The organism is Acinetobacter lactucae, assembly GCF_001605885.1.
In the GTDB taxonomy this organism is placed as follows: Bacteria; Pseudomonadota; Gammaproteobacteria; order Pseudomonadales; family Moraxellaceae; genus Acinetobacter; species Acinetobacter lactucae.
The window spans coordinates 57,672-173,014 of record NZ_LRPE01000013.1 but is presented as its reverse complement, the minus strand read 5'-3'; the positions used below and the strand labels follow the sequence as shown (position 1 = coordinate 173,014).

The 115,343-nt window shown below is 39.9% G+C and carries 102 protein-coding genes, 1 other RNA gene and 1 pseudogene (1 of these 104 only partly in view); 70 read left to right on the top strand and 34 right to left on the bottom strand.

The window, feature by feature from the left end; genetic code table 11:
• Positions 1-130 precede the first annotated feature (130 nt).
• From AWW73_RS07955 to rimI, 3 genes are all read left to right on the top strand, one after another.
• Complete coding sequence (locus AWW73_RS07955; protein WP_016144516.1) at positions 131-1,012, top strand: metal-dependent hydrolase; 882 nt, start codon at positions 131-133, stop codon at positions 1,010-1,012.
• A 240-nt stretch (positions 1,013-1,252) separates the two neighbouring features.
• Positions 1,253-2,128, top strand: coding sequence for a metal-dependent hydrolase (locus AWW73_RS07950; protein WP_002121736.1), 876 nt, complete (start codon positions 1,253-1,255; stop codon positions 2,126-2,128).
• Positions 2,129-2,236: 108 nt separating this feature from the next.
• A complete protein-coding gene (gene rimI / locus AWW73_RS07945; protein ID WP_062849329.1) occupies positions 2,237-2,698 on the top strand; it encodes a ribosomal protein S18-alanine N-acetyltransferase in 462 nt (153 codons plus the stop codon).
• Here the strand turns inward: rimI and AWW73_RS07940 are convergent.
• The 3 genes from AWW73_RS07940 to trxB all read right to left on the bottom strand — a co-directional run bounded on the left by AWW73_RS07940 (position 2,684) and on the right by trxB (position 5,319).
• Positions 2,684-3,499: an arginyltransferase gene (locus AWW73_RS07940; RefSeq protein WP_004703325.1), complete on the bottom strand. Its 816-nt coding sequence runs from the start codon at positions 3,497-3,499 to the stop codon at positions 2,684-2,686. The genes rimI and AWW73_RS07940 overlap by 15 nt on opposite strands.
• An 18-nt stretch (positions 3,500-3,517) precedes the next feature.
• Positions 3,518-4,249, bottom strand: coding sequence for a leucyl/phenylalanyl-tRNA--protein transferase (aat, locus tag AWW73_RS07935; RefSeq protein ID WP_032063410.1), 732 nt, complete (start codon positions 4,247-4,249; stop codon positions 3,518-3,520).
• A gap of 122 nt (positions 4,250-4,371) precedes the next feature.
• Positions 4,372-5,319, bottom strand: a complete 948-nt coding sequence (trxB, locus tag AWW73_RS07930) for a thioredoxin-disulfide reductase (RefSeq protein WP_062849328.1) — start codon at positions 5,317-5,319, stop codon at positions 4,372-4,374.
• Between the two features lie 269 nt (positions 5,320-5,588).
• Between trxB and AWW73_RS07925 the strand changes: the two genes are divergently transcribed.
• On the top strand, positions 5,589-8,639 hold the full coding sequence (locus AWW73_RS07925; RefSeq protein WP_062849327.1) for a DNA translocase FtsK: 3,051 nt from the start codon (positions 5,589-5,591) through the stop codon (positions 8,637-8,639).
• A 152-nt stretch (positions 8,640-8,791) separates the two neighbouring features.
• Positions 8,792-9,412 carry a threonine export protein RhtC gene (gene rhtC / locus AWW73_RS07920; protein ID WP_031947563.1) on the top strand — a complete coding sequence of 207 codons (621 nt, stop codon included), beginning with the start codon at positions 8,792-8,794 and terminating at the stop codon, positions 9,410-9,412.
• A 70-nt stretch (positions 9,413-9,482) separates the two neighbouring features.
• Here the strand turns inward: rhtC and AWW73_RS07915 are convergent, their stop codons facing one another.
• From AWW73_RS07915 to AWW73_RS07885, 7 genes are all read right to left on the bottom strand, one after another.
• Positions 9,483-10,007 (bottom strand): hypothetical protein, encoded by a 525-nt coding sequence (locus AWW73_RS07915; RefSeq protein WP_062849326.1) that lies wholly within the window; start codon positions 10,005-10,007, stop codon positions 9,483-9,485.
• A 144-nt stretch (positions 10,008-10,151) separates the two neighbouring features.
• On the bottom strand, positions 10,152-10,439 hold the full coding sequence (locus AWW73_RS07910) for a PA4642 family protein (RefSeq protein WP_002121755.1): 288 nt from the start codon (positions 10,437-10,439) through the stop codon (positions 10,152-10,154).
• 83 nt (positions 10,440-10,522) lie between these two features.
• Positions 10,523-10,795 (bottom strand): cell division topological specificity factor MinE, encoded by a 273-nt coding sequence (gene minE, locus AWW73_RS07905; RefSeq protein ID WP_000896934.1) that lies wholly within the window; start codon positions 10,793-10,795, stop codon positions 10,523-10,525.
• 2 nt (positions 10,796-10,797) lie between these two features.
• The gene (gene minD, locus AWW73_RS07900) at positions 10,798-11,610 is read right to left on the bottom strand and encodes a septum site-determining protein MinD (RefSeq protein ID WP_002121719.1); all 813 of its coding nucleotides are present in this window, start codon (positions 11,608-11,610) and stop codon (positions 10,798-10,800) included.
• Positions 11,611-11,676: 66 nt separating this feature from the next.
• Positions 11,677-12,405, bottom strand: a complete 729-nt coding sequence (gene minC, locus AWW73_RS07895; protein ID WP_005075304.1) for a septum site-determining protein MinC — start codon at positions 12,403-12,405, stop codon at positions 11,677-11,679.
• Between the two features lie 120 nt (positions 12,406-12,525).
• Entirely contained in the window at positions 12,526-13,572 is a 1,047-nt protein-coding gene (locus AWW73_RS07890; protein WP_062849325.1) for a hypothetical protein, read from the bottom strand.
• 16 nt (positions 13,573-13,588) lie between these two features.
• Positions 13,589-14,515, bottom strand: a complete 927-nt coding sequence (locus AWW73_RS07885) for an acyltransferase (protein WP_062849324.1) — start codon at positions 14,513-14,515, stop codon at positions 13,589-13,591.
• Between the two features lie 246 nt (positions 14,516-14,761).
• On the opposite strand from AWW73_RS07885, the gene AWW73_RS07880 reads away from it, so the two are divergent.
• From AWW73_RS07880 to AWW73_RS07835, 10 genes are all read left to right on the top strand, one after another.
• Positions 14,762-15,415: a YiaD family glycine zipper/OmpA-like lipoprotein gene (locus AWW73_RS07880; protein ID WP_031947566.1), complete on the top strand. Its 654-nt coding sequence runs from the start codon at positions 14,762-14,764 to the stop codon at positions 15,413-15,415.
• Between the two features lie 193 nt (positions 15,416-15,608).
• Positions 15,609-17,648 (top strand): UvrD-helicase domain-containing protein, encoded by a 2,040-nt coding sequence (locus AWW73_RS07875; protein WP_005070868.1) that lies wholly within the window; start codon positions 15,609-15,611, stop codon positions 17,646-17,648.
• A gap of 23 nt (positions 17,649-17,671) precedes the next feature.
• Positions 17,672-18,124, top strand: a complete 453-nt coding sequence (gene dut / locus AWW73_RS07870; RefSeq protein ID WP_016144530.1) for a dUTP diphosphatase — start codon at positions 17,672-17,674, stop codon at positions 18,122-18,124.
• A 198-nt stretch (positions 18,125-18,322) separates the two neighbouring features.
• Entirely contained in the window at positions 18,323-19,741 is a 1,419-nt protein-coding gene (locus AWW73_RS07865) for a phosphomannomutase/phosphoglucomutase (RefSeq protein WP_062849323.1), read from the top strand.
• 15 nt (positions 19,742-19,756) lie between these two features.
• Positions 19,757-20,662 (top strand): acetylglutamate kinase, encoded by a 906-nt coding sequence (argB, locus tag AWW73_RS07860; RefSeq protein WP_002121716.1) that lies wholly within the window; start codon positions 19,757-19,759, stop codon positions 20,660-20,662.
• Positions 20,663-20,784: 122 nt separating this feature from the next.
• Entirely contained in the window at positions 20,785-21,567 is a 783-nt protein-coding gene (locus AWW73_RS07855) for a GNAT family N-acetyltransferase (protein ID WP_062849322.1), read from the top strand.
• Positions 21,568-21,674: 107 nt separating this feature from the next.
• A complete protein-coding gene (locus AWW73_RS07850; RefSeq protein WP_062849321.1) occupies positions 21,675-22,523 on the top strand; it encodes a class II glutamine amidotransferase in 849 nt (282 codons plus the stop codon).
• Positions 22,524-22,774: 251 nt separating this feature from the next.
• Complete coding sequence (locus tag AWW73_RS07845; protein WP_002121698.1) at positions 22,775-23,230, top strand: bacteriohemerythrin; 456 nt, start codon at positions 22,775-22,777, stop codon at positions 23,228-23,230.
• 153 nt (positions 23,231-23,383) lie between these two features.
• Complete coding sequence (locus tag AWW73_RS07840) at positions 23,384-24,451, top strand: hypothetical protein (protein ID WP_155860458.1); 1,068 nt, start codon at positions 23,384-23,386, stop codon at positions 24,449-24,451.
• The gene (locus AWW73_RS07835) at positions 24,451-24,765 is read left to right on the top strand and encodes an RnfH family protein (protein WP_016144536.1); all 315 of its coding nucleotides are present in this window, start codon (positions 24,451-24,453) and stop codon (positions 24,763-24,765) included. The genes AWW73_RS07840 and AWW73_RS07835 overlap by 1 nt, the downstream gene beginning before the upstream one ends.
• 64 nt (positions 24,766-24,829) lie before the next feature.
• Here the strand turns inward: AWW73_RS07835 and AWW73_RS07830 are convergent, their stop codons facing one another.
• Entirely contained in the window at positions 24,830-25,228 is a 399-nt protein-coding gene (locus AWW73_RS07830; protein WP_002121740.1) for an outer membrane protein assembly factor BamE, read from the bottom strand.
• Between the two features lie 111 nt (positions 25,229-25,339).
• Here AWW73_RS07830 and fur point away from each other — a divergent pair, with 111 nt between their 5' ends.
• Positions 25,340-25,777 carry a ferric iron uptake transcriptional regulator gene (gene fur / locus AWW73_RS07825; protein WP_002121758.1) on the top strand — a complete coding sequence of 146 codons (438 nt, stop codon included), beginning with the start codon at positions 25,340-25,342 and terminating at the stop codon, positions 25,775-25,777.
• Between the two features lie 69 nt (positions 25,778-25,846).
• Here fur and AWW73_RS07820 read toward each other — a convergent pair whose 3' ends face one another.
• Positions 25,847-26,965: a PilT/PilU family type 4a pilus ATPase gene (locus AWW73_RS07820; protein ID WP_005803129.1), complete on the bottom strand. Its 1,119-nt coding sequence runs from the start codon at positions 26,963-26,965 to the stop codon at positions 25,847-25,849.
• 20 nt (positions 26,966-26,985) lie between these two features.
• The gene (locus AWW73_RS07815; protein ID WP_025470368.1) at positions 26,986-28,023 is read right to left on the bottom strand and encodes a type IV pilus twitching motility protein PilT; all 1,038 of its coding nucleotides are present in this window, start codon (positions 28,021-28,023) and stop codon (positions 26,986-26,988) included.
• A 126-nt stretch (positions 28,024-28,149) separates the two neighbouring features.
• Here AWW73_RS07815 and AWW73_RS07810 point away from each other — a divergent pair, with 126 nt between their 5' ends.
• Positions 28,150-28,842 (top strand): YggS family pyridoxal phosphate-dependent enzyme, encoded by a 693-nt coding sequence (locus AWW73_RS07810; RefSeq protein WP_062849319.1) that lies wholly within the window; start codon positions 28,150-28,152, stop codon positions 28,840-28,842.
• Positions 28,843-29,042: 200 nt separating this feature from the next.
• Here AWW73_RS07810 and AWW73_RS07805 read toward each other — a convergent pair whose 3' ends face one another.
• Both AWW73_RS07805 and AWW73_RS07800 read right to left on the bottom strand, forming a co-directional pair.
• Positions 29,043-32,639 carry an AAA family ATPase gene (locus AWW73_RS07805; protein ID WP_062849318.1) on the bottom strand — a complete coding sequence of 1,199 codons (3,597 nt, stop codon included), beginning with the start codon at positions 32,637-32,639 and terminating at the stop codon, positions 29,043-29,045.
• 9 nt (positions 32,640-32,648) lie between these two features.
• Entirely contained in the window at positions 32,649-33,917 is a 1,269-nt protein-coding gene (locus AWW73_RS07800; RefSeq protein ID WP_062849317.1) for an exonuclease SbcCD subunit D, read from the bottom strand.
• A 164-nt stretch (positions 33,918-34,081) separates the two neighbouring features.
• Between AWW73_RS07800 and AWW73_RS07795 the strand changes: the two genes are divergently transcribed.
• The gene (locus tag AWW73_RS07795; RefSeq protein ID WP_062849316.1) at positions 34,082-34,555 is read left to right on the top strand and encodes an OsmC family protein; all 474 of its coding nucleotides are present in this window, start codon (positions 34,082-34,084) and stop codon (positions 34,553-34,555) included.
• Between the two features lie 75 nt (positions 34,556-34,630).
• Here the strand turns inward: AWW73_RS07795 and AWW73_RS07790 are convergent, their stop codons facing one another.
• Positions 34,631-35,008, bottom strand: a complete 378-nt coding sequence (locus AWW73_RS07790) for a VOC family protein (protein WP_062849315.1) — start codon at positions 35,006-35,008, stop codon at positions 34,631-34,633.
• Between the two features lie 380 nt (positions 35,009-35,388).
• On the opposite strand from AWW73_RS07790, the gene AWW73_RS07785 reads away from it, so the two are divergent.
• Complete coding sequence (locus AWW73_RS07785) at positions 35,389-35,841, top strand: ABZJ_00895 family protein (protein WP_062849314.1); 453 nt, start codon at positions 35,389-35,391, stop codon at positions 35,839-35,841.
• 83 nt (positions 35,842-35,924) lie between these two features.
• Positions 35,925-36,830 (top strand): TIGR01777 family oxidoreductase, encoded by a 906-nt coding sequence (locus AWW73_RS07780; protein ID WP_062849313.1) that lies wholly within the window; start codon positions 35,925-35,927, stop codon positions 36,828-36,830.
• Here the strand turns inward: AWW73_RS07780 and AWW73_RS07775 are convergent.
• The gene (locus AWW73_RS07775) at positions 36,822-37,937 is read right to left on the bottom strand and encodes an NAD(P)/FAD-dependent oxidoreductase (protein WP_062849312.1); all 1,116 of its coding nucleotides are present in this window, start codon (positions 37,935-37,937) and stop codon (positions 36,822-36,824) included. The two genes, AWW73_RS07780 and AWW73_RS07775, sit on opposite strands and share 9 nt — an antisense overlap.
• 25 nt (positions 37,938-37,962) lie before the next feature.
• Entirely contained in the window at positions 37,963-38,976 is a 1,014-nt protein-coding gene (hemB, locus tag AWW73_RS07770) for a porphobilinogen synthase (RefSeq protein ID WP_062849332.1), read from the bottom strand.
• Positions 38,977-39,118: 142 nt separating this feature from the next.
• On the opposite strand from hemB, the gene AWW73_RS07765 reads away from it, so the two are divergent.
• From AWW73_RS07765 to AWW73_RS07695, 15 genes are all read left to right on the top strand, one after another.
• Positions 39,119-39,616, top strand: coding sequence for a thioesterase family protein (locus AWW73_RS07765; protein WP_062849331.1), 498 nt, complete (start codon positions 39,119-39,121; stop codon positions 39,614-39,616).
• 268 nt (positions 39,617-39,884) lie between these two features.
• Positions 39,885-41,036 carry an EmrA/EmrK family multidrug efflux transporter periplasmic adaptor subunit gene (locus AWW73_RS07760; protein ID WP_062849311.1) on the top strand — a complete coding sequence of 384 codons (1,152 nt, stop codon included), beginning with the start codon at positions 39,885-39,887 and terminating at the stop codon, positions 41,034-41,036.
• A gap of 6 nt (positions 41,037-41,042) precedes the next feature.
• Positions 41,043-42,569: a DHA2 family efflux MFS transporter permease subunit gene (locus AWW73_RS07755; RefSeq protein WP_062849310.1), complete on the top strand. Its 1,527-nt coding sequence runs from the start codon at positions 41,043-41,045 to the stop codon at positions 42,567-42,569.
• Positions 42,570-42,875: 306 nt separating this feature from the next.
• Positions 42,876-44,858, top strand: a complete 1,983-nt coding sequence (gene ggt, locus AWW73_RS07750; protein ID WP_062849309.1) for a gamma-glutamyltransferase — start codon at positions 42,876-42,878, stop codon at positions 44,856-44,858.
• Between the two features lie 160 nt (positions 44,859-45,018).
• Positions 45,019-45,378, top strand: a transfer-messenger RNA (tmRNA) gene (gene ssrA / locus AWW73_RS07745).
• Between the two features lie 368 nt (positions 45,379-45,746).
• The gene (locus AWW73_RS07740) at positions 45,747-46,112 is read left to right on the top strand and encodes a hypothetical protein (protein WP_062849308.1); all 366 of its coding nucleotides are present in this window, start codon (positions 45,747-45,749) and stop codon (positions 46,110-46,112) included.
• A gap of 29 nt (positions 46,113-46,141) precedes the next feature.
• On the top strand, positions 46,142-48,289 hold the full coding sequence (locus AWW73_RS07735) for an HsdM family class I SAM-dependent methyltransferase (RefSeq protein WP_062849307.1): 2,148 nt from the start codon (positions 46,142-46,144) through the stop codon (positions 48,287-48,289).
• A 2-nt stretch (positions 48,290-48,291) separates the two neighbouring features.
• Entirely contained in the window at positions 48,292-49,824 is a 1,533-nt protein-coding gene (locus AWW73_RS07730; protein WP_062849306.1) for a restriction endonuclease subunit S, read from the top strand.
• A gap of 7 nt (positions 49,825-49,831) precedes the next feature.
• Positions 49,832-51,001: a hypothetical protein gene (locus AWW73_RS07725; RefSeq protein WP_062849305.1), complete on the top strand. Its 1,170-nt coding sequence runs from the start codon at positions 49,832-49,834 to the stop codon at positions 50,999-51,001.
• Between the two features lie 44 nt (positions 51,002-51,045).
• Positions 51,046-55,323, top strand: coding sequence for a P-loop NTPase fold protein (locus AWW73_RS07720; protein ID WP_062849304.1), 4,278 nt, complete (start codon positions 51,046-51,048; stop codon positions 55,321-55,323).
• A gap of 15 nt (positions 55,324-55,338) precedes the next feature.
• Entirely contained in the window at positions 55,339-56,166 is an 828-nt protein-coding gene (locus AWW73_RS07715) for a hypothetical protein (protein ID WP_062849303.1), read from the top strand.
• Between the two features lie 6 nt (positions 56,167-56,172).
• Entirely contained in the window at positions 56,173-57,309 is a 1,137-nt protein-coding gene (locus tag AWW73_RS07710) for a hypothetical protein (RefSeq protein WP_062849302.1), read from the top strand.
• A gap of 1 nt (position 57,310) precedes the next feature.
• A complete protein-coding gene (locus AWW73_RS07705) occupies positions 57,311-58,996 on the top strand; it encodes an ATP-binding protein (RefSeq protein ID WP_062849301.1) in 1,686 nt (561 codons plus the stop codon).
• Positions 58,989-59,543: a hypothetical protein gene (locus AWW73_RS07700; RefSeq protein ID WP_062849300.1), complete on the top strand. Its 555-nt coding sequence runs from the start codon at positions 58,989-58,991 to the stop codon at positions 59,541-59,543. The genes AWW73_RS07705 and AWW73_RS07700 overlap by 8 nt, the downstream gene beginning before the upstream one ends.
• On the top strand, positions 59,540-61,012 hold the full coding sequence (locus AWW73_RS07695; protein WP_062849299.1) for a serine/threonine-protein kinase: 1,473 nt from the start codon (positions 59,540-59,542) through the stop codon (positions 61,010-61,012). The genes AWW73_RS07700 and AWW73_RS07695 overlap by 4 nt, the downstream gene beginning before the upstream one ends.
• Positions 61,013-61,304: 292 nt before the next feature.
• On the opposite strand, the gene AWW73_RS07690 is transcribed toward AWW73_RS07695, so the two are convergent.
• The 4 genes from AWW73_RS07690 to AWW73_RS07675 form a co-directional block, all read right to left on the bottom strand.
• A complete protein-coding gene (locus AWW73_RS07690) occupies positions 61,305-61,589 on the bottom strand; it encodes a hypothetical protein (protein ID WP_031947592.1) in 285 nt (94 codons plus the stop codon).
• Between the two features lie 634 nt (positions 61,590-62,223).
• Entirely contained in the window at positions 62,224-63,570 is a 1,347-nt protein-coding gene (locus AWW73_RS07685; protein ID WP_062849298.1) for an OprD family outer membrane porin, read from the bottom strand.
• 78 nt (positions 63,571-63,648) lie between these two features.
• A complete protein-coding gene (locus AWW73_RS07680) occupies positions 63,649-65,034 on the bottom strand; it encodes an MFS transporter (protein ID WP_062849297.1) in 1,386 nt (461 codons plus the stop codon).
• 172 nt (positions 65,035-65,206) lie between these two features.
• The gene (locus tag AWW73_RS07675; RefSeq protein WP_000050874.1) at positions 65,207-66,151 is read right to left on the bottom strand and encodes a dihydrodipicolinate synthase family protein; all 945 of its coding nucleotides are present in this window, start codon (positions 66,149-66,151) and stop codon (positions 65,207-65,209) included.
• Positions 66,152-66,338: 187 nt separating this feature from the next.
• Here AWW73_RS07675 and AWW73_RS07670 point away from each other — a divergent pair, with 187 nt between their 5' ends.
• The 9 genes from AWW73_RS07670 (at position 66,339) to AWW73_RS07630 (ending at position 76,805) form a co-directional block, all read left to right on the top strand.
• The gene (locus AWW73_RS07670; RefSeq protein WP_062849296.1) at positions 66,339-67,229 is read left to right on the top strand and encodes a LysR family transcriptional regulator; all 891 of its coding nucleotides are present in this window, start codon (positions 66,339-66,341) and stop codon (positions 67,227-67,229) included.
• Between the two features lie 136 nt (positions 67,230-67,365).
• Positions 67,366-67,887, top strand: a complete 522-nt coding sequence (locus AWW73_RS07665; RefSeq protein ID WP_081409543.1) for a sigma-70 family RNA polymerase sigma factor — start codon at positions 67,366-67,368, stop codon at positions 67,885-67,887.
• Positions 67,888-68,904 carry a FecR family protein gene (locus AWW73_RS07660; RefSeq protein WP_062849294.1) on the top strand — a complete coding sequence of 339 codons (1,017 nt, stop codon included), beginning with the start codon at positions 67,888-67,890 and terminating at the stop codon, positions 68,902-68,904.
• 139 nt (positions 68,905-69,043) lie between these two features.
• Complete coding sequence (gene hphR, locus AWW73_RS07655) at positions 69,044-72,217, top strand: hemophilin receptor HphR (protein ID WP_062849293.1); 3,174 nt, start codon at positions 69,044-69,046, stop codon at positions 72,215-72,217.
• Between the two features lie 191 nt (positions 72,218-72,408).
• Positions 72,409-73,200: a Slam-dependent surface lipoprotein gene (locus tag AWW73_RS07650; protein ID WP_031947601.1), complete on the top strand. Its 792-nt coding sequence runs from the start codon at positions 72,409-72,411 to the stop codon at positions 73,198-73,200.
• A gap of 79 nt (positions 73,201-73,279) precedes the next feature.
• A complete protein-coding gene (hsmA, locus tag AWW73_RS07645) occupies positions 73,280-74,770 on the top strand; it encodes a hemophilin secretion modulator (RefSeq protein ID WP_062849292.1) in 1,491 nt (496 codons plus the stop codon).
• Positions 74,771-74,780: 10 nt separating this feature from the next.
• Positions 74,781-75,704: an energy transducer TonB gene (locus AWW73_RS07640; RefSeq protein ID WP_062849291.1), complete on the top strand. Its 924-nt coding sequence runs from the start codon at positions 74,781-74,783 to the stop codon at positions 75,702-75,704.
• Between the two features lie 32 nt (positions 75,705-75,736).
• Entirely contained in the window at positions 75,737-76,336 is a 600-nt protein-coding gene (locus AWW73_RS07635; RefSeq protein ID WP_081409533.1) for a biliverdin-producing heme oxygenase, read from the top strand.
• A 28-nt stretch (positions 76,337-76,364) separates the two neighbouring features.
• On the top strand, positions 76,365-76,805 hold the full coding sequence (locus tag AWW73_RS07630; protein ID WP_062849289.1) for a YbaN family protein: 441 nt from the start codon (positions 76,365-76,367) through the stop codon (positions 76,803-76,805).
• A gap of 2 nt (positions 76,806-76,807) precedes the next feature.
• Here AWW73_RS07630 and AWW73_RS07625 read toward each other — a convergent pair whose 3' ends face one another.
• Positions 76,808-77,083 (bottom strand): hypothetical protein, encoded by a 276-nt coding sequence (locus tag AWW73_RS07625; RefSeq protein ID WP_062849288.1) that lies wholly within the window; start codon positions 77,081-77,083, stop codon positions 76,808-76,810.
• A 323-nt stretch (positions 77,084-77,406) separates the two neighbouring features.
• Between AWW73_RS07625 and AWW73_RS07620 the strand changes: the two genes are divergently transcribed.
• On the top strand, positions 77,407-78,114 hold the full coding sequence (locus tag AWW73_RS07620) for a YoaK family protein (RefSeq protein WP_062849287.1): 708 nt from the start codon (positions 77,407-77,409) through the stop codon (positions 78,112-78,114).
• A 148-nt stretch (positions 78,115-78,262) separates the two neighbouring features.
• A pseudogene (locus tag AWW73_RS07615) lies at positions 78,263-80,175 on the top strand (esterase/lipase family protein).
• 55 nt (positions 80,176-80,230) lie between these two features.
• Here AWW73_RS07615 and AWW73_RS07610 read toward each other — a convergent pair.
• From AWW73_RS07610 to betI, 7 genes are all read right to left on the bottom strand, one after another.
• The gene (locus AWW73_RS07610) at positions 80,231-81,565 is read right to left on the bottom strand and encodes a basic amino acid/polyamine antiporter (RefSeq protein ID WP_062849286.1); all 1,335 of its coding nucleotides are present in this window, start codon (positions 81,563-81,565) and stop codon (positions 80,231-80,233) included.
• 5 nt (positions 81,566-81,570) lie between these two features.
• Positions 81,571-82,449: a homocysteine S-methyltransferase family protein gene (locus AWW73_RS07605; RefSeq protein WP_062849285.1), complete on the bottom strand. Its 879-nt coding sequence runs from the start codon at positions 82,447-82,449 to the stop codon at positions 81,571-81,573.
• A gap of 215 nt (positions 82,450-82,664) precedes the next feature.
• On the bottom strand, positions 82,665-83,135 hold the full coding sequence (locus tag AWW73_RS07600) for a hypothetical protein (protein WP_062849284.1): 471 nt from the start codon (positions 83,133-83,135) through the stop codon (positions 82,665-82,667).
• A 91-nt stretch (positions 83,136-83,226) separates the two neighbouring features.
• Complete coding sequence (gene mqo / locus AWW73_RS07595) at positions 83,227-84,867, bottom strand: malate dehydrogenase (quinone) (protein ID WP_062849283.1); 1,641 nt, start codon at positions 84,865-84,867, stop codon at positions 83,227-83,229.
• Between the two features lie 508 nt (positions 84,868-85,375).
• Positions 85,376-87,034 (bottom strand): choline dehydrogenase, encoded by a 1,659-nt coding sequence (gene betA, locus AWW73_RS07590; protein ID WP_062849282.1) that lies wholly within the window; start codon positions 87,032-87,034, stop codon positions 85,376-85,378.
• Positions 87,035-87,129: 95 nt separating this feature from the next.
• Positions 87,130-88,602, bottom strand: coding sequence for a betaine-aldehyde dehydrogenase (gene betB, locus AWW73_RS07585; RefSeq protein ID WP_062849281.1), 1,473 nt, complete (start codon positions 88,600-88,602; stop codon positions 87,130-87,132).
• Positions 88,595-89,218, bottom strand: coding sequence for a transcriptional regulator BetI (gene betI / locus AWW73_RS07580; RefSeq protein ID WP_016141953.1), 624 nt, complete (start codon positions 89,216-89,218; stop codon positions 88,595-88,597). Before betI ends, betB begins: the two co-directional genes overlap by 8 nt.
• Before the next feature lie 265 nt (positions 89,219-89,483).
• Between betI and AWW73_RS07575 the strand changes: the two genes are divergently transcribed.
• From AWW73_RS07575 to AWW73_RS07560, 4 genes are all read left to right on the top strand, one after another.
• Positions 89,484-91,106 carry a BCCT family transporter gene (locus AWW73_RS07575; protein WP_061875625.1) on the top strand — a complete coding sequence of 541 codons (1,623 nt, stop codon included), beginning with the start codon at positions 89,484-89,486 and terminating at the stop codon, positions 91,104-91,106.
• A gap of 120 nt (positions 91,107-91,226) precedes the next feature.
• Positions 91,227-93,293, top strand: coding sequence for a choline transporter (locus AWW73_RS07570; RefSeq protein ID WP_031947614.1), 2,067 nt, complete (start codon positions 91,227-91,229; stop codon positions 93,291-93,293).
• A gap of 11 nt (positions 93,294-93,304) precedes the next feature.
• Complete coding sequence (locus AWW73_RS07565; protein WP_002117499.1) at positions 93,305-93,919, top strand: MarC family protein; 615 nt, start codon at positions 93,305-93,307, stop codon at positions 93,917-93,919.
• A gap of 251 nt (positions 93,920-94,170) precedes the next feature.
• Positions 94,171-94,686 carry an acyl-CoA thioesterase gene (locus AWW73_RS07560; protein ID WP_031947615.1) on the top strand — a complete coding sequence of 172 codons (516 nt, stop codon included), beginning with the start codon at positions 94,171-94,173 and terminating at the stop codon, positions 94,684-94,686.
• 114 nt (positions 94,687-94,800) lie between these two features.
• Here AWW73_RS07560 and AWW73_RS07555 read toward each other — a convergent pair whose 3' ends face one another.
• Complete coding sequence (locus AWW73_RS07555) at positions 94,801-95,001, bottom strand: hypothetical protein (protein WP_000761577.1); 201 nt, start codon at positions 94,999-95,001, stop codon at positions 94,801-94,803.
• A 499-nt stretch (positions 95,002-95,500) separates the two neighbouring features.
• Between AWW73_RS07555 and AWW73_RS07550 the strand changes: the two genes are divergently transcribed.
• A complete protein-coding gene (locus AWW73_RS07550) occupies positions 95,501-96,499 on the top strand; it encodes a CobW family GTP-binding protein (protein WP_062849280.1) in 999 nt (332 codons plus the stop codon).
• Between the two features lie 44 nt (positions 96,500-96,543).
• Here AWW73_RS07550 and dctA read toward each other — a convergent pair whose 3' ends face one another.
• Positions 96,544-97,806 carry a C4-dicarboxylate transporter DctA gene (dctA, locus tag AWW73_RS07545; protein ID WP_016144581.1) on the bottom strand — a complete coding sequence of 421 codons (1,263 nt, stop codon included), beginning with the start codon at positions 97,804-97,806 and terminating at the stop codon, positions 96,544-96,546.
• A gap of 189 nt (positions 97,807-97,995) precedes the next feature.
• Here dctA and AWW73_RS07540 point away from each other — a divergent pair, with 189 nt between their 5' ends.
• The 5 genes from AWW73_RS07540 (at position 97,996) to pgaD (ending at position 102,968) form a co-directional block, all read left to right on the top strand.
• The gene (locus AWW73_RS07540) at positions 97,996-98,526 is read left to right on the top strand and encodes a YaeQ family protein (protein ID WP_005075397.1); all 531 of its coding nucleotides are present in this window, start codon (positions 97,996-97,998) and stop codon (positions 98,524-98,526) included.
• An 87-nt stretch (positions 98,527-98,613) separates the two neighbouring features.
• Positions 98,614-98,952 (top strand): FKBP-type peptidyl-prolyl cis-trans isomerase, encoded by a 339-nt coding sequence (locus AWW73_RS07535; protein ID WP_002117532.1) that lies wholly within the window; start codon positions 98,614-98,616, stop codon positions 98,950-98,952.
• 244 nt (positions 98,953-99,196) lie between these two features.
• Positions 99,197-101,191 (top strand): poly-beta-1,6-N-acetyl-D-glucosamine N-deacetylase PgaB, encoded by a 1,995-nt coding sequence (gene pgaB, locus AWW73_RS07530; protein WP_031947619.1) that lies wholly within the window; start codon positions 99,197-99,199, stop codon positions 101,189-101,191.
• 13 nt (positions 101,192-101,204) lie between these two features.
• Positions 101,205-102,464 (top strand): poly-beta-1,6-N-acetyl-D-glucosamine synthase, encoded by a 1,260-nt coding sequence (gene pgaC, locus AWW73_RS07525; protein WP_062849279.1) that lies wholly within the window; start codon positions 101,205-101,207, stop codon positions 102,462-102,464.
• An 84-nt stretch (positions 102,465-102,548) separates the two neighbouring features.
• Positions 102,549-102,968, top strand: a complete 420-nt coding sequence (gene pgaD, locus AWW73_RS07520) for a poly-beta-1,6-N-acetyl-D-glucosamine biosynthesis protein PgaD (protein ID WP_031947620.1) — start codon at positions 102,549-102,551, stop codon at positions 102,966-102,968.
• A 102-nt stretch (positions 102,969-103,070) separates the two neighbouring features.
• On the opposite strand, the gene AWW73_RS07515 is transcribed toward pgaD, so the two are convergent.
• Positions 103,071-103,859 carry a crotonase/enoyl-CoA hydratase family protein gene (locus AWW73_RS07515; RefSeq protein ID WP_062849278.1) on the bottom strand — a complete coding sequence of 263 codons (789 nt, stop codon included), beginning with the start codon at positions 103,857-103,859 and terminating at the stop codon, positions 103,071-103,073.
• Between the two features lie 247 nt (positions 103,860-104,106).
• Between AWW73_RS07515 and pnuC the strand changes: the two genes are divergently transcribed.
• Together pnuC and AWW73_RS07505 are read left to right on the top strand one after the other, a co-directional pair.
• Entirely contained in the window at positions 104,107-104,688 is a 582-nt protein-coding gene (gene pnuC / locus AWW73_RS07510) for a nicotinamide riboside transporter PnuC (RefSeq protein ID WP_062849277.1), read from the top strand.
• 14 nt (positions 104,689-104,702) lie between these two features.
• Positions 104,703-105,002, top strand: a complete 300-nt coding sequence (locus AWW73_RS07505; protein ID WP_062849276.1) for a hypothetical protein — start codon at positions 104,703-104,705, stop codon at positions 105,000-105,002.
• Between the two features lie 46 nt (positions 105,003-105,048).
• Here AWW73_RS07505 and AWW73_RS07500 read toward each other — a convergent pair whose 3' ends face one another.
• Positions 105,049-105,861, bottom strand: coding sequence for an IclR family transcriptional regulator (locus AWW73_RS07500; protein ID WP_062849275.1), 813 nt, complete (start codon positions 105,859-105,861; stop codon positions 105,049-105,051).
• Between the two features lie 273 nt (positions 105,862-106,134).
• On the opposite strand from AWW73_RS07500, the gene AWW73_RS07495 reads away from it, so the two are divergent.
• The 12 genes in view from AWW73_RS07495 to AWW73_RS07440 are tightly spaced (at most 42 nt apart) and all read left to right on the top strand, a layout consistent with a single transcriptional unit that may run on beyond the window.
• Positions 106,135-106,440: a non-heme iron oxygenase ferredoxin subunit gene (locus AWW73_RS07495; RefSeq protein WP_002117586.1), complete on the top strand. Its 306-nt coding sequence runs from the start codon at positions 106,135-106,137 to the stop codon at positions 106,438-106,440.
• Between the two features lie 27 nt (positions 106,441-106,467).
• Positions 106,468-106,767, top strand: a complete 300-nt coding sequence (locus AWW73_RS07490; protein WP_016141937.1) for a recombinase-like helix-turn-helix domain-containing protein — start codon at positions 106,468-106,470, stop codon at positions 106,765-106,767.
• A 16-nt stretch (positions 106,768-106,783) separates the two neighbouring features.
• Positions 106,784-107,851 carry an aromatic ring-hydroxylating oxygenase subunit alpha gene (locus AWW73_RS07485; protein WP_062849274.1) on the top strand — a complete coding sequence of 356 codons (1,068 nt, stop codon included), beginning with the start codon at positions 106,784-106,786 and terminating at the stop codon, positions 107,849-107,851.
• Positions 107,844-108,608 carry an SDR family oxidoreductase gene (locus tag AWW73_RS07480; protein WP_057074082.1) on the top strand — a complete coding sequence of 255 codons (765 nt, stop codon included), beginning with the start codon at positions 107,844-107,846 and terminating at the stop codon, positions 108,606-108,608. The genes AWW73_RS07485 and AWW73_RS07480 overlap by 8 nt, the downstream gene beginning before the upstream one ends.
• Positions 108,609-108,619: 11 nt before the next feature.
• Entirely contained in the window at positions 108,620-109,549 is a 930-nt protein-coding gene (locus AWW73_RS07475; protein WP_016141934.1) for a VOC family protein, read from the top strand.
• A gap of 28 nt (positions 109,550-109,577) precedes the next feature.
• Positions 109,578-110,789, top strand: a complete 1,212-nt coding sequence (locus AWW73_RS07470; protein ID WP_062849273.1) for an NAD(P)/FAD-dependent oxidoreductase — start codon at positions 109,578-109,580, stop codon at positions 110,787-110,789.
• 42 nt (positions 110,790-110,831) lie between these two features.
• Positions 110,832-112,055: an MFS transporter gene (locus AWW73_RS07465; protein WP_016144594.1), complete on the top strand. Its 1,224-nt coding sequence runs from the start codon at positions 110,832-110,834 to the stop codon at positions 112,053-112,055.
• A 23-nt stretch (positions 112,056-112,078) separates the two neighbouring features.
• Positions 112,079-112,600, top strand: coding sequence for a cupin domain-containing protein (locus AWW73_RS07460; RefSeq protein ID WP_016144595.1), 522 nt, complete (start codon positions 112,079-112,081; stop codon positions 112,598-112,600).
• Positions 112,601-112,636: 36 nt separating this feature from the next.
• Positions 112,637-113,461, top strand: a complete 825-nt coding sequence (locus AWW73_RS07455; protein WP_062849272.1) for an alpha/beta fold hydrolase — start codon at positions 112,637-112,639, stop codon at positions 113,459-113,461.
• A 15-nt stretch (positions 113,462-113,476) separates the two neighbouring features.
• Positions 113,477-114,271, top strand: coding sequence for an SDR family oxidoreductase (locus tag AWW73_RS07450; RefSeq protein WP_062849271.1), 795 nt, complete (start codon positions 113,477-113,479; stop codon positions 114,269-114,271).
• Positions 114,272-114,286: 15 nt separating this feature from the next.
• Complete coding sequence (locus tag AWW73_RS07445; protein WP_061875613.1) at positions 114,287-115,078, top strand: aspartate dehydrogenase; 792 nt, start codon at positions 114,287-114,289, stop codon at positions 115,076-115,078.
• A 13-nt stretch (positions 115,079-115,091) separates the two neighbouring features.
• Positions 115,092-115,343 carry the beginning of an aldehyde dehydrogenase gene (locus tag AWW73_RS07440; protein ID WP_062849270.1) on the top strand. The gene runs 1,215 nt beyond the window's last position, so the window shows 252 of its 1,467 coding nt (coding positions 1-252); its start codon is at positions 115,092-115,094; its stop codon lies beyond the right edge, outside the window.

Sequence of the window (115,343 nt, the reverse complement as noted above, 5' to 3'; positions counted from 1 at the left end):
GCTGGCCTTAACTGATATTTCAATGTCCTTATTTACACTTAATCCTTTTTATTAAATTTGTATGATAAGAATCAAGAAAACGAACAATAAAGTTTGAGTAACTAAGGTTACTTACTAAGGAGCTTTGGGTATGAATGCTAAAGTGAATATTACGAATCGTGCAGGTGCAAGCTTTCCAGTACGTCGTATGAATTTTGACTTTAATGATGTACCAGAATATTGGATGAATGGTTCTGCTGGACTCACACATTTTATGACTGCATTGTCAGCATTGTTTCCGGCTGGTGAGAAATTCTTTATAGATAGTGTACGAGCAGTACGTTATCACCCGGCGATTAAAGATGATGAAGCATTGCAAAAAGAGATTAGTGCTTTCATTGGGCAAGAAGCAATGCATACTCAAGAGCATGTGAACTTCAATGCTTCTGCTCAAAAGTTTGGTCACGATGTAGAAACGTTAGAGAAGTTTACCGATACAGCGATTCAAACAGCCATTAAAGCTTTCGTAAAAATTGTCAAACCTTTCGGTATGACCAAAGAAATGGTTGACTTGACTGCTACAACGGCTCTTGAGCATTTTACCGCTACTATTGCTTCGCAATTATTGGTCAATAAGCACATTCAAGAGCTTATGACAGATGAGACAATGTCAACAATGTGGTATTGGCATGCTATTGAAGAAAATGAGCATAAAGCCGTAGCTTTTGATGTATATGAAGGTGTGTTTGGTAAAGGCGTAAAAGCTTATGCTTTACGAACCAGCTCTTTAGTGTTTGCTATGACTTTAATCTTTTTGATCCAGTCATCCTTTGTGCTTCGTTTATTAAAGCAAGATAACAAGTTGAATTTAGATGAACTATCAGTAATTTATAAATACGGATATAGCCCATCTAAAGGCATTATTAGTGGTATGGCTAAAGAAATGCTAGCTTACTTTAAACCTGGCTTTCATCCAAATGACCTAGATACCGTTGGTCTATTGAAAACATGGAAAGCAAAACTAGGTTTGTAATTTAAATCTATGTTGATTTGAAAGGGCTCATGAGTAGCCCTTTTTTCTTTTTAAGTATTATTTGCTAACCATAAGTATAAGTAAGTCTATGCACCTTTATGGGGTTATTAATGACCTCATCTGATATTTCTCTGTCCTCATCTGCACTTAATTGGTACATCGAAAGACGTATGATTATAAATATTAAGAAAATAAATAAAGTTATATGTGAATTAGCTATTCACATAAAAGGAGTCTGAGATGAATGCTAAGGTAAATATTTCCAATCGTGCTGGCGCTAGTTTCCCTGTGCGTCGTATGGATTTTGAATTTGCTCAGGTCCCACGTTATTGGGCAAATTATGATGCAGCATTAACACATTTTATGACAGCATTATCGGCCCTTTTTCCAGAAGGTGAGCAGTTCTTTGTAAATAGTACGCGTGCTGTTCGAAATGATCCAAAGCTTGCTGATCCAGATCTTCAAAAAGAAATTAGTGCTTTTATTGGTCAAGAAGCAATGCATTCGAAAGAGCATTTAGCATTTAATGCTTCAGCACAGGCTTATGGTTATGATGTGCGCCATATGGAAAAGCAAACAGGAAAAGTCATTAAGATGGGTACAGCTGTTGTAACCAAATTAATGAAGCCTTTTGGCTATACTAAAGAAATGATTGATTTGACTGGAACCTGTGCGCTAGAGCATTTCACATCGACGATTGCTGCTGAACTTTTACAAAATCCTGAAATTCAGGCTATGTTCCAAGATGACACTATGTATCATTTGTGGATGTGGCATGCAGTTGAAGAAAATGAACATAAAGCTGTGGCATTTGATGTGTATACAAGTATGTATGGACAAGGTCCGAAAGCTTATTTTATGCGTTCAACAGCCTTGATTATTGCAATGGCTTTAATCTTCGCGACTCAGTCTTATTTTACCGCTAAGTTACTCAAGACTGACGATAAATTAACTTGGAAAGATACGAAGTACATGCTTAAGTTCATGTATGGTCGTAAAGGTTTTATGACTCGTCAAATTCCAGAACTACTTGATTTTTTAAGACCAAAATTTCATCCAAATGACTCGGATACCACAGCATTGCTGGCAACGTGGCGTGAAAAACTAGGCCTTTAAAAAATACTGAAAAAAAAGGACAATTTAATTGTCCTTTTTTTTGCTCGTTTTTTCTTGGGAAGTTTTTATAATAAGCACTACTTTAGAATCTTCATTGCGTTGAAACTCATGATTCGTATTATGCAAAACACTGATGTGGATATTGTTGTTCAAATTGAAAAATCAGTTCAAACACATCCGTGGTCAAAACAGCAATTTATTGAATCTTTGAACTCGTATCAATGCACAGTGATTGAGTCACAAAACAGAGTCGTTGGATTTTGTATCTTACAGCCTGTTTTAGATGAAGCGAATTTATTGCTCATGGCAATTGATCCTAAAATGCAAGGGCAGGGTTTAGGATATGAGTTATTAAACTCATCGATTGAAAAATTAGAAAATCAGCCAGTACAAATCTTTTTAGAAGTTCGTGAAAGTAACAAAGCCGCTATCGGTTTATATGAAAAAACAGGCTTTCACCAAATTGACCTGCGCCGCAATTATTATCCTATTCAAGAAGGCGGGAGGGAACACGCGGTGATTATGGTAAAAACCTGTACAGATGATTTCGCATCTTTATTTAATGATTAAATTATTCCATTCAGAAGGTAACGTTGTCATAAGAGACGTTCCTAGCTGTTGAATTTCCTCTGGTGATAATGATCTGTTTAAACGGCGCCATTGTCCATCGAGTAGAAGTTCTAAAGGCGTATATTGCGATTTATAGTTCATTTTAGCTGAGTGTGGCACCCAATAGCCTAAGTAGAGATATTCTAAACCGAGCGATTTCACATATTCGATTTGGTTTAGAATAGAGTAAACACCAAGTGATCTGCGATGCTCATCTGGGTCAAAGAATGTATAAACAGCCGATAGACCATCGTCCATTAGATCACAAGTAGAAACGCTAATTAGACGATTATCTTTCCAAAGCTCAAGAAAAAAACTATCTGTACAGCTATGTACTAAAAACTTTTCAAACTGATCTAAGCTTGGCGGAAACATATCACCATCTGCATGGCGTTCATTAATATAGCGTTCGTATAAATCATAATGAATTTGTGCTGCTTGTCGCGTAGGCAGAACAGTCATGGTGAGATCTTGATTTCGTTTCCATGCTTTTTTTTGCATGCTATTCATTTGAAAATCGGCAACTGGAACACGACAAGACAAACATTGTCTACAAAGGTGACATTCAGGGCGATAAACAAAGTCGCCACTACGGCGAAAGCCTAAACGAGAAAGTTCTGAAAGAGTGACCACATCAATTCGGTGGATGGGGTCTAAAAACACCATGCGTGCAGATTTATTTTCTAAGTAGCTGCAATCATGAGGTGGAGTAATATAATACTGCAGATCATTTAAAAGGGACTTCGGGTGATATGATTTCATGATTGGTCCCTCCTGTTATCATTCCATTAATTTTGCATCTAATGCTATTGTTTTACTTGAAAATACACGTTCTTGATACTTTTTCCAATTGATAGAGGGGTGAATAATTACATCTTGTAACGATTTTAAGTAGTCTTGACGAGAAAGTGTACTGGCTCCCAGACTAATTAAGTGACTGTTTACGAGTTGGCAGTCTATCCATGGTAGCTGATTTTCTTGTCCTATGAGCATTAATGTATAAAAAGCCATTTTTGAAACATCGGTTTCATTACTAAACATTGATTCACCAAAACACCCTTTGCCAATCGTAACACCGTATAAGCCTCCTACAAGATCCTCTTCTTGCCAGACTTCAATACTGTAACCATAACCAGCATTAAACATCTCACAGTAGCCTTGAATAATATCTTCACTAATCCATGTTTCGTCTGCATAACTTCTTGGCAAAGAGCAAGAGCGAATAACTTGTTCAAAGGCATGATTGACCGTAATGGTGTAATCGTACTTTTTCATGTTCCGAATGAGTGATTTACTTGGTTTATAGTTTTGAGGATAAATCACACAACGAGGTTCTGGGCTCCACCAACAAATAGGCTCATCTTCATTAAACCAAGGAAAAAGACCATGTGTATAAGCTTCATATAGCGTAGAGGGAGAGAGGTCCGCTCCGATACAAATTAAACCATGCCCATCAGGATCGGCTTCAATCGGGTCAGGAAAAATGAATTGGGAAAGTGGAAGTGTATTCATAAAAATAAAATAAGATGAGCTTAAAGGTTATGCTATAAAAATTAATATATGTCAGCTAGTCATTATTTTAAAAAAACAGCCGTTATAAGAACGGCTGTTTTAAAATTCTAGAAATCTATGATTTAAAGATTATCTAGATATTTTTCTGCATCTAGAGCAGCCATACAGCCTGACCCTGCAGAAGTAATCGCTTGACGATAAATGCTGTCAGCGACATCACCAGCTGCAAAAACACCCGCTACAGAAGTTGCTGTTGCATTACCTGAAGTACCGCTTTGCACTTGGATATAACCATCACGTAAATTTAATTGACCATCAAACATTGCAGTATTTGGTTTGTGGCCAATTGCAACGAATAGGCCATGAACCTCTACGTCTTGCTTAGCACCATCTTGAGTTGATTTAAGGCGAACACTTGTTACGCCAGTATTGTCACCCAATACTTCTTCAACTTCGTGATTCCAGATAATGCTGATTTTGCCTTCTTTTTCTTTAGCAAATAAATGATCTTGCAAAATCTTTTCAGAACGTAAAGTATCACGGCGGTGTACTAAAGTTACATGTGAAGCAATATTTGATAGATAAAGTGCTTCTTCAACAGCAGTGTTACCACCACCAACAACCATTACTTTTTGGTTTTTGTAGAAGAAACCATCACATGTTGCACATGCGCTGACACCTTGGCCCATAAATTTTTGTTCAGACTCTAAACCAAGATATTGAGCTGTAGCACCAGTTGCAATAATCAAAGCGTCACATGTGTACTCTTCCATGTCACCTTTTAAAACAAAAGGACGTACATTTAAATCCACTTCGTTAATATGGTCATAGACGAGTTCTGTACCAAAGCGTTCAGCATGTGCTTGCATACGATCCATTAATGCAGGACCTGTTAAACCTTCAGGATCGCCCGGCCAGTTGTCAACTTCGGTTGTTGTTGTAAGTTGCCCACCTAGTTGTAAACCTGCAATTAAAGTAGGTTTAAGGTTTGCACGTGCTGCATATACAGCTGCACTATAGCCTGCAGGGCCAGAACCGAGAATAATTAACCGAGAATGACGAACACTCATTGAGGGTATCCTTATTTATTTCGAGAATTTTGAAAATTATACGTGAATTTACCGACCAATAGCGTGAAATCGATGTGGATAATATTGATCAGGTCAATCGAATTAAGTTATATAACAATATAGAAGTGCCTTATGTTAACAACAACTGTAAAGAATCATGCACCTTTTTTGTAAGAACAAGTGCATAATATAAAGTTCATTCGTTGAAGATCTAAAATGTAGTTCTTCACATCTCTAAACCAATAATTAAATGGGTTACAGGACAGTATATGACTGCGGTGTCAAGTGTTTATGCACAGCGCTTATTGATGACATTATTCTTGGTTTCTTTTGGTATTTATATGTTCCTCGCGACAGTAACATATACACCATTTGATCCGGGCTGGATGCATATTTCCAGTGATACTCAGCAAGTATCCAATGCAAGTGGTATTGCTGGCGCATGGATTGCAGATTTGCTGTTTGGTTTTTTAGGATGGGCAAGTTTGCTTATTCCAATTTTCCTTTTCATTGAAGCAATTCAGGTTTGGTGGCCACGTAGTTTCTTAAACCGCCCATTTCGTTATGCTGCACAATTCTTCTTAATTTTAGTTGTATCTAGCCTACTTTATTTACACTGGAATGTGCCGGCAGATACTTTAGATAATGCAGCTGGGGGAATTATTGGTTATGAGTTAGGTCAAAGCCTATCTCAATTGTTAACGATTTACGGTGCAACCTTATTTTTACTGGTTTTCGGAGTAGTGTTATTTACTCTTGCATTTGGGGTGCAATGGAATAAAACATGGATTACGCTCAAAGCCACACCAAGTTATTTACAAGATTTATTTTATAAGAACGTATCTCCGAATGAGTCGGATTATGATTTAACAACGCAACCTGCTAACAAGGCGGCTGCGGTTAAAGTTGCACAAAATTCTGAAATAAATGTGAATACTCCAGATGAGAAAGAAGCACCAGTTCCATCTGAAACAGCTCAACCGCAAACAACAACACGACATGATGCAGTTGCTGAGCGTTTATTTGCAGACGTGCTAGCGAAAGAGCAGAGCCGTCCTGAACCTGTAGTAGATACACCAATTACAAACACTCAAAACTTTGAGCATACGCTTGAACAGGCCCATAAACTTGAACGAGATAGCCAACGTTTAGTTGCGACTGGTGAAGTATGGCGTGCTTTACAGCGTGATGATGCGAGTCATAAGCAAGAAATTGATGCACTTTTAAGAGCAGCTGATGATTCGACAGAGATAGAGCAAGTGCCTGCTCGTGAGCAATTTCAGCAAACAATTTCTCAAGTCAATCAGACTCAGCCTACATCTAAACAAGACTTACATGGTCTTGATTGGAATGATGATGAGATTTTTGATGAACTGCTTGCTGCGGTTCCAAACAGTAAAACTGCAACAGATGTACATACACCGTTTGTTCAAGATCAACATATAGAAGCAGAACCAACTTCGCAATCCGTTAATATTGCGAGTGAAACATCTTCAAATATTTCAAATTTAAATCAGTCACCTAAAAATTTGTCAAACGAACAAATTTTTGAAGATTTTGATGATTTATTAATAGATGAAGACATTGCTCCAGTAGAGTCTGTAAGAGTAAGTAGTTATGCGCAATCTTCAGCATTTGTAAAAGCTCCTATCCAAACGACTATTCAGGCCGACAAACTTTCAAAAGAAGAGTTTATTGAAGCTTGGCAGGAGACTGCTGGAAAACCGCAGGAAAATTCTGATTTTGATGAAGACGATTTCGATTTTGATGCGCCGTTAACAGATGCATCAGGCCGCCCAATGTCTCGTGCAATGCAAGTTGCTAAGAAGCGTTTGGATTTACCAACTTTACCGGGCCTTGACCTACTTGATAAGGTCGATCCGAATAAGAAAGTCAACTTTACTGAAGAGCAACTTTCACGTTTGTCTGAATTGCTTGAAATTAAATTGCAAGAATTTAACGTTAAAGCACAGGTGGTAGAGGCTCAACCAGGACCAGTTGTAACTCGCTTTGAGTTAGATTTGGCGCCGGGTGTTAAAGCTTCTAAGGTAACGAATATCTCGCGTGACTTGGCGCGTTCAATGTCGATGGCATCTGTCCGTGTGGTGGAAGTCATTCCTGGTAAACCATATATTGGTATTGAAGTGCCAAACAGTGCCCGTGAAATGGTACGTTTGATTGAGTTGTTGGAAACACCGACATATCGAGACCCAAGTGCATTAATTAGTATGGCGATGGGTAAAGATATTTCAGGTAATCCTGTACTCACTGATTTAGCGAAAGCACCACATATGTTGGTTGCTGGTACGACAGGTTCTGGTAAATCGGTTGCGGTCAACTCGATGATTTTATCGATGTTACTTAAATATACGCCTGACCAATTACGTTTAATTTTAATCGATCCAAAGCAGTTGGAACTTGCAAACTATAATGATATTCCACATTTATTAACTCCAGTCGTTACTGACATGAAAGATGCGGTAAGTGCTTTGAACTGGTGTGTGAATGAAATGGAGCGTCGTTATAAACTTATGTCGTTCTTGAAAATTCGTAAATTAAGTGACTACAACCGTAAAGTTGAAGAAGCGATTGCGAATGGTGAAGACTTAATTGATCCGACTTGGAAGCCAAGTGATTCTGCGACACAAGAACGAGCACCTCGTTTAACACCATTACCATCTATTGTGATTGTTGCGGATGAGTTCGCCGACATGATTATGCAAGTGGGTAAAAAAGCAGAGGAAATGATTACCCGTTTGGCGCAAAAATCTCGTGCTGCCGGTATTCACCTATTGCTTGCAACTCAACGTCCATCTGTTGATGTTATTACCGGTTTGATTAAAGCCAATATTCCAACGCGTGTAGCATTACGTGTAAACAGTAAAATTGACTCGCGCACAATTTTGGATGCAGGTGGCGCAGAAGATTTGCTTGGTCATGGTGATATGCTGTTCTTAGGCCCTGGTAAAATTGAGCCAGAACGTGTGCATGGTGCATTCATTAGTGATGATGAAGTAAACCGTATCTGTGACGCTTGGCGTGAGCGTGGTGAGCCCGACTATATTGATGAAATCTTGACTCCATTTGATGAGGAGCCAGCATCACGTGGCTTTGAAGAGGGTGAGGGTGGTTCTGACCGAGATGCACTCTATGACCAGTGTGTGTCATTCGTTCTCGAGACTCGAAAAGCGTCTACATCTTCGCTACAGCGCAAGTTTAGCCTTGGTTATAACCGTGCCGCTCGTATCATTGATCAAATGGAAGAGAACGGCATTGTGAGCTCAATGGGCCCTAATGGTAAACGGGATATTCTAGTTTAAGACAATATCATTTAAGCCTCTTCGGAGGCTTTTTTTATAACTTAAATAAAAGTGGACCTATTGATAAATGACTTAAAGATTTTATCGTCTAGTAAAAAATGCTAATGTATTTTCCCTAAATAAATAACAATGAATTAAATCAGGAGAAAGACATGTTATTAGCTCTGATTACTTTAGCCTTTATCCACTTTTGCGCACTTATTACTCCCGGGCCTGATTTTTTTCTTGTATCTCAAACTGCCATTAGTCGTTCTCGTAAAGATGCTATGCTAGTTGTTGCTGGTATAACGGCAGGTGTTATGTTTTGGGCTTGTTTGGCACTGATGGGATTAAATCTTATCTTTGAAAAAATGGCTTGGTTAAAGCAAGGGTTGCTCATTGCTGGTGGCTTATATCTATGCTGGTTGGGCTATCAGATGCTACGTTCGGCTTTTTCAAAAAATCAGCAAGAGGGCAATGTTGCTGTTGAGCTCCCAAAAGCACCTTACTTATTTTTTATTAAAGGCCTGATAACCAATCTATCAAATCCGAAAGCGGTTATTTATTTTGGTAGTGTTTTCTCTTTATTTTTAGCCAATCCTCAACTTGATCAGGTTCACTGGCTACTCTTTATTATCGTCACAGTCGAAACAATTTTATGGTTCTGCTTTGTGACTTTTATTTTTTCATTACCGAGTTTCAGAGCAGCTTATCGTAATTTTTCAAAATGGATTGATGGTATTTCGGGTGGCATTTTTACCGTATTTGGCATTTTCCTGATTGGCAATCGATAAGCCTAGATAAGAAAAAAGCCTCTTTAAGAGGCTTTTTTAATGAGTAAATTTTAGATTGCTTGTATTGGGCTTATATAAAAAAACTGATAAAAATCAGTAGCCACATGATAGATCCTATAATAATTAAAATGATTTGAGGTGTATTGAATTTTTCTTGCTCAATTGTCGTATTTAATTGTTTTTGTGCATAGTTCAACGCTTTAAAGGCTGGGATTAAAAATATAATGCTGCAGAGAGAGATAAGCCAGTAAGGATCAGGTAGGCGAACCAGTAAAGATGTAATGAGATATCCTAGATACATCCAACCTGAAGAGAAATCATTTGGATACCCTTGTTCTTTTGCATATTTTTTTATGTGATTAAATAGTGAATATAAAAAGAGTATAGAAAAAATTGCACGAGCAGCGGGCATAATATTTAAATTATCTTTGATTAGAAAAAATCGCCATGCTTTAAACATCCACCAAATTGGGTATAAGCCCAAGGAAATTATGGATAGAAAGATAATCTTATTAACACTAATAATTTTTAAATTTTCTATATGATTTGATTGGATGGGTTGAGTTTGTCTTAAATTAACAGATTCTGGGTTCATAAATTTATATTTAGAATGAAATGGTGTTTATGACTTTAAGATTATTTGTAATAAATGTAAATAATTTAGGTAATTGAATAAACCACATAATCTATTTCTTAAGTTTTACTAAAATAAATTATGCAGTTTTATTCAATAGAAAAACTAAGCAAACTTTGCTAGAACTTCTAAAAATGGTGCCGATTGACGCGGAAACTTAGCAATTACGTCGTGGATGCGTTGGCCTTCAGGGTCTTTGGCATTAATATCGCGTCCGTCTGCAATAAATTGCGTTAGTAGTCGCTCATAGTCTGTTGGGCGCATATGTTTGAAAGCATGGTAGAGCACATGAAAATCTGCATTCACACCACTTGGAGGAAGTTGGTTGAGGTAGGCAAAAACACGCTCATCGGACCATTCTTCATTGAAAGTTGCTGGCTGTGATAATGCCATGACAATCTCCTCATTTTAAAAAAGGCAAAATAACTTGCGTTATTTTGCCTTGATTCTGATTTATTGAATAGTCAGAAATAGAATTATCGTTCTTCAGGTAAATTGATATTCATTTCTAACATTTCGATATTAGCTTCAGAGCGAACTTGCATTTGAATATGCTGTTCACCTACACCGCTAACATAACGACTAACCACCTGCATGATTTCTTTTTTCATCTGATCAATTTTGTCTTGGCTTAAACGACGGCCTAAACCTTGTTCAGAAGCAACAATAACTTTCAAACGATCTTTGGCAGTTTGAGCACTTGATGGTTTTTCTTCGCTGCTAAATAATTTACTCCAGAATCCTGCCATATCTACGCTCCAAATAGTCGTGCTAACCAGCCTTTAGGTTGAGCTGTGATGTGTCGATAAGGACGGTCTTCGCCAAGGAAGCGTGCAACCAAATCATCATACCCCTGACCAGCTTTAGTTTCTGAATACAGAATAACTGGCTTACCCTCGTTTGATGCTTGTAATACACTTGGACATTCTGGAATAACACCTAATGTCGGTACGCGTAAAATATCTTTAGAAATATCATCAATTGTCAGCATTTCCTGACGGTCAGCACGTTCCGGGTTAAAACGTGTAATACATAAATGTTTACGTATGCGCCCTTCGTTGTGTTCAACTTTCTTGGTTTTGCTATCTAACATACCAATAATACGGTCAGAGTCACGTACTGAAGAGATTTCAGGGTTTGTTACAATAATTGCTTCATCTGCATGATACATGGCTAAAATCGCGCCACGCTCGATCCCTGCAGGTGAGTCACAAATGATGTAATCAAATTCTTGAGATAGCTCATCAATAACACGAGCAACACCTTCGTCGCTCAACGCATCTTTATCACGTGTTTGTGAAGCCGGTAAAATATAAAGGTTTTCGATATCTTTATCGCGAATAAGGGCTTGCTGCAGACGTGCTTCATTATTAATAACATTAACAAAATCATAAACAACACGACGCTCACAACCCATAATCAAATCAAGGTTACGTAAGCCTACATCAAAATCAATCACAACAGTTTTATGACCACGAAGGGCTAAACCTGTTGCAAAAGATGCGCTCGTTGTAGTTTTACCTACACCACCTTTGCCTGATGTTACGACAACAATTTTGGCCACCGAATCCACTCCTATTATGGTCATACACCCTTAAAAGGGCTGTTTTTTGGTGATTTGCTTAATAAATTAAAGTTCTAGAGCTTCAAATTCAAGCTCTTGCTTTTCATTTAAATAAATATGTACTGGTTTTTTTACCACATGTTTAGGGATATCATCTGCGACACAATACGTTCCGGCAATGGAAACGAGCTCAGCCTCTAAAGATTGGCAAAAAATGCGTGCAGCTGCGTGCCCGCCCGCACCAGCAATGACTCTACCACGAACTGTGCCATAAATATGTATATTTCCTGAAGCGATCACCTCGGAACCACTATTCATGCCAGCCTTTAAAATAATATCGCCGTTATCTTGTACAAGGGATTGGCCTGTACGCAAAATTTCATCATGATAAGAGGTAATATGAGCGACCGCTATCTTGTTTAGTGGTTTTTTTGTTTCTGCTGAAGACGAGGCAGGGGCGGTAGCAGGTTTTTCCACAATAGCAACTTGTTCAGCTGTCGCTTTAATGCGCTGTAAGGGTTGATCTGCCGGTAAAACAGGGAATTGAATAGCGCGAGCTTCATCTCCTAAAATACCGTCGATTACCGCCATTGGTTGTAAACCTAAGCTCACCAGAAGTTGAATTAATGCAATTAATTCTTGCTCAACTGTACTGTCAATAATCACTAAAGTTCCCTGATAGGAACCTTCATTTAAAATATTTGATAATTGCTGGCGGATCACATCATGATCATTGGTATCGAAGGTTATCCTGCTAAAGTTAACCATTCTGCCGGTAATCCGTATATCAGCCATAAGTCTTCCTTCAAGGCGTTAAACGAGCTGTAATATCGTTAAGTTTATTGTAAATAGGGCAAATGCTAGAACAATTCGTGCCAATTCTCTAGCGTGATTCATAAAAAATTAAATAAATGCTTATTCTTTGATTCGATCATACTCCGCAAGGGTTTGTTGCCATTGTTTGACCTTGACTTGTTTACGTACAGACTCCAATGTCTCGAACACGACAGATTCAACCAATTGTTCAAGCTGACGATTATTAATATTTATTTCACTTACTCTTTGAGAAATTAATTGGTACGTGGGGTTTGGACTGTTTGGTGATCCCTCAATTAAAGGCTCAATTAAACCTGCACTAATATTTTCACCTAATCTTTGACCAATGCTTTGAATTTGCTGTTCAATACGACCGCCGACTAACGGAATTAAGCGTAATAATTGAGTTAGCTCAGGTGTATCAATAATAGCTTGATCTACAATTTTGCCCACACCTTTTGTAATAGCAGGCTTTTGTTCTTTTAAAGCAGTCGCTAAAGATTCTTGTAATAATGCGGTTAGAGCGACAGTAAATTGTTCACGATGATGATTAACCAAGTCGTGAATAATCTGTTTATGACTAGAACTGGTTTCAAGTTCATATCTAATGCCATCAATCACGGTAATTACAACGCGGTCAGATAATTCTTCCATTACGACGCGATAGTAAAATAGCCCAGTTTTCCGCCAACTTTCCGGAACAACTGGATAGCCCAACTCATGTAAACGGTAAGCAATAATCGCGGCGCGGAATAAACGTAAAAAACGGAGCTGGGGAATAATTGCTAAAATTTCATACCAGTGAATAAACGGGAAAAAGAACCAACGCTTATGGTGCTTATTGATGATTGCAATAGCCCAACGCACAAGCAACTCAACAATTAAAAAACCAATAAACCAAGCTTCTGATGTGATCACCCACGGATGCAGTGTAGTACGATAAAAACTGAGTACTTGGGGCAAGTGAATATGTTCAAAGAACCATGCCCCAATACTGCTCATTAAAAAGAAATTAGTAGCAAGACAGAACAGGTTAAAAATGATAATAAACACCATAAAAATGTCGTAGACCAAAAACAGCTTAAATGAAAGACTGTTTGGATCTACATGATGGTATTTGGTTTTTTTCCCAGAACTGTTTTGCATAATAACGAGTGCTTTCTTAAATATTTGCAGTGGTATATTGAGATTTCATTTGCTCAATAAGTTGATCTTTTTCGGTCCAAATGTCATGGACCCATTGCTGAAAACGTTCACGATAAGCCGCGTCATCTTCATAGTTGCCGCCAAGCACCCAGTCTGGAATTTCAATTTTACGTAAGTTGACTGCAATTTTTGAAACATCGCCAAGCCAGAAGTTGCTATAGCCCGGTACGCCGTCAGGATAGACGATAGTCATATCAACCAAAGCATCGATTTTGTCACCCAAGATATTTAATGCAAGTGCCAAGCCGCCTGCTTTGGGTTTTAGCAAATGCTTATATGGCGATTTTTGCTGGTCATGTTTTTCTTGAGTAAAACGAGTTCCTTCCAAATAATTTAATAATGTGAAGGGCTGACTTAAAAGTTGTTCACAGGCTTTACGTGCTTCCATCATGTCACGGTCTTTAAGCTCAGGATTTTTTGCAATCTGTTCTTTAGTGTGACGTTTCATCATTGGGAAGCCTAAAATTTTAAATGCTTGTCCAACAAAAGGAATAAAGATGAGTTCCCATTTGGTAAAGAAACGGGTAAGGGGCATACGGGTTAAACCAAAATATTGATTTACAGTCGTGTCTACCCAACTTTGATGATTACAGGTCATGAGATAACGACCTTGCATATTCAGAACAAGTCCTTCATCAATGGTAATGTCCCATTTTAAATTGGGTAGAACATGGTCAATGAGCCAATTATTTACCCCTAACCAGCTATTTGTAATTTGAATATTAGTTTCATCTATTTTTGATGATTTTTTTAATAGCTTGGTCAGACCTAATGCAAGAACAGGTGGGCCATGAAAAAAAGTACTTCCTGTGATGACTGTACCTACAGTGAGTCCACGTGTAATTTTTTTTAGCGCAGATTGCTTATTGGGTGCAGTTGACATATAAAAGACCCCGAATGTCTAAAATCCATAGAAAAGTTGTTTAACTATAACTATCGTAATATGAAATACAACGACATCTTAGACAACAATGAAGAAATTGTGATGAGCTAGCATCTTAAAGTGCATCAAAATATTACAAAAACATAACTAAACTGTTTATTATTAACAAAATATCAATGTTTTATACTTCCTTTTTGTTTCATTATTCATCCAGACAACAAAACACACAAAGTGAGGAGGCATGCAATGCGTGCATTAGTTATTTCAACAGTGGTAGGGGCAGCAGTAGTATTATCTGGTTGTCAAACAACTGGTAATAATCTTGGTGGCGTTGAATACGATAAAGCCGCACTAGGTACTTTAATTGGTGCAGCAGCTGGTTATGGTATTTCTAAGTCAAATGCAAACTCTAGCCGTCAAAACAACCGTGCTGCAGCAATTGGTGCAGTTCTTGGTGCCGCTGGTGGTGTCTATCTTGACCAGAAAGAGAAAAAACTTCGTCAACAAATGGCGGGTACTGGTGTAGACGTTGGTCGTAACCCAGATGGTTCTGTTCAATTGATCATGCCTGGTAGCATCACTTTTGATACAAACAAATCAAACATCAAGCCAAACTTCTATGCAACTTTAGACAAAGTAGCTCAAACATTGGCTGAAGATAACAAGAGCGCGATTTTGGTAACTGGTTATACAGATAACACTGGTAATGACTCTATCAATATTCCGTTATCTCAATCACGTGCACAATCAGTTAAAAACTATTTAGCTGGTCGCGGTGTTCCATCTAGCCGTATCGATGCACAAGGTTACGGTTCTTCTAACCCGATCGCAGACAACTCAACTGCATCTGGCCGTGAACAAAACCGCCGTGTAGAAATCAGCATTTATGCAAAACAATAAGATTTAAATTATTGTGTTAAAAACCACCTTCGGGTGGTTTTTTTATGACTGCAGTACAAGAAATAATCACGACATTCTGCGGCGCACAAATTGCATTATTAGACATCATTTATACATATCCGTAGATTTACTATTGGGTTTCTAAAACAGAGATGACTATAATCATGCTCGAAAAATTAAGAGGTAATACACGATGTCATCTGCCAGTCAATTGAACAACAAGCAAGAAGAAGCCATGAAATATACTCAGGGCCCTTTATTGGTGCTTGCTGGCGCTGGTTCAGGTAAAACATCGGTAATTACCCGTAAAATTGCCTATTTGGTGCAACATTGCCGTATTCCAGCGCATCGTATAACTGCGATGACCTTCACAAACAAAGCTGCACGTGAGATGAAAGAGCGTGTGACCAAGCTTTTGTCGCGTGAAGAAGCTAAAGGTTTATCCGTCTCAACCTTCCATACTTTCGGTTTAAACCTTTTACGTTTAGAACTTAAAAATTTACCTTTAAAAGCTAATTTTTCGATTTTGGATGCAGATGACTGTAAACGTATTTTGATGGACTTGATGCATCGCGATAATTTATCGGGTGCAGAAAGTAAAGAATTAATTGCTAAAGCAATGAAGAAAATTTCAGATTGGAAAAATGATCTGATTTTGCCAGAACAAGCACATTCGACTTGTGAAACACCAGAAGACGTACAGTTTGCACATCTCTATCAACTTTATGAACGTAATTTACGTGCTTATAACGCCGTTGATTTTGATGACTTGATTGTTATGCCAACACGCTTATTGCAAGAAAATGCAGAAGTACGTGATAAGTGGCAAAACCGCGTACGTTATTTATTAGTCGATGAATATCAAGATACCAACACGGCTCAGTATATTCTGGTCAAACTGTTAGTTGGAGTAATGGGGCAGTTCACCGCGGTAGGTGACGATGACCAATCGATCTACGCATGGCGTGGTGCTAAGCCTGAAAACATGGCATTGCTTAAACAGGATTTCCCTAATCTACATATCATTAAATTAGAACAAAATTATCGTTCGACCAGCCGTATTTTAAAAGCTGCTAACTGTGTGATTCAAAATAACCCACATATTTTTGATAAGAAATTGTGGAGTGATAAAGGGCATGGTGAAGTCATCCGAATCATTACATGTCGTAATGATGACGATGAAGCAGAGCGCGTGGTTAAAGACCTACTGACTCATAAACTGATGAACGGTAAGAACTGGAAAGATTATGCGGTGTTGTATCGCGGGAACTTTCAGGCTCGTGTATTAGAAACCCAGCTTCGCCAAATGCAAATTCCCTATAAACTTTCTGGCGGCACATCGTTCTTCGCGCGTGCAGAAATTAAAGATGTGATGAGTTATTTACGTCTTATTATTAACCCTGAAGATGACAGTGCTTTCTTACGTATTATTAATACGCCTAAACGCGCAATTGGCCCTGTTACTCTAGAGAAGCTCGGTTTATTTTCTCAAGAAAACAATTTGTCTTTACTTGGTGCTTCTGCTGACCAGCGTTTAAGCATGGTGCTTCCTAAAAAGGCGGAAACACAGCTTCATGAGTTTGCCGATTTTATTGCGACATTTACTCGTGAATTGTTAGAAGATGATGAGCCTGTGCCTAAAGTTCGTCAAATGATGAATGAAGCGGGTTATATGGATTACGTTCGCGAACAGTCAGCAACACCTGCACAAGAGAAAAGTAAACTCGATAATATCGAGAACTTATTTACCAGTATTCAAAATCTGATTAATCGTGCAGAAGATGTTGATGAAAAGAATATTGAAAGTGTCATCCGAAAACTAGTTTTGCTCGATCTGTTAGAACAGCAGCAGGAAGAAGAAGATACAGACAAAGTTAACCTTCTTACTTTGCATGCAGCAAAAGGTCTGGAATTCCCATATGTGTACATTATGGGACTTGAAGAAGAACTATTGCCTCACAAGAACTCGATTGCAGCAGAAACCATTGAGGAAGAGCGCCGTCTCATGTACGTGGGAATTACCCGTGCACGTCAAGGTTTAACGTTAACTTTAGCGGAACAGCGCAAAAATGGCGGGCAGATGAAACAGATGACGCCTAGTCGTTTCCTTGATGAACTTCCACAAGACGAGCTCGAGTGGTTAGGGCGTAAAAAGAAAATTGCGGCTAATGTTGACCCTAAAGAACAGGCTCAACAATATCTGGCAAATTTAAAAGCTTTATTAAAGCGTTAATTTTTTAATTTTTAGGAAATCCCATGAAAGTTCAAGTGAAATTGCTCGATCCGCGTTTAGGTAAAGAATGGCCTTTACCTTCATATGCAACAGCAGGTTCAGCGGGTTTAGATTTACGTGCCTGTTTAGATGAAGCAATTGATATTGAACCAGGCCAAACTGTTTTAGTTAAAACAGGTATGGCAATTTATATTCATGATGTAAATTTTGCTGGTTTAATTTTACCGCGTTCAGGTTTAGGTCATAAACACGGTATCGTGCTTGGCAACTTAGTTGGTTTGATTGATTCGGATTATCAAGGTGAATTGATGGTTTCTGTTTGGAACCGTGGTCAAAGCACATTCCGTTTAGAGCCGGGCGAGCGTTTGGCACAGTATGTTTTAGTGCCAGTTGTACAAGCTGAATTTGAACAAGTAGAAGAATTTGAAGAAACTTTACGTGGTGCTGGTGGATTTGGACACACAGGTAAACAATAAGTTTTTTGAAATCTTAACGAAAATCAAACGCCTGTTGAACAGGCGTTTCTTTTTACATCTTGAATGTTACAAAGGATTATATTACAACACGCTTTACTCATATTCTTTTAACTTTTTTAGCAAACAAACCTTTCAAAAATTTTGAATAATCTATGTTTTTGCGATAGATCGAATTGATCTTTAAATAGAAGATACGCTATGAATGTAAGACACTCATTTCCAAAAAGTATTTTTCGTGCTTACGATATTAGAGGCAAACTTTCTTACTTAACCACGGACGTTGTCCGTTCAATTGCCTACGGATTGGCACAACAATACAAACAAGCAAAACAAACTCGATTAGTGATTGGCTATGATGCTCGTCTGACAAGTCCAGCCTATGCACACTTAATTGAAGAAATTTTAATAGAACAAGGTTTAAAAGTTACTAACATTGGATGCTGTTCCTCACCCATGATGTACTACATTGCCCGAGATTTTGGTGGTAATGGCATTATGGTGACTGCAAGCCATAATCCAAAATCGGATAATGGTATTAAGTGGATTTTAAAAGGTGAACCGCCGTCTCCGGAAATGATTCAGCAGGTAGGTGAAGAAGCTCAAACTTATGTACCATCTCATGCAATTTCTGTACTTGAGTTAATCCTACCTCAATTTAAAGCTGAATTTTGTCAGCAATACCAACAAGCTATTTTTAAAGATATTCAATTAAAACGTCCTTTAAAAGTTGTTTTAGATGGTTTGCATGGTTCAGCAGGGCATTGCTCAAAACTAATCTTGGAAAAAATGGGGTGTGAAGTCATTGCTTTACGTACCAATCCAAATGGAGATTTTCCAGATCATGCGCCAGATCCGTCACATGCAGCACATTTAACTAATTTGCGTAAAGCAATCATTGAGCAGCAAGCGGATATTGGCATTGCTCTTGATGGCGATGGAGACCGTGTTGTTCTCGTCGATGAAAAAGCACAGATATTGACAGCAGACCGCTTATTGTCGCTTTTTGCGCAAATGTGCCTTGAGCAGCACCCAGAGCAAGAAATTGTTTTTGATGTCAAATGTTCACGTATGGTTCAAGAGACTGTCGAGAAACTCGGTGGAAAAGCAAAGATGATCCGCACGGGAAGTAGCTTCCTACGGGCTTATTTGTCTCAGTCGGGCGGACGTGCCATTTTTGGTGGAGAATATGCGGGTCATTATGTGTTTAATGATGGCCGTGGTTTTGGCTATGACGATGGTTTATATGCTGCATTACGAGTAATGGAGTATTTTACCCAATCTGATGCCGCTACAATTTCTGAATTATTTGCTCCATACCCAGAAAGATGTTGTACAGAAGATACCTATATTGGTACGTATCAGTCTGATCCAAAGTATGTATTACAAGATATTGAAATTTTAAGTCATCGCTTAGGGGCACGTATTAGTAAAATTGATGGCGTACGTCTTGATTTTGATGATGGTTTTGGCATTATTCGAGCATCAAATACTGGTGAATACTTTACAGTAAGATTTGATGCAGATAATCCTTTACGATTAAAGGAAATCCAGCAAAAATTTGTAGATATGTTGCAAGAACACTATCCGCAAATTGCACAAGAACTTTCAGAGGCCTAACTAAGGAGAGGCGTAATGCCACAACATCAGCATATCGGTGTCGACAAAGCAAAAATCTTGATTGAAGCTTTGCCGTATATTCAACGTTTTACTGGTAAAACGCTGGTGGTGAAATACGGTGGCAACGCAATGACTGATCCGGAGCTCGAGAGTTCATTTGCTCGAGACATCGTTTTACTTAAAACTGTAGGATTAAATCCGATTGTTGTTCACGGTGGTGGGCCACAAGTGGACTCATTCTTAAAGCAGTTAGGCCGTGAATCTGACCGTATTGACGGTATGCGTGTAACTGACGCTGCAACCATGGAAGTGGTTGAAATGGTGTTGGGCGGTAGCGTAAATAAATCAATCGTTAATCTGATTAATAAACACGGTGGACGTGCGATTGGCTTAACGGGTAAAGATGGTAATTTACTTCGTGCCCGTAAATTGCTTATGGAAAAGCAAGAAGAAGATGGTTCTATCAAACATATCGACTTGGGTATGGTTGGTGAAGTGACTGGCGTTAAAACAGATGTATTGGAAATGTTTACCCAAAGTGACTTTATTCCAGTGATTGCGCCACTAGGTGTAGATGAAGAAGGCAATACTTATAATATTAATGCTGATTTAGTTGCAGGCAAGGTTGCAGAAGCACTAGGTGCTGAAAAATTAATTTTGCTCACGAATATTAGTGGTGTGCTTGATGAAAATAAAAATCTTTTAACTGGTCTTACGACGCAAGAAGTTGATCGCCTCATTGAAACTGGTGTGATCTATGGCGGTATGATTCCTAAAGTAGGCTGTGCGCTTGACGCTGTTAAAGGTGGCGTTGTGAGCGCACATATTGTTGATGGTCGTGTGCCACATGCCACATTACTTGAAATCTTCACTGATCATGGCGTGGGAACACTGATTTCTAACCGTACTAAAACAGCTTAAGAAATCCGTTATTCTCAATAAAAAGATCACCCTAGGTGGTCTTTTTTTATACCATCTTGATTTGGTCATTTTTTTGTCATGAGCTTTGACTAGTGTAGGGGGTGTCACTAGGAGCGTTCATTATGCTGGAAAAATTTAATCAATATCGCCAAACCTGGACTTTACCTTTAAATCGTCATAAAGCAATAAATCAGACGCAATTTCGTTTTGAATGGGTTGATAATTTAAAAGAATTACAAGATGTACAACGGTTTCGTGCACAACAATTTAGCCAACAATTCGGAATCAAGTTTGAAGATAACTTAGACCAAGATATTTACGATTTTGGTTGTGAACATGCGGTCTTGCGTGAAAAGTGGACTGGAGAAATCGTAGCGTATACTCGTTTAAAATTATTCCAAGGCCACGAAATTGCACAAAGTTACAGTGCACATGAGTTTGATATTGTTCCTCAATTATCTCATCTTCCAAATGTGTTAGAAATAGGCCGTACTTGTGTACATCCTCGCTTTCGTAATGGTAAGGCGTTGTCGATGCTGTGGTTAAACCTTGCACCGAAAGTGCTATGGTCAATGCGCGCTAAATATTTAATGGGCTGTGTCAGTATTCATTTGCAAGATAATTTAGCTAGAGCGTATTACACACATCGCCAGATTCAACAGTTATCTGAAAGCAAAACGATCGATATCCGTTCGAAAAAAATCTATGAACCTGAATATCCTGAGTTTAGTTTTCCGCAAGATGAACGTATGCCAAAGCTATTCCAAATGTATTTGAGCATGCAGTCAAAATTATCGAAACAGGCATTTTTTGATGAAGAATTTAACTGTTTAGATTATTTTGTATTTCTTGAAGTGAATAAAGTCGCGACCTCATTTGTAATGAATAAAATGGGGCAGCGTTAATCATATTTCCTATTTTGTAATAGCCAGCACATATTGAGATTTGCAAGCACTTTTACTCTCATGCACAATAGAGCAGATGGGGTAATTAGAAGTAGTTTAAAAGCGATATGTGCCAGCTATTAGGAATGAATTGTGCAACACCAACGGATATTACTTTTTCCTTCCGTGGTTTTTCACAACGTGCAGGAATTACCTCAGACCATAGCGATGGATTTGGTATCGCATTTTTCGAAGATAAAGCGTGCCGTTTATTTGTTGATAATCAGTCGGCAGTTGAATCTCCAATTGCCGATCTTATTCGTAATTATCCTATTAAATCACGTAACGTGATTGCACATATTCGCAAAGCTACTCAAGGCAAAATCACTTTAGAAAATTCACATCCCTTTATTCGAGAGTTGTGGGGGCGACACTGGATTTTTGCTCATAATGGCGATTTACATGATTTTAATCCGCCGTTAAGTGGACGTTTCACACCAGTAGGCAATACCGATAGCGAGCGGGCATTTTGTTATTTGCTTGATCAACTTGTTGAAGCATTTGGTTATGAAGAACCAAGTCTTGAACAGATATTTGAAGTATTAGAAAAGATTTCTCCACAAATTGCGGAATACGGCACATTTAATTATTGTCTATCTAATGGCAAAGCATTATTTAGTTATGCCATTACTAAATTACATTGGCTCGTTCGTGAATATCCATTTAATCAGGCTCATTTAATTGACTTAGATGTCGAAGTTGATTTTAGCCAAGTAACCACACCTGAAGATCGTGTGGCAGTTATAACGACTGAACCTTTAACACATAATGAAAATTGGACAGCATATCAACCTGGTGAAATGATTTTATTTCAACATGGTAAACCAATTAAAAAAGCTCTAACTTTTGTAGAAAGATTAAAATGCGAACAGGAAAATCCTGAACTTAAACGTATTACACGTGCTGATCAGTATTAATATAAAATATATTTGAAATATATGAATAAGGATATTTATATATTTTAATCATTTAATAATAAAATAGTTTGTTTAAAAAATACTTTATTATTTTAGTTGGTTAATTTTAATTAAAATATATAAAAACAATAACTTGTGTTAAATATGTTTTTTATAGGCTAAAGCCGACAAAATAGGTTTGTTTTTATTTATATTCTTTAAATATATCATGGAGTTTATGCAACAATCATTAAGCATCATTGGGGAGATGTATGAAAATGAAATGGGCTTCAGAATATAATACGGGTATTGATGTTATTGATGAGCAACATAAACGAATACTTGATTATATTAATGAGATTGATGATGTAAAAGATGAAGAGGATAGACGTCGTATTAAAGATGTTTTAGACAATATTATCGATTATACGCAATCACATTTTACTTTCGAAGAAAGTTTGCAGGAGGAAGCTGATTATAAATATCGTGTACCTCATAAACGAGTACATGACTTATTTATTAAAAAAATAGAGTTATATCGTGAGCGTTTTGAAATGGGCCATACGATTGAAGCGGAATTACAAGAAATTTTGGCTAAATGGTTAATTAACCATATTCAACATGATGATGCCGATTATGTGGGGGCAGTAAAAGAAAATATGATGGGAATTATTAGAGAAAAAGAAAAAAAGAAAGGGAAAAACTGGTTTGCTCGGTTTTTCTCATAACCTGAAATAAAAATAACTCATAATTTCAGTTAGCGCGGCAAACTATCGATTCGGTAGTTTGCTTTTTTTATTGAGCAAACTTTGATTTTCAAGCATGACACGGGCAAAATATCTATAGTCTTTTTCAAGGAATGCATAATGCAGGACATACCTATGTCACGATGGTTATCGCCCCTGATGGCGTTTTGCTTATCTTTCATCATTATGGCGACATTGGCACCCACGATGGGCATCCAGATTGATCGTCAACTCGATTTCTGGTTATTGTGGTTAGGCACAATGTTGCTATTGGCACTACCAGTTTGTTATTTGGAAATTGCTTTAGCAAAACGGTCGAAGACTACAGCCTTAAATGCGTTATCAAGTTTAACTCGTGAAGCAGATAGTTCCCCAAAATGGCGTTTGGTTGGCTGGCTTGCAGTTATTTTTATTCCATTTTTAGCAGGTAATGTATTAAGTACCGCTGGCAATTTACTAGCTACACAACTTAATAATAGCGTTTCTGGGCAGCTTGTTTTCGCAGGTCTTGCTGTTGTGGGCTTAATTTTATCCTTTATTCCACGTCAGATTTTAATTTTATTGATGACGGTTGGTGTAATTGCTTCTCTTGTTTTAGCTAACACAATGGGAACGACTTTACAGCCTTGGCATTGGACCAATGTTGAGTTTAAAGAATGGGGTAATGCGACTGTACTTGCACTTGTTGCGAGTGGGCTAGGTTTAGGACTTTACTGGCAAAATAGTGTAGGTGCTGTTCAGTCGCAAGAAGGTGCAACTAAAACTGTTCTTCCAATCTGGTTAGCTCAGCTCATTGCTGTGATTGCCTTTGGTTTCTTTTCTTTGCAAGCACAGCTTCCTGTTTTAACTTGGATATTTACCGCAGTCATGACAACAGCGTTATTTGTGCAATTGGCTAGAGAGCAGCTTGCTCAGCGCCAGCTTATGCCTATTTTACAGTGGGTGATTATTGTTGTAGCGATTGCGGTTTGGGCTGTACCTGAGCTCCATAGTATCTTTACGTTAATTTTGATGCTTTGGGGATTACTCATTTGCCTGATCTATGCCATTTTTGCTGGCTGGATTATGAAAATTAGCCACTTGCGTAAATCTATGAATTTTAGCAATGAGTTGTTTTATAACTTATGGCGTATTGCGGTACGAATTGTATTACCGCTTTCAATTATCATTGCCATGGTTGCGGTAATTGGACAAATGATCTGATGGAAAAACCTCAGCAAGTGTGGGTTGCTTTTGCAGCCCCAGAGCAACAGTTTTTAGTTGCTATTCCATTTGAAGCTGGTATGACTGCATTACAAGCAGTTGAGGCGAGTGGGTTGCAAACACAGGTGAGTTTGCCTGAGCCATTACAACTTGGCATCTTTGGTGCAAAAGTTGAGGCACATGCGATTTTGCAAGCGGGTGATCGAGTTGAGGTTTATCGACCTTTAACCATTAATCCTAAAGATATACGCCGTAAACGCGCCGAGAAAAACCCTGTGGGACGATATATTAAAAGTAATCGCTTTAAGCAATAAGCCCCATAAACAAAACCCCTCAAAGTTTTTCACTTGAGGGGTTTATTTTTATTAGAAAAAACGATTATAGTGGTGGTGCAGTTAAAATCGCTTCTTTAGAAGCAGGTAAACCTGGTTGCGATTCTGGAATAGTTTCTAAACCTTCAATTTTAGTTACTGTGCCAGTTCCATCAAAGTAAATTTTTAAATGCTGACCATGTGCTGCGGGGATTTTTGCTTTTTTCGCATAAGTTCCCGGGATATAGTTGTAAATGTAGTCCCAACGTAGAGGATTGAGGGGATCAGTCACAGTTGGACTACCAAGTAAAAAACGCACTTGCTGGAAATTCATGCCGACCTGTACTTGAGAGGCTTGAGCTTTGGTCAATGGAGTCCCTTGAGGAATATCAACCTTATATACACCAAAGATTGAACAACCAGCAAGGAGTGAAGTGACTAATAACGTCAGCACGAGTTTTTGCATTTTGCTACACTATCCCAATAAATTATGATGCATTTGATCAAAGGATAGATCATACTTCATCTAAATTCTATTGCCTATTCCAACTTGAGATTTGTTGAGAGACCTTTTTTCATGCCTATTTCCAATCAAGATTTGCGCAAAGCTGGACTTAAAGTTACCCTTCCACGAATTAAGATTTTGGAATTATTAGAAAATTCAAAACAACATCATCTTAGCGCTGAAGATATTTACAAGACTTTGTTAGAACAAGGGGAAGATGTCGGCCTTGCGACAGTTTACCGTGTGTTAACACAATTTGAAGCTGCAGGTATCATTCAGCGCCACCATTTCGAAAATAATCATTCTGTTTTCGAAATTATGCAAGAAGATCATCACGATCATTTGGTTTGCCATAATTGCAACAAAGTTATTGAATTTACTAATGATGTTATCGAGAAGGAACAGCATGCTGTAGCAGAGCAACATGGGTTTACCTTAACGGGTCACTCATTAAACCTCTACGGTTACTGTAACGAACCTGAATGTCAGGAAGTACTGCGCAAGAAATAATCGTTTTCACACAAAGAAAACAAATAAAAAAGGAAGGTTACGTTTAACCTTCCTTTTTTTATGAAGAAATTACTGTCTGTCGAAGGTTAAATGCTGATTTGTGCCTGCAATTTGATCAGGACCTTCTTCGGCAAGCTTAATTGTTAAACGTAAATCGTTTGGTGAATCGGCATGTTTTAATGCATCTTTGTAGGTAATTTGGCCTGACTTATAAAGATCAAACAGCGCTTGGTCAAAAGTTTGCATACCGAGTTCACGTGAGCGTTTCATTAAATCTTTAATTTCATGAATTTCGCCTTTACGAATATAGTCTGAAATTAATGGTGAGTTAATGAGAATCTCAATCGCTGCACGGCGCGAATTACCATCAGGTGTTGGAATAAGTTGCTGTGCAATCATGGCCTTTAAGTTAAGTGATAGGTCCATGTAGAGCTGGCTGTGACGATCACTTTCAAAGAAGTGAATAATACGATCAAGTGCTTGGTTAGCGTTGTTGGCGTGCATTGTGGCTAATACAAGGTGACCTGTTTCAGCAAAGCCAATTGCGTAGTCCATTACTTCACGAGAACGAATCTCACCAATCAAGATTACATCGGGTGCTTGTCGCAAAGTATTCTTTAAGGCAATTTCGAATGAGTCTGTATCGATCCCGACTTCACGTTGGGTAATAATGCAGCCAGCGTGTTCATGAATAAACTCGATAGGGTCTTCAATGGTAATGATGTGACCTTTAGAGTTATGGTTCCGATAGCTAATCATTGAAGCCAATGAGGTCGATTTACCTGTACCTGTTGCGCCTACAAAAATAATGATACCGCGTTTGGTCATCGATAAATCTTTAAGTACAGGCGGTAGTTGTAAGTCATCAATTGAAGGAATTTTAGTTTCAATTCGACGTAATACCATGCCCGGCATGTCACGTTGCTGAAAAGCACTTACACGAAAACGGGCAGATTTATCTCGGTTCATAATGGCAAAGTTACATTCACGAGTCTCAGCAAATTCTTTGCGTTGTTTTTCACTCATGATGGAATGTAACAGTTGACCAATAATTTCGCCTGAAAGACTATTTTTTGAAATTGGAACAATTTGCCCGTTAATCTTCATCGATGGTGCAACGCCATCTGTAATAAAGAGGTCGGATGATTTTTTTTCAACCATCAGGTTGAGTAGGTCATTAAAATCCATATTTATTCTCTAATTATTTTTTATAGGAATGATTCAGGCTGTTTAGCAGCAGTACGAGCCGTTTGCGGGCTGATTACACCGCGAGCGACTAAACCTTTTAAGCTTTGGTCGAGGGTGGTCATGCCATGATTTGCGCCTGTCTGAATAGCTGAGTACATTTGCGCGACTTTGTTTTCACGAATTAAGTTACGAATGGCAGGAATACCAATCATGATTTCATGAGCTGCGACACGGCCACCGCCATTCTTTTTAAGCAAGGTTTGTGAAATAACAGCCTGTAAAGATTCAGACAGCATGGCACGAACCATGTCTTTTTCTTCGGCTGGGAATACGTCAATCACACGGTCAATGGTTTTTGCAGCAGAAGTGGTATGGAGCGTACCAAACACTAAATGGCCTGTTTCGGCAGCAGTAAGCGCTAAACGAATAGTCTCAAGGTCACGCATCTCACCGACCAAAATAATATCTGGGTCTTCACGCAGTGCTGAACGTAGCGCTTCATTAAAGCCATGTGTATCACGGTGTACTTCACGTTGGTTAATCAGGCATTTCTTTGACTGATGTACAAATTCGATAGGGTCTTCAACTGTTAAAATATGGTCATAACGGTTTTCATTAATATAGTCCATCATCGCTGCAAGTGTGGTCGATTTACCTGAACCTGTTGGACCTGTCACCAGTACAATGCCGCGTGGATAGTCACAAATATCTTTAAAGATTTGACCTAGGCCTAAATCTTCCATGGTGAGTACTTTGGAAGGAATAGTACGAAACACTGCACCGGCACCACGGTTTTGGTTAAATGCGTTAACACGGAAACGTGCAACGTTGGGTACTTCAAAAGAAAAGTCGGTTTCGAGTTTTTCTTCGTAGTCACGACGCTGTTTATCATTCATGATGTCGTAGACCAGACGGTGAACATCTTTATGATCTAGAGCAGGTAAGTTAATGCGACGGACCTCACCATCAACGCGAATCATTGGTGGCATGCCAGCAGACAAATGTAAATCGGACGCGCCATTTTTCACAGAGAAGGCGAGTAGCTCTGTAATATCCATAATTTCCCCAAGTAAATCAAAATATGTCATTATTTTGTAGAATAATATACGGCTTTCACCGAGGCTTACCAACACCTCGCTTTAGGTGAAAAGCAAAAAAGTTTTTTGAAAATGAGAACCTTGTCAATGAATTACCTGCAAGATGCGCGACAGCACGTATTACAGCAAATCAAAGTTGCTTGTGAGAATGCTCAACGTGCGCCTGAAACCGTACAACTTTTAGCCGTATCGAAAACACATCCAAGTGAAAGTTTGCGTGAAATGTATGCAGCAGGGCAAAGAGCATTTGGCGAAAACTATTTGCAAGAAGCTTTAGATAAAATTGAAGCTTTACAGGATTTGGAAATTGAATGGCATTTTATTGGTCATGTTCAACGTAATAAGACTAAACATTTGGCTGAGAAATTTGATTGGGTACATGGTGTAGATCGTTTAATTATTGCCGAGCGGCTATCTAACCAACGTGGCGATGATCAACCTGCTCTGAATATTTGTTTGCAAGTGAATATTGATGGGCAAGACAGTAAAGATGGTTGTGCACCAGATGAAGTTACCGAGCTGGTTGCCCAAATGAGTCAATTACCAAAAATCAAATTACGCGGTTTAATGGTTATTCCAGCCCCTGACAATACTGCCGCTTTTGCAGATGCTAAAGCCTTGTTTGATGCGGTGAAAGAAAAGCATGCCCACCCAGAAGATTGGGATACTTTAAGTATGGGAATGTCGAGTGATTTAGAAGCTGCAATTGCAGCTGGTTCAACGATGGTTCGTGTAGGAACGGCATTGTTTGGTGCTAGAGACTATTCGCAAAAAGGTTGATGTAAGCTTTATCTTACAGAAATTGCGGCCTTTTGCGGCTATGGTAGACGACGCTTTTTTCGTACTATGAATTCATCAGGAAACAGGATGTTTCTAAGAATAACAATAAACAGTGATGAATGGATGCATACAGGTACGACAGGAGTTATACCAACGCAGAATCTAAAAAAGCCCCGACAGGATGTCGGGGCTTTTTAGTTTTAACCTACTACTTCAATGGTACTTGCGCCCGCGCCGAGTGGTTTTACCTGAATTTGTACAGGAATACGCTCATGCATTTCTTGAATGTGTGAGATGAGAATGACCTGACGTCCCTGATTTTGCAATTGGTCTAAAGCATTCATGACCATATGCAAAGAAGAGGCATCCAAAGTACCAAAGCCTTCATCAATAAACAGTGATTCAATTTTCATTGAGCCTGAAGCCATATTCGCGATGGCTAACGACAAAGCAAGGGCAGTTAAGAATGACTCACCGCCAGACAAAGATGCAACGGAGCGAGTTTCTCCATCCATATCGTGGTCAATGATGGCAAGGCTTAAAGACTGATCTAGACGTTTTAGTGTATAGCGCTGAGACAGCATCGCCAGTTGCTGATTGGCATGTTCAACTAAAATATCTAAATGATATTGCTGGGCGTAGTCGCGGAACTCTTTTCCTTTGGCATCACCAATCAGACCTGAAATTTTGCTCCAGCGATGTTCTTCTTGCTGAATATTTTGAATTTGCTCTGCATATTGTTGCTGCTTCGCAAGGTTTTGCTGATGTACTTCAAGCTTAAGCTTCAGTCGATCACGTACTTCAAGTTGTGCTTTAAGCTCTGCAATATTGTCTTGAATGAGACTAACGAGCTTTTCATGCTCAATATCTGGCTGAGTTTGTAAGTGCTCACTCAATTGCTCTTGCATGGTTTTAAGGGCAGAAGAGGCTTCACTTAATAAACGCTCGGCATGATTAAGACGGTTACGAATGTCTTGCTCTTGGGCTGAATTGATCTGCATGAGCGCCGTAAGATCATGTGGCTCAAAATCAGTATGGGCTTTTAACCAGTTTTGAATTTGTTCATCAATCTGCTGCTGATGTTGTGCAGTGTGTTGATGTTGATGCTTGAGCTGATCGAGTGCTTGTTTTTGCTGCTCAAAGTACTGTCTGGTTTGTTCAAAACGTTGTTTAGCCTCGTGATACGCCGTTTGTTGTTGCTGACGTTTAGTGTCATGCTCAATTAACCATTCATGCGGTTTAATATCAGCGCGGCCCGTCATTTGCTGAATGAGTGACACTGCTTTTTCATTATTTTGTTGGCCTTTAAGCGTAATCTCTTTGAGATTTTGGTCAATCTCATCAATTTGCTTCGCCATTTGTTCAAGGTTGGCAGTCAACATTTTAAGGTCTTGTTGCTGCTGTTCAAAACGCTGTGCAAGCTGTTCTTGTTGCTCAAGTTGCTTGGCGCGTGCATCAAGAATAGCCCAAGTCTGCTTAGCTGTTTGGCTACTTGCTTGCTGCCATGCGTGCTGTTCGGTTTCCGATAAACACTCGACAATATGTTGAACTTGTTGTTGCCATTGCTGTGCTGTATTAAGCAAGCTTTCATTGCGTTGAATAGATTGAACCAGTTGATTGTGCTGTTTAATCGCTTGGGTTAAACGTAAGTTTTCTGAGTCAAATGAACTTACGGCAGTTTGTGTGGCTTGTCTGAGTTCATTAAGTGTTTGCAAGATTTTTTCAGGGGCTTGATTAAGCTCAATATTTAACTGATTGAGGTTAAACGCTTGCTCAAGCTCTTGTTGCAGGCTTGATTGTTTTGTTTGAAGTTGAGCTAGATATTTCTGAACTTGCTCAAGCTCGGCACGATACTGGGTGAGGGCATGCTGTTGGGTTTGCCACGCATTAAATTTAGTTTGCTCGAGTACAATAGCTTGCTGCTCTTGTTGTTGCTGCAAGTCGAACAACGCCTTGGAGACTGCACTGTCATCAACACGATAGGGGTGATGTGTACTTCCGCACACTAAACAAGCTTCACCTTCTTTAAGATTCGCTCGTAACTGTTCAATATTTTCAGTATGTAATAAGCGCTGCTGTTGCAGGATGTGCTGTAACTTTTCACGTTCAGTTTTTGCTGTTTGGTACTCTTGCTCTGTGGACGGGCAAACGGTTTTAAGCTGCTGTTCTTGGGCTGAGACTTGAGTTTGTTTTTCAGTGAATTGCTGAAGCTCAGCATATAACTCATGATAAATTTTAACTTTCTGTTGAGTCAGATCTAGCTGAGTGATTTGAGCGAGCTTTTGTTCTTTGTCTTTACGTTGCTGTTCAAGCTTTAACTCAATTTGTTCAACTGTGCCGAGTGAAGCTGTCAGTTGTTCAAGTTCACTTTTATCTTCCGCTAGCTTTTGGCGGGCAAGGGTAGGGTTTCCGAGTTGTTGTTCAATCGCTTGGTAATTTTGAATAAATTGTCCGAGCTGATGCAGATGCGCTGAAAGGCCTTTGTCCAATACAGCATATTGCTGAGTTTGGGTAAGCTGTTGTTGCAGATGAATTTGGTTCTGCTCAAGCTGCGCAATGTGCTGTTGCACAGTGTTTTGGTGCTGGTGCAGTGGACTAAGTTTTTGCTCAAGTACGTTTCTTTTTTCTTTGCACTTTTTATATTCATCAGCAATAAAAGCACGTTCTTGAATGGACTGTCGAACTTGATTTAAAGCTTGTTGATGCTGTTGCTCAAAATCGAGGGTTTGTTTGAGCTCTTGTTCTGCAAGTTGATATTGTTTTTGTCCCGTTTCAAAAACTTGCACCAACTCATTAAACTTGGTTTGAGCTTGCTGAATTTGCGGTTCAAGCTGTTGTAGCGTTTGTAAATTTTGAGCTTGCTGAAAAGCTTGTGGGCGTATTTCAGAGAAAACTTCAAATCGTTTTAATTGCTCACGTTCACCAGCCAATTGTTGATGATGATTTTGCTGGGTTTGAAACTGTTGTTGTTTAGCTTGAACTTCTTGCTCAAGTTTCGCCTTACGCTCAAACCATTGTTGCTGTTTGTCTAAGATATTTTTTTGCTGTTCTAACTGTTGATGATTTTGTTCAGCTTGCTGATATTGCGTAGTAAAAGCCGTAATCTCTTCATCAGACAAAATTTCAATGTGGCCTAAGAACTCTTCAAGCTGTTTACGCTGTTTTGCAATATCTGCTGTTTTACGAAAAGCCAGTTCACCGATTTTGGCGAAAATGCTGGAGTTGGTCAGGTACTCGAGTAACTCACCGCGTTCGCTATCTCGTGCTTTTAAAAATGCGGTCACTTCGGATTGGGCAAGTAATACCGCACGAGTAAACTGTTCAAAAGAAAGCTGGGTAATTTGTTTAACTTTTTCATCAACCGCTTTGGCTTTGTCGGCAAGCACCACGCCATCGGTCAGGCATTTTAAGTGGCGTTGTACGCTTTGTAATTTACCATTTGGGTTTTCACGTGCCCGTTTAATTTCCCAGCGTGCCAAATAGCGTTTTTGATCTTGTGCGACAAAGCAAAGCTCAGCAAAACCATGGCCTGTACCACGGCGTAAGACAGTTAAAGGTGAATTGGTCAGTAACTCGGAACCATCAACATCTTTTAATTTGCCATCACTGTCTTTTAGACGAGGAACCCGATTAAACAAAGCCAGACACATGGCGTCTAAAATAGTCGATTTACCAGCACCAGTTTTTCCCACAATCGCAATCAGACCTGCATGGGCGAGAGGCGCGCTTTCAAAATCAATAAAGTGTTCATCAGAAAGAGATGCCAGATTTTTTATTCGAATGGATAAAATTTTCATGACATATCCTTAAGGTGTTGCATCATTTTCAAGATGTTTTTGTGCTTCTTGTACTAGACTTAGAAAATCTTTTAAGACCGCATCATCGGCGCTGTAACCTTGTTTTTCCCAGATATTTTGAAAGAGTTTTTCTGGTGTTGGTGGTTCAAGGGCGATTTGCTGAGTAGTATTTGAGTCGATCGAGTCTTTATTCACATATTGACGAGAAATACGCACTAAACGATAGCGGTCAGGTGGTAGGGCTGCTTCAAACTGCTGACGTAAATTGGGCTGCGGCGGCGTTAAGCTATAATATTCAATATCGACATATTCACGGTGGTCAATATTTTCAATCACGCCGTTTGGCAAGGCTTTGAGTTGTTGTAGCACTTCATTTAACTCACCACGAATGCGGTGCAACTGTATACAACGTGGAATTTCGACAGCGTCAAATTGCAAACGGCTGTCTGTGTCTTGAGTCGGATCAACTTTGACTTCAACTACTTGGTGCTTATAGTTAATTTCGCTGAAAGAAAGCGGAATTGGCGAGCCACTATAACGAATGTGCGGCTGACCCACTTTTTGTGGTTTATGTAAGTGCCCTAAAGCGACATAGTCGACAGCATCTTCAAATAAAGTCGTCGAAAGTGCCTCTTCATTACCAATAATAATTGGGCGTTCAGAGTCAGATGTTTCTCCACCTTGCATGTGGGCATGCGACATCAAAATCAGCGCTTGGTCTGGTGTTTTACGACGTTTTGCTTCGGCAATCAGTTGCTGATGTAAATAGGCAATCGCATTTTTGCTGTTGGTGGTATGTTCATTAAAGCCCGTAATTTCGGCTGAACGTAAAAAAGGCAGGGCAAGACACCACGCCACAATATCTTGATTTTGATTATAGATAGGTAAAAGTAGTCGATCGAGATCTAGAGTTTTATCCTCATTCCAGCGAACCACGCCCACGGTTTTTGCATTATATTTTTCTAATAGTGGCTCGACCTGTTCAATACGGTAGCCTGAGTCGTGATTACCGGCAATCATGAGTGTTTGCATGTGCGGCGCAATACGATGCGCATCTGCTAAAAATTGGTAAAGTTGTTTTTGTGCTTGAGAGCCCGGGTTAATGACATCAAAAATATCGCCGGCAATGAGCAGAGCATGCGGTTGTTTTTCTTGAATTTGAGTGAGTAACCAGCTTAAAAATTGTTGGTGTTCGTAGTGGCGTGAATGATTATAAAAAAACTGCCCCAAATGCCAGTCAGAAGTATGTAAAAAATGTACGGACATAGAAACAGACATCAAGCCAAAATAAACACAGATACGTTAGCATAAATTGGCAGGAGATTTTATCAAGACATTTTAAAGTGCTCGTTATTTAAGCCTAAGTTGAAACTTAAATTAAATTTTTCACTTTAAAGTTTGCTTTGTTACTATCGACTTAAACCATGAACTTTGAGAACAAAATGGCTATTCATAAATACCAAGTAAAAATACAGTGGGAAGGCAATACTGGAACAGGCACTTCATCTTATCGTTCATATAAACGAGACTTTAGTATTCAGCATCCTCAAAAGGCCACTATTCAAGGTTCATCAGACCCAGCCTATTTAGGGGATGTGACCAGATGGAACCCAGAAGATTTATTGGTTGCATCAGCTTCAGCTTGTCATAAGCTTTGGTATTTGCACCTATGTGCAGTCAATCATATTCACGTGCTGAGTTATGTCGATAAAGCACTTGGTTTTATGGAAGATGCAGATCCAGTTAAACATGGTCACTTTACTCAAATTATTTTAAGACCAGAAGTTGTTTTAGAAGAAGGTGCTGACCAAGAACTTGCAGCAAAATTGCATGAAGAAGCACATCATGAATGTATGATTGCCAATTCGGTGAATTTTCCAATTACATGTGAAGCGAGTTTTAGCTTTGCTGAATAATTAATATGAAATAGCCACCGATAAAAAGGCGGTGGCTATACATTAAAAAATAAATAGAGTCGTAAAATAAAAGCTTTAAGCTGCATTTTCATCGATTTGGAAAATACCAAAAACGTTATGGTCTAAGTCGACAAAATAACCATGCCAAGCGCGGCCCGGAATCGCGAATTTATCCATTGCGACAATACCGCCTTGCGCTAAAATTTTTGCAGCTATGTCATCAAAGTTTTCCACCTGAATCGAACAGGTAAATGCATTGGTGCCATATTCCATTGGAGGTGTTTGAGCAGGGCGTTTTAATAGTCCTCCCATCATTGAAGGTGTCTCTATGCGGTAATATTCAATCGGTAAGCTTTCATCGAGTTTAAATTGCCAGCCGAACACAGCTTGGTAAAACTGCGCATCGCAGGCAGGGTTTGAAGACTGGATTTCAAAATAGGCAATGTTGTTCATATTATTTAAATCATATTTTTATGGTACAAAAAGTATACGCATAGCCTTTATAGCCATGAAAGCACGATTGTGTATGTTGAACGTAAAATAAATGAAAGTGCTAAAAAATAAAAACCGACGATTCGAGTGATGAGAGAATCGTCGGTCAAAAGCTTCATCAAGGGTTTCGGCTGCTAACAAAACCTAATCCGAAGGAAGAAAAGCGTCGTAATGAAAGGTCACCGAAACAATTTTGCGGATGCCGTGCAAAGGAAGTATTCGGTTGCTGCGACCTTGTTACCCTATATAACGTCAAGAGATCAGGATTGGTTGACAGAAAAATGAAAAAAAATCGAAAAAAATTTATAATTATTTTTTGAACCCATAAATTAGGCAAAAATATGACCAAATTACGTTCTTACTTTCTCTGGTTTTTTGGTTTATGCATCGTGCTTACCTTAATTGTAGGTGTGGTTGCAGCACTATTACCAGCGAGTGTAGGTGGTATTTTAACAGCCGTTCCATATTTAGGCGCAATGATTTTTGTCTTATTTAAATTTTTAAAGAAAGAACGTCGTGCTCCGACTGTACAAGAAAAAAAGAAATTTACTTTAGGTTTTACCCTGATTTTTTGGGGTTATAACCTATGTGGCGTTTTATTTGGCCTATTTTTATTTGCCAGAAAAGACCCTGAGATTTTGCAAAACTTTATGCTTTACCTCAAACAGCCTCAATTTTTAAGCATTATGGTGATTATGCTTTTAATGTTAGCTATTCCGCTTTATTTAATTACCTATTGGTTTTATGGCAAACAGGCACAGCGAATGGCAAACAAAATGTTTAACGAGCAATAGATCACTACGAAAACTCATACGATTAAATATAAATGAGTCTTATACAATTAAATAAAACTTGAATCCTCAGCTTGGGAGGAAATATGAATAAGAATATATTAATTACGGGTGCAAGTGGTTTTATCGGAACGCATTTAATTAAGTTCCTACTACAAAAAAATTATAACGTGATTGCTGTGACACGGCAGGCTGGAAAGGAATCTGATCATCCGGCCTTGCAGTGGGTGCAAAAGTTTGAAGATATTTCGACCCGTCAAATTGATTATGTTGTGAATTTGGCAGGTGCAAATATTGGCGAAAAACGCTGGACCGAGTCACGTAAAAAACAACTCATTGAAAGCCGTGTAAATACGACACGAAAGCTATATGCGTGGCTCAAGCAGTCTGAAATTTTTCCTGAAGTAATTGTTTCTGGTTCGGCCATTGGTTATTACGGTATAGATGACCAAGAAAAGTGGACAGAAGTGTGCACAGAACAAAGCTTGCCACAACCTATTTTTATGTCTCAGCTTTGCCAAGAGTGGGAGCGAGCAGCTTTAGCAGATGCTCAGCAAAATACTAAAATTATTCGTTTAGGTGTGGTGTTTGGGCAGGGCGGTGGTATTTTGCCTAAAATGTTGCTTCCGATTCGACTCAATTTGGTCGGTCAAATTGGTCATGGCCGTCAGCCTGTGGTTTGGGTACACATTGAAGACGTGTTAAACGCCATCGAGTTTATATTTCAGCATCCTCAATCTGCTCAAATTCACAATGTTGTAGCGCCAGAAAATGTGACTCAAAAGATCTTTGTTGAGCAAGCTGCTGAGGTTTTGAATAAGAAACCACTGTTGTCAGCGCCAAGCTCTGTTTTTCGCTGTTTGTTGGGCGAACAATCGCAATTGATTTTAAATGGTCAGTACGTCAAACCCGCAGCCTTACAAACTGAAGGATTTGAGTTTGCTTATCCTCAGTTAAAAATGGCTTTAGAGAATATACTCGCGTCAGGCTAAGATTTTATTTTGCAAACGCTCTGGGGAATATGCTTTGGCATCAACTAATGTTGATTGATCTAGCATAAGCTGACGGAGCAATTGCGCAGAGCCTGCGCCCATGCATAAACCATTTCTAAAATGACCAAAGTTTGCCCATAGGTTGTCCATTTCAGGCATTTTGCCAATGTAGGGAACGCCATTTGGTGAACTTGGTCTGAGGCCTGCCCAGCGCTGTACAATCGGGAAATCGGCCAGTTCAGGCACCATTTCTAAACATGCTTCTAAAATATTGTGCTGGGTGGTTTCATCGGTAGAGGTGTCAAACCCGCGATGCGCCATGCTAGATCCACATACAATATGACCGTCCATACGTGGAATCAAATACATGACTCGATTCATGCACATGGTCGGTAGCCAGTGAGCAGGGGTTTTAAATAACAGCATTTGACCTTGAACAGGTTCGACTGGAATTTCGAGTTGTAATTGTGAGTTCCAGTAATGGCTCCAAGCGCCCGAAGTTATTACAAAATGATCTGCTATATGTTTGCGTCCATCTTCGGTTTGTAGGGCTTGTATTACATCCCCCTGTTGAATCAATTTTTTAACAGTAGTGTGTTCAAAAAACTTAACGTTTGGATGTTGTTTTAAATAGCTAATCAAGGACTGTAAAACGCGTGGATTGCGAATATTAGACAGTTCGGGGAAATAAATCGCTTCTTGGAACTGATCGGAAATATGTGGATTAACTTGTTCTAATGCATCTCGCTGTAAATATTCGCAGCGCTGCATGGGTTCTTGATGTTGTTCGGCATAGGAAAGCCCAACGTCAAAATCCTCTTCATCAAAAATTAGCATGCCTGTGTCATGAATTTCAAAATCAATTCCTGTAACAGGGTAGAGCTTTTGGTTCCATGCTTGATACGAGGCTTTACCAAATTGAGCAAGTTGGTTCACTGCATGCACATAGCGCCACGGGTACATCGGAGAGAGAATACCTCCGCCAGCCCAAGAGGCTGCTTGTCCCGCTTGTTGTTGATCAAAAATGCTGACCGTACAGCCTTGTTCAACCAACTCCAGCGCAGACATTAATCCACTTATACCCGCGCCAATGATTGCAATATGCATGCAGTGTTATCCTTTCTCTGCGAACTTAGTTCATTTCCTTGAGTTTTTCGGCAGCGGTTTCTGCAAAGTAAGTCCAGATTCCGTCTGCACCAGCGCGGCGGCAGCACATGAGTGATTCTAAAATCACTGAGTCTGATAACCAGCCATTTTGAATTGCGCCAGCTAACATTGCATATTCGCCACTCACTTGGTAGATGAATGTCGGAACACCAAAGGTATCTTTCACTTCACGTACCACATCCAGATATGGCATGCCCGGTTTTACAATCACCATGTCGGCGCCTTCTTGAATATCAAGCGCGATTTCATGTAATGCTTCGGCACGGTTGGCAAAGTCCATCTGGTAGTTATATTTATTACCACCTTTTAGGTTGGATGCAGAGCCAACAGCATCACGGAATGGACCATAGAAGCTAGATGCATATTTTGCAGAGTAGGCCATGATGTTGGTGTAGATGTGACCATTGGCTTCTAAAGCCTGACGAATAGCGCCAATACGACCATCCATCATGTCACTTGGTGCAATCACTTCGACACCTGCTTCTGCGTGACTTAACGCTTGTTTAATCAAGCATTCTACAGTCTCGTCGTTTAGCACATAGCCTGTTTCATCAATAATGCCGTCTTGACCATGCGTGGTGTACGGGTCGAGGGCACCATCAGTGATTAACACCATTTCTGGTAATTCTTTTTTAAGCAAACGGCAAGTGGTTTGTACTAAACCATCTTCGTGCCATGCAGCTTCTGCGGTGAGGCTTTTATCTTCTTGCGGGGTAACTGGAAAAAGAGCCAGTTTGGATACGCCCAATTCCAGAAGTCTTTCAGCTTTTTTCAGTAACAAATCTGCCGACAAACGCTGAATGTTTGGCATACTTGGAATATCTTGGGTCTGATTTTGTCCCGGTAATACAAATACTGGATAAATCAAGTGATTGGTAGTGAGCTGTGTTTCGCTGACCATCGCACGCAACTGGTCATTTTTACGGATACGGCGCATGCGAGTGGCTGGAAATGCAGGACGATTGAACGTATAAGTCATAACAATCTCGATGTTCGGTATTACACTAGGATAGGTTGGCGGATATTCCATTACTGTCAACCGACTGCTGTATTGTAGCCCCATAATGCTGGATTTGTACAAAATTATGGGTGTTTATCATGCTTTTAAATTTAGGCAACGTATGAGTGATGAAAAGAAAAGTTGGACTGGGAACATCCATTTAGGCGCAAAAACTGACCTAACTGTGGTACTCAACCAATTATGTAAGGCGTTTAATAGCTCTCCTTTTTTTAAGCATAGTGGAATGATTATGCGTGTGGTGGACGGGCATATTGAAGGCTATATCGAGATGCAACCCAACCTGATTGGCAATCTGGCATTTCAGATTTTACATGGCGGTGTTGCTGCAACTTTGCTCGATAGTATTGGCGGAATTGTGGCAATGGAACACCTCTATCGCCGTTCAACTCCCGAAACTTTAACTGAAACCATTAAGCAAGTGTCGCGTTTGGCAACAGTCGACATGCGTGTAGATTATTTAGCACCAGGGCGTGGTAAATATTTTATTGCACGTGCCGAAGTACTCCGCTTAGGTCGTAAGGGCTGCACCATGCGCATGACCATGGTCAATGATGAAGATAAGCCGATTGCTGCGGGCATTGCCTCATATGCCTATTAAGCAATGAATTGAACTGTTTAAAAGCGCCAAGTGCGCTTTTTTTAGTGTTTAAAAAAGCAGAAATTTTCATAAAAACTTTGAGATAAACATTAATTTAATTAGAACGAACGCATTAGTTATAATTTTTTATTCTCATATTATGAGGTTTTAGCGTTAAAATTGGCTCCTTTGACAATGCGGTATGTCTTGTTTATAGAAAAATAAAAACTCTATAACAAGGTGTAGTGCGAGATTGATGGCAAAGCCAACTCATCTTTAGGAACATACCATGACTGATGCACAAAGCAATGTACAAGAAACAGTGCCAACAACATCTGCCTCGGATGAAAACAATCAAAACAAGCGCAAAAAATTTCTTGGTTTTTTTGCGCTGATTTTATTGATCGCCGCTATTTTGTATGCAATCTGGGCATTATTTTTAAATCACTCGGTGAGTACGGATAATGCTTATGTCGGTGCAGAAACCGCGCAAATTACTTCAATGGTGAGCGGACAGGTCGCTCAGGTTGTCGTAAAAGATACTCAAACGGTACATCGTGGTGACGTGCTGGTTCGTATTGATGACCGTGATGCCAAAATTGCATTGGCTCAAGCTGAGGCAGAGCTCGCCAAAGCAAAACGTCAATACAAACAAACTGCGGCAAACAGTAGCTCTTTAAACTCTCAAGTTGTGGTTCGTGCTGACGAAATTAACAGTGCCAAAGCACAAGTCGCTCAAGCACAAGCCGACTATGACAAAGCTGCTTTAGAACTCAACCGCCGTGCGCAACTTGCAGCATCTGGTGCAGTGTCTAAAGAAGAACTCACTAAAGCACAAAGTGCAGTCGAAACAGCCAAAGCAGGGCTAGAACTTGCCAAAGCTGGTTTAGCGCAAGCGTCTTCGAGCCGTAAAGCTGCCGAAAGTACCTTAGCTGCAAACGAAGCGTTAATTCAGGGTGTAAGTGAAACTTCGACTCCGGATGTACAAGTTGCACAAGCCCATGTTGAACAAGCTCAGCTTGATTTAGAACGTACCGTTATTCGTGCGCCAGTGGATGGTGTGGTTACGCGTCGTAATATTCAAGTCGGTCAACGTGTGGCACCGGGTACGAGCATGATGATGATTGTGCCGCTGAATGATTTATATGTAGATGCGAACTTTAAAGAAAGTCAGTTGAAAAAAGTCCGTCCGGGTCAGGCTGTCACGCTAACTTCAGATTTATACGGTGATGACGTTGAATATCACGGCAAAGTGATGGGCTTCTCTGGTGGTACAGGCTCTGCCTTTGCCTTAATTCCGGCTCAAAACGCAACAGGTAACTGGATTAAAGTGGTTCAACGCTTACCGGTTCGTATTGCACTTGACCCGAAAGAACTTGCTGAACACCCACTACGTGTTGGCTTGTCGATGGAAGCAAAAGTCGACTTATCTGCGAAGTAAACGCTTATGAAAACGCAAACACCTTTTGCCGAACTAAGCGGTGGCCGTTTATTACTGGCAGCGTTTGTTATTGCCTTGTCTAACTTTATGGTCGTGCTCGATACGACCATTGCCAACGTATCTGTACCGCATATTACCGGTAACCTCGCTGTTTCAAGTACACAAGGCACATGGGTTGTTACGTCGTATGCTGTTGCAGAAGCGATTTGTGTACCTTTAACAGGTTGGCTGGCAGGTCGCTTTGGAACTGTTCGGGTTTTTATTTTTGGCCTGATTGGTTTTACCATTTTTTCTTTTTTGTGCGGTCTAGCAAACTCCTTAGGTATGTTGGTGTTTTTCCGTATTGGACAAGGTCTATGCGGTGGCCCTCTCATGCCGCTCAGCCAAACCTTGCTGATGCGTATTTTCCCTCAAGAAAAGCATGCACAGGCGATGGGACTATGGGCAATGACGACCGTCGTCGGGCCAATTTTAGGGCCAATTTTGGGTGGTCTGATTAGTGATAACCTGTCTTGGCACTGGATTTTCTTTATTAACTTACCTGTTGGGATTATTTGTGTTTTAGCAGCAATGCGCTTATTAAGAGTAGCTGAAACAGAAACAATTTCTTTAAGAATCGATACAGTCGGTTTAGGTCTGTTAATTCTCTGGATTGGCGCGCTACAGCTCATGCTCGACTTAGGGCACGAACGCGACTGGTTTAATAGCACGAGCATTATCGTTTTAGGTTTAACTGCCGCCATTGGTTTTGTGGTGTTCCTCATATGGGAACTCACCGACAAACATCCCGTCGTTGATGTCAAAGTCTTTAGGCATAGGGGCTTTGCAATATCGGTACTGGCCTTGTCGCTTGGTTTTGGAGCCTTCTTTGGCAGTATTGTACTGATTCCGCAGTGGCTGCAAATGAACCTTTCCTATACCGCAACATGGGCCGGATATTTAACCGCCACTATGGGCTTTGGTAGTTTGACCATGTCACCGATTGTGGCAAAGCTTTCGACCAAACATGACCCACGGGCGCTGGCGAGTTTCGGTTTGATCTTGCTCGGTGGTGTGACCTTAATGCGGGCATTTTGGACCACAGATGCCGACTTTATGGCACTGGCTTGGCCGCAAATCCTACAAGGTTTTGCTGTGCCGTTCTTCTTTATTCCACTGTCCAACATTGCACTTGGTTCGGTACTCCAGCAAGAAATTGCATCTGCTGCGGGCCTCATGAACTTTTTAAGAACCATGGCAGGGGCGATTGGTGCTTCAATTGCAGTGACCGTGTGGGACGACCACGCCAAAGTTGCACGTAGTGAAATGGTGTCAAACCTAAACGCAACCGAAGTTCAAAATAACCTGATGCAAAATGGTTTTTCGGCTGACTCGACGCTCGGAATTATTTCAAACCTCGTCGATAAAGAAGCCATTACCATGTCGGCGAACCATGTATTTTTACTGTTTGCGATGGTGTTTGTCTTTGCGGGACTGGTGATTTGGCTATGTCCAAAACCCAAAGGAAATACAGGCGGTATGCCATCCCACTGAACATCAAAAGCATCTTTTCGAAGGTGCTTTTTTTTAGCGCTATTAAAAAATAGGCTAGGTTCGTAAATGGTAGATTTTGCCTGTATTTAGTTGAATAAAGCATGCCAGAATCGGGCAGATCAGTTATAAAAACGTGTGATATCAAGCAAGGAGGCATAATACAGGGCACAGGATAAAACGCCCTCAAACATTTACTATTATAAAATCTTATTTTTATCAAAGATTAAAAAAACTTAATACCTGAAAACTAGAGAAGCTTGCATGGCAATTGCATGGATAGGCAAGCGTATATATTGGAGTTATCACGTGAATAAAAGATATTCATTTTTGTTCAGTAGTTTATTAGCAGTCGGTTTATTACAAGGATGTGGAGATGATTCTTCAGATCAACCCAAGGATGATTCAAATACAACCCCGCCCAATTTAATAGTTGATAATGACCCCATCAGTTGTAGCAAACTGGCCCAAGACGGTTCAAGCGTGGTGGTCGGTTCAAACCAAAATGGTGACCCCGCAGCGCCTGAGGGTGCGTCGGGTTATAGACTCGGTAACACGGTTAAATACGCAGATAAATATATGGTGGTGGCAAACACGCCACTTGCGGTAAAAGCGGGCTGTGATGTGTTAAGAGCAGGCGGTAGTGCAGTCGATGCAGCCGTTGCGGTACAAGCCGTGCTCGGTTTGGTTGAACCTCAATCGAGCACGATTGCGGGTAGTGGTTTTATGATGTATTACGACGCCAAAACCAAAAAAGTCACGGCTTATGATGGACGTGAAACCGCACCAGCCGCAGCTAACCCATATTATTTAATTCGCCAGAATATGGATGACCCAAATTCACCAGCACCTGTACCAAGTGCGCGCCGTAGTGGTCGCTCGATTGGTGTGCCAGGTGTGATGCGTTTATTGGAGCAAGCGCAAAAAGAACACGGCAAACTCAAGTGGAACCAGTTGTTTGATGAAGCCATTGGTTTAGCTGACAATGGTTTCCGCATTCCGGGTCGCTTGGCCGATGCCATTGCAAGTAATGCAAACAGCTTAGCGCTCGATGCAAATGCAATGGCAACCTATTTCTATCCAGATGGTTCACCACGCAAAGTGGGTGAAATCATGACCAATAAAGAATATGCAAAAACGCTTGAAGCACTTGCTGTACAAGGGGCAAATGCATTACACACTGGGCCAATTGCTCAAGCGATTGTGGCAAAAGCAGGGCAAACAGTCGGGGATGACCCAGCAAGAACTCCAATTACGCCAAGTTTGATGACCTTGCAGGACTTATCAAACTATGAAGTGAAAAAGCGTACTCCAATTTGTACCACTTACCGTGATAGTTTCTATGTATGTACCATGCCACCTCCATCTTCGGGAGGGATAGCAGTTGCACAAACGCTGGGTATTTTAGAAAACTTTGATATGTCGCTTTACCCACCTAAAAACCCTGAAAATGAAGGTGGTGTGCCGGATGTGATGGGTGTGCACTTAGTGTCTGAGGCAGAGCGTTTGGCTTACGCTGACCGTGACAAATATGTGGCAGATACTGACTTTGTGCCTTTACCAGCACAGGGTATTCCAAGTTTTATTGATAAAAACTACTTAAAACAACGTGCAGCACTGATTAACCCGAACCAGAGTATGGGCGTTGCACCAGCAGGTAATTTCAATACAGCGGCAGGAGTGGATACTACTGTTGAACACGGTACAACTCAGTTCACCATTGTAGATGCCTATGGCAATGTGGTTTCAATGACTTCGACTGTTGAATCGAGCATGGGTTCTTTCCACATGGTGGATGGTTTCTTGCTATCAAATCAGTTAACTGATTTTAGCGCGAACCCTTATGACAGCACTGGGGCACTGGTTGCCAACCGTGTAGAAGGGGGCAAACGCCCACGTAGTACCATGGCGCCAACTTTAGTGTTTAAAGGCACCACGCCAGATGAGTTTTATATGGCAACAGGTTCACCAGGTGGCGGTACCATCATTCAATATGTAGTTAAAACTTTGGTGGGAGCATTGGACTGGAACTTAAATGCACAGCAGGCTACCTCGCTTGTTAACTTTGGTGCGACCAATAGTAAAAACACCAATGTGGATAGTTCGAATGTACAGCTTTCTTTAGTTGACCTGATTGAAGGTTTAAAAGCAAAAGGTCATGGCATTTCTAACACTGCGCAAACCAGCGGTATTTCAACGATTATGAAAGTAAATATAAATAATCAAACTAAATACGCAGGTGGGGTAGACCCACGCCGTGAAGGTATTGTGTTAGGTAATGGTGCCTTATAGACCACACTAAAAAAAAAGCTGTCATTTTTGGCAGCTTTTTTATGTGGCCCTTGAAAAAAACAAAAGGCTCTCCATTATGTAAATATGTTCATCAGTAGCAGACTGTTGATAAATTGCACAGCATTTTATTTTAGTTATGCTATGATGTTCAGACATTCATGGGGATGTTATTGGCTTCGACGCCGGTGATGAAACTCATAGATGCATGCCGAGAGCGCATTTTCTCTCGTAAATCAAATTTGCATTTTAATAGTCGCAAACGACGAAACTTACGCTCTAGCTGCCTAAGGGCAGTTTGTCCGCTTCCTAGAATACTTGTGGTTTAGGAACCCGACCGTAGCGCACGCACACAAGTCCGTATAGAGTCAAGCCTCGGGGCTTTATACCAAACTTAGAGGATCGCACCTTGTACCCTGTTCGTCGGGTCACTTGGTGTTAAAATAATAGACGATATCTAAGCATGTAGTATTCTCGAGCGTAGTGCTGGCGGACGCGGGTTCAACTCCCGCCATCTCCACCAAAATTTGAAGATTTTCAAAGATCTTCTGCTAAAGGCTTGAATCCTAAGGGTTCAAGCCTTTTTAGTTTTTTAATCATTGCATATCATTTAAGAGCTTTTTCAAGTGAAGTTATATACATTTGTGTAATTACATAAATTTGAATCTTAATAAATACTGTATTAATCAGATTCAAATTAAGTAGTTAGGTCTTGTTCATGAAAAACCTACTCAGACGATACTTGTCTAAATGTGTACTAAGTGTATTTATATGATGAGCAGATGTACTAAGTGGTTAAAAATAAATCTGCTTTTCATCTGGTAACTTATGTCATGAACACTGCTTATTGTACCATGTGATAAAGGGTATAAATAATTCGACTGAATATATATGGGCCAGCTTCAACAACAACTTCAGAAAATACTGAAAACTGCTGATTTTCAGCATAAGTCCTTAGATGATTTTTATGATGAACATATTAATTTATGGCAAGGTCTAGCATTAAGTAAAACACAGGTTGAGCTATGGAGAAAGTTGGTTCAGCAAGCAAATAATGCTGAACTAAAAGATCAAATATGTATAGAAAAGCATGTTTTAACTTTGTTACAACAGGCTGCAAGTGAACGAATGCTACTCACACAAATTTTACAAAGATTACCAAGCAATGTTCGGATGACCGAGCAACAGCTTAAAAAGATCATTCAGCTTATGGCTGAACTTGAAATTAAAGGCCCTTTTGTTGTGCTTAAGGGCTAAACTTTTTATTGAAAAATGATGTTTTAAATATGGCTAAAGATATCAAACAAGCTGAACAACGTGAACAATTGAATCAATTCATTGAGCAATTACTCAAAGAGTATTCTGAATATACGTATCAGACTGAACTTGTCGAAACGCATGAGTTTGCACAAGCAATGTTGATTCAAGGCATGGTTGAAGGAAATGTAACGCCTAAAATTCTACTTGTTGCTTTAGTAGATGGTCATTGGGGAACTGTGGCGGATACGGCGAAGTTTGATGAGTTTGCTTATACTTTATTACAAGATGTCTCGGGTGAGTGGCCAGTATTCGCTGTGATTAAGGATAGTAGTAATCAAGCGATCTTAAGTTTATTTGGTAGTGATGGCTCAGCAGCTACGCACATGATTGATAAACTGCCAGCACTTGAAGAAATGCGCAGTTTTGATCGTTTGGAGCGAGATCCAACTTTTCGCTGGTCAATGAAAATCTATACGCGTTTAATGCAGCGTTTTGATGCTTTCCATGAAAATGTTTACCGTGTAACGAAAGATAAGGTCAATGATAAAAATGACATTATTGAAGAAGTGGCAAAACTTCTGTTTTTAGAAAGTTTCCGTATCTATCATAAAGATATTACTTTCGTAGATCGTCATGGTACTACACATCTTTTTGCTGATGTATTTAATACGGTATATATACGAGAACATGGTAATAGAGCTGTTGAGCAAATTAAAGATGCCTTTGATACTTTTAAATCTCACCCAGATTATATTGTGATTAGCGATGATGGTTCTAAAAATGCTATTTTCTCTGACGAAGTTCATTTAAGGCTCGCGAATCCGAAAAATTTCGAAGATTTACTTGATGCTATTCAAAATCTTGGTCAATTGACCACCAATGATGGCAAGATAGTTAAAGAGCGCGGCACTTTAGGTGATGTATCAGGTGATTTACTTGGACGTGTTTTTGACGTTTTTCTACGTGCCAATTTTGAGTCTAAAGGTGGTCTAGGTGTTTACTTAACCCCAAATCCTGTAAAGCAAGCTATGATAGAAATGGCGATTCACGACTTATCTAGTGATGATGAGTTTATGGCACGTTTCTCAAATGGTGATTTCCGTTTCTGTGACCCAACTTGCGGTTCTTTTGGTTTTGGTTCAGTTGCTTTAAGTCAGTTTGATCATTTGATTGATACACAATTAGTGGGTTTAAGTGAAACTGAAAAAAAGAATTTAAAACAGAAAATACGTGATGAGTCTTTAGTAGGTGCGGATGCTGCACCACGTATGGTAATGCTTGCACGTGTCAATATGGCATTACAAGGAGCACCAAAGGCTAAAGTTTTTTATACGGATAATTCTTTAACTGCACCTGCATTAAAACCATGTTCTTTTGATTTGATTTGCACTAACCCACCATTTGGAACACCGAAATTTGGTAATGATAAAAAAGGCAGCGATTCCAAAAAAGTATACGAAGCCAATATGGAACAAATTTTAGGCGGTTTCCGCCCTGCAGAGAAAACAGTAGAAAGCTATAACGCTTATTATGATTATCTTAAAATGAGCTGGCAGGACGTAGGTCCACTTGAACTTGATGAAAATGGTGAACCTATATGGGCTGGTTATCGTACTGACTTACGTCCTGTGGGTACAAAAGGCAAAAATATACTATATGGATTATTCCCAACAGTTAGTGGTTTAGCCTTAGGTAGTAAGCCTGATAATAAAGGCTATTGGAAACCTGTGGGTGCAAATATTGATCCTGCAGTATTGTTTATTGACCGTTGTTTACAGTTGTTAAAACCGGGTGGTCGTTTGTTTATTGTGTTGCCAGATGGTGTGCTGTGTAATTCGGGCGACCGTTATGTGCGTGAGTACATAATGGGTAAAAAAGATGAACAAACAGGTGAGTTTGTCGGTGGTAAAGCCATTGTAAAAGCGGTGATCTCATTACCAAGTGATACCTTTAAGTTATCGGGTACGGGTGCAAAAACCTCGATTTTATATTTGCAAAAACGCGCAGCAAGCCCAGAAAAACCTGAAGAATTTTTAGCAGAGCCACAGACGGATGTCTTTATGGCAGTAGCGGATACTTTAGGTTATTTGGTGAAAAATAATATTGAAGATTATAACGCTGGTGTGCCAAATGATTTGGATACTATTGTCACGGCTTATAAGCGAGGTATTTAATCATGGCTGTAATTTATAAGCAGACAGTAGAAAATCTATCGGAACGGCGTATTGACGCTTGGCATTATCAGCCCAATTTTCAAAATCAAATTAATAAGATTAAGCAGAATGTTGGTGTAATTTTCTTAAATGATGTTATTGATAAGTCTAGAGGAGTAGCGAGTGGAGCGACTCCATTAGGGGCTAATTATCTACAAAATGGTAAAGTGAAATTTTATCGTACTTCAGAAGTTGAAGGGATGTTTCTTGATAGTCAAAAAGCAGTTTATATTTCTGAAGATGATGACGAAAAATTAGCAAGGAGTCGCTTAAAAGCAGGTGATATTCTATTAACAATTACTGGTGCGAAATTTGGTAAATCTGCTGTCGTCTCAGAATTACATTTGCCAGGAAATATTAGTCAGCATTCAGTTAGATTCCACCCCAAACCAGAATTAATAGATAGTTATTTTTTAGTGGCATATTTGGAAAGTGATATAGGTCAAGACGTTATTTGGCGTGAAGCTTATGGTGCGACTCGACCGGCAATTGATTTTCCTAGCGTACGAGTATTAACACTTCCCAAAGTAAATTTAATCGCTCAAAAATATATTGGTGATAAAGTTCGTCAAGCTGAGTTACTGCGCGAGTGGGCGAAAAGTTTAAGAAAACAAATAAAAAGCTACTTTGATAATTTGTTTGAAGGTCTTAATTTAAGTAGTCCTGTACAGCGTTATGGTAGAGTATCATTAGATAACTTAGTCCCGAGATTGAATGCAGAGTATTATGCTGAACAATATCTACAAGTTGAAAAATATCTAAAAAATAAATTTGGGGTTCTAGCCACTATTGGTGAATTGTCTCCGACAGTTAGAAGTAAAGTAAGACCTGAGACAAACTGTATTTATAAGGAAATTGGAGATTTAGATACCGCAACTGGGAAATTTGGTCAGGGCACACATTACACTTATTTTGATGTGCCTAATAATGCTCAAAGAGTTTTTGATGCAGGAGATGTGGCTATTTCTACCAGACGACCAAATAGAGGGGCGATAGCTGTTGTTGAAGAGTCATCACAAGATATTTTTTACTCTGTGTTTTTAGCAAGATTAAAGCCTAAGAATAAAAGCTTTGGCTATTGGTTAAAAGAGTATTTACGCCATGATGCAGGTAAATTACTTCTACTTCAGCGTTGTACATGGACAACATATCCTGTGATTTCAGAAGATGATTTGGAAACAGTACCTGTACCAGAACTAGTTGATGATTGGGAACATATTGCTAAATTGTCTACTCAATCCGTTTTGCTAGAGGAATATGCAACAAAATTAACGCATGTTGCAAAAGAAATAGTGGAGGGTTTGGTTGAGGGAATGATTACTGAAGATCATCTAATCCAAGCACATAATGTTTTAGAACAGGGCGTTACAAGTTTAGATCGTGCCATCTTAAGCCAAATGACTGAAGACGGTTATGCTGTGGCTGGTAGTAAACCTTTATTCTCAGATTTAGATGAATTCTACGATCTGCTAGAACAAGCCAAAACACTTGAGTAGGTGAAGTATGACATCTACTCCTGAACTTTTAACCAAAGCTAATAGAGCCATAAATGCGCAAAAGCATTTATGGCAACACACGGCAATAGAAGTAAGTCAAAAAGACTTGCTTCTGCCGGAGCTATTGCAATTACTGCAACCTATTTCGAATGGCGAACAAGTCACAGGCTATGGTCTAATAAAAGCACTGATACAAAGTCACGCTGCCCTAAACAATAGTGCGGAATGGCATTTAAGCTTACTTGCTTTAGATCCTGAAATTCGTAAGTATTGGGTTGGTTTGGCAATTGCACGTTGTAAAGAAGCACAACACATACAAGACTCTATGGTCCTTATACAACGTATCCAAACCTTGGGAGAAGCAAGTGGTTGGCTACTGGAACATGTTGAAGCACCTGCCCAGCTTGAAGCAACGCCGTTGGCTAGCCTTGAACGTGAATTACTTGGCTGTGAATTACATGAAAATTCAGCATACCCAATTTTATTTAGAATTCTAAAAGTAGCATACGACTTACAAGCGACACAGGCAGATATTCAGACCCTTGATGAAATTGATCTAACACACAGAGACTTTGAAAAAAATTGGTCAGCAGGCAGACTCATAGTATTGGCTAAAGACCAAGGCTATGCACGAGAGCGATGGGCATTACAAATCAAATCACCGCAAAGTACAGTGTATTTAGATGTGTTAAATGCTAATCCTTGGCTGATGCTTTTGGCGCTAATGGTATATACCCAAGATGTTTGGGCTGCAGAACACGGTGCAGGGTTTAACTTAAGCTTAGCTCAGGGACAAAGTCATTACGCAGCACATGAGGTCAAAGTTATTGCCATCGGTGTAGAAGGTGATGAGGTTGAGATTGGCACGCTCGCTGATTTGATCTTAAAAGTTTTGAGCGCATTGGGAGTAATATGTTATCCGCATACATCAACACTGAATGATTTAAACCAAACTTTAGCAGCATTGATTAAACAAGCATTAGAACTCAAGCTATGGCAATATCGAGATGGGGGAATGGGTGAGTTGGGGCAATTCAGTATTCACCCTGCATTGAGTGATGCGTGTTATAGCTTACCTCTATCGCCAATTTTTGGGCGTAAAAGTAAATACATACAACAAGTCATCAAAGACAGTGTAGTAGAGCGACGCCAAAACTATCTACTTTCAAAAAATTAAATCGTATTTAAAGATATTCAAAGAATTGTTCTGAGGGAAAAAACATGCGTTTAGAAATTGACAACGACATGATCACAAATTTAGCTCAACAACACCGTTGGGCTGCAACAGGTGTGTCAGATTATCCACCGTGTGATCCATTGGTTGGTCAAAGTCGGTTCTTTAAACGCTTTAAAACTTTTATTCAGACGGTTGATCATACACAAGACCAGTTTGCTCATGTATTTGCTGTTGAAGCAGAATGGGGACGTGGTAAATCCCGTCTAGGGCATGAACTTATTGCTCAAATCAATGAATCATCAAAAGGATGGTTTGTACGTGATGAAAAAGGTCAATTACAGAATCAAACACTTTTTGATCAAGCAAAACGTGATGAATATTTGGCTTTATATATTCGCTATTCACAGGTTGCATCTGATTATCAAAACTCAGATAACTGGTTCGCGTATGGCTTATATAAAGCCTTACTACCGCTTGCAACACAAGAGTTCGATCATTCCATTCAAAGTACAATTGCAAAACAAGCTTTTCAGCGTTTAAAACCCATCGGATTTTCATCACAAAAGTTGGCTGACATCTTAGAGTTAGAGAAACAGCATTCTGAAGAAATACTATATGAAGATACAAAATTAGTAGTTGGTTTGGTGCAACAAGCTTATGAATATATTAAAACCTTTGGTATTCAATATATTCTGATTGTGTTGGATGAGCTAGAAACTGTTGCGGAAGCCGCTTCATTTGGCTTAGAAGATGACAATAATCAGCGATTAGATGGACAAGCGATTCGTTTGATTGGTAAGGCAATTAAAGAAGAAGATCCACGCCGTAAACTACCATGGTTACGTTATGTCGCTTTGTGTTCACCGCTTTTAGGTCAGCAACTTAGAGAAATTCAATCTGTTGCTCGACGCTTTGAATTAGTCGAGCTTGAACACAACGCATTTGCTGATGTGTCGGACTATGTCGAGAAGCTTAAACAACAAAAGAAACTCACCTATGACTATCCAGTCGGTTTAGTTGAAGCAGCTTATGCGATGAGTGCTGCGAACTTCGGTTGGTTTAACGTCATCATGGCAAATATTGATGCGGTATTAGAACAATACAGACAAGCCAATAAAGACGTTGAAGATATCGGTGAGTTATTTAATGCAGTTTTAGCAGGTTCGGGACGTGTCGAAAAACATGTACTCGATAAAGGGGCGGTTGAAGGTATACAAACACGTGATCAAGAGATTCTCAAACACTGCCAAACATTGTTATATGGTCAATTGCCGCTTCCTTTAGCTCATATAAATAATGCAGCGGCTATTTTTGCATTAAAGAATGAACATCAAGAACCTGTGGCAACACGATATAAGTTGATTTATTTAGATCGTTTAGAGTGTCGTAAAGCATTAGAACAGGCCAAGTTTGTTCGTGAGCGTAACGATGAATGGTTATATCCTGCTGTTGAGCAAGTTTTGAGTTTAGACACGTTGCTTGATAACTTGAAAACCTTTTCTATCAGAGAACAGAGTAATAAAGGCAGACAAGCCTTCCTGATTCCTTTATCTAAAATCGAATTTAAATATCTATTAAATCTACTTTATGACCATCCTGCCGTTGAATTTGCAGCAGATGCTTTATGGCAAAGTATAGTTGGTCAATCTTTGGAGCTTTTAGAAGAGGAAGCAACGCATATTGGCCCAAGCATATCGATGCTGATGAATTTAGATATTCGCTATAAAAGTGCTCAGCAAAACTCGTTAATATTTAAAGAGCCGAATATGAGCGATGGGCTAGAAAAAGCCTTAGATGAATTACAACAGAAAAGTAGCCAGCAACCTTTACTGAAACTCGCTACACGTGTGACAGGTCTTATTCGTTTGTTGGATAATAATTGGTCTTATAATCAATCTATTTATGCAATTTCAGTAAATAGTCCAGCGAAGGATTTGGTCATTTTGACAGAACCAAGCAATGGTTTAGTCACTTTAGATTCATTTAAGTTAAATCCTAAAGGGAAAGCCTTATTCGCTTGGGTGAGTAATCGCCAAGAGCTCGATGCACTTCATACATTTTCAGCAGATTATCGTAGAGATTCAGGGCGTACTCCAGTTTTAGCTTTAACGGCATCTGTGAATCTGTATGAGCAGTATATTCGTTTAGACGCTGATGATGCGTTGCGAGATGCAATTTTGCTGCATTATGTAAACCCAACCGAAGTGGATCAGTTAGAACGTATAGGTTTAGATTTAAGTATTTGTAAAAAATACAAGGTTGATCTGACCTTAGATAGCTTTATTAAAAAATTTAAAAGCAAATTAAAGGGTATTGCAGATAATGTCCAGCAGTCTATTGTCAATTGGCGACAGCATCTGAATGATAAAGGCCAAATTGCTTGGCCCTTGCGTATAGATGGGAAGTTGTCAGAGGAAGAGCGTAACATCCTATTCAAAGCATGGTATCAATTGGCAATAGAGCAGAAAGAACGGACCAGTATTCTTTCTACTTCCTTCAAAGATATAGATGTCAAAGAGATTGAAAGTATTTTGAATAAACTCAAAGTACCATCAATCTATGAGGCTAAAGGTTATCAAAAACATGAACATGCTGACTTGTTTTTGAATTTAGATACACCGCAATTGAGTGTAGCAAATATCCCTATATTTCTTGCCAAAATTGTGGGTTTAGACAAAACAGAGAACACATGGAGTTTAGAAAAAGCAGAGCAAGATTGGTATTTTGGCTATGTCTCATTTTCAAAAAATACCAGTAAAAATGTTTTTGATGACTGGATGTGGTGGTGTCATAAATTACATTTAATTGAAATTCTGGACCCGACTGCGCATAAAGCTGTTTGGAAAACATATCCTATAGCCAAGCTTTCAAACATGATTGAAGAAGCTCAATTATGGTTTGAGGGCAAATCGGATGATAGCTATGCAAAACAAATTGAGATACTGGCAACCACCTATGGCTATGATCAAATTCAACATCATTTTGCACCGCTCAACAGTACAACCTTAGGGGTTCAAACTGTAGAGGCAAAAGATAGCTTAATCCACGCACAAAATTTATTTGAACAACTTAAAGCGACAACTGAGTCATTAGATAGCATCGTTTTTAAAGAAGATGTACTGAAAATTAAACCGCTTTTAAAGCAAAGAAATGAAATCATCGCTTTGGTTGAAAAGGTAAAGCCACTGCATCTGCAAAAGACTGCATTAAGAGATGTTAATACCTTAGATATTGCTGATCAGCAATTGTCTCTTTATGAAAGAGTACAGCAGGCAACTCTTTATGCAGAAAAAGTGCAAATGGCTTGTCGTAAAATCAAAGAGCGTAGTAGTGTGCTAATTGACATTATGGAAAAAGATGCCAAAACGCATCATGAATTTTCAGTATTAATTTTCAAAATGTGTCTAAATACCATCGGTAATATTGTTGATGCTGTTTTAAATAATGATAATGCTAGTGAGACGGCAAAGAAACAAATTCAAGCGAGTAGTAATACATTTATTCATGCACTTCGGACAATGAATTTTGTTAAAGCGGACGAGAAGCTATTAGAGCTAGCAAATGAAGTCGGGTTAGATATTTATACATATAATATGAAAGATATCAATAATATATCGAGTGGTTATATTGTTCCTAACTATAAAAAATGTTTGGATAGACATGAAAGTATTACTTCAAACTTAAAAAAGCATCGTTTAATAGTTCAAGAATTGCTATTTAAGTTGTCTGGTGCTGAAGTATTAGCCCAATTCTCTTCAGATATTGAAGCTCTCGAAATAATCGAAGACAGAATTTCAATTTTAGAGGAAAGCCTGACGGATATAGAAGAGAAAGCAGATGAATACCGTAAAAAATATAGAGAACAAATGCAAAAAGGGGATTTTTCTTCTTTAGATGGCTTAACTGAGCATCTTTATGATGGTATTCGCCAGCAATTAAATTCTTCAGTTGCAGGTAAATTATTAGTTATAGAAAATCACTGTACAGCTTATAAAAATGAAAAAATTAATTTGTTGCAACAGGAATTTCCATGCTTGAAGCCATTGCTTGTAGATCAGGTAAATCATCAGAGCTTTATTGATGTAAATGAGCTAAGCACACTTAGCCTCAAGGATTTAGAGCAAGCATGTGATGAAAAAATGAATCAGTGGACTTTACAAGCAGAGAGCGTTCTAAGCTCATTAGAACTTGATTTGGTAACTTGGAAAAAAGCACATTATGCCATTGCAAACAATCAAGAGCAGATTCCATTGAGTCCAGAGCAACAACAAAAATTAGTTGAGGCTGGGATTTTAAAAATGAAATTATCTTTTGTAAATTAGTAAGTGGAGAAGACTTTGATTTTTCTCTCTGAATATTTATCAGGTGTGAGTAAAGGTCGTATTTTAAAACGATTGATTAAGCCTGAAATTACAGGTCAGACTTTACCTATATCTGGATTATTGTTAATCAGTGCTAAAGAGTTGAACGCAGACAATATTGAGAGTTATGTAGACTGGTCTCAACAGGCAGGATGTGTACTCTTGATACTCGAGCCTGATGAACAGCTAATGAAACTCTCTAAGCAAACAACTTTCGGCCTAGATTGGAAACTTGAATATCTAGAACATAGTCTCTGTGAAAATAGAGTGTTTGACTTTCAAATCCTACAGTCAGAAATATTGCAGTCATTAAGTGGATATAGCGGTAGTTATGAACAAGTTAAACATCATATAGGTGACTTAGTTCACACGCGTTATATTCGAAAACACTCAAATAGTGGCATATTTGCGATTACAACCTTACCCATATGGTCAGTTAGCCTTCTTGATGAAGCAAATCATGTGAAAGCGTGGTTGAATTGGTTTATTGTTCATTGTGGTACAAAATCAATTGAAACTCATACCCCTGAGGTTGTTGAGAGTTATACGCTTAACAAACTAGATTATACAGTTTTGTTACTGGTTTATCTTTTACCCGAGTATTCACCTAGTGAAATTGGAAAAAAAGTTGAGACATTGGGGATTTTTGACTTGAATCAGCTAGATCTTATCAATCGATACGAAATACTTGAAAAAGAGAATTATATTTTAAATAAAAATCTTACACTCAAAGGCATTTCAGCCTTAAAAGCCTCCTATCTTTGGAATTATGTCGAACCTTTAGCTCAGCAATTAAAGGACTAAAATACTTTGAAAACAATAAATCTTGCTCAATCTCTTGCGATTGACAGTCAATTAAGATTACCAGGCAGTGCTGGCCGAATATTAAAAAATATTCGAGATATTGAGCGAATTGCTCCAATATTTCGCGATGTAGGATTGGTTAAACCTGTACCAAAATTAAGTATGGTCGATATGAGTGTGGCAGGTATTTCTACAAGATCGTGTGTCACAAAAGCGTTGGGTGGCTTCATTTATGTCAGCGCGGCTGTCCGTATAGATCTATTGATTGAACAAAATAAATTAAGTTCTGGAGCAACAGACAGTATTTCTGAATTAGATGATATTGATTTTGAAGCTCAAGCCAAACGTTTAGAGTTAATACAGATTCGACAAACTTATTCATTGCTGGAAAAGATTTTCAATTCTGCTCATAGCTATAATCTTATCTTAATTGATACGCCTTTCTTTCTAGCAAGAGATATGGCTCCACTTGACAGACATAAGAAACATAAACAGGAATATGAAAAAACTAAAAAATTAATTGAAAATTTCTGGGATACGTATCGCCAATCAATTTTTCCTTGGCATCCCAATGGACCAGTCGTAGCAAGTATTTTAGCTGAGCGATTTTCAGCAATTGTGAGTATTGCTAAGCAGGATTTAAGAACTGCTGAAGGTAGGAGTCAGATCCTTGAAAATGATGGATTTGATGCTCACATGATTAAGCAGTTAGATGAAATTGAAGAACAGCTTATAGGGATTGGGGATTTAAGATTTATTAATGGAATACTTGGAAATTTTACAAGAACCATAGCTTTTAGATCACATCAATCAGAAAAACGAATTGAACCTGTTCAAGAAGTACAACAAGGTTTAATCGGCTTTCATTTTAGAAGCTCTAGACAGGGACAAATTAAGTTCGTGCAACTCGTTGGAGATGAACCAGCTTGGACCAGCAAATCACTTGATATCGTGGCATCAAGATTAATGACACTGGATATGCAAAATAAAGGGAAAGCTATGCCATTGCCACAATTACTAGGATATCAACAATTAAATATATTGCCTCAATTCGGGGAGTTTTATCGTAAAGGTTTACATAACGCAGTAAAGCAAAATGAAGTCGAATTAGGTTGGCTAGATGGTTTGGAAGGGGAAGAATAAAATGGGTTACAAAGTACTAGGGAAATTAGTTGGAAATACAGGTGATACAAGCCAATTAACAATGGTCATTCAAGATTCTTTTTCTGTGCGCCGTGGAGAGTTTGTGCGTATTATGCACCAAGAGCGTCAAGATGAAAGAGAGGTGGCTGTTCTTGGCCGTGTAGTTAAAATTAACCGATCTAATATGTTATATAACTCTGGTTTTGGTGATGGTGTCACTGAATTAGAGTTATTACCAGGTGCTAGCGTAACTGGTGAAAATATTTATGCGCATGTAGAGTTGGTTGGTTATCGAGATCCACAGACCCGTCAAATTAAAATCCCTCGTCGTCCTTTAAATCCTGGTACATCTGTTGAGACTGTCGATTTTCAGTTTTTAAGTGATTTTTATGAGTTCAATGAGCATACAAGTCTACATTTGGGTAATTTAGTTGGCTATGACAAAGGCCAAAACACTGTACCTGTATTTATTGATGTGAATAAATTAGTGACTGAGCACATGGCCATTTTAGCGATGACGGGTTCAGGTAAGTCTTATACTGTTGGTCGAATCATTGAAAGATTGGTTACCTTAAATAATGGAACAGTCGTTGTATTTGATCCACATGGTGAGTATGGAAAAGCTTTATCTAAAGGTGAGTTGCAGTTCTCTGATCATCTTGAAGATATTGAAGATGTACGAGATCAAGAAATCCTACCTAAAATTAAAGAAACTTTTAAAAAGTTACAAAAAGCTGGAGCAGGGATTCAGATTTATTCACCTCAGCAAGAATCATTTAAGTACAAATACGCGAGTAAAAATATTCCACTTGCTTTGCAGTTTGACCATTTTGAAATGGATGATATTGCAGAAATTTTACCTGGTTTGACGGAACCACAACAACGTGTGCTCGATGTAGCAATTCGTTATTGGAGAGCTGCAGATAAGACAGAACCAAGAGATATTAATCGTTTAAGATATTTCTTAGGTGATGGTATCGAAGAATTAAAAGAATGGGATGATTTATCAGAAGCTGAAGCAAAAGCCCTATCCGGCCGAAGTGCCGCTGTTGCTTCTATGAAGTTATCTCGAGTGCTTAACGAAGCACAGAGTTTTTATTCTGCAACAATGAAAGAACCAACAGATATTTATAAAATGGTTGGGCGTCCGACAAATCAGCAAGGTCGCCTCGTTGTAGTGGATTTACAAGGTTTAAGCGACACAGCAAAACAAGTCGTATGTGCTTTGCTGTCTAGTGAAATCTTGAAAGCCGCATCAAGCAAAACTGATCCACTTAGACCGTGTTTTATTATCTATGAAGAAGGGCATAGCTTTGCACCAGCAGGCGGAAACGCTGTAAGTCATAGAGTCATCAAAAAGATTGCAGGTGAAGGGCGTAAGTTTGGTGTTGGATTTGGAATCGTTAGTCAGCGACCATCTAAACTTGATTCTGATGTTACGTCTCAATGTAATACATTAATCACAATGAGATTAAAAAACCCAGATGACCAACGTTTTATTGCCAAAGCATCTGATATGGTGAGTAAGGCTGATTTAGATGAATTACCAAGTTTATCTACAGGTGAGGCGTTAGTCTGTGGTCGTTCAATCCCTGCGCCATTATTAGTGAAAGTGGGTAGTAAAGCCTTAACTCATGGTGGTGAATCTCCAGAGGTATTACGTGTCTGGGGCAGTTTTAATGGTTAATACTAGTGTACCTTCCATTGAATGGGTACAACGATACTTTCCGATCATGACAAATGGTCTGTTGGGTGATCGAGATGTATTTGTTCATAGTATTGGTTGCAGTATTTGGAACACTTTTGGGCATGAAAAAGGTTATATGGCTATTATTGAATGTCCTGCACCAAATACACATGCTGCAGATATACGCTCTGATTCGGGATGGTTCAAGAGCCATCAGGACCATCCGAGTTGTTTAATAGAGTTTGAACGTTATCAAGGACTTCAAGATCAGCATAAAATTGAATGTAAGCTTAAAAATTTGATGGAAGCTTGTAGCCGTTGGGAATTTAGTTCGGATGTACTCATTTTGAGTATTTGGAGCAAAGGTATAGTCCCTTCTCCAGACCTTGTGGCTCTAAAAAATATTTTTTATCGTGGATTTCTAAGCTCTAAAGGTCTGCGAATTCAATTGCCATCAACTATTACGGTGATATTAAATCGATTTTATTTTGTTGATAATGGTACTAGTATTAGCTTGCACGATATTAAAAGTGAGTTGTTAAAGTGAATATTCGTTCAGCACATTTTTTACCCGGAAATCAAAAGCAGCTAGGTAATAAATACTTGCTTCTAGAATGCTTAGGCGATGGAAGTCATGGTTGGGTATGGCGTGCTGAGCGCCTTTTAGATGGTGAAATTGTTGCTGTTAAAATTCCGAAAGACATTACTAAAGAAGATAGAGAGTTAGTGGAAGGCAAAGAATTATTAGGATTAGATCCTCATCCCAATATTATTAAAATTTATGATATGGGGCGTATTGAGAAAGAGTGGTTCTATATTGAAATGGAATATTTTCCAAGTCAAACTTTAGCTCAAAAAATGGATGTAATTGGTAGCAAGTTCGGTCAAAGCTATGAACGTGTTTTTAAAATTTATCGCCAAATTTTAAATGCAGTTCATTATTTAGCAGAACTTGAGATTCCCATATCTCATGGAGATATCAAGCCGCATAATATTCTCATTGGAGATAATGATTTAGTTAAGTTAACTGATTTTGGTAGTTCTGCACTACCAGAGGAAATTTATGTACGTACTCGAGAAAATGGTGGCACAGTATTATACTCGGCGCCAGAATTTTCTTATGTAGTTAGTCGTAAAGGTAGTGCTCAAGATTTACTTTTAGGTGATATATATAGTTTAGGTGTTTTGCTATATCAGCTTTTAACAGGACAACTACCTCATAACACTCCAGCAGCAGTTTATAGACATACAAATTTTCCTAAACCATCAGAGTTAAATATTTCTATAAATGAAAAGTTAGATCTATTTGTATTGAAATGCCTTCAAAAAAATCCAGAAGAAAGATTTCAGAATATGGTAGATTTAAAGAATGCTTTTGAGAAGGCAGTTAAGTTTCAAACATTAAACAGTGCTCAGACATTGATAAGACAATATGATCCAATTGCTGATTGGTCTACTAAAATTGTAAATTTGTTGTCTGAACGAAAATATTTAAAAGCTGCATATTTATCGAAACAAGTATTTGATTCAGATCAAGATATATTGGCTTTTCATCACTATTTAATTGCCTTATATAAGGATCAAAGATTCTTAGAATTATCAGAAGCAGTAAGAGCAAATCAAGATATTATTTTAAATAATACGCTCAATGATGATTTGGAGTTATTAGAACTCATTGCCAAAGTTTCATTATTGCAAAGGGATATACTGTTTGCTAATAAATGGATTGATCACATAAAGATTAAGTATACGGTAGACTCTCCGGAATATATGAAATTGAAAGCAGTGGCCCTCGGTTTAGATGCTCGCTACTCTGAAGCACGAGATTTATTAGAGTGTTTAAATGAGAGGGAACCTCGTCAAATTAAAATCGTTAAGCAGCTTATTCAAGTCTGTGAACAATTGAGAGATTATAGCTCTGTTATTGGATATCTTAAACTGGCGCTTAGATTACGGCCTAATGATTCAAGTCTTTTAGAAAAAAAAGATTTTTATCAAAGGCTTAGTTTTATGTAAAAGAACTATCATAAGTTAGCAAATAAAATTTTTCTAATTAATATAAAAGAGGAAAGAATTTGAAAAATATTATAAAATTTATATATTATAGAGTTATTTAGCTTCTGAATTTTTACTTCTCTAATAGCTATTTTATTCATTGATTATTTGAACATAAAATCTCTTTCGTACCATAACAAAAATTTAGAAATTCCCCCAAGGCCCCCGTGCCACAACAGAACTTTAATTTTTTGCGCTGATTTTAAAGTCATCCACCATTGCGGCACAGAGATAAGGGAGCTAAGCCAAACGCTTAGCCCATGTCTTCTTTATCGCACCGCCGCATCACGCTAAAAAAAGTAGGGGCAAAGTCCTGTGGGAGAGCAGGACTTTGCAAACTGACATGTTCTAGACGTTGCATGAGCTTAGGCGAATACACTTGTTCAAGCCGTTGGTATATACAGTCGCAACTGGCTTGGCTGTGCCCACCAGACAGGCAAATTTTTTCAAACTCCTGCTGAGTGCGGAGGCCACAACCCGAAACGCTGTAATCGCCGATCATCAAACCTAAAACTAAAATAGTTTTATAAAATTTCATATTATTCTCGTAATGATTGGGGATATATCAATGAGAAAAAATAAACCGCTATATTTAAAGTTTAAAATCATTTTTAAAGGCAATAGTTAACCCGCCTATAAAAGCAATAAAATAAAATGACTTAAATTTTAAAATAAAAATAATTTATAGATTTAAAAATTAGATAATAGAAAACCTAAATTTTAAATAAATAAAAAGTTTATAAGGGAGAGGGGATTAATCTAAAAAAGGTCATGGTTAACTCCTGAAAATTTATGGAGCTCTACCACCAAAAATCACCGTCAATTGATTATGGTGGTAGAACGAAAGGGGGTTAGCAGACTGGGATCCAAGGAACCAGCACGCGCGAGCGCGTCCCCCTCCCGTCCTACCGCAAAGAAAAGGGACGCAAGGGTCTAACGACTTATAGTGGAACTATAACCCGCCATGGATCTACGGTCTGCTAAAACCGACTGGCAATGTAGGCCAGCGGGACCATAATAATCATAAGTTTTTAACAGGTCAATTCAATTTAAATAAAATATTATAAAAATTTTAAATATAAATTTATATTTTAATTAAACTCAAAAGTTAATCTATTTAAAGCCATAAATTAATAAAAATAATAAAGCTAAACTAAACGTTTAGCCTGTGCTTAAAATGTATAACGGTAATTAATAAATACACGGTGCTGGTCCCAATCTTTCCGAGTTAAACCATTTATCTTTTCACCTAGGTTTGCATTTTCAAACTTTGACTCATAATGTAAAAATGAATAACGCACATCTAAGTTTTTTACCCACGGCAGGGCATAACTCACGGTAAAGTCAAAGTAACGCTCTTTACCCTCAATATCACTGCTGATGTTACTTTGGTGAGCGCCAAAGCCATAAATATACTTCGCTTCGGTTTTTAAGCCTTTCACATAGTCTTTCCAGTTATATTTCAGCCGAAGGGCAATGGCGGTTTCATCATTATTGGTAAAGTCAGGGCCAATGGTCGCAGAGGTCGGAAACGGGTTAGTGCCGTGGTCTTGCGTCAAAACTGAGTTGCGGTCGGAGTGCACGGCAAAGTTATCTTCAATCCAAAAACCATCAAACTTTGAAATGGCAATGCCGCCTTCGAGGTTATTCTTGGCCACATTTATATCGACAAAATAACCATTGCCACGGTTGTTAATGTCTTGGCCTTTGACACAGTCCAGCTCGGTTTCGGCACCGCATTTAAACAGCTTGCCATCGTCACGTGAGAAAAAAGCACCTGTGTTAAATGTCCACACCAAGCCATGAAAGGGCAATTTATATTGAGCAATCGCCCCGTACTTTTTTAAATAATCTTTGCTATTTAAATATTCGGCATTCACGCTCCAGTTTTTGTATTGATACTTGGCACCAAGCAAACCGACATAATCAATGCGCTCGTCATTTTCAGTCACCAGTTTTTCAAATGAGTCCATGCTGCGCGGTTTCCAGCGGTCATAGTAAGCCATGTAAGTCTGTAGCTGATCATTCAGTTGAAACTGCCCACTCGCACCCGAAAAAGTGTCGGGCACTGCGCGGTTGTTGGTGCTTTTAAGCAACAGCGAGTCGTGCAACTGGCGGCCTAATTTAATTTCGCCTTTGTCGCCGAGTTTTGCTTTGATGTAGAGCTGCCCTAAGGTCGCAAAGTTTTGATCGAGCTTGCCGTTATTTTCAACCTCTAAAAGCTGAGCGCTCGGCTTACCAGAGTCAAATAACTTGGTGACTGCATAGAGTGAGCCATCTACCCCCAGCCAGTCCCAGATGTAAGGTGACTGATAATTTAACTCAAGCCCTAAGGCACTTTGTTCATATTCACTCGACGAAGGCGAAGGGTTGGCAAGCGTGGGGTGGGCAGTGCCTTCATCGTTCCAGTAGCGGGTGTTAAGTTTTAATTCTAACTTGCCAAATTCTTGAGGAAGCTCTGCATAAGCGTTGCTCACGCTGCCTAAACCAATACAGCCCCATAGCAAATATTTATTCATTTTAAATTCCTTTTTTAAGCATGAATAAGCCCTTTGCCTAACGCTGAGGTTAGGCAAGCTTTTTATGAAATGGATGAATTAAGGAGAGAGTTTTTCGAGCACTTGGCCTTTGGTTTCAATGGCAAAGAAGAATGTCACTAAGCCACCAATGAGCGCCACAACCGCCAGCACACTAAACACATATTGAATGCCATAGCCACCAACTACGAGGCCCACCATAACAGGCCCAATTGCAGAGCCTGCACGTAACCAAGCGGTACTAAACCCGATGCCCATCGCACGTAGGCGAGTAGGGTAAAGTTCGGCAGCGTAAAGGTATAAAGAGAATGAAATGGTCTGCAAAATGGCATAGCTCAGCGTTGCCAAAATCACAACTTCCATGGCCGATTTTGCACCTAAAATCGAGAGGCTCATGAGTGGAATAATTGCTAAGAAAAATGCTGCACTGTACCAAGGGCGGCGGCCGACTTTATCAATCATTAACGCACAGATAATAGAAGCAATTACACCCACGCCCGACGTAATCCAGCCATAACCTAAACTGGTTTGAAGTGACAAGCCAAAGTGTTGTTTGTAGAGAGATGGTAGCCAAGTCACCATGGCGTTGTTCACCATATACACGCAAAACCACATGCCCCACAGGGTAAAGGTCCGTTTACGGTAAATGCCACGGAACAGCTCGCGCCAATCGGTTTTTGCCATGCCTTGCGGGTTAATTTCTTTAACCACAGGTTCAGGCAAAGTTTTACCGCTTTTGATGGCACCATCTTCAAAGCTTTTAACCACTTGATCTGCTTCTTTAAAACGGCCTTTTGAAGCCAGCCAGCGTGGTGACTCAGGCAAGAAAAACCGTAAAGGAATCACCAGTAAAGATGGAATCAAGCCCACAATAAACATGACTTTCCAGCCGTAAATTGGCATCAGGAAAAACGCTGCCATGCCTGCAAACATAAGCCCGAGTGGGAATAAAACTTCATAGAGCAAGAAAAACTTACCGCGCTTTTCTGCACCAATAAACTCATTAATATAGGCACTCGCAACAGGCACTTCACCACCGGTACCAACACCTTGTAAGAAGCGGAAAATTAGCAGCGACATTCCGCTCCAAGCAAACAGACAGGAAATGTCCATTGCCACAAACAGTAAAATGGTAAAAGACAGCACTTTTAAACGACCGACTTTTTCGGCAAGAGAACCAAAAAAGATCGCACCGACCAGTTGCCCGACATAGCCTGCGGCAATGATCGCACCGACATAGGCAGGCGTCAGATGCCATTCGGTAATGAGTTGGGGTAAAGCAAAGGCAATCGCAAGAACAGTATAAGCGTCAAAAAAGGTCGCGATCCCAATGGTAATTCGCATAAATTGCAGTCGACCAGTGACGGGTAGCCGTTCGAGTCTTGCAATAATTTCCGCATTTTTTTGATGATGACTAATTTGTTCTACATCCGCTAGATTTGTCATCTTCTATCTCCTTATTACTACATTCCTCGTAGTTTTGTTGTTCTATTTCGCACTACCTGTTCACCACAGTTTGCATGCTTTTTATTATTATTTTTAAGAGACATGCCCGATGTTTGGCCTCAGGCAGCGTACAGGAAAAAAAGGCTAGCGTACATGCTAGCCCGAATAGAATTTAAGCAACGGCTTGGGTTAAATCGACCTTGCCAATTCCGGCTTGACGCATTGCATCATGAATTTCTTGTTCAGCACCATCTGCCAGTGGAAGCAGTGGCGAACGCACAGTGGCATGGTCCAAAATTCCGCGAGCAACCAATGCATGTTTAAGCGCGACCGTACCTTCCATATGTGAACCACGGTGATAAACATTGCGAGTCACTGGTAATAGTTGATCGTGAATGGCACGAGCTTTTGCATAATCTTTAGCTTTACCTGCTTTAATCATTTCAATTAAAAGTTCAGGGGCAATGTTGCCGTAGCCAACCAATGCGCCGTCTACATCAAACATGGTGTGAAGCAAATATTCATCGTGGCACGTCAACACTTGTAAGTCTGGACGTTCACGGCGAATAATCGGAATTTCAACATCCCAGCGGCGCATGTTACGCACACCATTTTTCATGGCAAACACACCTGGCTGTGCAGAAATATCGAGTAGAGTTTCTAGGTCGTAAGTGGCTTTAGTCGCATCTGGATATTGGAATAAAATAGATGGCAAACCACTTTCTTCATAAATTGCTTTATAGCGGTCTTGTGGTGCGCCTTTTTGATAGCCAAAACGCAACCAGCCATGTGAAGGGTAAATCAAACCTGCCGAAGCACCCGCGCTCACTGCACGTTTTGCTTCTTCTGCTGCAACCGAAGTACCTTCGAGCGTAATCCCTGCGATTACCGGAATTTTGTCATCTACCGATTTAACAAAGCTTTCGATGACTTGCATTTGTTCTTTTTGCGACAAGAATGTTCCTTCACCTGCATGCCCAAGAACAACCAAGCCTTTCACACCATCAATACTGCCTAACCATGAACCTAAACGTTGAATTGCATCATGGTCTACTTGTCCGTCACGGGTAAAAGGAGTCACAGGCGCTGGGGTTAATCCACGTAAATCTAAACTCATAATCGTACTTCCTATACAGTGTAATTAAATATTCTCTGGTTCTTAATCTGACTTAAATCGTGTTGTAGAGAACATGATTGGAGTATAGAAATAGGTGAGCTATGTAGGAATTACCAATTCTTGAATTTCAGTTATACTGAAAATGTATGGCTCAAAATGCTGCCTAATTACGATTTAGGAAGAATCGATGAATTATGAATTATGGAAAATATTTTTAGACGCGGTGGAACTCGGTAGCTTAAGCAAAGTCGCCATGCTGCATAACACCAACCAACCGCAAATCAGTCGGCAAATGAACGAGCTCGAAGCCCAATGCGGAGGCCGTTTGTTTAATCGGACAGGACGCGGTGTCGAGCTGACCGATTTAGGCCAGCATTTACTTCCTAAAATTCGTTCATGGCTGAACGTGACCGACCAACTGAATAATGAAATTTTGCATTCGACCGATACACCGATTGGTACGGTTCGTATTGCCAGTTTGCCGTCTACTGCACATCCGTTGTTATCGACTCTGTATAAAGCGCTTCAAGAAAAATATCCCTTAATTAAACTCTCGGTGCGTGAAGGGCAAGGGGTGCATTTAGAAAAATGGCTTGAAGATGGCAGCGTCGATTTAGCCATACTCTATCGGTTTAACCCAACGCCTAAACAGGGCGATATCTATCTTACCGAAGCCGATACCTATTTGATCGGTTGTGAAGGCGATGCGCTCACTCAGGCCAGTGAAGTCGACTTTAAAGCAGTAAGTGAGTTACCACTGGTCACGTTTTGCAGGCCAAGTAACTGGCGCAATTTTTTAGACCACATGGCTTATGAAAATGGGTTGGAGCTGAATATTGTGTTTGAAGCTGACTCGATTAGTTTACAAACCCATTTGGTTGCCGAATCTCGGATGTATACCATGCTGGGGCCGCAAGCGTTAAAAAAAGCCAGCCAATATACGTCTATACAAGCTGCAAAAATTATTAATCCCGCACTCAAACGCTATATTTCTTTGTCTATTTCTAAGCATGGCTATTTAACACCTGCGTGTAAGGCGGTGATGGAAGAAATTAGAAATCTTGCCGATTTGCTTTAAGAGAAGTGCAGCAAAGCGAGCGGTCAATTAATTCAATTTGTTAAACAGTGATTTAAGTTTTACTTGAATTATTGCTTGACTTGTTTAAATGATAATTATTATCATTTGTAAGTTCCTTGTTTTGAGTCCAATTGCTGTGAACAAAACTTCTTTGCTTGTAGATCAGTTATATAGAAGTCACCAAAGCTGGCTTCACCAATGGTTGAGACAAAAATTAGGTAATACTGAACAGGCCGCAGATCTGGTTCAGGACACATTTATTAAACTGCTACAAACCCGAGACGAGCTATTCGGCATTAAGGAACCGCGTGCCTATTTAACGTCGATTGCTAAAAACCTGCTGATTGACCAAGTGCGCCGTAAACGCATTGAACAGGCCTATTTAGATGGCTTGAGTCAAATGGAATATATGCTTGATGCGGTGGCTTCACCTGAAGACCAAATGCAAATTATTCAAGCCATTAACCAGCTTTGCAAAGCACTTGAAGGTGTATCTGAAAAAGCACAGCAAGCCTTTATTTTGCATTACCTCGAAGGCTATACCCATAAAGAAATTGCCGAACGTTTAAATGTATCGACCAAAATGATTCAAAAATATTTGGCGAGCTGCTTAATTCAGTGCTACCAAAACCGACAAGACATGGACGCCTGCATTTAAATGGCCATGGATAAAAGCAAACATCACCAACTGGTTGAAGAAGCCGCGCTTTGGATTGTTCAACTGAGTTCGGATGATGAACGTTCACGAAAAACCGCCAAACAAAAATTTGAAGAGTGGAAAAAAACCAGTGAGCAACACCGCCAAGTGGCTGCTGATATTGAACAGTGTATTGGTTCAATTCAAAAACTTTCACAAACCAGCGGACATAAAAAAGTCACTAAAGTTGCCCTTAAAGCTGGCTTAAGCTCAGGCAAAGCCTATAAACATTTACGGGCAGGAACAGCTTTTGCTGTCGTGTTTGTTGCCATGAGTGGGGCGTTATTTTATTTAACCGATACCACAGTGGCCTATGTGACGGCTGATATTCAAGGGCAATCAGGGCAGTGGACCACGCAAACCTTGCCAGACGGTTCGCGTTTAATTTTACGTGGTAAAAGCGCAGTTAATCTTGATTTTAAAACCAACCAGCGAGTGGTTGAGCTGGTGCAGGGGCAAATTTATGTCGATGTTGCCAAAGACAAGACTAGACCGTTTTTGGTCAAAACCAGTCATGGACAAATTCAGGCACTCGGCACAGCTTTTAGTGTCAATTATGACCCTTCGGCAACCGAACTTAAGATGTTGCATTCGAAGGTAAAAGTAGAAGCGACGCAGGTTCAAACGACCCAATTGCATGCGACTCGTCAGGCCATTGTTGAAGCAGGGCAAGCCATTAAACTGGACAAAAATGGCGTACAAAAACTGCCTGCACTGAATGTTTATAATGAACAACAAAAATGGCAAAAGCATCAGCTTATGGTAGAAAACTTGCCATTGAATCAAGTACTACAAGAGCTAGACCACAACTACAAAGGCAAAATTATTTTTAATGATGCGGCGCTGCAACATGTACGGGTTAATGCTGTGTTGCCTTTAGACCAAACCACAGAATCACTTAAGCTTTTGGCTACGGTTTTTCCAGACCTGAAAATTAAGCAAATCACGCCATTTATGGTCATGGTTTCTTTAAAATAATAAAAAATTAAATTTATTTTCGATTTTAGGTTCCACTTTTTTGAAAGTCGTTCGTCATAGTAAGTAGAAGCAATAAATATGGATCATTTTAATTGGTTGTATTGAATGATTCTTATTACAATTTACTGGGGCGGGGCAAATGAAAAAAGTGGGAACGGGGCAAAAGCGGAATCGATCGATTTTTCGATTCTCAACACTGGCGTTTGCCATACATGCTGTGTCGATGGGTGGGCTTGTTGCTCTGCCTATGCAGCAGGTATATGCAGAAACAGCTGGAGTCAAAAGCTATAACATTCCTGCTGGTCGCCTTGCGAATGTACTGAATCAGTTTGCCGAACAATCGGGTACTTCAATTGCAATGGATGCCCAGCAACTCCAAGGGCTACACAGTCTAGGCTTAAAAGGTAGCTTTGCCGTCGAGCAAGGTTTTGAGCAGCTTTTAAAAGCAACCGAATTTAATGCTGTAAGAGTTGGGCAGGGCTACACACTCAGCAAAAAATCTACACCACGGGTCACTTCATCTAAGGTTCAGGCCGCTAGCCTGCCGCCAAGTAGTGCCGTAATTGAAGAAGATGCATCAGTACGACTCACGCCAATTGTGGTGTATGGCAAAGAAGACCGTGACACAGAAGGCTATAACAAAGTTTATGACGCAAACCGCTCTTCGGTCTATGTGGGCAAAGACTATGTTGAGCGATTTAAAGGAACCAACCCAGCCGATGTTTTACAAGGCATGGTGGGAGTCTATAGCGGCGATGCTCGTAATAGTGGCGCACTCGACCCAAGTGTACGTGGTGTGCAGGGTGTTGGCCGTGTGCCTTTAACTATTGATGGCACTGAACAGTCGATTGCGGTGTGGCGTGGCTATAACGGGGTAAACAACCGAAACTATATCGACCCCAATCTTATTGCGGGCATTGAAGTCATTAAAGGCCCATCTTTAGAGCGCAATACCACAACTTCTGTTGGCGGCGGTGTAGTCGTTAAAACGCTAGAGGCCGATGACATTGTTCGTCCGGGTAAGTCTTTTGGTGCCGAGTTAAAAGTAGAAGGCTCAACCAACTCAATCGATCCATCTTTGCCAGACATGAGTAAAGTAGGTCAAAACTATGATAACACCACGCCTTGGATCGACATGGGCGGGTCAAAGTATGACCCGGATATTTATAAAAAGAACCGGACCAGAAGTGATAACTCTCATTTTTCGGGCGATGACTTGGCGGGCCGATTGGCGATTGCCACCAAGCAAGATAAATTCGATTTACTTGCAGTTTATGCAGTACGTGAGCGTGGCAACTATTTTTCGGGGACACATGGCGCGGGCTACTATAAACGAGCGACGCCAGACAGTAGCCTCGATTTTATTCCTTACTTTGCCTATGCCTATCAACCGGGCGATGAAGTTCCAAACACTTCAAGTCATATGGAGTCATGGTTATTAAAAGGGACCTATCGTCCAACCGATCACCAGACCCTTAAACTAACCTACCGAGATACTAAAAATATTTTTGGTGAAATTATGCCGTCTCGAATTGTTTGGGGCATTACACCTGACTTAGGTGTTCCGCAGTGGCCTTTAAGCAATATTCACTCTAAAGCTTATAGCCTCGAATATAAGTTTAAGCCTGAGAATAATCGCTGGATTGATTTCTATGCCAACATTTGGCAAACCGACACCGAAAGCCAGACATACACACGTGGTGGGTGGCCAACCACGATCGATTTTAGAGATAACACCATTATTAACACGGCGATAAGCCATTCTGACAATACGCGTAAAGGCATTACGGTCAGTAATAAAACCCATTTGTTAGACCAGCTTGATTTGACGCTCGGTGGAAGTTTCTTAAAAGAAAAACTAAGGTCTGACGATGTGTATGGCGAATATGGCCCAAGTTATTCGCTCTATCAGGCGCTGCCACGCGCAGGGCGCCGTGAGGAAAAAACGTTCGACTTTAACTTTAATTATAGACCGTTGTCTTGGTTAAGTTTTGATGCGGGCATGCGTTATCGTTCATATTGGGCCGTTGATGACTTTTTAAATAAGTCTTTGCAGAGCGAGATTGACCCGAATTTAAATCCGCTTTTTACCAAAAAAAGTAGACTCAAAGAATATACCTTTGAATATCAGACCATGCCTGAGAGTTACACCTCGACTCAGCAGCGTTTAATCAATGTTTTAAAACAGCGCTATGCCACAAAAAATCCTGATTGGGATGGGCAGCTCGACACTGTGCCTGCATCAGAGAGCACGTTGTATAACATGATCTGGTCACAGAAAAATACGCTGAGCTGGAAAGCAGATGCGAATGGACAATTGTCGCTTGCCGATAATCCTTTAAACCAGCTCAATGCCTCTGGCCAAAAGTACGTCGTAACTGGCGGGAACTTTATGTCGGTGGTAGACCAAGTTCCAGTTGAGTCTGCCGACAAAGTTAAAGATAGCGGCTGGGCACCGCAGTTAGGTGCCTCAATTCACCTCACGCCAAACAGCAGAATATACGCACGCTATGCAGAGGAATATCGCTTACCAAGTTTGTTTGAAAGCACTGTTGGTTTTTCTGCCATGTTGCCATATCAAGCAATCAAACCTGAACACGCTTTTAACTACGAAGTGGGTTATGTCTATGACATGCGCGATTGGTTCAGCACGGCACGTAATGCCGACATTAAGCTCGCCTATTACTACAACAAAACCAAAAATGTGATTGAGCGTGACCAAAACCTTATTTTTACCAACATGGATGAGCAAAAGCTGTCAGGTTTAGAGTTACAAAGCCGTTTTGATAATGGTGGTTTCTTCACAGACTTGAGCGTGGCCTATAATTTAAAAAATGAAGTGTGTGACAACAATAGTGCCATTAACAAAATGATTTTAGGTGGCACGGTTCAAACCGAGCAGGGCCTTGAGTTCCGTGAACCTTATCAGCGTTGTGTCGATGATGGTTTTCCAAATGGCTACTTGGTGACCATGGCCACTCCTGAACTGAGTTTCCACGGTTTGCTTGGCGCACGCTTTTTTGATGAAAAGTTAGAGCTCGGCGCGCGCGCAACATTCTATAAAGCTTATGAAAGCCCGCTACGCAAAAACAATGATGCTAGCGTCAATAAAGGTTATTACCTCAATGTGCCTTTGGCTTGGGATGACACATGGATTTTTGATGCCTATGCGCGTTATCACGTCGATAACTACAACACAGTTGAGTTTGTCGGCAGTAATCTTTCTAACCAGTTTTATATCGATCCTTTAACCCGTAGTGCCATGGCCGCACCTGGCCGAACCATGAAAATCAGTTGGACCACCAAATTTTAAACAGAATTTGATTCCCTCTACACATACATAAAAGGGGAGTCAGGTAACGGTAAATAATAATATTGAATGATTATTATTTACAAAAAACTGAGTAGGTTTGCAGCTGGGCCTACTCAATAAACTAAAAAATAGCGAAATCGTTATTTTAAATTAAACAATAACTTAGTTTTAAAAAGATGGAGTAACAACAAATGAAAATCTCTCAATTGTTCTTGGGTCTCGTTGCTTGTTCAACTGCATTTGCTTATGCAGGGATTGATGGTATTTCGAGTAATGAAAGTAACATCAAAATCGGTGCTGCTGCCAATGCAAGCCATCCGGGTGGTGTAGCAGCGGTGTCGGTTCAAGCTGCGGGTGCGCCATATAACGCTTTTACAGGTTTTAGTTCGTTAAAAGGTTTGGCTCAGGCTTTTGCCGCTCAGGGAACAAGTAACACCAATGTAACGGTTGGCAGCAAAACCTTTAATATTTCGCATATTCCAGTGTCTGCAATGCCACCTTCACACAGTGCATTAGGTAATTTTAACTTTGGTCAGGTGGGCACACAGGAAGTCTATTTTGGTGAATGGTGGAAAGCGGGCGACACGCCGGCAAGCGCGAGCCATACCGTTTACTACGCGGGTGATAATACTAATACCACTGTTCCAACCGCGGGTACGGCAACCTATACCGTTACAGGAATTAACGGCTCTGCAAGTAATCTGTTAAGTGGTACGTTCACGGCAAATTATGGCGCGGGCACACTTGAAGGAACGCTTACAGGAACAGGTACAGCTGTTTCATCATTAAGCCTAGATGGTGTGGCATTTAACCCGGGTACTGCTGCGTTTGCAGGTTTGGCAACGGCTAACGGTACGGCTGGTGTCGACAACTCTGGTGTGGTGCAAGGTCAATTCTTCGGTGCAAATGCTTCGGCTTTAGCGGGTATTGCCCAGTTTGATAATGTGTCTTACAACACTGCTTTTGGCGGTGCTAAAAATTAATCAATGCAAAAGGAATCTACGCACGTAGGTTCCTTTTGTTTTTTGGGCTTTTGCTTGGTTGCTTCAGGTTTATTGTTTTATGAAACGAACGCTTTTGTGCTGTTTGACATTGTTGAGTTGTCCATTTTTATATGCCGACGAAGATACACAGCTTCGTCTTAATCAAAGCTTGGACCAAACGCTTTTACAAGAACAGCGACAGTTTCACGAGCAGGGAACCATTCGTAGTACCGAGCAATTACCTAAACTTCAAATTAATGGACAAGAATATAGTGTTGAGCAAAACCCGAATGATCTTGCCAAGGCTCTATATTTGGCAGTCATGCAAAAACAGTGGCTCAAAGCCACGGTTTATTTAGAACATTATAAGAAATATGTTGGCTACGATCGGGCTTTAACCGACTTTGCCGAAGGGGCAGTTGCACGTTCTCAGGGTCAACTGAAATTGGCTGAACAAAAATTTCAAAGCAGCTTAAAACAACAACCACATAACTTAATTTGTGAACTTGAGTTAGCGCGCGTGCTGTTTGAACAACAGAAGAATAAGGAAGCAGCACGCCTTTTTATTTCCATTCAAGACCAACTGAAACAAAGTGACCCTGCTGTAATCCCATCTGGGGTTTTAACCACAGTGAATACCTTTGTACAGGCATTAAAAAAACGAGACTCTTGGCAAGGCTCGGTTTCAGCGGGTTATACCTATGTCAGTAATTTAAATAGTGCCTCTAAACAGACTAAAACTTGGATGTCTTATCAGACAGATAATAAAGGTAATATTATTGGGGGGCGGAAAATTACTAGTGAAAAGCAAAAAGCTGAGTCAGCATCGGGTTTAGATTACGAAGCCAGTCTTATCAAACGCTATACGATTAAGGGGCATCATGGCGTGGCTTTACGTGCGCTGGCGTTTGGACAGTCCTATAATGACCACGCAGCATTTAATGAATCTACCATTAACATTAATGCAGGCTACAGCTACTTTGACTTAAAAAATCAAATGGGGGTGAGTCCGCTTTTTGAACATAAACGTTATGGCAATGATGGTCTTTACAGTGCGTGGGGCGCGCGTGCCGAGTGGATGCATTTTATCTCGTCAGATAAAGCCTTTAAGCTTGAAGTTGAAAGAAAAGATTTTAATTATCAGAAATATAAAAGCTTTGATGGTATAGAAAATTCAGCTTTTGCCACTTTCTGGAAGATTTTTCCAGACCAGTGGACTGTTTTTGGTGGTCTAGATGTAGTTGACCATTCTGCAAAAGAAAAATATGTAGCTGCCTACGAACAGCAAGGCGTACGATTAGGCTTAAGCAAATCTTGGAGCACAGGATTTAACACCACTTTATTGAGTTCTTACCGTTGGCGCCAGTTTGATAAATACGCTGTAAGTTACTTAGCTCGTCGTCATGATTTTGAACAGAACTATACCTTTGTTGTGCAAATGCCGCGCTTTGAGTTTTATGGCATGACGCCTAATTTAACCTATCGTTATAACCAAAATAAAAGCAATGTCGATTGGCTGTATTCCTACGATAAACACAACATTAGTCTCAAGCTTGAGCATCGTTTCTAGGGAATAAGCCATGAAATCAAAATCATTATTCCCTACCCATAAGCCGATGGTGATGTTGCCTTTACCACAAGGGCCAAAGCATTTTTATAAGTGCTTAACCGTAGTCGTGGTGATTGGACTACATGTGTTTGTTGTCTGGATACTGAGCCATTTAATTGAACCCTATACTTTTGCGACATCACCAAAAGTAGATGCCTTAAAAGTAAGTTTTGTGTCGCTGGCACCTGCTAAAAAGCCATCAAATGACCAGACTGAAAGTAGGCCTATCGAAAAAAGTTTAACGCCTAAATTTACATTAAACCGTTCGGTATCTTCTATACCTGAAGAATCAAAAAACTCGTCTAAAAATGTTCAAACATTAGTGTCAAAAACTGCCTCTAAAGAGGTGGTGCAAAATAACTTAAATGACAAACAGAAAGCGCAACCAAAAACGAGTTTAAACAATTTAGCTTCGTCTCAAGCAGCGCAGCCTACAGAAAGGCGAACGGTTCATACAGATAAACAACTGGGTTCGACCGATATTGAACAAACGAAAACTGAGCATTTGCCACAAAACACCAATAGCGAAACTAATAATGGCGGCATCAAAAAACTCGCAATGCAGCAAGAATATTCCAAAGCACCGAGCACGCAAGTTGAACATGATGATGCTGTTCAGGTGAGTAGTGTGGATGTGCTGAGTTTTGGTGGGCTTGACTATGATGACCGCGAGTTAAAACAACAAAATCGTTTGGTTGAGCTTCGGATTCGCATTAATGAAAAGGGACAGCCGATTGACATTCAATTACGTCAAAGTTCAGGCATTCAAAGCCTTGATGAACGGGTCATGCAAGCTACCCGTAAATCCAGATTTAAACCCCACAAAATTAACGGTCGAGCCGTGACCATTGTTGTGGATTTTCCAGTCCAACTCAAACTCAATCGGGACCGCTAACCGATGAGTAATATCCATTTTGCAGGAGAAAGATGATGAACTCATCTACAGAACAAATCATTAGCAACAGCTTGTCTTTACGTTTGAAACAAGAAACTGCTGCTGAACACGAACGTATGCATCAATTAATGTCTGAGGCAAAGGTGTTTTCAAGTAAAGAAAAATACGCACAATTTACGTTGTCTCAATATTACTTTCAGCGCGAAATTGAACATCTTTTTGAAAAAGAGGGGGTAGCAGGACTGATTCCAGACCTCGACATTCGTGGCCGCTCAAAACAAGCACTCGCCGATTTGAATGATTTAGGTATTCAACCCAACGAGCAGCAATTACAGAGTGAAAATGTACAGCTACCCGAAGCTTTAGGCTGGATTTATGTGTCTGAAGGTTCAACCTTAGGCGCTGCATTTTTATTTAAAGAAGCTCAAAAGCATTTGGGGTTTTCTGAAACGTTTGCTGCGCGTAATTTAGCTGCCTATCCCGAAGGGCGCGCTAAAGTCTGGAAACGTTTTGTACAAGCACTTGATGAAACAGGCTTTAACCAAACCCAGCAAGACCGAGTTGTTCAAGGAGCCTTAGATGCCTTTGGATATTTTGGTCAAGCGCTTGATCAGCTTGATGAATTGAAATAATAAAAAGTGGATAAAGGGAATACCCGATATGGATAAACTCAATCAAGTCAATGTAATGGTAAAACATGAGCAATCATTAACGCCCACTCAACCAGTCAGTAAACTTGCTCGTTCTATGTGGGCGCGCTGGGTATTTATTGGTTTGGCTTGGTTGTGTATCGCGCTTGGCATATTGGGTATTTTTATTCCGGGTTTACCTACTGTTGATTTTATAATTTTAGCTGTTTTCTTTGCGGCTCGAGGTTCTGAAAAACTTCATCAATGGTTTCGAAATCATCGTTATATCGGTCCACTCATTCGTGAATGGCAAGAACATCGGCGTATTCCCAAAAAGGCGAAATACATTTCGACCTTAAGTATGAGTCTGGCCGCGGGACTGATGATTTGGACCATTCCGCATCCGTGGTTTGTCTATCCGGCAATTTTATGTATGGCTGGGGTATTAGCGTGGATGTGGCTTAAAAAATAAAATTATGACTGGCATTTTTGCATGGTACGCATCATGGACTTTACAAAATCACGCGGTATTTCAGGACTTTGTAAACTCAAACTTCCAAGTCTATGCATGAGCTTAGGGGAGTATTGGCGTTCTAAACGATGATAAATGCATGTACAGCTTGCACGGCTATGACCAGCCGCAATACATTTTAAATAGAAATCACGATGAGGACTGTTTTTTTGACCCGCAAAGGCAACAGATACAAATAATAATCCCCCTAAAAAAACTGAAAAATTATAAAGTGACATATATCTACTCGTGATTGTTGTTATTGATTATCCATATCTTGGCATAACTTTTTTAGGTCCAAAACCAGTTGCTATCAACCAGCGGCTTCATCATAGTGAGAACAGTTTTAGAGGTCAAATTGATTTGAAGCCGATAACCTTTTATTGTTTTAAAAATAGTCAATTTTGATTGTTGCCATTTCAAAGACAGTGTTGCGACATAACAGACTCTATGTTTTTACATGTTTTTTTGCTTTTATAAACGCTTTAGTTTTGATTTGTTTTTAAATATTTAAAACATCTTTGTACTGAATTAATGACTTTAAAATAATAGGATGCAGTTTATGCCAGAGACTTCAATGCAACAAGAGAAACAAAGTACTTGGGCAATTTGTCGAGATCCTGTTTTGCTGACCATGGTCGGTGGGGCAATTGATACTATTGGCTTTATTGCGTTATTTGGCTTTTTCACTGCGCATGTGACGGGAAACTTAGTGTTGGCGGGGGCGGCGTGGGTTAAAGGCGGCGCTGGTTTATGGATAAAGCTCGCAGCCATTCCGCTATTTATTTTGACAGTGGTCATTACCAAACTGTTAATTGACCGTAGTCAGGTCAAGCACAAAACGCTATCTTATTTATTTTTATTTGAAGCCATTTTTCTATGTGCTTTCATGATTGCAGGACTTTATTTCGAGCCATTTAAAGATCCGGATGCACTAACAGTTGCGGTAACAGGAGGACTGGGCTTAATTGCTTTGGCTATTCGTAATACTTCTAGCAAAACCCTCATTAAAAATATTAGCCCCAGTACTATGATGACAGGCAACACTACCCAGCTCGGTATTGATATTGCCAACTTACTTAAAAACAATAACGCAGCCAATCGGGCTAGTTTTCTAAAAAGCGCCAGTATTGTGATTGGGTTTGTAATTGGTGCTTTCTTGGGCGCGGTACTTTATGTCTATTTTGATTTCTGGAGTGTAGCGCCGTTTATCTTACCCATTTTGTATTTTTCATATTTAGCTTCACAGCAAAAGTTCAACCAAGCTTGATTTGAAAAAATAATAAATTAGCCAGAATTAAAATGAGTTCAGGCTTTTTTCATCATAAAGAAAAACGAAAGCTGAGCCGAAATTGTTCGTTCACGGCTTTACAGGCATAATGACCAGATGGGGAATACATTCGATTAAGGAATGCAGAATGACAAAGTCTTACCATTATTCATTAATAACAATAATGGCTTTGCTCAGTGGCTGTCAGGTTATTTATTTGAAAGAAACTAATTTAAGCAGTGCTTTAAATAGTAAAAATGAAAGTATTTTGACCGCAAATACCTTAAGCCATCAAACTCAAAACTTACTGTATTTGGTTAAAGAAGACGAAAAATCTTGTCTGCAAAATTTTGATGATTGTTTAAATAAAATTCAAAGCTTGTCTGAAAATAGCAGTCGAGAAGAACGCTATGCTGCGCTGAGTGAAATTTATTTAGCCAAGGCTTTAGACGTTGGGCGTAGTAGCCAGTGTAATGTCATTAATAAAAGTAGCAGTTGCCTTGAGCAAGAGTTAGCGCTGTTTGATAAAAGCTTGCGCTATAGTTATGTCTATTTATTTGACTCTGAAGAGTCGCCGTTCGATCGGGTATTTGACCATCGCCAAAATCAGGTGCGTATTTTTTATAACGTTGCCTTGTCGAAGTTAATGACCACGTATTTTAATCATTTAAATACGCATCGTTTTCCACCGTTGCTTAAAGCAGAGGGGCATGAGTACCACGTCAATTTTGACCATGCATTAGATGTACAAAAGATTGAAGTCGATACTTTTCGCTCCAGCTATAACATGAACTTTTCTGGCTTTAATACCGTCAACCGTAAGGATGGTTTAGGAGCAGAGTTTATTGTTGGGCGTAAAGAAAATGATGTAAATCACGGCTTCATTTTAGACCCCGATGCTTTTTATGCTCAGCAGAATAATCCCAACATACATTTACCACGCTTCTTTCCGGTCACGGCGATTGCTTATCCAAAACAAAAAGCTACAGCCGATCAGGTCATTGCTGGGGAAGAGTTAGAAATTGCGATGTTTGATCCATATCGACAAGACCGCGTAAAGGTTGAAGGTGTGGACTATCCGCTCACTGCAAACTATTCGGCACCTTATGGGCTTTGGCTGTCGAAATATAATTTAGGTGCAGCAGGTTATTGGTCTTTAATTAATAAAGAAGCCAATTTGATCATGCCGCATTTATATATGCTGGAACCTTTTAACCCAAATAAGAAAATCATTGTGTTTATTCATGGTTTAGCGAGTAGTCCAGAGGCTTGGGTGAGCTTAACCAATGATATTATGGGCGATGCCGAATTAAGACAAAACTACCAAGTTTGGCAGGTATTTTATTCAACCAATATGCCGATTTTTGAAAGTCGTTTTCAGATTTATTCTTTGCTGAATCAAGCTTTTCAAAACGTTGCTAAAGGCAGCTACGCTGCACATGATGCCGTGCTGGTTGGACATAGTATGGGCGGTGTCATTAGCCGCCTCTTGGTAAGTGATGCCGATGTTTCAGAGCAAGCCATGCAAAAAATGAATGAAGCGCAGTTAAATCGGTTAAAAGAAAATCCAGTCATTCGTGAGCGCTTTCAGTTCAAGGCTTTGCCATATTTTAATCGGGTTGTTTTTGTATCGGCCCCTCATCATGGTACAGACTACGCTGACCGATGGTTTACCCAAATTGCACGCCGTGTTATTCGTTTGCCCGCTGATTTTTTATTGCAGTTGAAATGAGAGATGAGAAAAATACAAAACTCAGAAAAGGCTTAATTGAAAATGGGGCAAGTAATTTAAGTCGTTCCTCTAACTTCATGCAGTTGACTCAAGCCATTCAACCATCGCCACAAGTGGTCTATCACTCGATTATGGGCAATATTGATGGCACGACTGATAAGTTAAAAAGCAGTGATGGCATTGTGCCTTATCAAAGTTCGCATTTGGGTGGGGAGCAGTCGGAGTTGATCATTAAAGGTGGGCATTCGATTCAAACTAGCCCTGAGGCAATTTTAGAATTACGCCGTATTTTAAGATTGCACTTAAAGCAGTCGCAGGCTTCAAAATAGAAATTTTTGTTTTTAGAAAACCACTGCTGAAATGATTCAACAGTGGTTAAAATAATTAATTAAGCTGGTTTTGTTTGAGGGATTTTTTGTGCTCAAAATAACTGATTGAAAAGATAACCAAGCCCACCAAATACAACACGCCAGACAACATAAGTAAGACTAAACCTGCTGCATAGAGCAACCAAAGCGCATAGATTGAAGCGACACTTGCAATCGCAATATGCGGCATGCGTTTATGGCGAATGGATTCTTTAAGGTAAAAAGCTGACACCAGAAAATAAGGTAGCAAAATCATGACCGATGAAATCAATAAAAGCTGAGTGTAGTTTTTATTGAAAAAATACACGGCAATGAGTGAGCCTTGCACGACAAGCGTTGTCAGCCAAAGGGATGAAATAGGTACATTGTTCTGATTATTCTTTAAAAATAATTTAGGGAATGCACCATTTTTTGCTGCTAAATATGGAATTTCAGTTGCAAATAAAGTCCAACTTAAATAAGACGATGCAACGGAAATAATCAGCCCGATGGTAATAATGATGGTACCTGGCAAGCCGATCAGTTGCTGCAAAATGGTCGCCATTGATGGGTTGTGCATGCCTGCAAGCGCTTCACGGCTCACTACGCCATAAGCCAATACAGTGACCATGACATAAAAACTTAACGCTAGTAACACACCTAAAATGGTCGCTTTTCCAATATCATGACGTTTTTTTGCACGTGATGATAAAACTACAGCACCTTCAATACCAGTAAATACCCAAAGGGTAATGAGCATCAGGTCTTTTACTTGTTGCCAAAGTGGAACTTGCAAAGAAAAGTCATGTAGGTTGAGTTTGAACAAATCAAACTTAAATGCAATGAAGGTAAAGAAGATGAAAACCACCATTGGAATAATTTTGGCAATCGTTGCCAGTAAATTCACAATCGCAGCTTCTTTAATACCTCGGCTCACTAACCAGTGCACCAGCCATACAAAAATGCTTGAGCCAATGAGCGAGTAGAGCGTATTGCCTTCACCAAAAATAATATGGTCTTTGCTATCGGTAAACATGCCGACGCCTGAAAAGGCAATCACCACATAACCCACAATACCAATGGTGGTACACAACCAATAGCCCCAAGCCGAGCAAAACCCAATCAGGTCTCCAAAGCCTTCGCGCGCATAGTTATAAATACCGCCATCTAGATCTGGTCGTTGACGGGTTAAATGTAATAGCGTGAGAGCCAAGAAAATAATGCCGACCCCAGTAATGAGCCATGCAACAAGAAGGGCAGAGCCGTTAGCGACTTGAGCCATATTTTGGGGTAGGCTAAATACGCCTGACCCCACCATAGAACTAAAGACCAGCGCTGTAAGAGACAATAGTCCAATTTTGGCAGCAGACATGGTATTTATTCTTTAAAAAATTGAGAAAGTTCAGCAATGTGTTCTGGACCAATGCCACAGCAACCGCCGACTAGACTTGCACCTGCTTTCTGCCATTGCTTAGCAAATGCAAGATAAGCTGGAGCGTCTAAGTCTTTACGAATTTCATCCAGACCATCGTTGGCAGTAGCACTCTCATCTTGCGGTGGAAAAGCATTGGCATAAGCACCAATTTGTACAGACTCTGGAATAAGTCCTTTAATTTCATTAATCGCTTGCAAGATTACTTCGGGTTGGCAGCAGTTAAACAATACAGCTTTGGCATTTGATTGTTTGATGAAATCAGCCACTTGTTGCATGTTTTCGCCTGAGCGAAGTAGTGCTTGCTCATGTTTGATTTCGTCTTGCAGCGTGAAAGATACCCAATAGTCCTTACCATCTTGTGGTAATAAGGCATGCACTGTTTCTACTTCTTTTAAGCACGATTGAGTTTCAGCTAACCAAAAATCAACCTCTGGTGCCAATGTATTAATGATTGGCTCAGCAAGGTTTTTAGCCTGTTCAGGTTGGAACAAGTCTGCACGGTAAGAACCAAATAGCGGTGGTAAGCAGCCTGCAATTTTGACATTTTTGCCGCTTTCTTTAACTGCATTTTTTGCTTGTTCGATGGCAACTTTAATTAAACGCTCGCCGTCAGTTTCAAAGCGTTCTTGTCCAATATGAAATGGCACAACAGCATAGTTGTTAGTCGTAATCACTTCTGAACCAGCATTGATAAAATCGAGATGTACTTCTTTTACTGTTTCAGGTGCTTCAATCAGTGCAAGCGCAGACCACTCTGGTTGACGAAACGGAGCGCCACGGCGGGCTAATTCACGGCCTAAACCGCCATCTAAAATCTTCATAAATTACAACATAAAGGGAGAAAAATAATTCAGCTAATCTAACGTGTAGATGAATTGTGTTCAATCGCGAATATGCTCGATACATTTCTAAATAAATTAGATTGTTATGAATAATTTTTCTTAAGAGGATTTCTGTAGATGATGTTCAGTTTTACTGATGAACTTCATGTGAAAATGAAAATATCTTTAATTGAAAATCTAGAATAAAAACGATTTTATAGCGCGCCATATTGCTGCCAACTTTCACCTGTGTGCTGCGTTTTATAATAGTCATTAAGTTGCTCAAGCTGCGTAAAATGTATGCCTGACCAAATCAATAAACTAATGAATATTAAAAATTTAGATAAGCCACGAACTTTTTCTAGGCGAGCAAAAGTCAATAAAACAAAAAATAGGGCAGGTAAAAATATAAAGAATTGAACAGGCGAGAAAAATAAATGAGCAGTACTGAAATATAATGCCACTGCACTCATCAGCAGATTTAAAACAGAACATAGCTTTTGATATTTACCGAGCTTAGATGCATAAGCTGTTATGACAAATAACACGGCTGAGCTGACATAAATCGCTGTACCGCCAATCATCCACATATAAAACCCGCTTACCAAAAGATAAACCAGTAGCAAAACAAGCACCAGCTTAAAACCAAATGATAAGAGGCGAGATGATAAGTTTAAATGGGTCATAGCGAATCTAAATATCTCAAGTTGGAGCTTAAAAAACAAAAGGACGAATCGAAATTCATCCTTTTGATATTTTATTTATACACCGTCAAACTTAGTTTGCTTTTGCAACTGGGGCAGTAGCAGTTTCATCGTTTGCCGCTTTGAACGGAGATGTATAGTTCAAGCCAAGCGTAGAACTTGTGTACTGGCGAACTTTGTCGAGTAATACAGGGTCTTTGCTTAAGTCTTGTTTGTAAGACACTACAATTTCATGAAGCTTTTGATTCCACTTACCTTCAGTTTGCTCAGGGAAAGCTTTTTCAAGTAAGTTAAGCATAATGTATGGAGAAGTCGAAGCACCCGGAGACGCACCTAACAATGCAGTTACAGCACCATCTTTAGACGCAAAGATTTCTGTACCGAACTGAAGTGTTGCAGGTTTACCTGGTTCTTTTTTGATGATCTGAACACGTTGACCACCTTGGCTTAAACGCCAGTCTTCAGCTTTCGCATCTGGGTAGTATTTACGAAGTTCATTGAGACGGTCTTCATCTGACATCATGACTTGGCTGACCAAGTATTTAACAAGATCAAGGTTTTCTAAGCCAACAGTGGTCATTGGTAAAACGTTGCTTTTGTTTGTTGATGCAAGTAAATCAAGCTGAGAACCATTTTTCAGGAACTTGTTTGAATAGGTTGCAAATGGGCCAAACAATACATATTTTTTACCGTCAATATAACGCGTATCAATATGTGGTACAGACATTGGAGGCGCACCTAATTCAGCACGGCCATAAACTTTTGCTGTGTGTTCAGCAGTAATTTTTGGGTTGTCCGTAATTAAGAACTCACCGCCAACAGGGAAGCCAGCATATTGTTTAGCTTCTGGTAAACCAGTAAGTTGCAATAATTTAACTGCTGCACCGCCTGCACCGATAAATACAAAACGTGTTTTAACGTGATCTACTTTACCAGTTTTCAAATTTTTGAAAGACACAGTCCAAGTTTTGTCATCATTTTGGCTGATGCCAGTCACTTCAGTTGAAGTCTGTAATTTGAAATTAGGATTTTGATTTAAATGACTCACTAATTGTTTAGTGATTGAACCATAGTTAACGTCAGAGCCAACATCCATACGAGTTGCTGCAACTTTTTGACTAGGGTCACGATCATTCATCACTAAAGGGGCCCATTGTTTAATCACAGCTGGGTCTTCAGTAAATTTCATACCTTTAAACAACGGGCTTTGGATCATGGCTGCATAACGTTTTTCTAAGAATTGAACGTTATCGCCCCAAACGAAAGCAATGTGCGGAACCGGGTTAATGAATGATTTTGGTTCAGCTAAAACGCCTTGTTTTACCTGATGTGACCAGAACTGTTTAGCAACTTCAAATTGAGAAGCAACTTTTTCAGCTTTGGCAATTTCCATCTTACCGTTTTTCTCTTCGGTATAGTTCATTTCCATAAAGCCAGAGTGGCCTGTTCCGGCATTGTTAAAGCCGTTTGAACTTTCTTGAGCAACTTGGTCAAGACGTTCGTACATACGAATTTGCCAGTTTGGTTCAAGCTCAGTCAAATAAGTACCGAGAGTGGCACTCATGATGCCGCCGCCAACAAGAACAGCATCAACAACGGGTTCATCTTTTGCAGTTTCAACTTGTTTTGACGTTGTCGGTCTAAACAAGAACGCAATACCTGCAATTAGAATAAGAATGATTAATACCAGAAGGTATTTCAAAAACTTTTTCATATAAGGGGGACCTTAAAATAAGTTATTTGAGTCACTTAAGGTGTGAGGAAACCTAGACAGCGTATCCAGACAAAATGGATATAAATGCGAAAGTAAATTCTCAAAATTAGAGAACTTCAAAAAAATAAAAATGAATTGGGATTATCGCAAACACACTATATTTTAGACTAATTTTGCATTGACAAGACAATTTTTATAATAAATGGGGTTCATCAAAATCATAAATATGATTTATATTTAGCCAAGTTGAGCTTTAAAAAGATAATTTAAGCTTACTATTTTTATGTAAATAATTGAAATTAAATTAATAATTTTAATTTGCTTAAAGTTGAATCATTTGAAGAATATTTCCCTATAAAAATCGATTAATTTTTATTTCACACCATATTTATGTAAATAAGCTGCTGGTAAGTGCTTATTTTCTGTCATACATCGTTCTTATTAATATTGGCTCTATAGATTTAAATTAAGGGCATATCTCTGTATAAGAAATATGCCCTTTAAGGTTTTATGATGCTACATAGAACGGTGCAGTTGAACGTGGTAACGCTTCACGTCCACGAATTTGGTCTGCAATTTTCTCGGCAATCATAATGGTGGTTGCGTTTAAGTTACCGGTAATAATGAGCGGCATGATTGAGGCATCGACTACACGCAAACCATGCATACCGTGTACGCGACCTTGACCATCTACAACAGCCATTTCGTCTTCGCCCATCTTACAGCTACAAGACGGATGGTAAGCGGTTTCTGCATGGTTACGAACAAAGTCGTCAAGCTCTGCATCGGTTTGCAAATGTTTGCCCGGGCTAATTTCTTCACCACGATATGGGTCAAGTGCGGGTTGCTGCATGATTTCACGAGTAATACGAATTGCATCACGGAACTCGCGCCAGTCTTGTTCAGTCGACATGTAGTTAAACAAGATACTTGGATGCTCAAACGGATCCTTCGATTTAAGTTTGATACGACCACGTGAAGGCGAACGCATTGAACCTACGTGTGCTTGGAAACCATGTTCTTTCACTGCATTACTACCGTTGTAGTTAATGGCAACCGGCAAGAAATGGTACTGGATATTTGGCCATGTAAACTCATCCGAACTACGGATAAATCCGCCTGCTTCAAACTGGTTACTTGCACCAATACCTGTACCATTAAATAACCACTCGGCACCAATCGCAGGTTGGTTATACCATTTTAAAGCAGGGTATAAAGAAACGGGTTGCTTACATTTATACTGTAAGTACATTTCCAAATGGTCTTGCAGGTTTTCACCTACGCCCGGTAAATCATGAACCACATCAATGTCCATTGATTTCAAGAAAGTACTTTGACCTACACCTGAGCGCTGTAAAATTTGTGGTGAAGCAATTGCGCCTGCACACAGTAACACTTCGCGTTTAACCAATGCACGTTGTAAGTTGTTTTGATCAGCACCAATAATATATTCGACACCAATCGCTTGCTTTTGATTAAACAAGATTTTATTGGTCGTAGCATGAGTCAGAATGGTCAGGTTTGGACGGCCTTTTGCCATATCCAAATAGCCACGTGCAGTGCTTGAGCGACGTCCTTTTGGGGTAACCGTACGGTCCATTGGACCAAAGCCTTCTTGTTGGTAACCATTTAAGTCATCAGTACGTGGGTAACCTGCTTGTACACCAGCTTCAACCATGGCATGGAACAATACATTGTTGCCATTTTTAGGTGTTGCAACGGATACGGGGCCATTGCCGCCATGGTAGTCATTTTCACCAATGTCACGCGTTTCGGCTTTTTTGTAGTAAGGCAAACAGTCAGCATAAGACCAGTTTTCAAGGCCCTTAAGAGTTGACCATTGCTCTAAATCCATGGCATTACCGCGGATATAGCACATGCCATTAATTAAAGATGAACCACCTAAACCTTTACCACGACCACATTCCATACGGCGGTTATTCATGTGTGGCTCAGGATCAGTTAAATAAGCCCAGTTATAGCGGCGGCCTTGAAGAGGGTAGGCCAAAGCTGCCGGCATTTGTGTACGGAAATCCAAGCGATAATCTGGTCCGCCCGCTTCTAATAATAAAACGGTGGTATCTTTGTCTTCAGTAAGACGCGCAGCGAGTACATTTCCGGCAGATCCTGCGCCAATAATAATGTAATCATATTCTTTAATATTCATAACTATCCTTTTTTTACTAACAGTTTGCCTGAGCAATCTATAAAGACTGCTCGGCATATGTGATTTAGGTTGAAGTGTTTAGAGCGATTGGGGCATTAAAAAATGCTTTGATAATCGCCAAGTTCAACTTGAATAGATTTGATACGGGTATAGTGCCCAAGCGTGGTTAAACCATTTTCACGGCCTACACCAGATTGTTTGTAGCCACCGACTGGCATTTCTGCAGGCGATTCGCCCCAAGTGTTAATCCAGCAAATACCAGCTTCAATTTGGTGAATAATGCGATGAGCGCGGCTGATGTCTTGAGTAACAACGCCAGCAGCTAAACCAAAGGTCGTGTCGTTAGCACGGCGGATGACTTCTTCTTCGGTTTCATAGCTTAAGATGCTCATGACAGGTCCAAAAATTTCTTCTTGAACAATGGCCATCTGGTCGGTGCAGTCGCTAAATACAGTCGGGAGCACATAAGCGCCTTTGGCAAGTTCGCCCTCAGTTGCGCGGCCACCGCCAATTAACACTTTAGCGCCTTGTTGTTTGCCTGACTCAATGAAAGACAACACTTTTTCCATATGAGGGAAGCTAGTGAGCGGTCCGAAGTTTGTGTCTTCAGCCATTGGGTCGCCAATGCGAATACGTTGTACACGCTCTACAACCGCTTTTTCAAAATCGGCTAAAAGAGATTTCGGAACAAAAACACGCGTACCGTTGGTACATACCTGACCTGAGCTAAAGAAGTTCGCCATGACGGCAATATCTGCTGCACGGTTCAGATCGGCATCTTCACAAATAATGAGTGGTGACTTACCACCGAGTTCCATGGTCACTTCTTTCAGCGTAGAGCCAGCAGCGCTTGCCATAACTTTTTTGCCGGTTTCCACACCGCCAGTGAATGAGATTTTTTCAATCACAGGATGTTCAGTGAGCCACTGACCAATTTCACGGCCTGGCCCTTGAACTACGTTGAATACGCCGTCTGGTACACCAGCTTCTGTATAGATTTCTGCAAGTTTAAATGCAGTAAGAGGGGTAGTTTCACTAGGTTTGAAAATCATGGCATTGCCGGCAGCAAGGGCAGGGGCAGATTTCCATAAAGCAATTTGAATTGGATAGTTCCAAGCACCAATACCGGCAACTACGCCTAAAGGTTCACGGCGTGTATAAAAGAAACTTGATTCGCGAAGTGGAACTTGTTCACCTTGAATGGCTGTTGCAAGTCCTGCGTAATATTCGAGTACATCTGCGCCAGTCACAATATCAACTGTCGATGTTTCGCTATAGGCTTTACCTGTGTCGAGAGTTTCAAGACGGGCAAGCTCATCATTTCGTTCACGAAGAATGTCGACAGCACGACGTAAAATACGTGAACGTTCCATGGCAGTCATGGCAGCCCAGATTTTTTGTCCTTGTTGGGCACTTTGTACAGCAGCTTCAATATCTTGTTCAGAAGCTTGTTGAAGAGTCGCGATGGTCTCGCCGTTGGCAGGGTTAATACTATTAAATGTTTTTCCACTGGTTGCGTTAACGTAGCGTCCATGGATATACAGTTGATGAACTTGTGCATCACTCATTTTGTCTCTCCTGCAAAGGCTTGTTCGCAAATTGCAATTGCGTTTGTACATAATCGTAAGCAATGGAACGGGCAAGGTTGCTGTCAAATTCGTTATGACGGCTTAAACTGCCTCGTAACCATAATCCATCAATCAATGCTGCCAACCCTCTAGCGGCAACACTGGCCTGTTGTTCATTCATTAACTTGAGGAAATAAAACTTCAAGTTAGAGTACAGGCGTTGATCATTAATCTTTTGCAAGCGGCTTAAGTCTGGTACATGCATACTTGCTGACCAAAAGTCTAACCAAACCCGCATTGCTTTTTCATTAACCTGACTAATGTCAAAGTTAGAGTCGATGATGGCCTTAATCTGGCTCTCTGGATGCGAATCTGCTTCTGCTCTGTACTGTTCGGTTTTACGACGCAGAACATTTAACATTTCTTGCATACAGGTATTTATCAACCCTTGTTTGTCACCAAAATAATGGCTGACAATGCCGGTCGACAACTCGGCTTTTTTTGCAATTTGTGCAATGGTGGTATTGGATAACCCCACTTCATAAATTACGTCGAGTGCAGCGTTCATGATTTCTTCACGTCGCACATGTTCTGGTTTTACTCTGCGTTTTGTCATGGTTGTCCACATCAGCACTTTTTAGGGGTGCTTAAAATTCAACATGTTAACTTGCAGAGCATCATAGCACTTTTTTATCATACTTGTTATTGATTGAACGTTCAATCAATAACAAGTATGATATGTAAAAATCAATGAATTTTTGAAGATAACTTCTGGAATAAAGAGGTGAAATCAAAGGTTCTTAAGGATAGGATGATGCGCATAAGTACAGTACTTATCACGTTATTTTGAGAAAAATACACCGATTGCAAGGAGCAATAAGATGGTGTTGAAAAGTGATAGATATTCTTCAGACCATATTCGGTTAAATCGTTTCGTATTTTGGAGTTCAGCCATCAGTATTGGCATTTTTGGCCTACTTTTTGTGCTGTTTCCAGAAAAAAGTCAGTTTTGGCTAACTTATGTACAAGAGCAGGTAAATCACTTTTTTGGGTGGTATTACATGCTGGTTATTGTGCTGTGCTTGGGCTTTGTCGCTTGGCTTGCTTTTTCAAAGGTAGGACAGATTCCTTTAGGTAAAGATGACGACAAACCTGAGTTCACTTATCTCGCTTGGACTTCAATGTTGTTCTCGGCAGGGATTGGTATTGCGCTACTTTATTATGGTGTGGCCGAACCTGTTGACCATTTTTTAAGACCGCCAGAAGGCGAGGCAGGAACGATTCAGGCAGCCCGTAATGCGATGACTTATAGCTTTTTGCATTGGGGGATTCATGGCTGGGTACTTTATGCTTTGCTTGGAGTTACTTTAGGTTACTTTGCTTTTAGACAAAACTTGCCATTAGCACTGCGTTCAGCACTCTACCCAATTTTTGGAGAGCGAGTGCATGGCTTAGTGGGTGATTTTGTCGATGGCTTTGGAATTTTAGCGACAGTTATTTCCTTGGTCACCAACTTGGGAATTGGAGCGTTGGTGCTGGTATCGGGCATTTGTTATTTACTTCCTCAAATTCCTGATAATTCTGCAACCTTAATTACTGCTGTTCTCATCATGATGTTTGTTGCAACCATCACAACCGTGGTGGGTATTGAAAAAGGTTTAGCGTGGTTGTCGCGTATTAATTTACGTCTGCTGTATGCCTTACTTTTATTTGTATTCTTAACAGGTCCGACAAACCATTTATTAAATGGTCTTGTGCAAAATACCGGTGATTACCTTAATAATTTTATGGGTAAAAGCTTTGATATGTATTTATACAACCAAAAAGCCAGTGGCTGGTTGGGTTCGTGGACCGTGTTTTATTGGGCATGGTGGATTGCTTGGGCACCTTTTGTCGGCATGTTTATTGCGCGCATTTCAAAAGGACGTACCATCCGCGAAGTTGTATTAGGTGTGTGCCTGATTCCACTTGGCTTTACGTTGGCTTGGATCTCGGTTTTTGGAAATACTGCAATTTATTTAATCTTGCAGCAAAAACAGAAAGTTTTGGGTGATATGGTCTTAACTGATCCAGCTTTATCTTTATTTAAATTACTGGAATATCTGCCGTTTAATCCTTACGTTGCCGGTATTGTTGTTGTGATTTGTTTCGTTTTATTTTTGACACCGGTTGGCTCTGGTACACTAATGATCGCTAATTTGTCCTCAAAAGGGGGCACCAATGATAGTGATTCACCGATCTGGTTACGCGTCTTTTGGTCTGTGGTAATTACCATTGTAAGTATTGGCTTGCTTTTAGCCGGTAGTTTTAACTCCATGCAAAGTGCTGTGGTGTTATGTGGTTTACCATTTTCAGTGATTATTTTGCTCTATATGTTTGGTTTAGCCAAAGCGTTAAAGCAAGATGATTTTGACCCTCAATTAGTGAAAAAACAGTTAGCTGTTTCAAAAGACATTTCGGTCCCATCGAATTGTGACCAGAATAAAGTGACCGAGGTTTTATAACCTCAATCGATCACATCTATATATTATTTTTTGCGTTTAAAGTCGTCTTTTCATTGTTTTAAATAAGAGTGAAAAGACGAAATTAAATATTTTGTTTTTATTTTATTCCTTGAGGATTGTATGGCAACAGATAATCCAAGAGCAGTTGATGATTTAACATTATCTAAATCTAAAAAAGACCCGCTCAACCGTGTGGTTTTTTATTTTTCAGCTGTACTTATTTTAATTTTTTCTCTCGTCACGTTTTTGTTCAACGATTTTGCAAATCGAGTCATGAACGCCGTACTTCAGTGGGTAACTTCAACCTTTGGTTGGTATTATCTGCTGGCAGCAACGCTCTATATGGCCTTCGTGATTTTTATTGCCTGCTCAAGATATGGCAGTATCAAATTAGGACCTAAGCATTCAAAACCTGAATTTAGTTTACTTAGTTGGTCCGCCATGCTGTTTTCGGCGGGTATTGGTATCGACCTCATGTTCTTCTCGGTCGCTGAACCACTATCTCATTACATGCAGCCTCCGGTCGGAGTAGGTCAAACCTATGAAGCAGCGCGCCAAAGTATGGTGTGGACCTTGTTTCACTATGGTTTAACTGGCTGGTGTATGTATGCCTTGATTGGTATGTCATTGGGATATTTCAGCTATCGTTATAATTTGCCACTGACTATTCGTTCTGCTCTCTATCCAATCTTTGGACAAAGAATCAATGGGGCAATTGGGCATAGTGTTGATACGGCTGCCGTGATTGGGACAATTTTTGGTATTGCGACGACCTGTGGGATTGGGGTAGTACAGCTGAATTATGGCCTACATGTGTTGTTGGGATTACCAGAAAATATCTGGATGCAATTTATCCTGATTGCTGTTGCGGTGGGTATTAGTGTTATTTCGGTGACATCTGGGGTCAATAAAGGCTTGCGGATTTTATCTGAAATTAATATTTATGTTTCGGTCGGGTTATTGCTGTTTATTTTATTCTTAGGAAATACTGAGTTTTTACTCAATGCTCTTGTGCAAAATATTGGTGATTATTTAACTCGTTTCCCTGCTTTAGCATTACAAAGTTTTGCTTTTGAACAGCCTAAAGAATGGATGAGCAGTTGGACTTTCTTCTTCTGGGCGTGGTGGATTGCTTGGTCTCCATTTGTAGGACTCTTTCTGGCACGTATCTCAAGAGGGCGTACTATTCGTGAGTTTGTATGCGGTACCTTAATTATTCCACTTCTATTTACACTCACGTGGTTATCCATTTTTGGTAATAGCGCATTGCACAGCGTTATTTTTGAAGGCAACCAAACCTTAGCAGCGACGGTGTTAGCAAATCCGGCTCATGGTTTTTATGACCTGTTAGCGCAATATCCGGGCTTTACTTTTATTGCTTCAATTGCCACCGTAACAGGGCTTTTGTTCTACGTGACTTCTGCCGATTCGGGAGCGCTGGTTTTAGGTAACTTCACGACTAAACTTACTAATATCGATAATGATGCTCCACGTTGGTTAAGCGTGTTTTGGGCAGTGGCGATTGGTTTGCTCACATTAGCGATGCTCATGACCAACGGCATTACCGCCTTGCAAAACGCAACGATTATTATGGGGTTGCCGTTTAGTTTTGTGATGTTCCTTGTGATGGCTGGACTTTATAAGTCGCTCAGACTTGAAGATTACAGGCATGCTAGTCGCAGTATGAATGCAGCGCCAGTGGTAGGGAACGTTGATATTCTGAACTGGAAACAACGTTTAACTCGAGTCATGCATCATCCGGGAACTACTGAAACACAGCGCATGCTAGATACGGTGTGTTTGCCAGCTGTTCAGGCTGTTGCCGATGAGCTTGTTAAGCAGGGTATGAATGTAGATGTGCAGCAAACACCGTTAGAAGATGAAGATACGCTTTACCATCTAGATCTCACTATCCACTTGGAAGAAGAGCAAAACTTTGTTTATCAGATCTGGCCTGTACGCTATAGCGCGCCGAACTTTAGCCAGCGTGTAAAACGAGGCAAACAGTTCTATTTCCGACTTGAAACCTATCTTTATGATGGCTCTCAAGATAACGATCTGGTTGGCTACAGTAAAGAACAGGTCATTAACGATATTTTAGATAAATATGAAAGACATATGACGTTCTTACATATTAATCGTATTAGCCCAGGGAATCGTCCATTGTTCCCAGATCCACAAGCTTAAGAGGAAAATGCATGGCTTCTCCTTATCTACATTCTTTTGCTTTATTTTTCTCATTGCTCAATCCTTTTTTAATGAGCATTTATATGATTGGCTTAATCCGCCATTCAGAAGCTAAGGTGTTTAATAAAGCACTGATTCAGGGCAGTTTAATTGCTTTTGTCGTGTTCATGCTATTTGCATGGGGCGGCGAAACAATTTTTAGTAAATATCTGAATGTACGTTTTGAAGCCTTTCAGATCTTTGGAGGCCTCATCTTTTTGGTGATTGGCTATCGCTATGTGTTTCAGGGTGCCGATACCATTGGTGAAATGCGTGGGGCACCAGAACATCTGGCTGGCACCATTGCCATGCCATTTATGATCGGCCCGGGCACCATTAGTGCGGCTGTGGTCACAGGGATTGAAATGTCAATTGGTGAGGCAGCTCTAGTGATTGCCTTCACCTTGTTTTTAACTTGCAGCATTTTGATTTTGATGAAATTTTCACATGATCATTTACGCTATAAACATGCCAAACATATTGACCGTTATTTTGATATTGTCGGGCGTTTATCTGCTTTATTAATCGGTACGATCGCCATTGATATGATTATTAATGGTGTGACAGGCGTCATTAATAAAGTTTAGCAAGTCACTCATAAGAACCTGCTATGCCATTGAACATGGAATAAAATGGCATAGCATCTTCTAAAAAACTCTAAGATAAATAAAAGTAGCATTAAAAAATAACTTTAAAAATAGTGCCTTAAAAAATTAAATTTTAAAAAACAATCAAAGATATTAAAAAATACAATGCTATGTTGTGGATTTAAGCATGTTTTTTTTGTGAATTATCAACCATAATGTTGACTGAGCTTGTTTTAAGACAGAGTTGAGCTATGCCTACATTAGATGAAATGACCACAGCAACTGATGATCAGTCTGAATTGACGATGTCAGTTTTGATGACGCCTGATATGGCAAATTTTTCAGGTAATGTTCATGGTGGTACGATTCTAAAACTACTAGACCAAGTTGCTTACGCTTGCGCAAGTCGTTATTCGGGTGGCTACGTGGTGACTTTATCTGTAGATAAGGTGAATTTTAAAGAACCGATTTATGTAGGTGAATTGGTCACCTTTTTGGCAAGTGTGAACCATGTAGGTCGTACTTCTATGGAAGTCGGTATTCGCGTTGAAGCCCAAAATATCCAGAAGCGGACAGTGCGCCATACCAATAGCTGTTATTTCACGATGGTTGCTGTTGATGAACAGGGTAAGCCATGTGAAGTACCCCAATTAAACCTCAATACTGAGTGGAAACGTTGCCGCTTTGAAGCAGCTGAGCACCGTAAGGTTTTACGTCTTCAAGAAAACCACAATCCATCTTGTAGCATGTACAAAAAATCTTCATAAAAAAAGGATCGAACCGCAGCATGGTTCGATCCTTTTTCTTCTTTACTAAAATTCAGCGTCCATTTTTCATTTCAGTAAAATTATCTCTGAGCTTGGAGGAGAATGCTGAGAGAATTAACGAGTTGCAGGAGCAGCTTCAGAAGCTGAACCTACAGCGTCAGATGCAGCATTTGCAGTGTTTGCTTGTTCTTGAGTTGAAACAACAACTTTTTCTTCACCAGCAGTGTTATGTGCTTGGTCGTGCTTAGAAGCAGCGAAAGTTGAAGCAGCAGTTAAAGCGAGTGTAGTAGCAAGTAAAGTTTTAGCTAATTTCATTTTATGGCATCCTTAAATTTCATTTAAAAATAAATTAAACTTAATCGTTCATACATACATGAAACCTGCATGGCTGAATGACTAAGCTAGGACACATGCTAAGCCGAGGTTTGGATTACATCAATTAACTTAACAATCTATTACGGCTATCTTAACAATATGAAATATACGGCCCGTTTATGTGCGGAATCTGTAAAGTTTAAGGGCGTATTTACACCTTAAAATGTGTAAAAATATTTCGTTTTGAATGAAAAAAAACCAGTTTAGTTACGCAAAGAAAACACTTTGGCATGAATTGTGAATATGGATGAATAGGATATTTCGTTTGAATTGTGGATATTAAAAGTTAATTTAGATAATTGATGAGATGCCTGTCACATATTTGATGCTTTAGCCCGATAATTGAAAAATATATCTTCAAAGTGAAAAATCATTTTCATGGTACTTAAACAGTGATATATCTTTCTTAGTTTTTAAACCTTGTTGACTTGAGCCGCTTGTGAAATTGATTGCCCAAAAAACTGTTCCTACCCATATTATTTCTGGTTTTTTAGGGGCAGGAAAAACCACATTATTACAGCATTTATTAAGTCAAAAGCCTAAAAATGAGGTTTGGGCTGTATTAATGAATGAGTTTGGGCAAATTGGAGTAGACCAACAACTCTTACCTCAAGATGAAGGATATGCAGTCAAAGAACTATTAGGTGGTTGTTTATGTTGTAGCAGTCAATTACCTATGCATATTGCTTTAGCCCGTCTATTGAGTGAACAAAAGCCAGACAGGCTGTTTATTGAGCCGACTGGGCTTGGGCATCCTTCTCAGTTATTTGACCAACTGACTGAACCTCATTGGCAAAGTAGTTTAGCCATGCGAGCGTTAATTACGGTGGTTGATGGCAGTCGTTTGCACGATACCAATTGGGTTAAACAAAACCTTTATGAAGATCAGTTAAAAGCTGCTCAAATTGTGGTGGTGTCACATACCGATGTAATGACTTTTGAAGATAATCAGGCGCTTGAGCTATTAAAAGACGAATACCAGCCTTATCACCAAGAGTGGATTAAAATTGAACATGGTCAGTTAGCGTTAAATAAAATTGACATCGCTGCTCGTTTAATCGAGCGATCTATACAACCTTTACTTAAACTTCAAAAGCAAATGAGTGAGAGAGAGGTCGTAAAGGAAATTCAGCAATTACCTTATCATTATGTCGAGTCGGCACAAGGTTATATTGTGGCTGGTTGGAAGTTGCCTAAACGCTGGAAATTCGAGTTTTATGCTTTGCTAGATTTATTATGTGCACAGCAAGACTGGCTACGAATAAAGGGAATTTTTAACACAGATCAAGGGTGGAAAGTTTTTAACTTTAATCCTGATCAGTTTAATTATAAGTCTGGTGAAGAGGGCATTGATAACCGTATTGAAATCATTAGCGAACATAATCATGATTGGTTGGCTTTTGAAACAGCATTACTTGCCTGTCAGCTTGAAGAATAGAGAACATTAAACCAAAGACGATTTAATGTTCCCTAAAACTGATTTTAAGGTTTTGTATCTAACACTGCTTTGGCTTGAGCATGGTCAATATCTTTTTCCCAGTGAGCAATCACTACGGTCGCGACACAGTTGCCGATTAAATTGGTACAGGCACGAATAATTCCAATAAACCAGTCAACTGAAAGTAGCAGCACTAAGCCAATTGCAGGGAGACTTGGTATCACTGAAAGTGTGGCTGCAAGAATAACTAAGGCCGAGCCGGGAATACCGTGAGCGCCTTTAGATGTAATGAGCGAAACCAGCAAAATAGCCAGTAAGTCATGCATAGACAAATCAATATTGCAGGCTTGCGCAATAAAGATCACCCCTAAAGTTAAGTAAATTGAAAATCCATCTAAATTAAAAGAATAACCAGTTGGAATAACCAAACCGACTGTTGAATCTTTGATTCCCAAATTTTTGAGTTTTTTCATAATTTGTGGAAGCACAGAATCAGAAGAGGCTGTACCTAAAACAATAGCGAGTTCATCTTTAAAATAGCCCACAAATTTGAAAATGTTGAAACCGGCAAGTTTTAAAATCGAGCCTAAAACAATAACGACAAATAAAATGCAGGTTGCATAAAACAGTAAAACTAAATAACCCAATTGTAAGAGTGAATCTAAACCAAATTTAGCAGTGGTATAGGCCACTGAACCGAATACACCAATTGGAGCTAAACGTATAATGAGCCCCATAATTTTAAAGAAGACTTCAGAAAAAGCTTCAAGCGCTTGACGCACCAGCTCTGCCAAATGTTTAGGAATTAAAAGTAGGGAAACACCAAATAAAATAGCGATCAATAAAACCTGTAAAATATCGCCGTTTGCAAAAGCAGCAGTGAAGGTTTTTGGAATAATATTGAGTAGAAATTCCGCACCTGTATGCATTTCATGGGCGCGTTCGGTATAGGTACTTAAATCTTTTGCATCTAAATGGCTAATATCAATATTCATACCGACGCCTGGTTTAAATACATAAGCCACAACAATGCCTAAAATTAAGGCAATACTGGTGACCACCTCAAAATAAAGAATAGTTTTTGCACCGACTTTGCCCATTTTTTTGATGTCATTTGCACCATAGATTCCCAGTACAACCACACAAAACACAATAGGGGCAATCAGCATTTTAATTAAAGAAATAAAACCATCACCTAATGGCTTTAAAGATAGGGAGAAATCATGAAAGCCGATTCCAACTGCAACCCCAAGAAAGAGAGCACAAAGAACCTGTAAAAATAAACTACGCTTGAGCTTTAGCCACATAAGTCATCAATTTTAGAAAGAGGAGAATATCTCTCTCTAAAGCAAAAAACCGGCCAACTATAAAATAAGCTGAGCGTTTTGGAAGAATATGCAAATTTCACATGACTATGCTTTGTATTGTTCAGTTTTTTTATAATTTTTTACCTAAAATCGAGTATCCTTAGCGCCAAATTTTTGGACATATTAATCATGGCGCTTAAAGCAACAATTTATAAGGCAGACTTGAATATTGCCAATATGGATGACCATATTTATGGTGATTACCAGCTGACGCTTGCCTTGCATCCTTCGGAAACTTTAGAACGTTTAATGGTTCGTTTGATGGCTTTTGCCCGTTTCGCAAGTGATGAGCTTGAGTTTACTAAAGACCTTTTTGAAACTGACGAGCCAGCATTATGGCAAAAAGATTTAACGGGTCAGTTAGAAACATGGATTGAAGTTGGTCTACCGTCTGAAGATAAAGTCAAAAAAGCCAGTGCGCGCTGTAAAACAGTTGCGCTTGTTGTGTATGGCACACAAGTCGAAGACTGGTGGAAACGAAACAGTAAAATTAAAACGTTAAGTAACGTTCAGGTGTGGCAAATTGCTCCTCAAAGTACAGCAGAGCTTGAACAACTTTGTGAACGTACCATGCAGCTTCAATTAAATGTTATGGACAACGAGTGGACGCTTTTAGGTGAAAAGGGTCAGGCAAGTGTTGTGTGGACACAGTTACAGTAACATAGAAAAGCGCAACAAATTCTACAGATTCAGTTGGTACACTAAGTACCAATTGCGATTTTCAAGATTCAGATTAAGGGGTAAACCATGTCAAATGAATTAGAAATTATCGATTTAAAAGTAGGTGAAGGTAAAGAAGCGGTTAAAGGTGCTTTGATTACAACTCACTACACAGGTTGGTTAGAAGACGGCACAAAATTTGATTCTTCAATTGACCGCGGTAATTATTTTGAATGTGTAATTGGCACAGGCCGTGTGATTAAAGGCTGGGACCAAGGCATTATGGGAATGAAAGTTGGCGGCAAACGTAAACTCATCGTGCCTGCTCATTTAGCTTATGGTGAGCGTAAAATGGGTAAGATCATTCCAGCAAACTCTAATTTAATTTTTGAGATTGAATTATTCGATGTCAAAACTCGTGACTAGTGAAAAATTTAAAGCCCTTTAGGGGGCTTTCTTATTTATATGAGCTTTAAATATAAATACATTATTAATTTATATTTTAGCTTTTTAAATATTTAAGATTATTTTCAGATTATTTGATTATAAATGCCAAATGAAAAACTGTTCATTTGTAGGCAGTGTGATATTAAGACCAAATTTCAAATAGTTTGTGCCTTAACATCAAATTTCACATAAATAATCTATATTGATATTGAGACGCTATTTCATGACTATCCGCTTTGCATCTCCTTTGTTGAACATATCACTTGGCTTGGCCTTGGCAGGTTTGTCAGGCATGGCATTAGCTAAACCACCTAAACTGGACGCTTCAACACTCACGGTGATTGGTTATCATGAAATTACCGATACTAAAAATGCCTTAATTCCTCAATATGCAGTGACGACTCAACAATTTACACAGCATGTTGAATGGCTACAAAAAAACGGATTCCATTTTATTACGGTTGATCAGCTGATCCGTGCTCATCAGGGTAAGGCTCAACTGCCTACAAAACCAGTTTTATTAACTGTAGATGATGGTTATCAATCTTTTTATCAAAATGCTTATCCTGTCATTAAAGCTAAAAAAATTCCGGTTGTTCTTGCTGTCGTAGGTTCATGGTTAGAACCAAAAGCAGGGCAGAAAGTTGATTTTTCAGGGGAAGAAATCCCACGTGATAAAATCTTAAGCTGGGGTGAGCTCAAAGAGATGCAAGATAGTGGTTTTGTAGAGATTGCAAGCCATAGCTATCATTTACACCGCGGTATTACAGGCAACCCGCAAGGTAACTCTGAACCTGCTGCAACAACTCGTTTTTATGATGTTAAAACTCAAACCTATGAGAACGATGAACAGTATCAATCACGTATTTATAATGACTTAAAGAAGAATAATGAGCTACTCAAAGCGCATGGCTTACGTTCACCACGTATTATGGTGTGGCCATATGGTCGCTATAATATGCAAACTGTCCAAATTGCGAAAAAATTGGGTATGCCAGTAACTATTACACTGGATGATGGGGCTGACCACGCAAAACAATCGCTACAAAATATGAGCCGTATTTTGGTAGAAGGCGATATGACGACGGATGATTTGGCTCAAGAAATCAAAAATCGTGAATTGAATTTAACGGATAACAACCGTCCGCAAAAAATTATGCATGTCGATCTGGACTATATTTATGATCCAGACCCGAAACAGCAAGAACGTAATTTAGGTCACTTGTTAGACCGAATTAATGCGATGGGTGTAAATACAGTTTATTTGCAAGCTTTTTCAGATCCAGATGCGAATGGCTCTGCTGATATGGTGTATTTCCCAAACCGCCATATTCCAATGCGTGCTGACTTGTTTAACCGTGTAGCATGGCAAATTCAAACCCGTACGCCTGTAAGTCGTATTTATGCATGGATGCCTTTATTGGCATGGGAATTACCAAAAACTGATCCTGTTTCTAAGGATTTGGTGGTGACAGAGCAAGCAAAAGCAGGTGAGCACCTCAACATGGGGTATATCCGTTTAAGTCCATTCTCACCAGAGGCACGCCAAACTATTCGTGAGATTTATCAAGACTTGGCTAAGTCATCTTCATTTAACGGAATTTTATTCCATGATGATGTCACTTTATCTGACTATGAAGATGCAAGCCCCGATGCATTAAAAGCCTATGCGAAACAAGGCTTACCAACAGATTTAGCAAAAATCCGTGGTAATGATCAGGACTTGCAGAAATGGACGGCATATAAGACAAAATATCTAGATGATTTTGCCATGCAACTCGTTGATGACGTGCGACAATATGAACCGTTCTTGCTTACCGCACGTAACTTATACGCGCAAGTTGCTTTAAAACCATATGCAGAAAACTGGTATTCACAATCGCTTGAAGAGTCGTTAAAACGTTATGACTTTACGGCTATTATGGCAATGCCTTATATGGAACAGGTCGATAATGCCGATCAATTCTATAAAGATATGATTGATCGTGTGAAACAATATCCAAATGGCATTAAGAAAACTGTTTTTGAATTACAGGCAACCGACTGGCGTAAAAACGAAAAGGTACCATCGGCTGAAATGGCAGCAACAATTCATTCTCTTTATCAGCAAGGTGTCATGCATGTTGGATATTACCCAGATGACCCGATTAAAGATCATCCGGATGTAAACACAATGCATAAAGCATTTGCTGAAAAATCATCTCGTCTTGTGCCGTAGTTGAGGCTAAAACATGACAATCTTTGCTGCAATATGGTCGCATGCCTTAAAATTCGTTTTCTATTATCCATTATTCATGTCGTATTTATGGATGATTGGCGCGATCATTTTCTATTGGAAAGAACGTCAGGCTCCGCCTTACGATCAACCTGTTCCATTAGAAAGTTATCCTAAAGTCGCTGTGTTAATTCCTTGTTTTAATGAAGGGGATAATGCAGAAGAGACTATCAGTCATGCTTTAAAACTGGACTATCCTCATTTTGAGGTGATTGCGATTAATGATGGTAGCTCAGACAATACAGGAGAGGTACTCGACCGTTTAGCAGCACAACATGAAAAATTACGTGTTGTTCATTTGGCTCAAAACCAAGGTAAAGCCATGGGGTTGCAAGCCGGAAGCTTAATGACTGATGCCGAGTTTTTAATTGGTATTGATGGGGATGCTTTACTTGATCCACATGCAGCAAAGTGGATGATTCGTCATTTTCTGGAAAACCCAACCATCGCAGCTGTTACGGGTAACCCACGTATCCGTACTCGCTCAACTTTACTAGGACGTATTCAGGTCGGAGAGTTCTCTTCGATTGTCGGCATGATTAAACGTGCACAACGTACCTTTGGTCGCTTGTTTACCGTATCGGGTGTAATTACCGCTTTTCGTAAGAGTGCTGTTCACCAAGTCGATTACTGGTCTCCCAATATGTTGACTGAAGATATCGATATTACTTGGAAATTGCAGCGAGCAGGCTGGGACATTCGTTTTGAACCGAATGCCTTGGTCTGGATTTTAATGCCCGAAACTCTAAATGGTTTGTGGAAACAGCGGTTACGTTGGGCTATGGGTGGGGCACAGGTATTAATTAAAAATATTGATGTGTTTACCAAACCGAAATTAAATTTTCTATGGCCTTTAATGTTTGAGCTTTGCTTAACCTTAGTTTGGTCATATTTAATGCTAGCGATGGCTTTGTTGTGGTTGGTACATTTTATTTTACCGGTCCCTGCTTTAGCCGTTGTGAGCTCTCCGTTTTTACCTTATGGTAGCGGTATTTTATTGGGGGCAACCTGTCTCATTCAGTTTGCTTTAAGCAAGTGGATGGATAGTCGTTATGAACCACATCTAGGAAAAAACTATTTCTGGATGATCTGGTATCCATTGGTCTTTTGGCTAATCACCATCTCGGCAACTATTGTGGCATTTCCAAAAGTTTTAAAACGTGGAGATGAGAAACGTGCGCGTTGGGTGAGCCCGGATCGGGGCATTCGTGGATGAAATGCAAGAGTCATGAGATTTTAAAGATCGTGCTGTATTGATGTCTGGGGAAAAACCACAGCACTTCGTTAGGTAAAGAGAGAAATGAAGACAAATTCGTTGATTATTGATTTACGCCGTCAATTACCATGGCATAAACGCTATGCTTCTACAACAAGCACAGCCATGATGTGGGCGGTTTGGTTGTTGTTGTGGCGTCCATTCGTATTTATTTGGGTATTGGCTGAGCTCCAAAAAACACATTTGGTTCACCGTTTGTTTAGTGCCTTCGGTGTAGGCATTGAACATGGCATTACTGCATTAATTGCTTGTGCAATTTGTTTATTGTTGTGGAGTCATGTGCTACCGGAGCGTCGTGTTGGTGGTAATGCGCTTAAAGCAAAACAGACAGATGACTATGCGCGCTATTTTGATTTACCTGAACATGAAATTGAGCAGGGGCGTAGTCAGAAAATTACAGTCGTTCACCACGATGAATTAGGTAAAATCGTTAGAGTTGAATAAAAAAGATTAATCAAAAAAGCCCGCATCATGTGGGCTTTTTTTTACGCTAATTTCGGTATATCCATAAGTTTTAAACTGTAGAGCGCAGTGCTTAAGTAGATGTTATTTACCTTTAAAAATAGGAGGTCTTTTTTGCAACATGGCAAAAACACCTTCTTGAACATCTTCTGTGGTGAGCAAAGGCTGAAGATGGCTTTGCAATTGCTTAAAGGCAACCTCGTAACCTTCATTCATAGCTTCACGTGCAGAGGCAAGGGTCGCTTTTACAGCAAGTGGTGCAGTTTGCGCAACATGTTCAGCAAGTTCTATTGCACGGTTGAGTTCCGTACCTTCCGGGCATATTTCTGTAATCAAGTTCATATCAAAGGCAGTTTTGGCATCAAAAGAGTCACCAGTGAGTAAATAGCGCATGGCTTTGGCCCAACCCGCAGCTTGAGTAAAACGTGCAGTTGCTCCGCCAAAAGGTAAGATGCCACGTTGAACTTCCATTTGAGCAAATTGTGTATTTTCACTCGCTAAAGCAATGTCTGCATTGAGAAATAGTTCGATACCAGCGGTATAACAATAACCTTGTACTGCCACAATCAATGGTTTACTGAGCTTTCGGCCTACAGTGCCCCAAGGGTTAATTTCATTTTCACTAAAATCAAACACACCTGTAGCGAGTTTAGGTTGTAACTCAACTAAATCTAAACCAGCAGTAAAATGCTCGCCGTGAGCAAAGATAACTGCACAGCGCAGCGCATCATTATTTTCATATTCAGTGAGAGCTAGGGATAAATCTTTAATCATGTGGCTATCAAAGGCATTACGTTTTGCTGCCCGATCTAAGCCAATTAAAAAAATATGTCCGCGAGTTTCACGACTGACTTTTCCTTCTTGATTTGACATATTTTCACGCTCTTTTATTTGTCTTTCATTATCTTTTAAACAATCATTTAAAAACGATCAAATACAATTTGTTGATGACCTGATAAGTATTTCTTTTATCTACATATTGAAATAAATCGATGTCATTTGAAAAGTATAAACTCTCATATCATGTTAATTTCCATGATTTATTTAAATTAGCAGTTTGCTTAACTTTATATTTTTCTCATAATACGCTGTCAAAATGATCTCAATAAGCAGCTGTTTTATGTCACCTCTAGAAATTTTTGCGGTCTTGATTAGCCTAATTGGAGTCGGATTAACTGTCATCCGTAATATGTGGTGTTGGCTGTTTAATTTCTTTGCCTTCGTTTTATATGCCTATTTGTTTTATGAATTTAAGCTTTATGGCGAAACGATTTTGCAGTTCTTTTTTATGGTCGTCAATTTTTATGGCTTTTACTATTGGCTTAAAGGAAAGCAGCAAGATCACGACATTCGAATTGAACCTATTGCAGTTCAAACCGCTATCATGCAAATGGTTATTGCTGCGGTAGGCGGCTTGCTTTTTGGCTTAATTCTTAAAAACTTTACTGATGCAGCAGTGCCCATGCTCGACTCACAGCTTGCCGCATTTAGTCTGCTTGCCACTTACTGGACAAGCCGAAAGCATATTGCGACTTGGATACTGTGGGTATTTGTCGATATTATTTATGTCGGCATGTTTATCTATAAAGATTTATTTTTAACAGCCGCTTTGTATGCAGCATTTGTTTTGATGGCAGCTTATGGTTGGTATCAATGGGAAAAAGTCAAAAAGAAACAGCTTTTAGCCACTAATCAGCTTTAATTTGGAGAATGATCATGTTGTTGAGCTTAGAGGTTTATAAACAACAACAGTTTGATACTATGGCCCAAAAAATTATGGCTGAACCCACAAAATATATAGATTTTAATTCCGTATCAGATTTTTATAAGGCTGCATGGCTCAAGGATTTTCCACAAGGCAGCCAGATTTCTGTTACAGGTTTAGATGATGGTGCTGAAGAGTTTTATGCAATTATTCAGTTTAAAGAGCAGTATTTAAAGTTTGATATTAAAGATCATCATTCGATACTTATTTTTCAAGATATGAATGGAAAAGTATTTAAAAGTAACTTTTAATTTATAAAATAAACTTTCATAAAAAAGCGACTTAACGTCGCTTTTTTTAATAAATAAATTTGGAAATTTTATTTGCTGTTTCAATGACGAGGTTTGCGATATCTTCTTTAAAAGTTTTTTCGTCGTAAGTGGTAATTGGGCAACTCACTGAAATAACCGCGACCATTTTACTATTTGACTGTTTAAAGATAGGTGCCGCACAGGCTGCCATATCATGATTGTAATGACCCCAGCTCACCATGGTTTTTTGAGTTTTTACGTAAGAGAGCCTTTGCAATAAAGCTTTTAAACTGGTTGGAGTCAGTTCAGAGAAACTGTCCCAATCATTAAAGTTGCGGTAACGCTGACGTACTTCAGTTTCAGGTAAATCAGACAAAAGCATTTGACCAATCACGGTGGCATGAGCAGGCCAGCGAGTACCTAAGCTAATGTTGCTCGTAAATGTTCCCATCGACTGAATATTATTTACAAAGACAATATGAGTGCCTTCTAAAATTGAAAGATGCACCGCAAGTTTGGTTTGGTCACGTAGTTCTTTCATTAATGGTGTCGATAAATCGAGTAATGAAAGTTTAGATAAACTGTTAAAACCAAGTTCCATCACTTTAGAATCGAGAGCATAAGTTTTTTGAGATGCTTTTCTTAAATAACCACAAGATTCGAGGGTATAGATCAGACGAAATGCACTAGAACGGTTCACTTCTAAAATTTCAGCGATTTCTGTAATTGTCATTTCTTGCGCTTGTTGGTTAAATGCTTGCAAGATAGCTAAACCCCGCACAAGTCCGGGTACTAAATATCGATCATCATTTCTTGTAGTTTCTGATTCTTGAGAATCTTCTTCAATCGCTAGGCTCATTCGTGTCTTTTTCCTATAAATAAAACAAGGTTCAATTTGGGGCATGCTGCTTTATTTTAGAACTATTGTAATTGTTAAAAATACATAAAACAATTTTTATATTTAAAACTTTGTTTCCAGAATGAAACGTAACAAAATATTTAAAATTTACTAAATAAATGAATTTTATATTTATTTTTACTTTGACAAAAAATGATCAAGGGTATTATGCTTAGCTTGTGTTTTGAAAGTTAAATTATGTTTTGTATATAAAACAAAATGAGGACGCAAGGTATGAGTTGGATCTCAGTTTGTCAGCAGGGTGACGTTAGCGAAGATGAGCCGAAAGCCATCGAAATTGAAGGGAAAAAAATAGGCGTATTTTTCGTCGATGAAAATTACTTTGCTATCGAAAATGTTTGCCCTCATGCGTATGCCTTATTAACCGAAGGATTTATCGAAGATCAGACTGTTGAATGTCCATTGCACGAAGCAATTTTTGACATTCAGACAGGTGAGCTAAAAAGTGGACCAGGGTGTAGAAACCTATGTACGTACCCAGTTCGTGTTGAAGGACAGGATATTCAAATTCAACTCTAGTCCTCACATGTACAAGGAAGCAGAACAATGAAGACATTTAATGAAAAGTTAGCAAGCTGGATTCATGCAACGCCGGCAACCGAAGCAGGTATCAACAATATTCAAGTTCCAGGTCAATCTGAATTGTTGGTTTGGCAGACACGTTATAAAGAGCCAACTCTCTACGAACAAGATTTTGTAAAGAACTTGATTCAGGCATTTTCTGCGGGCGCAACAGAGTTAGATGACGTTGTTTCTGCACTTAATCAACAGGGTTTCCGCTGTGAATCTGGTGATGAATGGACTTCTGCAAGCTTTACAGAAGAAATGCAACGTTTAGGTTATTGATTCAGGGAAGAATAAAATGAACGCAATCGTATCAGCTTCACAAAGCGCTGAAGAATATTTAGAACTTGGTTTACGTGATCAATGGCACCCGGTTTTAGCAAGTTGGGAAGTCGCTGCTAATCCAGTTGGAATTACTCGTTTAGGCGAAAATATTGTGGTTTGGCGTGATGCCGAAGGTCAGGTTCATGCGCTTGAAGATCGCTGTCCACACCGCGGTGCTCGTCTTTCACTGGGTTGGAACTTGGGTGACCGAGTTGCTTGCTGGTATCACGGTGTTGAAGTTCGTGCTGACGGTGTAGTTGCTGACGTACCAGCCGTTCATGAATGTCCAATGACTGGTACTAAATGTTTAAAGAGCTATCCGGTCATTGAGCAACATGGCGCGATCTTTATCTGGTTTGGTATTGATGTAAATGAACAGCCAAAACCGCTTGAGTTTCCAGAGCAACTTGCAAGCGAAGAGTGGAGTTCATTCCTTTGCCAAGCAGACTGGAAAGTAAACCATCAATACGCAATTGATAACGTGATGGACCCAATGCACGGTACCTATTTGCACTGTACTTCACACTCGATGGCAGACGGCGAACGTACTGCAGAGATGAAGCATCGTACAACCGATAATGGCTTTGTTTTCGAAAAAGAAGGTCAAACAGGCGTGAACTTCGACTGGGTTGAATATGGTTCAACAGGTGCAAGCTGGTTACGTCTTTCAATTCCTTACCGTAAACAATTTGGTCCGGGTGGTGAATTCTGGATTGTGGGTTATGCAACCCCAATTGATGCAAACAATACTCGTGTATTTTTCTGGCGCTGCCGTAAGGTAAGTGGTTGGCAACGTAATGTATGGCGCTTCCTATATCGCAATCATTTAGAACAGTTGCATTGGGATGTATTGGAACAAGATCGCATTATTTTAGAAAACCTTGCGCCAAATGCGCGTGCGCGAGAGTTCTTATATCAACACGATGTGGGTCTTGCACGTTTACGCCGTTTAATGAAAAAAGAAGCTGAGAAGCAATTAAAGAAAATTGCTGCGCTAAATGCATCAAACCGTATCGAGATGCAGGAAGAAGCTCATGGCTAATGTAGCGTTGTTGCAAGGCAAAAAAGTTTTAGTGACTGGGGCTGCACGTGGTTTAGGCCGAGATTTTGCTCAAGCCATTGCCGAGGCTGGTGCTGAAGTTGTGATGGCAGATATTTTATCTGACTTAGTGCAACAAGAAGCACAAGCTTTACAGAAACAAGGGCTAAATGTTCATGCAGTAACAGTTGACCTTGCCAATGCAGACTCTATTGAAAATGCGGTTGCAAAAAGCGTGGAAGTATTACAAGGACTAGACGGACTTGTGAACTGTGCGGCACTGGCGACCAATGTCGGTGGAAAAAATATGATTGATTATGATCCTGAACTTTGGGATCGGGTCATGAATATTAATGTGAAAGGCACATGGCTAATCAGTAAGGCATGCGTTCCCCATCTAAAACAATCGGCTGCTGGCAAAATTATTAATGTTGCTTCCGATACAGCACTTTGGGGTGCACCGAACTTGATGGCTTATGTGGCAAGTAAAGGTGCAATTGTTGCCATGACACGTTCAATGGCGAGAGAGTTGGGACAGTTCAATATCTGTGTCAACACCTTGTCACCAGGCCTTACTCTGGTTGAAGCAACTGAGTATGTGCCACAGGAACGTCATGATTTATATGTGAACGGAAGAGCGATTCAACGTCAGCAACTTCCACAAGATTTAAATGGAACAGCATTGTATCTACTGTCGGATTTGTCCTCTTTTGTGACAGGTCAAAATATTCCGGTCAATGGCGGTTTTGTCTTTAACTAAGGAGTAGTCAAATGATTACAGGGATCGAGATTTTAAAGTTTGGAGTTGAAGATAGAGCCGCTTCAAACAAGTTTTTAGCAGATTTTGGTTTAAGCCAAAGTACTTCGGATATTGAAGGCGCTGATCTTTACCAGACTCAAAACGGTAGCAAAATTTATTTATTTAATTGTGATGATGACCGTTTGCCTGCTGCCATTGAACAAGGTTCAACTTTACGTGAAGTCACGTGGGGTGTTGAAAGCACACAAGACCTCGAAGACTTAGCAGCTCGTTTGGCCGATGTAGAGGGTTTTAAACGTTCTGAAAGTACAGTTCAGTGTCTTGACCCCAATGGCATGACCATTCGTTTTGAACAAAGTTTTGTTAAAGAAGTACCAGAACTTAAAACGGAAGGTATTAACCAATACGGCAACATTCAACGTGTGAATGCAGCAAGTCCTGTCTATGAAAAAGGCCAACCTGTTGCCATTGGACATGTGGTGTTCTTCACACCGGATTTGGCAACAACTGAAAACTTCTATATTGAAAAAGTAGGCTTTCATTTATCTGATGCCTACAAAAATCGTGGTGCATTCTTACGCTGCCGCGGTGAAGGTTATCACCATGATTTATTCTTACTCAGTGTTCCAAATAAACCTGCTGGCTTAAATCACGTTGCGTTTGTAGTACGTGATATTCATGAGGTGATTGGGGGCGGTTTAAATATGAATCGTTCGGAGTGGTCAACCTTTATTGGACCGGGACGTCATCCAATTTCTTCTGCTTATTTCTGGTACGTCAACTCACCATTGGGTGGTGCATTTGAATATTACACCAACGATGATTATTTGACAGAAGAATGGCAGCCACGTGTAGAAGAACATCGTCTAGAGCTTTTCACCGAATGGGCGATTGAAGGTGGTCTTGATGACACAACTCGCCGTCAGGTGAAGCCTGTTTAACAGGCATTGCTTTACAAGGAAGATGGCTATGGAAAAGATCGTAATTGTAGGTGCCGGACAGGCAGCGGGTTGGGCAGTAAGTACCTTACGTCAAAATGGGTATGTGGGCGAAATTCACGTGGTTTCAAATGAAGATCAAGTGTTTTATGAGCGTCCACCATTGTCTAAGCAAGTGCTTTCAAAAGAAGCAACTTATGAAAGTTTGAATCTGTTCTCTCCTGAACAGGTTCAAGAGTTCAACGTTCAATGGCATAAACCGGAAATTGCAACAAAAGTCGACCGTGAGCAAAAACAGGTTCATTTAGAAAGTGGCCAGATTTTGCCATATGACAAATTGCTGATTGCAACCGGAAGCCGTGCACGTGTACCGGTTAATACATGGCAGTTTATTCCAAATGTTATGACCTTACGCAATGTGCATGACTGTGAACGTTTAGCTGAAATTTTAAAGAATGCAAAAAATGTCGCTGTGATTGGCGGTGGCTGGATTGGTTTAGAAATTGCTGCAACTGCACGTAAGCAAGGTAAAGATGTTCATATTTTTGAGTATGGCGACCGTTTATGTGCAAGAAGTGTGAGTCCGGAAGTTTCTGCATTTTTAAAAAATATGCATGAGATCCAAGGCACAAAAATTCACTTAGACAGTAAGAGCCTTCATTTGGTTGAAGCGCCTAATCAAAAAGTTGAAGTGGTGAACCATCCTCAAAATAGCCAGTTATTTGACTGTGTTGTGGTAGGTGCAGGCGCCGAGATTGCCAAAGAGTTAGGTGTACACGCTGGTCTCGATGTGAAAGATGGCATTGTGGTGAATTGTTTTGGGCAAACCTCAGATCAAAACATTTATGCCGCAGGCGATGTCGCGATTCATCCGGGTTTGGGGTATTGCATTCAGTCTTGGGCAAATGCGCAAAATCAGGCGATTGCCGCAGCAAAATCAATGCTCGGAATTGAAACTGAATATACTGATATTCCATGGCTTTGGTCTGATCAATATCACTTCAATATCCAGATTTTAGGGACGTATCAGCCTGAAAAAACCAAAGAAGTGGTGATTCGCCAAGGTGGTGAAGATCAGGTGAGCTATTTATATCTGGACCATGAAAATCGTTTGCTCAACATGATTGCCATTAATGATTCTAAACTGATCAAACTGGCGAAACGTTGGATGCAAGCCAACACCGTTTTAGATCCAAAACTATTAGCAGATGCTGAATTTAATGTCATGAAGTTAAAACCGTAAACATTAAATCTGGTTCTCATTACCAAATCGAAGGAATGACACATGAGTAATGAAGAAAAAAGTGGATTGAAGCATTGGGTACCTGCTTTTGTCCTTATGGTGTGTGTGGTACTGGCATTTTTCGACAAGATTAGTATTGCGGTTTTATTTTCAGATCCTCATTTTCAAAGTGCAATGGGAATTGCTGAAGATAAGGCCAAGCTTGGATGGCTCATGACAAGTTTCTTACTTGCTTATGGTTTTTCATCGGTCTTTCTAAGCTTTTTAGGTGACATTTTTAACCCAAAGAAAATGCTGTTCTGGAGCGTAACATCGTGGGGAATACTCATGTTTTGCATGGGGTTCACCACTAGTTATTCAGGCATGTTGGTTTTACGTGTACTGCTTGGTTTAGCAGAAGGTCCTTTATTTGCCTTGGCATACACCATTGTTAAGCAGACTTACACAGACCGTCAGCAGGCACGCGCTTCTACCATGTTCTTACTTGGAACGCCAATAGGTGCATTCCTTGGTTTCCCGATCACTGCAAATGTTTTAGCTCACCATGACTGGCACACCACTTTTTTTGTGATGGCTGCGCTAACCCTGATTGCGATTTTTAGCATTGTTTTTGGTCTGCGTAACTTGCAGCTCAAGAAAACTGTCGAAATTGAGGGTGAGAGTAAACGTACCAATTTCAAAGGTCACATTGCCAATACCAAGATACTTTTGAGCAATAGAGCATTCTGGTTGGTTTGTCTGTTCAACATTGCATTGATGACGTATTTGTGGGGCTTAAATAGCTGGGTTCCTTCTTACTTAATGCAAGACAAAGGATTCAATCTCAAAGAGTTTGGGATGTATTCAAGCTTTCCATTCATTGCCATGTTAATTGGCGAAATTATCGGTGCGTTTTTATCTGACAAGTTAGGCCGCCGTGCAATTCAAGTATTTAGCGGTTTATTACTCGCGGGCATCTTCATGTATGTGATGGTCATTATGACCGAGCCATTATTGATTATTGCTGCCATGTCTTTAAGTGCTATGGCGTGGGGTTTTGGAGTAGCAGCTGTATTTGCTCTGCTTGCAAGAGTAACGACCTCAAATGTAGGGGCGACTGCGGGTGGAATATTTAACGGTTTAGGTAATTTTGCAAGTGCAATTGCGCCTGTTCTTATCGGTTACATCGTGATGCAAACACATAGTTTTAATTTAGGAATTACCTTCTTGGCTGCTGTCGCTGTCATTGGGTCGTTGTTCTTGGTTCCTCTTTTAAAACGTTATTAATTCACTGTATAGGAGTTTAAAAAATGACTACACAACAATTCGAATCGTGGGCACAACCAGAGGGTGCTTCTTTAGAAGAGTGGTTAAACACGCGTATTGCTCGCTTTGAGACACGTAAATATGACTTTGATGCTTTGAAGTTCCAAGCAGATTACGACCCTAAATATCGCCGTGCACAAATGCGTTACATGGGTACGGGTGCAACAGGCGTTGCAAATGACGGTAACACCGTGCCAGCAGAAAACTTCACATTTTCAACGATGGTTCTGCCACCACAGTGTGAAGGTCCTTTGCACATTCACCACGATGTTGAAGAAGTGTTCTTTATGCTCCGCGGCGAAATTGATTTGTTCATTGAACACAATGGCGAAAAATTTGAGACCCGTTTAAAAGAGCGTGACCTGATTTCAATTCCACCGGGAATTTACCGCGGTTTATTTAACCCAGGTCAAGAAGATGCCTTGATGTGTGTGATGTTGGGAACAGGTAAACCAACCATTCCGAACTATCCACCAGAGCATCCATTGTCTCAAATCAAACGTTAATTGTTTGATGAAGTGAATGAAAGGAAAGAATTGAAAATGATGACACTCATTGAAAAGTTAGCAGAATTTCCGGTGAAAACCGTGACTGTTCAAGGTCAGCAACAAGCTTATCGGGAAGCCGGTCAGGGCGAGTACCTTGTGCTGTTGCATGGCATTAGTTCAGGTTCTGCTTCATGGGTAAACCAACTTGAAGTGTTGTCTCATCATTTTCATGTCATTGCCTGGGACGCACCAGGCTATGGCAAATCAGATGAACTTTTAACTGATCAGCCAAATGCGACCGACTACGCAAAGCGCTTGGCTGCGTTGTTCGATGTTTTAAAAATTGAAAAAGCCATTGTGGTTGGACACTCATTAGGTGCCTTACAGGCGAGTGCATTTGCTGCACTTTACCCAGAGCGAGTGGAACATTTAGTTATCGCTAACTTAGCTCAAGGCTACCAACGCCACGATGAGCAAACACAAATTCAGGTTTTTGAAAAAAGACCAAAAATGTTGAAAGAACTTGGTGCTAAAGGAATGGCCGAAAGTCGTGGACCTCATTTGATTTATAAACAAGAGCCACAAGCCTTAGCTTTAGTTTCAGAGGTGATGCAACAGTTGACTCTACAGGGTTTTACCCATGCATCGTACTTACTCGCATATGACGAAATACGTAATTATTTAACCCATTTAAAAGTTCCGTGCACAGTGATTGCAGGGCAGCAAGATCAAATCACTCCTGCGTTAGGTATACAAGAGCTTGCTCAGGAATTGCAGTTGGAACAGCGCTTCATCATAGAAGATGCAGGACATTTAAGTTATGTCGACCAACCGCAAGCATTTAACCAAATTATGTTGACGATTCAGGAACAATCGTAAGAGAGATTAAGGATTATGAGCTTCCAAGTTGAAGGAAAAGTTGCAGTTGTTACCGGTGGCTCATCTGGGATTGGGCTGGCTGCTGTTGAAATACTGGTTGCAGAGGGTGCAAAAGTAGCGTGGTGTGGTCGCGATGAAGAACGTTTAAATGCTTCTAAGCACTATATTTTAGAAAAATTTCCGCATGCCAATATTTTTACTAAGGCATGCAATGTATTGAAAAAAGAAGAAGTTCAGCAATTTGCTAAAGACGTCAAACTCAATTTGGGCAATGTGGACATGCTCATTAACAATGCTGGGCAAGGTCGTGTTTCAAGTTTTGAAAATACGCAAGATGAAGACTGGATGAAAGAAATCGAACTGAAATATTTCAGTGTATTACATCCGGTACGGGCTTTTCTTGATGACTTAAAACAGTCGGCAAATGCCTCAATTACTAATGTGAACTCATTACTGGCATTGCAACCAGAACCGCACATGATTGCGACTTCATCTGCACGCGCTGCACTGTTGAATTTAACCCATTCGTTGGCGCATGAATTTACTCAATATGGTGTCCGTGTGAACTCGATTTTACTGGGTATGGTCGAATCTGCGCAGTGGAAACGCCGCTATGAAACCCGTTCAGATTTAAATCTGTCATGGGAAGAGTGGACTGGCAATATCGCAAAAAATCGTGGCATTCCTATGCAGCGTTTAGGCCGTCCAGAAGAACCTGCACGTGCTTTAGTTTTCTTGGCATCACCATTGGCATCTTATACCACAGGTTCGGCAATAGATGTCTCGGGTGGTTTTAATAAACATTTATAAATATCAGGTGCTGTCATGAAAAAGTTGATGATGATTGGTTTTGGCGCAATGGCAGCAGAAGTGTATGCCCACTTGCCTCAAGATCTGCAACTCAAATGGATTGTCGTGCCATCTCGCAGTATTGAAAAAGTGCAGTCACAAGTGTCTTCCGAGATTCAGGTGATTTCCGATATTGAGCAATGTGATGGTACGCCAGACTATGTCATTGAGGTGGCAGGTCAAGCAGCTGTGAAAGAGCATGCTCAAAAAGTTTTAGCGAAAGGCTGGACCATTGGTCTGATCTCGGTGGGTACTTTGGCTGATAACGAGTTTCTTGTTCAGCTTAAGCAAACTGCCGAAAAAAATGATGCCCATCTGCATTTACTGGCAGGCGCTATCGCAGGCATTGACGGTATTTCTGCAGCCAAAGAAGGTGGCTTGCAAAAAGTCACTTACAAAGGCTGTAAAAGTCCAAAAAGCTGGAAGGGCAGTTATGCAGAGCAATTGGTCGATTTAGACCATGTTTCTGAAGCTACGGTCTTTTTCACAGGAACTGCGCGTGAAGCTGCGACCAAATTTCCAGCCAATGCCAACGTTGCAGCAACCATTGCACTTGCAGGGCTTGGAATGGATGAAACCATGGTTGAGTTAACTGTTGATCCAACTATCAACAAAAACAAACACACCATTGTGGCAGAAGGTGGCTTTGGACAAATGACCATTGAACTGGTGGGGGTGCCGTTACCAAGTAACCCAAAAACATCAACTTTGGCTGCGCTTAGCGTGATTCGTGCTTGTCGCAACAGTGTAGAAGCAATACAGATTTAAGAAGGATTTGATCATGGCAAAGGAAATTTATATTGCAGGTGAATGGCGATTAGGCCGTGGTGCAGTCATTCAAAGCCTGTTTCCGGCAGATCAGTCGGTAAACGCTGAGCTTTCAACAGCAACGCTTGAAGATGTAAATGAAGCAATTGAAAAAGCGGATCAGGCTTGGCGTCAACCGAGCTGGAGAAACAGCTTGCCGCATGAGCGTGCACGTATTCTCTACAAAGTTGCAGATATTATTGAAGCGCGTGTAGATGAATTAGCA

Coding starts and splice junctions, on each gene's coding strand:
- AWW73_RS07955 (WP_016144516.1), top strand. CDS start 131: ATGAATGCTAAAGTGAATATTACGAATCGTGCAGGTGCAAGCTTTCCA.
- AWW73_RS07950 (WP_002121736.1), top strand. CDS start 1,253: ATGAATGCTAAGGTAAATATTTCCAATCGTGCTGGCGCTAGTTTCCCT.
- rimI (WP_062849329.1), top strand. CDS start 2,237: ATGATTCGTATTATGCAAAACACTGATGTGGATATTGTTGTTCAAATT.
- AWW73_RS07940 (WP_004703325.1), bottom strand. CDS start 3,499: ATGAAATCATATCACCCGAAGTCCCTTTTAAATGATCTGCAGTATTAT.
- aat (WP_032063410.1), bottom strand. CDS start 4,249: ATGAATACACTTCCACTTTCCCAATTCATTTTTCCTGACCCGATTGAA.
- trxB (WP_062849328.1), bottom strand. CDS start 5,319: ATGAGTGTTCGTCATTCTCGGTTAATTATTCTCGGTTCTGGCCCTGCA.
- AWW73_RS07925 (WP_062849327.1), top strand. CDS start 5,589: ATGACTGCGGTGTCAAGTGTTTATGCACAGCGCTTATTGATGACATTA.
- rhtC (WP_031947563.1), top strand. CDS start 8,792: ATGTTATTAGCTCTGATTACTTTAGCCTTTATCCACTTTTGCGCACTT.
- AWW73_RS07915 (WP_062849326.1), bottom strand. CDS start 10,007: ATGAACCCAGAATCTGTTAATTTAAGACAAACTCAACCCATCCAATCA.
- AWW73_RS07910 (WP_002121755.1), bottom strand. CDS start 10,439: ATGGCATTATCACAGCCAGCAACTTTCAATGAAGAATGGTCCGATGAG.
- minE (WP_000896934.1), bottom strand. CDS start 10,795: ATGGCAGGATTCTGGAGTAAATTATTTAGCAGCGAAGAAAAACCATCA.
- minC (WP_005075304.1), bottom strand. CDS start 12,405: ATGGCTGATATACGGATTACCGGCAGAATGGTTAACTTTAGCAGGATA.
- AWW73_RS07890 (WP_062849325.1), bottom strand. CDS start 13,572: ATGCAAAACAGTTCTGGGAAAAAAACCAAATACCATCATGTAGATCCA.
- AWW73_RS07885 (WP_062849324.1), bottom strand. CDS start 14,515: ATGTCAACTGCACCCAATAAGCAATCTGCGCTAAAAAAAATTACACGT.
- AWW73_RS07880 (WP_031947566.1), top strand. CDS start 14,762: ATGCGTGCATTAGTTATTTCAACAGTGGTAGGGGCAGCAGTAGTATTA.
- AWW73_RS07875 (WP_005070868.1), top strand. CDS start 15,609: ATGTCATCTGCCAGTCAATTGAACAACAAGCAAGAAGAAGCCATGAAA.
- dut (WP_016144530.1), top strand. CDS start 17,672: ATGAAAGTTCAAGTGAAATTGCTCGATCCGCGTTTAGGTAAAGAATGG.
- AWW73_RS07865 (WP_062849323.1), top strand. CDS start 18,323: ATGAATGTAAGACACTCATTTCCAAAAAGTATTTTTCGTGCTTACGAT.
- argB (WP_002121716.1), top strand. CDS start 19,757: ATGCCACAACATCAGCATATCGGTGTCGACAAAGCAAAAATCTTGATT.
- AWW73_RS07855 (WP_062849322.1), top strand. CDS start 20,785: ATGCTGGAAAAATTTAATCAATATCGCCAAACCTGGACTTTACCTTTA.
- AWW73_RS07850 (WP_062849321.1), top strand. CDS start 21,675: ATGTGCCAGCTATTAGGAATGAATTGTGCAACACCAACGGATATTACT.
- AWW73_RS07845 (WP_002121698.1), top strand. CDS start 22,775: ATGAAAATGAAATGGGCTTCAGAATATAATACGGGTATTGATGTTATT.
- AWW73_RS07840 (WP_155860458.1), top strand. CDS start 23,384: ATGTCACGATGGTTATCGCCCCTGATGGCGTTTTGCTTATCTTTCATC.
- AWW73_RS07835 (WP_016144536.1), top strand. CDS start 24,451: ATGGAAAAACCTCAGCAAGTGTGGGTTGCTTTTGCAGCCCCAGAGCAA.
- AWW73_RS07830 (WP_002121740.1), bottom strand. CDS start 25,228: ATGCAAAAACTCGTGCTGACGTTATTAGTCACTTCACTCCTTGCTGGT.
- fur (WP_002121758.1), top strand. CDS start 25,340: ATGCCTATTTCCAATCAAGATTTGCGCAAAGCTGGACTTAAAGTTACC.
- AWW73_RS07820 (WP_005803129.1), bottom strand. CDS start 26,965: ATGGATTTTAATGACCTACTCAACCTGATGGTTGAAAAAAAATCATCC.
- AWW73_RS07815 (WP_025470368.1), bottom strand. CDS start 28,023: ATGGATATTACAGAGCTACTCGCCTTCTCTGTGAAAAATGGCGCGTCC.
- AWW73_RS07810 (WP_062849319.1), top strand. CDS start 28,150: ATGAATTACCTGCAAGATGCGCGACAGCACGTATTACAGCAAATCAAA.
- AWW73_RS07805 (WP_062849318.1), bottom strand. CDS start 32,639: ATGAAAATTTTATCCATTCGAATAAAAAATCTGGCATCTCTTTCTGAT.
- AWW73_RS07800 (WP_062849317.1), bottom strand. CDS start 33,917: ATGTCTGTTTCTATGTCCGTACATTTTTTACATACTTCTGACTGGCAT.
- AWW73_RS07795 (WP_062849316.1), top strand. CDS start 34,082: ATGGCTATTCATAAATACCAAGTAAAAATACAGTGGGAAGGCAATACT.
- AWW73_RS07790 (WP_062849315.1), bottom strand. CDS start 35,008: ATGAACAACATTGCCTATTTTGAAATCCAGTCTTCAAACCCTGCCTGC.
- AWW73_RS07785 (WP_062849314.1), top strand. CDS start 35,389: ATGACCAAATTACGTTCTTACTTTCTCTGGTTTTTTGGTTTATGCATC.
- AWW73_RS07780 (WP_062849313.1), top strand. CDS start 35,925: ATGAATAAGAATATATTAATTACGGGTGCAAGTGGTTTTATCGGAACG.
- AWW73_RS07775 (WP_062849312.1), bottom strand. CDS start 37,937: ATGCATATTGCAATCATTGGCGCGGGTATAAGTGGATTAATGTCTGCG.
- hemB (WP_062849332.1), bottom strand. CDS start 38,976: ATGACTTATACGTTCAATCGTCCTGCATTTCCAGCCACTCGCATGCGC.
- AWW73_RS07765 (WP_062849331.1), top strand. CDS start 39,119: ATGAGTGATGAAAAGAAAAGTTGGACTGGGAACATCCATTTAGGCGCA.
- AWW73_RS07760 (WP_062849311.1), top strand. CDS start 39,885: ATGACTGATGCACAAAGCAATGTACAAGAAACAGTGCCAACAACATCT.
- AWW73_RS07755 (WP_062849310.1), top strand. CDS start 41,043: ATGAAAACGCAAACACCTTTTGCCGAACTAAGCGGTGGCCGTTTATTA.
- AWW73_RS07740 (WP_062849308.1), top strand. CDS start 45,747: ATGGGCCAGCTTCAACAACAACTTCAGAAAATACTGAAAACTGCTGAT.
- AWW73_RS07735 (WP_062849307.1), top strand. CDS start 46,142: ATGGCTAAAGATATCAAACAAGCTGAACAACGTGAACAATTGAATCAA.
- AWW73_RS07730 (WP_062849306.1), top strand. CDS start 48,292: ATGGCTGTAATTTATAAGCAGACAGTAGAAAATCTATCGGAACGGCGT.
- AWW73_RS07725 (WP_062849305.1), top strand. CDS start 49,832: ATGACATCTACTCCTGAACTTTTAACCAAAGCTAATAGAGCCATAAAT.
- AWW73_RS07720 (WP_062849304.1), top strand. CDS start 51,046: ATGCGTTTAGAAATTGACAACGACATGATCACAAATTTAGCTCAACAA.
- AWW73_RS07705 (WP_062849301.1), top strand. CDS start 57,311: ATGGGTTACAAAGTACTAGGGAAATTAGTTGGAAATACAGGTGATACA.
- AWW73_RS07700 (WP_062849300.1), top strand. CDS start 58,989: ATGGTTAATACTAGTGTACCTTCCATTGAATGGGTACAACGATACTTT.
- AWW73_RS07690 (WP_031947592.1), bottom strand. CDS start 61,589: ATGAAATTTTATAAAACTATTTTAGTTTTAGGTTTGATGATCGGCGAT.
- AWW73_RS07685 (WP_062849298.1), bottom strand. CDS start 63,570: ATGAATAAATATTTGCTATGGGGCTGTATTGGTTTAGGCAGCGTGAGC.
- AWW73_RS07680 (WP_062849297.1), bottom strand. CDS start 65,034: ATGACAAATCTAGCGGATGTAGAACAAATTAGTCATCATCAAAAAAAT.
- AWW73_RS07675 (WP_000050874.1), bottom strand. CDS start 66,151: ATGAGTTTAGATTTACGTGGATTAACCCCAGCGCCTGTGACTCCTTTT.
- AWW73_RS07670 (WP_062849296.1), top strand. CDS start 66,339: ATGAATTATGAATTATGGAAAATATTTTTAGACGCGGTGGAACTCGGT.
- AWW73_RS07660 (WP_062849294.1), top strand. CDS start 67,888: ATGGCCATGGATAAAAGCAAACATCACCAACTGGTTGAAGAAGCCGCG.
- hphR (WP_062849293.1), top strand. CDS start 69,044: ATGAAAAAAGTGGGAACGGGGCAAAAGCGGAATCGATCGATTTTTCGA.
- AWW73_RS07650 (WP_031947601.1), top strand. CDS start 72,409: ATGAAAATCTCTCAATTGTTCTTGGGTCTCGTTGCTTGTTCAACTGCA.
- hsmA (WP_062849292.1), top strand. CDS start 73,280: ATGAAACGAACGCTTTTGTGCTGTTTGACATTGTTGAGTTGTCCATTT.
- AWW73_RS07640 (WP_062849291.1), top strand. CDS start 74,781: ATGAAATCAAAATCATTATTCCCTACCCATAAGCCGATGGTGATGTTG.
- AWW73_RS07635 (WP_081409533.1), top strand. CDS start 75,737: ATGATGAACTCATCTACAGAACAAATCATTAGCAACAGCTTGTCTTTA.
- AWW73_RS07630 (WP_062849289.1), top strand. CDS start 76,365: ATGGATAAACTCAATCAAGTCAATGTAATGGTAAAACATGAGCAATCA.
- AWW73_RS07625 (WP_062849288.1), bottom strand. CDS start 77,083: ATGTCACTTTATAATTTTTCAGTTTTTTTAGGGGGATTATTATTTGTA.
- AWW73_RS07620 (WP_062849287.1), top strand. CDS start 77,407: ATGCCAGAGACTTCAATGCAACAAGAGAAACAAAGTACTTGGGCAATT.
- AWW73_RS07610 (WP_062849286.1), bottom strand. CDS start 81,565: ATGTCTGCTGCCAAAATTGGACTATTGTCTCTTACAGCGCTGGTCTTT.
- AWW73_RS07605 (WP_062849285.1), bottom strand. CDS start 82,449: ATGAAGATTTTAGATGGCGGTTTAGGCCGTGAATTAGCCCGCCGTGGC.
- AWW73_RS07600 (WP_062849284.1), bottom strand. CDS start 83,135: ATGACCCATTTAAACTTATCATCTCGCCTCTTATCATTTGGTTTTAAG.
- mqo (WP_062849283.1), bottom strand. CDS start 84,867: ATGAAAAAGTTTTTGAAATACCTTCTGGTATTAATCATTCTTATTCTA.
- betA (WP_062849282.1), bottom strand. CDS start 87,034: ATGAATATTAAAGAATATGATTACATTATTATTGGCGCAGGATCTGCC.
- betB (WP_062849281.1), bottom strand. CDS start 88,602: ATGAGTGATGCACAAGTTCATCAACTGTATATCCATGGACGCTACGTT.
- betI (WP_016141953.1), bottom strand. CDS start 89,218: ATGACAAAACGCAGAGTAAAACCAGAACATGTGCGACGTGAAGAAATC.
- AWW73_RS07575 (WP_061875625.1), top strand. CDS start 89,484: ATGGTGTTGAAAAGTGATAGATATTCTTCAGACCATATTCGGTTAAAT.
- AWW73_RS07570 (WP_031947614.1), top strand. CDS start 91,227: ATGGCAACAGATAATCCAAGAGCAGTTGATGATTTAACATTATCTAAA.
- AWW73_RS07565 (WP_002117499.1), top strand. CDS start 93,305: ATGGCTTCTCCTTATCTACATTCTTTTGCTTTATTTTTCTCATTGCTC.
- AWW73_RS07560 (WP_031947615.1), top strand. CDS start 94,171: ATGCCTACATTAGATGAAATGACCACAGCAACTGATGATCAGTCTGAA.
- AWW73_RS07555 (WP_000761577.1), bottom strand. CDS start 95,001: ATGAAATTAGCTAAAACTTTACTTGCTACTACACTCGCTTTAACTGCT.
- dctA (WP_016144581.1), bottom strand. CDS start 97,806: ATGTGGCTAAAGCTCAAGCGTAGTTTATTTTTACAGGTTCTTTGTGCT.
- AWW73_RS07540 (WP_005075397.1), top strand. CDS start 97,996: ATGGCGCTTAAAGCAACAATTTATAAGGCAGACTTGAATATTGCCAAT.
- AWW73_RS07535 (WP_002117532.1), top strand. CDS start 98,614: ATGTCAAATGAATTAGAAATTATCGATTTAAAAGTAGGTGAAGGTAAA.
- pgaB (WP_031947619.1), top strand. CDS start 99,197: ATGACTATCCGCTTTGCATCTCCTTTGTTGAACATATCACTTGGCTTG.
- pgaC (WP_062849279.1), top strand. CDS start 101,205: ATGACAATCTTTGCTGCAATATGGTCGCATGCCTTAAAATTCGTTTTC.
- pgaD (WP_031947620.1), top strand. CDS start 102,549: ATGAAGACAAATTCGTTGATTATTGATTTACGCCGTCAATTACCATGG.
- AWW73_RS07515 (WP_062849278.1), bottom strand. CDS start 103,859: ATGTCAAATCAAGAAGGAAAAGTCAGTCGTGAAACTCGCGGACATATT.
- pnuC (WP_062849277.1), top strand. CDS start 104,107: ATGTCACCTCTAGAAATTTTTGCGGTCTTGATTAGCCTAATTGGAGTC.
- AWW73_RS07505 (WP_062849276.1), top strand. CDS start 104,703: ATGTTGTTGAGCTTAGAGGTTTATAAACAACAACAGTTTGATACTATG.
- AWW73_RS07500 (WP_062849275.1), bottom strand. CDS start 105,861: ATGAGCCTAGCGATTGAAGAAGATTCTCAAGAATCAGAAACTACAAGA.
- AWW73_RS07495 (WP_002117586.1), top strand. CDS start 106,135: ATGAGTTGGATCTCAGTTTGTCAGCAGGGTGACGTTAGCGAAGATGAG.
- AWW73_RS07490 (WP_016141937.1), top strand. CDS start 106,468: ATGAAGACATTTAATGAAAAGTTAGCAAGCTGGATTCATGCAACGCCG.
- AWW73_RS07485 (WP_062849274.1), top strand. CDS start 106,784: ATGAACGCAATCGTATCAGCTTCACAAAGCGCTGAAGAATATTTAGAA.
- AWW73_RS07480 (WP_057074082.1), top strand. CDS start 107,844: ATGGCTAATGTAGCGTTGTTGCAAGGCAAAAAAGTTTTAGTGACTGGG.
- AWW73_RS07475 (WP_016141934.1), top strand. CDS start 108,620: ATGATTACAGGGATCGAGATTTTAAAGTTTGGAGTTGAAGATAGAGCC.
- AWW73_RS07470 (WP_062849273.1), top strand. CDS start 109,578: ATGGAAAAGATCGTAATTGTAGGTGCCGGACAGGCAGCGGGTTGGGCA.
- AWW73_RS07465 (WP_016144594.1), top strand. CDS start 110,832: ATGAGTAATGAAGAAAAAAGTGGATTGAAGCATTGGGTACCTGCTTTT.
- AWW73_RS07460 (WP_016144595.1), top strand. CDS start 112,079: ATGACTACACAACAATTCGAATCGTGGGCACAACCAGAGGGTGCTTCT.
- AWW73_RS07455 (WP_062849272.1), top strand. CDS start 112,637: ATGATGACACTCATTGAAAAGTTAGCAGAATTTCCGGTGAAAACCGTG.
- AWW73_RS07450 (WP_062849271.1), top strand. CDS start 113,477: ATGAGCTTCCAAGTTGAAGGAAAAGTTGCAGTTGTTACCGGTGGCTCA.
- AWW73_RS07445 (WP_061875613.1), top strand. CDS start 114,287: ATGAAAAAGTTGATGATGATTGGTTTTGGCGCAATGGCAGCAGAAGTG.